Source organism: Caulobacter sp. GW821-FHT10E02, from assembly GCF_059415225.1.
This window is the reverse complement of record NZ_JBWKMV010000002.1, coordinates 667,976-777,857: the sequence shown is the minus strand read 5'-3', so window position 1 is coordinate 777,857 and position 109,882 is coordinate 667,976. Positions and strand designations below refer to the sequence as shown.

Annotated in this window: 103 protein-coding genes, 1 tRNA gene and 1 riboswitch (2 of these 105 cut by a window edge); of the genes, 40 read left to right on the top strand and 64 right to left on the bottom strand. The window is 68.7% G+C overall.

Translation table 11 applies throughout. The features are described 5' to 3' along the window. From AC07NI_RS13430 to tsaD, 8 genes are all read right to left on the bottom strand, one after another. Positions 1-1,767 carry the 5' portion of a methyl-accepting chemotaxis protein gene (locus AC07NI_RS13430; protein ID WP_494619768.1) on the bottom strand. Its footprint begins 33 nt before the window's first position, so 1,767 of the gene's 1,800 nt are visible here — the first part of the coding sequence; its start codon is at positions 1,765-1,767; its stop codon lies beyond the left edge, outside the window. A gap of 119 nt (positions 1,768-1,886) precedes the next feature. Beyond that, the gene (locus AC07NI_RS13425) at positions 1,887-2,663 is read right to left on the bottom strand and encodes a class I SAM-dependent methyltransferase (RefSeq protein ID WP_494619767.1); all 777 of its coding nucleotides are present in this window, start codon (positions 2,661-2,663) and stop codon (positions 1,887-1,889) included. Between the two features lie 57 nt (positions 2,664-2,720). Next, a complete protein-coding gene (locus AC07NI_RS13420) occupies positions 2,721-3,254 on the bottom strand; it encodes a type VI secretion system tube protein Hcp (RefSeq protein WP_494619764.1) in 534 nt (177 codons plus the stop codon). Between the two features lie 51 nt (positions 3,255-3,305). After that, complete coding sequence (locus AC07NI_RS13415; RefSeq protein ID WP_494619762.1) at positions 3,306-3,671, bottom strand: Rieske (2Fe-2S) protein; 366 nt, start codon at positions 3,669-3,671, stop codon at positions 3,306-3,308. Next, positions 3,668-3,958: a YciI family protein gene (locus tag AC07NI_RS13410; protein WP_494619760.1), complete on the bottom strand. Its 291-nt coding sequence runs from the start codon at positions 3,956-3,958 to the stop codon at positions 3,668-3,670. The genes AC07NI_RS13415 and AC07NI_RS13410 overlap by 4 nt, the downstream gene beginning before the upstream one ends. 4 nt (positions 3,959-3,962) lie before the next feature. Continuing rightward, positions 3,963-4,247 (bottom strand): YciI family protein, encoded by a 285-nt coding sequence (locus AC07NI_RS13405; protein ID WP_494619758.1) that lies wholly within the window; start codon positions 4,245-4,247, stop codon positions 3,963-3,965. Between the two features lie 16 nt (positions 4,248-4,263). Beyond that, positions 4,264-5,259: an NAD(P)H-dependent glycerol-3-phosphate dehydrogenase gene (locus AC07NI_RS13400; RefSeq protein ID WP_494619756.1), complete on the bottom strand. Its 996-nt coding sequence runs from the start codon at positions 5,257-5,259 to the stop codon at positions 4,264-4,266. Then, positions 5,256-6,374, bottom strand: coding sequence for a tRNA (adenosine(37)-N6)-threonylcarbamoyltransferase complex transferase subunit TsaD (gene tsaD, locus AC07NI_RS13395; protein ID WP_494619754.1), 1,119 nt, complete (start codon positions 6,372-6,374; stop codon positions 5,256-5,258). Before tsaD ends, AC07NI_RS13400 begins: the two co-directional genes overlap by 4 nt. Before the next feature lie 71 nt (positions 6,375-6,445). Here tsaD and hemC point away from each other — a divergent pair, with 71 nt between their 5' ends. From hemC to AC07NI_RS13360, 7 genes are all read left to right on the top strand, one after another. Beyond that, positions 6,446-7,414, top strand: coding sequence for a hydroxymethylbilane synthase (hemC, locus tag AC07NI_RS13390; protein ID WP_494619752.1), 969 nt, complete (start codon positions 6,446-6,448; stop codon positions 7,412-7,414). A 4-nt stretch (positions 7,415-7,418) separates the two neighbouring features. Continuing rightward, complete coding sequence (locus AC07NI_RS13385) at positions 7,419-8,105, top strand: uroporphyrinogen-III synthase (protein WP_494619750.1); 687 nt, start codon at positions 7,419-7,421, stop codon at positions 8,103-8,105. A 36-nt stretch (positions 8,106-8,141) separates the two neighbouring features. Then, positions 8,142-9,035, top strand: a complete 894-nt coding sequence (locus AC07NI_RS13380; protein WP_494619748.1) for a COG4223 family protein — start codon at positions 8,142-8,144, stop codon at positions 9,033-9,035. After that, on the top strand, positions 9,032-10,576 hold the full coding sequence (locus tag AC07NI_RS13375; protein ID WP_494619746.1) for a heme biosynthesis HemY N-terminal domain-containing protein: 1,545 nt from the start codon (positions 9,032-9,034) through the stop codon (positions 10,574-10,576). The genes AC07NI_RS13380 and AC07NI_RS13375 overlap by 4 nt, the downstream gene beginning before the upstream one ends. A gap of 39 nt (positions 10,577-10,615) precedes the next feature. Continuing rightward, a tRNA-Thr gene (locus tag AC07NI_RS13370) sits at positions 10,616-10,691 on the top strand. A gap of 221 nt (positions 10,692-10,912) precedes the next feature. After that, on the top strand, positions 10,913-12,208 hold the full coding sequence (locus AC07NI_RS13365) for a hypothetical protein (RefSeq protein ID WP_494619744.1): 1,296 nt from the start codon (positions 10,913-10,915) through the stop codon (positions 12,206-12,208). A 90-nt stretch (positions 12,209-12,298) separates the two neighbouring features. Then, positions 12,299-12,586: a hypothetical protein gene (locus AC07NI_RS13360; RefSeq protein ID WP_494619742.1), complete on the top strand. Its 288-nt coding sequence runs from the start codon at positions 12,299-12,301 to the stop codon at positions 12,584-12,586. On the opposite strand, the gene AC07NI_RS13355 is transcribed toward AC07NI_RS13360, so the two are convergent. The 7 genes from AC07NI_RS13355 to AC07NI_RS13325 all read right to left on the bottom strand — a co-directional run bounded on the left by AC07NI_RS13355 (position 12,583) and on the right by AC07NI_RS13325 (position 20,744). Then, a complete protein-coding gene (locus tag AC07NI_RS13355) occupies positions 12,583-13,218 on the bottom strand; it encodes a hypothetical protein (protein WP_494619740.1) in 636 nt (211 codons plus the stop codon). The genes AC07NI_RS13360 and AC07NI_RS13355 overlap by 4 nt on opposite strands. 128 nt (positions 13,219-13,346) lie before the next feature. After that, positions 13,347-15,545: a 3-hydroxyacyl-CoA dehydrogenase NAD-binding domain-containing protein gene (locus tag AC07NI_RS13350; RefSeq protein ID WP_494619737.1), complete on the bottom strand. Its 2,199-nt coding sequence runs from the start codon at positions 15,543-15,545 to the stop codon at positions 13,347-13,349. Between the two features lie 20 nt (positions 15,546-15,565). Next, a complete protein-coding gene (locus tag AC07NI_RS13345) occupies positions 15,566-16,771 on the bottom strand; it encodes an acetyl-CoA C-acetyltransferase (protein WP_494619735.1) in 1,206 nt (401 codons plus the stop codon). Positions 16,772-16,834: 63 nt separating this feature from the next. Continuing rightward, on the bottom strand, positions 16,835-17,215 hold the full coding sequence (locus AC07NI_RS13340) for a hypothetical protein (protein WP_494619733.1): 381 nt from the start codon (positions 17,213-17,215) through the stop codon (positions 16,835-16,837). Then, positions 17,212-18,375, bottom strand: a complete 1,164-nt coding sequence (locus tag AC07NI_RS13335) for an acyl-CoA dehydrogenase family protein (RefSeq protein WP_494619731.1) — start codon at positions 18,373-18,375, stop codon at positions 17,212-17,214. Before AC07NI_RS13335 ends, AC07NI_RS13340 begins: the two co-directional genes overlap by 4 nt. Positions 18,376-18,377: 2 nt before the next feature. Next, on the bottom strand, positions 18,378-20,171 hold the full coding sequence (locus tag AC07NI_RS13330; RefSeq protein ID WP_494619729.1) for an acyl-CoA dehydrogenase C-terminal domain-containing protein: 1,794 nt from the start codon (positions 20,169-20,171) through the stop codon (positions 18,378-18,380). Between the two features lie 93 nt (positions 20,172-20,264). Beyond that, positions 20,265-20,744, bottom strand: a complete 480-nt coding sequence (locus AC07NI_RS13325; protein ID WP_494619727.1) for a MerR family transcriptional regulator — start codon at positions 20,742-20,744, stop codon at positions 20,265-20,267. A 195-nt stretch (positions 20,745-20,939) separates the two neighbouring features. Here AC07NI_RS13325 and AC07NI_RS13320 point away from each other — a divergent pair, with 195 nt between their 5' ends. Then, positions 20,940-21,584, top strand: coding sequence for a S24 family peptidase (locus AC07NI_RS13320; RefSeq protein ID WP_494619725.1), 645 nt, complete (start codon positions 20,940-20,942; stop codon positions 21,582-21,584). Positions 21,585-21,602: 18 nt separating this feature from the next. Here the strand turns inward: AC07NI_RS13320 and AC07NI_RS13315 are convergent, their stop codons facing one another. The 4 genes from AC07NI_RS13315 to AC07NI_RS13300 form a co-directional block, all read right to left on the bottom strand. Beyond that, the gene (locus AC07NI_RS13315) at positions 21,603-21,812 is read right to left on the bottom strand and encodes a hypothetical protein (RefSeq protein ID WP_494619723.1); all 210 of its coding nucleotides are present in this window, start codon (positions 21,810-21,812) and stop codon (positions 21,603-21,605) included. A 183-nt stretch (positions 21,813-21,995) separates the two neighbouring features. Further along, positions 21,996-23,654, bottom strand: coding sequence for a lysine--tRNA ligase (locus AC07NI_RS13310; RefSeq protein WP_494619721.1), 1,659 nt, complete (start codon positions 23,652-23,654; stop codon positions 21,996-21,998). Between the two features lie 45 nt (positions 23,655-23,699). After that, positions 23,700-25,337 carry a phosphoglucomutase (alpha-D-glucose-1,6-bisphosphate-dependent) gene (gene pgm, locus AC07NI_RS13305; RefSeq protein WP_494619719.1) on the bottom strand — a complete coding sequence of 546 codons (1,638 nt, stop codon included), beginning with the start codon at positions 25,335-25,337 and terminating at the stop codon, positions 23,700-23,702. 80 nt (positions 25,338-25,417) lie between these two features. Continuing rightward, a complete protein-coding gene (locus AC07NI_RS13300; RefSeq protein ID WP_494619717.1) occupies positions 25,418-26,296 on the bottom strand; it encodes an isoaspartyl peptidase/L-asparaginase family protein in 879 nt (292 codons plus the stop codon). Positions 26,297-26,366: 70 nt separating this feature from the next. Here AC07NI_RS13300 and AC07NI_RS13295 point away from each other — a divergent pair, with 70 nt between their 5' ends. From AC07NI_RS13295 to AC07NI_RS13275, 5 genes are all read left to right on the top strand, one after another. Further along, positions 26,367-27,365, top strand: a complete 999-nt coding sequence (locus AC07NI_RS13295) for an NADPH:quinone oxidoreductase family protein (RefSeq protein WP_494619714.1) — start codon at positions 26,367-26,369, stop codon at positions 27,363-27,365. A 129-nt stretch (positions 27,366-27,494) separates the two neighbouring features. Continuing rightward, positions 27,495-28,415, top strand: a complete 921-nt coding sequence (locus AC07NI_RS13290; RefSeq protein ID WP_494619713.1) for a WecB/TagA/CpsF family glycosyltransferase — start codon at positions 27,495-27,497, stop codon at positions 28,413-28,415. Between the two features lie 60 nt (positions 28,416-28,475). Then, positions 28,476-28,667, top strand: a complete 192-nt coding sequence (locus tag AC07NI_RS13285) for a hypothetical protein (protein WP_494619711.1) — start codon at positions 28,476-28,478, stop codon at positions 28,665-28,667. 87 nt (positions 28,668-28,754) lie between these two features. Further along, complete coding sequence (locus tag AC07NI_RS13280) at positions 28,755-29,645, top strand: SDR family NAD(P)-dependent oxidoreductase (protein WP_494619709.1); 891 nt, start codon at positions 28,755-28,757, stop codon at positions 29,643-29,645. Beyond that, complete coding sequence (locus AC07NI_RS13275; RefSeq protein WP_494619707.1) at positions 29,642-30,550, top strand: DMT family transporter; 909 nt, start codon at positions 29,642-29,644, stop codon at positions 30,548-30,550. Before AC07NI_RS13280 ends, AC07NI_RS13275 begins: the two co-directional genes overlap by 4 nt. Here the strand turns inward: AC07NI_RS13275 and AC07NI_RS13270 are convergent. Next, positions 30,538-31,509 (bottom strand): NAD-dependent epimerase/dehydratase family protein, encoded by a 972-nt coding sequence (locus tag AC07NI_RS13270; RefSeq protein WP_494619705.1) that lies wholly within the window; start codon positions 31,507-31,509, stop codon positions 30,538-30,540. The genes AC07NI_RS13275 and AC07NI_RS13270 overlap by 13 nt on opposite strands. A gap of 4 nt (positions 31,510-31,513) precedes the next feature. Then, entirely contained in the window at positions 31,514-32,821 is a 1,308-nt protein-coding gene (locus AC07NI_RS13265) for a UDP-glucose dehydrogenase family protein (RefSeq protein ID WP_494619703.1), read from the bottom strand. A 167-nt stretch (positions 32,822-32,988) separates the two neighbouring features. Between AC07NI_RS13265 and galE the strand changes: the two genes are divergently transcribed. From galE to AC07NI_RS13250, 3 genes are all read left to right on the top strand, one after another. Beyond that, entirely contained in the window at positions 32,989-33,966 is a 978-nt protein-coding gene (gene galE / locus AC07NI_RS13260) for a UDP-glucose 4-epimerase GalE (RefSeq protein ID WP_494619701.1), read from the top strand. 137 nt (positions 33,967-34,103) lie between these two features. Beyond that, positions 34,104-36,527: a bifunctional diguanylate cyclase/phosphodiesterase gene (locus AC07NI_RS13255; protein ID WP_494619697.1), complete on the top strand. Its 2,424-nt coding sequence runs from the start codon at positions 34,104-34,106 to the stop codon at positions 36,525-36,527. 91 nt (positions 36,528-36,618) lie between these two features. Beyond that, positions 36,619-39,003: an ATP-binding protein gene (locus AC07NI_RS13250; RefSeq protein WP_494619694.1), complete on the top strand. Its 2,385-nt coding sequence runs from the start codon at positions 36,619-36,621 to the stop codon at positions 39,001-39,003. Here the strand turns inward: AC07NI_RS13250 and AC07NI_RS13245 are convergent. After that, positions 38,981-40,525, bottom strand: coding sequence for a helicase HerA-like C-terminal domain-containing protein (locus AC07NI_RS13245; protein ID WP_494619691.1), 1,545 nt, complete (start codon positions 40,523-40,525; stop codon positions 38,981-38,983). The two genes, AC07NI_RS13250 and AC07NI_RS13245, sit on opposite strands and share 23 nt — an antisense overlap. Before the next feature lie 102 nt (positions 40,526-40,627). On the opposite strand from AC07NI_RS13245, the gene AC07NI_RS13240 reads away from it, so the two are divergent. The 4 genes from AC07NI_RS13240 to AC07NI_RS13225 all read left to right on the top strand — a co-directional run bounded on the left by AC07NI_RS13240 (position 40,628) and on the right by AC07NI_RS13225 (position 49,485). Beyond that, positions 40,628-41,800: an AI-2E family transporter gene (locus AC07NI_RS13240; RefSeq protein WP_494619689.1), complete on the top strand. Its 1,173-nt coding sequence runs from the start codon at positions 40,628-40,630 to the stop codon at positions 41,798-41,800. 282 nt (positions 41,801-42,082) lie between these two features. Continuing rightward, complete coding sequence (locus AC07NI_RS13235) at positions 42,083-46,909, top strand: NAD-glutamate dehydrogenase (protein ID WP_494619687.1); 4,827 nt, start codon at positions 42,083-42,085, stop codon at positions 46,907-46,909. A gap of 60 nt (positions 46,910-46,969) precedes the next feature. Beyond that, complete coding sequence (locus AC07NI_RS13230; protein ID WP_494619683.1) at positions 46,970-48,277, top strand: MFS transporter; 1,308 nt, start codon at positions 46,970-46,972, stop codon at positions 48,275-48,277. Continuing rightward, positions 48,274-49,485, top strand: a complete 1,212-nt coding sequence (locus AC07NI_RS13225) for a DUF418 domain-containing protein (RefSeq protein ID WP_494619678.1) — start codon at positions 48,274-48,276, stop codon at positions 49,483-49,485. The genes AC07NI_RS13230 and AC07NI_RS13225 overlap by 4 nt, the downstream gene beginning before the upstream one ends. On the opposite strand, the gene AC07NI_RS13220 is transcribed toward AC07NI_RS13225, so the two are convergent. The 7 genes from AC07NI_RS13220 to AC07NI_RS13190 all read right to left on the bottom strand — a co-directional run bounded on the left by AC07NI_RS13220 (position 49,452) and on the right by AC07NI_RS13190 (position 58,141). After that, positions 49,452-50,204, bottom strand: a complete 753-nt coding sequence (locus tag AC07NI_RS13220) for a dienelactone hydrolase family protein (protein WP_494619674.1) — start codon at positions 50,202-50,204, stop codon at positions 49,452-49,454. The two genes, AC07NI_RS13225 and AC07NI_RS13220, sit on opposite strands and share 34 nt — an antisense overlap. Before the next feature lie 19 nt (positions 50,205-50,223). After that, on the bottom strand, positions 50,224-51,813 hold the full coding sequence (gene purH / locus AC07NI_RS13215) for a bifunctional phosphoribosylaminoimidazolecarboxamide formyltransferase/IMP cyclohydrolase (protein WP_494619669.1): 1,590 nt from the start codon (positions 51,811-51,813) through the stop codon (positions 50,224-50,226). A 26-nt stretch (positions 51,814-51,839) separates the two neighbouring features. After that, positions 51,840-51,920, bottom strand: a riboswitch (ZMP/ZTP riboswitch). Between the two features lie 1,107 nt (positions 51,921-53,027). Next, positions 53,028-53,390 carry a hypothetical protein gene (locus AC07NI_RS13210; protein WP_494619667.1) on the bottom strand — a complete coding sequence of 121 codons (363 nt, stop codon included), beginning with the start codon at positions 53,388-53,390 and terminating at the stop codon, positions 53,028-53,030. Positions 53,391-54,133: 743 nt separating this feature from the next. After that, on the bottom strand, positions 54,134-54,421 hold the full coding sequence (locus AC07NI_RS13205) for a hypothetical protein (protein ID WP_494619665.1): 288 nt from the start codon (positions 54,419-54,421) through the stop codon (positions 54,134-54,136). A 5-nt stretch (positions 54,422-54,426) separates the two neighbouring features. Further along, positions 54,427-56,154: a heparinase II/III family protein gene (locus AC07NI_RS13200; protein WP_494619663.1), complete on the bottom strand. Its 1,728-nt coding sequence runs from the start codon at positions 56,152-56,154 to the stop codon at positions 54,427-54,429. A 9-nt stretch (positions 56,155-56,163) separates the two neighbouring features. Further along, positions 56,164-56,823 carry a ribulose-phosphate 3-epimerase gene (gene rpe, locus AC07NI_RS13195; RefSeq protein WP_494619660.1) on the bottom strand — a complete coding sequence of 220 codons (660 nt, stop codon included), beginning with the start codon at positions 56,821-56,823 and terminating at the stop codon, positions 56,164-56,166. A 37-nt stretch (positions 56,824-56,860) separates the two neighbouring features. Then, positions 56,861-58,141, bottom strand: a complete 1,281-nt coding sequence (locus tag AC07NI_RS13190) for an RsmB/NOP family class I SAM-dependent RNA methyltransferase (protein WP_494619658.1) — start codon at positions 58,139-58,141, stop codon at positions 56,861-56,863. A gap of 91 nt (positions 58,142-58,232) precedes the next feature. Between AC07NI_RS13190 and AC07NI_RS13185 the strand changes: the two genes are divergently transcribed. Next, a complete protein-coding gene (locus tag AC07NI_RS13185) occupies positions 58,233-58,454 on the top strand; it encodes a DUF1674 domain-containing protein (protein ID WP_494619656.1) in 222 nt (73 codons plus the stop codon). A gap of 40 nt (positions 58,455-58,494) precedes the next feature. Beyond that, positions 58,495-58,926, top strand: coding sequence for an ester cyclase (locus tag AC07NI_RS13180; protein ID WP_494619653.1), 432 nt, complete (start codon positions 58,495-58,497; stop codon positions 58,924-58,926). Here the strand turns inward: AC07NI_RS13180 and AC07NI_RS13175 are convergent. From AC07NI_RS13175 to AC07NI_RS13135, 9 genes are all read right to left on the bottom strand, one after another. Further along, positions 58,923-59,738, bottom strand: a complete 816-nt coding sequence (locus AC07NI_RS13175; protein ID WP_494619651.1) for a hypothetical protein — start codon at positions 59,736-59,738, stop codon at positions 58,923-58,925. The two genes, AC07NI_RS13180 and AC07NI_RS13175, sit on opposite strands and share 4 nt — an antisense overlap. 97 nt (positions 59,739-59,835) lie before the next feature. After that, complete coding sequence (locus AC07NI_RS13170; protein ID WP_494619648.1) at positions 59,836-61,302, bottom strand: S41 family peptidase; 1,467 nt, start codon at positions 61,300-61,302, stop codon at positions 59,836-59,838. Between the two features lie 41 nt (positions 61,303-61,343). After that, positions 61,344-62,546: a helix-turn-helix domain-containing protein gene (locus AC07NI_RS13165; protein ID WP_494619643.1), complete on the bottom strand. Its 1,203-nt coding sequence runs from the start codon at positions 62,544-62,546 to the stop codon at positions 61,344-61,346. Positions 62,547-62,576: 30 nt separating this feature from the next. Further along, positions 62,577-64,475: a hypothetical protein gene (locus tag AC07NI_RS13160; protein ID WP_494619641.1), complete on the bottom strand. Its 1,899-nt coding sequence runs from the start codon at positions 64,473-64,475 to the stop codon at positions 62,577-62,579. A 20-nt stretch (positions 64,476-64,495) separates the two neighbouring features. Next, positions 64,496-65,413 (bottom strand): hypothetical protein, encoded by a 918-nt coding sequence (locus AC07NI_RS13155; protein WP_494619636.1) that lies wholly within the window; start codon positions 65,411-65,413, stop codon positions 64,496-64,498. Positions 65,414-65,518: 105 nt separating this feature from the next. Next, positions 65,519-65,935, bottom strand: coding sequence for a DUF1801 domain-containing protein (locus tag AC07NI_RS13150; RefSeq protein ID WP_494619634.1), 417 nt, complete (start codon positions 65,933-65,935; stop codon positions 65,519-65,521). Between the two features lie 15 nt (positions 65,936-65,950). Further along, positions 65,951-66,358, bottom strand: a complete 408-nt coding sequence (locus AC07NI_RS13145; RefSeq protein ID WP_494619631.1) for a DUF1801 domain-containing protein — start codon at positions 66,356-66,358, stop codon at positions 65,951-65,953. Next, a complete protein-coding gene (locus tag AC07NI_RS13140; protein ID WP_494619629.1) occupies positions 66,355-66,780 on the bottom strand; it encodes an SRPBCC family protein in 426 nt (141 codons plus the stop codon). The genes AC07NI_RS13145 and AC07NI_RS13140 overlap by 4 nt, the downstream gene beginning before the upstream one ends. Then, positions 66,777-67,106 carry an ArsR/SmtB family transcription factor gene (locus AC07NI_RS13135; RefSeq protein WP_494619627.1) on the bottom strand — a complete coding sequence of 110 codons (330 nt, stop codon included), beginning with the start codon at positions 67,104-67,106 and terminating at the stop codon, positions 66,777-66,779. Before AC07NI_RS13135 ends, AC07NI_RS13140 begins: the two co-directional genes overlap by 4 nt. Positions 67,107-67,222: 116 nt before the next feature. Between AC07NI_RS13135 and ggt the strand changes: the two genes are divergently transcribed. Continuing rightward, the gene (gene ggt / locus AC07NI_RS13130; RefSeq protein ID WP_494619625.1) at positions 67,223-68,893 is read left to right on the top strand and encodes a gamma-glutamyltransferase; all 1,671 of its coding nucleotides are present in this window, start codon (positions 67,223-67,225) and stop codon (positions 68,891-68,893) included. Positions 68,894-69,031: 138 nt separating this feature from the next. On the opposite strand, the gene pyrF is transcribed toward ggt, so the two are convergent. Continuing rightward, complete coding sequence (gene pyrF / locus AC07NI_RS13125) at positions 69,032-69,721, bottom strand: orotidine-5'-phosphate decarboxylase (protein WP_494619623.1); 690 nt, start codon at positions 69,719-69,721, stop codon at positions 69,032-69,034. A gap of 85 nt (positions 69,722-69,806) precedes the next feature. Here pyrF and AC07NI_RS13120 point away from each other — a divergent pair, with 85 nt between their 5' ends. After that, entirely contained in the window at positions 69,807-70,502 is a 696-nt protein-coding gene (locus AC07NI_RS13120; protein ID WP_494619621.1) for a MarC family protein, read from the top strand. 46 nt (positions 70,503-70,548) lie between these two features. Further along, positions 70,549-71,799 carry a UbiH/UbiF/VisC/COQ6 family ubiquinone biosynthesis hydroxylase gene (locus AC07NI_RS13115; protein WP_494619619.1) on the top strand — a complete coding sequence of 417 codons (1,251 nt, stop codon included), beginning with the start codon at positions 70,549-70,551 and terminating at the stop codon, positions 71,797-71,799. Positions 71,800-71,803: 4 nt separating this feature from the next. Here the strand turns inward: AC07NI_RS13115 and AC07NI_RS13110 are convergent, their stop codons facing one another. The 4 genes from AC07NI_RS13110 to AC07NI_RS13095 all read right to left on the bottom strand — a co-directional run bounded on the left by AC07NI_RS13110 (position 71,804) and on the right by AC07NI_RS13095 (position 74,209). Next, entirely contained in the window at positions 71,804-72,004 is a 201-nt protein-coding gene (locus AC07NI_RS13110) for a Trm112 family protein (RefSeq protein ID WP_494619617.1), read from the bottom strand. 10 nt (positions 72,005-72,014) lie between these two features. After that, entirely contained in the window at positions 72,015-72,689 is a 675-nt protein-coding gene (locus AC07NI_RS13105; protein WP_494619615.1) for an LON peptidase substrate-binding domain-containing protein, read from the bottom strand. A gap of 28 nt (positions 72,690-72,717) precedes the next feature. Further along, a complete protein-coding gene (locus tag AC07NI_RS13100) occupies positions 72,718-73,617 on the bottom strand; it encodes a tetratricopeptide repeat protein (RefSeq protein WP_494619613.1) in 900 nt (299 codons plus the stop codon). Between the two features lie 85 nt (positions 73,618-73,702). Beyond that, entirely contained in the window at positions 73,703-74,209 is a 507-nt protein-coding gene (locus tag AC07NI_RS13095; protein ID WP_494619611.1) for a prolyl-tRNA synthetase associated domain-containing protein, read from the bottom strand. 75 nt (positions 74,210-74,284) lie between these two features. Between AC07NI_RS13095 and AC07NI_RS13090 the strand changes: the two genes are divergently transcribed. Beyond that, the gene (locus AC07NI_RS13090; protein ID WP_494619609.1) at positions 74,285-75,031 is read left to right on the top strand and encodes a DUF6065 family protein; all 747 of its coding nucleotides are present in this window, start codon (positions 74,285-74,287) and stop codon (positions 75,029-75,031) included. Here AC07NI_RS13090 and glmM read toward each other — a convergent pair. Then, on the bottom strand, positions 75,028-76,374 hold the full coding sequence (glmM, locus tag AC07NI_RS13085) for a phosphoglucosamine mutase (protein WP_494619607.1): 1,347 nt from the start codon (positions 76,372-76,374) through the stop codon (positions 75,028-75,030). The two genes, AC07NI_RS13090 and glmM, sit on opposite strands and share 4 nt — an antisense overlap. Before the next feature lie 160 nt (positions 76,375-76,534). On the opposite strand from glmM, the gene glmS reads away from it, so the two are divergent. Together glmS and AC07NI_RS13075 are read left to right on the top strand one after the other, a co-directional pair. After that, positions 76,535-78,355 (top strand): glutamine--fructose-6-phosphate transaminase (isomerizing), encoded by a 1,821-nt coding sequence (glmS, locus tag AC07NI_RS13080; protein ID WP_494619605.1) that lies wholly within the window; start codon positions 76,535-76,537, stop codon positions 78,353-78,355. Between the two features lie 120 nt (positions 78,356-78,475). Continuing rightward, positions 78,476-78,769 (top strand): GIY-YIG nuclease family protein, encoded by a 294-nt coding sequence (locus tag AC07NI_RS13075; protein WP_494619603.1) that lies wholly within the window; start codon positions 78,476-78,478, stop codon positions 78,767-78,769. 57 nt (positions 78,770-78,826) lie between these two features. Here AC07NI_RS13075 and AC07NI_RS13070 read toward each other — a convergent pair whose 3' ends face one another. Next, positions 78,827-80,218, bottom strand: coding sequence for an amino acid permease (locus AC07NI_RS13070; protein ID WP_494619601.1), 1,392 nt, complete (start codon positions 80,216-80,218; stop codon positions 78,827-78,829). Positions 80,219-80,271: 53 nt separating this feature from the next. Beyond that, positions 80,272-81,447: a class I SAM-dependent methyltransferase gene (locus AC07NI_RS13065; RefSeq protein ID WP_494619599.1), complete on the bottom strand. Its 1,176-nt coding sequence runs from the start codon at positions 81,445-81,447 to the stop codon at positions 80,272-80,274. A 59-nt stretch (positions 81,448-81,506) separates the two neighbouring features. On the opposite strand from AC07NI_RS13065, the gene AC07NI_RS13060 reads away from it, so the two are divergent. The 3 genes from AC07NI_RS13060 to AC07NI_RS13050 all read left to right on the top strand — a co-directional run bounded on the left by AC07NI_RS13060 (position 81,507) and on the right by AC07NI_RS13050 (position 83,861). Then, positions 81,507-81,968, top strand: coding sequence for an SAM-dependent methyltransferase (locus tag AC07NI_RS13060; protein WP_494619597.1), 462 nt, complete (start codon positions 81,507-81,509; stop codon positions 81,966-81,968). Continuing rightward, positions 81,965-82,483 carry a GNAT family N-acetyltransferase gene (locus AC07NI_RS13055; RefSeq protein ID WP_494619595.1) on the top strand — a complete coding sequence of 173 codons (519 nt, stop codon included), beginning with the start codon at positions 81,965-81,967 and terminating at the stop codon, positions 82,481-82,483. The genes AC07NI_RS13060 and AC07NI_RS13055 overlap by 4 nt, the downstream gene beginning before the upstream one ends. Positions 82,484-82,559: 76 nt before the next feature. Continuing rightward, entirely contained in the window at positions 82,560-83,861 is a 1,302-nt protein-coding gene (locus AC07NI_RS13050; RefSeq protein WP_494619592.1) for a hypothetical protein, read from the top strand. On the opposite strand, the gene AC07NI_RS13045 is transcribed toward AC07NI_RS13050, so the two are convergent. Together AC07NI_RS13045 and AC07NI_RS13040 are read right to left on the bottom strand one after the other, a co-directional pair. Beyond that, positions 83,858-84,325 carry a nuclear transport factor 2 family protein gene (locus tag AC07NI_RS13045; protein WP_494619590.1) on the bottom strand — a complete coding sequence of 156 codons (468 nt, stop codon included), beginning with the start codon at positions 84,323-84,325 and terminating at the stop codon, positions 83,858-83,860. The two genes, AC07NI_RS13050 and AC07NI_RS13045, sit on opposite strands and share 4 nt — an antisense overlap. Before the next feature lie 8 nt (positions 84,326-84,333). Beyond that, the gene (locus AC07NI_RS13040; protein ID WP_494619588.1) at positions 84,334-84,744 is read right to left on the bottom strand and encodes a YkvA family protein; all 411 of its coding nucleotides are present in this window, start codon (positions 84,742-84,744) and stop codon (positions 84,334-84,336) included. A gap of 55 nt (positions 84,745-84,799) precedes the next feature. On the opposite strand from AC07NI_RS13040, the gene AC07NI_RS13035 reads away from it, so the two are divergent. Then, positions 84,800-85,582: an SDR family NAD(P)-dependent oxidoreductase gene (locus tag AC07NI_RS13035; protein ID WP_494619586.1), complete on the top strand. Its 783-nt coding sequence runs from the start codon at positions 84,800-84,802 to the stop codon at positions 85,580-85,582. Between the two features lie 59 nt (positions 85,583-85,641). On the opposite strand, the gene AC07NI_RS13030 is transcribed toward AC07NI_RS13035, so the two are convergent. The 3 genes from AC07NI_RS13030 to AC07NI_RS13020 form a co-directional block, all read right to left on the bottom strand. Next, the gene (locus AC07NI_RS13030; RefSeq protein WP_494619584.1) at positions 85,642-86,235 is read right to left on the bottom strand and encodes a CC0125/CC1285 family lipoprotein; all 594 of its coding nucleotides are present in this window, start codon (positions 86,233-86,235) and stop codon (positions 85,642-85,644) included. A 97-nt stretch (positions 86,236-86,332) separates the two neighbouring features. Beyond that, a complete protein-coding gene (locus tag AC07NI_RS13025; protein ID WP_494619582.1) occupies positions 86,333-86,965 on the bottom strand; it encodes a LysE family translocator in 633 nt (210 codons plus the stop codon). 42 nt (positions 86,966-87,007) lie between these two features. Then, the gene (locus AC07NI_RS13020; protein ID WP_494619580.1) at positions 87,008-87,415 is read right to left on the bottom strand and encodes an MAPEG family protein; all 408 of its coding nucleotides are present in this window, start codon (positions 87,413-87,415) and stop codon (positions 87,008-87,010) included. Positions 87,416-87,596: 181 nt separating this feature from the next. On the opposite strand from AC07NI_RS13020, the gene AC07NI_RS13015 reads away from it, so the two are divergent. Next, positions 87,597-87,797 (top strand): KTSC domain-containing protein, encoded by a 201-nt coding sequence (locus AC07NI_RS13015; protein ID WP_494619577.1) that lies wholly within the window; start codon positions 87,597-87,599, stop codon positions 87,795-87,797. Here AC07NI_RS13015 and AC07NI_RS13010 read toward each other — a convergent pair. The 4 genes from AC07NI_RS13010 to AC07NI_RS12995 form a co-directional block, all read right to left on the bottom strand. Continuing rightward, a complete protein-coding gene (locus tag AC07NI_RS13010) occupies positions 87,794-88,528 on the bottom strand; it encodes a hypothetical protein (RefSeq protein WP_494619573.1) in 735 nt (244 codons plus the stop codon). The two genes, AC07NI_RS13015 and AC07NI_RS13010, sit on opposite strands and share 4 nt — an antisense overlap. 5 nt (positions 88,529-88,533) lie before the next feature. Beyond that, a complete protein-coding gene (locus AC07NI_RS13005; protein WP_494619571.1) occupies positions 88,534-89,760 on the bottom strand; it encodes an argininosuccinate synthase in 1,227 nt (408 codons plus the stop codon). Between the two features lie 73 nt (positions 89,761-89,833). Then, on the bottom strand, positions 89,834-90,196 hold the full coding sequence (locus AC07NI_RS13000; protein ID WP_494619566.1) for a hypothetical protein: 363 nt from the start codon (positions 90,194-90,196) through the stop codon (positions 89,834-89,836). 18 nt (positions 90,197-90,214) lie between these two features. After that, positions 90,215-92,206 carry a potassium transporter Kup gene (locus tag AC07NI_RS12995; RefSeq protein WP_494619564.1) on the bottom strand — a complete coding sequence of 664 codons (1,992 nt, stop codon included), beginning with the start codon at positions 92,204-92,206 and terminating at the stop codon, positions 90,215-90,217. Between the two features lie 199 nt (positions 92,207-92,405). Between AC07NI_RS12995 and AC07NI_RS12990 the strand changes: the two genes are divergently transcribed. After that, on the top strand, positions 92,406-92,846 hold the full coding sequence (locus AC07NI_RS12990; RefSeq protein ID WP_494619560.1) for an Rrf2 family transcriptional regulator: 441 nt from the start codon (positions 92,406-92,408) through the stop codon (positions 92,844-92,846). A 2-nt stretch (positions 92,847-92,848) separates the two neighbouring features. Here AC07NI_RS12990 and AC07NI_RS12985 read toward each other — a convergent pair whose 3' ends face one another. Beyond that, positions 92,849-94,039, bottom strand: a complete 1,191-nt coding sequence (locus AC07NI_RS12985; RefSeq protein ID WP_494619557.1) for an MFS transporter — start codon at positions 94,037-94,039, stop codon at positions 92,849-92,851. A 296-nt stretch (positions 94,040-94,335) separates the two neighbouring features. On the opposite strand from AC07NI_RS12985, the gene AC07NI_RS12980 reads away from it, so the two are divergent. The 3 genes from AC07NI_RS12980 (at position 94,336) to rlmN (ending at position 97,214) form a co-directional block, all read left to right on the top strand. Continuing rightward, positions 94,336-94,944 (top strand): flavodoxin family protein, encoded by a 609-nt coding sequence (locus AC07NI_RS12980; protein WP_494619554.1) that lies wholly within the window; start codon positions 94,336-94,338, stop codon positions 94,942-94,944. A gap of 170 nt (positions 94,945-95,114) precedes the next feature. Beyond that, positions 95,115-95,915 (top strand): SDR family NAD(P)-dependent oxidoreductase, encoded by an 801-nt coding sequence (locus tag AC07NI_RS12975; protein WP_494619550.1) that lies wholly within the window; start codon positions 95,115-95,117, stop codon positions 95,913-95,915. 84 nt (positions 95,916-95,999) lie between these two features. Continuing rightward, complete coding sequence (rlmN, locus tag AC07NI_RS12970) at positions 96,000-97,214, top strand: dual-specificity RNA methyltransferase RlmN (protein ID WP_494620530.1); 1,215 nt, start codon at positions 96,000-96,002, stop codon at positions 97,212-97,214. Positions 97,215-97,291: 77 nt separating this feature from the next. Here the strand turns inward: rlmN and AC07NI_RS12965 are convergent, their stop codons facing one another. Then, positions 97,292-97,669, bottom strand: a complete 378-nt coding sequence (locus AC07NI_RS12965) for an ArsR/SmtB family transcription factor (RefSeq protein ID WP_494619547.1) — start codon at positions 97,667-97,669, stop codon at positions 97,292-97,294. A 50-nt stretch (positions 97,670-97,719) separates the two neighbouring features. Between AC07NI_RS12965 and AC07NI_RS12960 the strand changes: the two genes are divergently transcribed. From AC07NI_RS12960 to AC07NI_RS12950, 3 genes are all read left to right on the top strand, one after another. Further along, entirely contained in the window at positions 97,720-98,169 is a 450-nt protein-coding gene (locus AC07NI_RS12960; RefSeq protein WP_494619544.1) for an SRPBCC domain-containing protein, read from the top strand. 93 nt (positions 98,170-98,262) lie between these two features. Then, on the top strand, positions 98,263-98,691 hold the full coding sequence (locus AC07NI_RS12955) for a DUF350 domain-containing protein (protein WP_494619541.1): 429 nt from the start codon (positions 98,263-98,265) through the stop codon (positions 98,689-98,691). Positions 98,692-98,716: 25 nt separating this feature from the next. Further along, positions 98,717-99,550 carry a S1 family peptidase gene (locus tag AC07NI_RS12950; RefSeq protein WP_494619539.1) on the top strand — a complete coding sequence of 278 codons (834 nt, stop codon included), beginning with the start codon at positions 98,717-98,719 and terminating at the stop codon, positions 99,548-99,550. A 9-nt stretch (positions 99,551-99,559) separates the two neighbouring features. On the opposite strand, the gene AC07NI_RS12945 is transcribed toward AC07NI_RS12950, so the two are convergent. From AC07NI_RS12945 to AC07NI_RS12915, 7 genes are all read right to left on the bottom strand, one after another. Next, positions 99,560-101,254 (bottom strand): AmpG family muropeptide MFS transporter, encoded by a 1,695-nt coding sequence (locus tag AC07NI_RS12945; protein WP_494619535.1) that lies wholly within the window; start codon positions 101,252-101,254, stop codon positions 99,560-99,562. Positions 101,255-101,287: 33 nt separating this feature from the next. After that, complete coding sequence (locus tag AC07NI_RS12940; RefSeq protein ID WP_494619530.1) at positions 101,288-102,817, bottom strand: response regulator; 1,530 nt, start codon at positions 102,815-102,817, stop codon at positions 101,288-101,290. 36 nt (positions 102,818-102,853) lie between these two features. Then, on the bottom strand, positions 102,854-104,386 hold the full coding sequence (locus tag AC07NI_RS12935) for a YifB family Mg chelatase-like AAA ATPase (protein ID WP_494619528.1): 1,533 nt from the start codon (positions 104,384-104,386) through the stop codon (positions 102,854-102,856). A 108-nt stretch (positions 104,387-104,494) separates the two neighbouring features. Beyond that, on the bottom strand, positions 104,495-105,448 hold the full coding sequence (gshB, locus tag AC07NI_RS12930) for a glutathione synthase (RefSeq protein ID WP_494619526.1): 954 nt from the start codon (positions 105,446-105,448) through the stop codon (positions 104,495-104,497). 174 nt (positions 105,449-105,622) lie between these two features. Further along, complete coding sequence (locus AC07NI_RS12925; RefSeq protein ID WP_494619524.1) at positions 105,623-107,092, bottom strand: OprO/OprP family phosphate-selective porin; 1,470 nt, start codon at positions 107,090-107,092, stop codon at positions 105,623-105,625. 108 nt (positions 107,093-107,200) lie between these two features. Continuing rightward, positions 107,201-108,199, bottom strand: coding sequence for an alpha/beta hydrolase (locus AC07NI_RS12920; protein WP_494619522.1), 999 nt, complete (start codon positions 108,197-108,199; stop codon positions 107,201-107,203). Between the two features lie 41 nt (positions 108,200-108,240). Continuing rightward, on the bottom strand, positions 108,241-109,882 hold the 3' portion of the coding sequence (locus AC07NI_RS12915; RefSeq protein ID WP_494619520.1) for a methyl-accepting chemotaxis protein. It continues 176 nt past the right edge of the window; the window shows 1,642 of its 1,818 coding nt (coding positions 177-1,818); its start codon lies beyond the right edge, outside the window — the gene reads right to left on this strand; its stop codon occupies positions 108,241-108,243.

The window sequence follows — 109,882 nt, the reverse complement described above, 5'->3', positions numbered from 1 at the left end:
GATCCGCAGTTCACCCATCCGCTGGGCCAGGCGCGTGGCTTCCTGCGCCAGCGCGTGGCTGGCCGCCGTGGTCTCCTCAACCATCGCCGCGTTGCGCTGGGTGACCTGGTCCATCTGGTTCATGGTCGTGTTGACCTCGGCCAGGCCGCGGGCCTGTTCCTGGGTCGAGGCGGCCATTTCGCCGACCAGGCCGTCGATCTGGTCGACTTCGTCGGCGATGGCGCGCAGGGCCTCGCCGGCCTTGCCGACATACTGCACGCCCTGGCCGACCTCGGCCGTGCTGGCGCTAATGAGCGTCTTGATCTCGCGGGCCGCGTCGGCCGAGCGCTGGGCGAGGGCTCGCACCTCTTGAGCGACCACCGCGAAACCACGACCCGCTTCACCAGCGCGCGCCGCTTCCACGCCGGCGTTCAGGGCCAGCAGGTTGGTCTGGAAGGCGATTTCGTCGATCACCCCGATGATCTGGCCGATCTGGGCCGAGGACTTCTCGATGGCGCCCATGGCCTCGACGGCCTGGGTGACGATCGAGCCGGAGGCGTCGGCGGCGGTACGGGCGCGCTCGACCACCTTGCGGGCGCGGCTGGCGCCCTCGGCGGTCAGGCGCACGGTGCTGGTGATCTCGTCGAGGGCCGCGACCGCTTCTTCCAGGCTGGCGGCCTGGCGCTCGGTGCGGCCCGACAGGTCGTCGGCGGCGGCGGTGATCTCGGCGGTGCCGCCGTGGATCGCCTTCACGGCGCCCAGCGAGGCGGCGATGACGCCCGACAGCTTCTCGACGGCGACGTTGAAGTCGATGCGCAGCTTCTCATAGCCGGCCGGGAACGGACGCTCGAGACGCTGGGACAGGTCGCCCTCGGACATGGCCTTCAGGGCGGCGGCCAGGCTTTCGACCACGGCCTTCTGGGTGGCTTCGGCCTCGTCACGGCGCTGTTCGGCCTGGGCGCGCTCGATCTCCAGGGCGTCGCGGACGTCGGCGGCCTCCAGCTCCTTGCGGCGGGCCTCGACGGTGTCGTGGAAGGTCTGCAGGGCGTCGGTCATCTGGCCGATCTCGTCCTGGCTGCGGGTCTTGGGCAGCACGACCGACAGGTCGCCGGCCGACAGGCGGCGCAGGGCGCTGGTGATCTGCACCAGCGGCGTGACCAGGCCCTTCTGGGCGGCGATCATCAGCACGGCGGCGAAGGCGGCGGCGACCAGCAGCAGGGCGCCCATGACGACCTGGCCCAGCAGGCTCATGGCCTTGGCGGCCTTGGCGTCGCGGGTGGCGGCGGCCTCGATCTTGGTCGAGGCGTCTTCCATCTTGGTCTCGAGCGCGGAGAACTGCGTGGCGAAGCCGGGCAGCTTGGCACGCGCGCCGGCGGAATCCGTGTCAGCCGAGCCGACGATCTCGCCGGCCGAAGCGATATAGGTCGCCAGCGGAGCCTCGACGTCGGCCAGGGCGGCCTTCACGGCCGGGTCCTCAGCCAACTGGTTGCTGGTGGCGATGTCGGTCTTGAAGGCCTGGGTGTGCTCGGCCAGATCGGCCCGCACGGCCTTGAGGTCGACGCCCAGAGCCGGGTCGGACGACATGATCCCGCCCATGACGTCGGCGCGCAGGGCGTCGTGCATCATGTCGGCGTGCATGTGCAGGCGCAGGATCTTGGCGGAGGTCTCCGAGCGGGTGAGGGCGGAGTCGAGGCTCATCGCCACCCACAGGCCCGTGCCGGCGGTGGCCGCGCATAGAAGCGCCGCGCCGGCGGCGGCTCCCATGACCTTCTGACCCAAGGACGCCATGTCGATATCTCCCCGCGCGCATCGCGAATTCGCGAGGCAGAATGCGGGGATAGATGTCTAACGGCCCTTAACCTTGGCCATGTCGGGCGGGCGACATAATGTCGCGTATCGCCGGTACCTTAGCGCGGGATCTCGGTGGTCTTGACCAGGGCGACCTGGCGATAGACGGCGGCGACCTCGAAATAGCGGCCGAAGGCGGCGTGGAACTGGTCTACGGCCTGCTTCACGCCCGGCCCGCCGATCTCGCTGATGTCGTGCCAGTAGTCGTCCAGCACCATCATGCCGCCCACGCTCAGTAGGCTGGCGCAGAAGCAGAGGTCGATCAGCACCGCCAGGGCCGTGTGGCTGCCGTCGACATAGATCAGGTCGAACTGCTCGTTCCGCTCCAGCATCTGGGGCAGGACGTAGGTCGAGAAGCCCTTGTGGGTTTCGAGGCTGCGGAACCCGCACTTGGCCATGTTGCGGGCGAAGCGCGGTTCGACGGCGTGGTACTTCTCTTCCGGGTTCAGGGCCTCGTCGAACCAGGGGTCGATGACCGTGACCGCCAGGCGGCTGGGCAGCAGCCAGTCCATGAAGGCCAGGTTGCGGCCCTCATAGGCCCCGATCTCCATGTAGCGGATCGTCTCGTCGGCCGGGCGCTTGGCCGCGAAGTCGCGCAGCAGCGGGGCCACGAACGGGATGTTGTTGCTGGCCCAGGTCGAGGTGAACTCGAAACCGGCGGCTTCCGCGTGGGCGTTGAAGGCGTCGACCACGGCCGGGTCGCGCTGGCCGCCCAGCATGGTCTTGGCCAGGTTGGCGGCCAGGCGCGGATTGACCTTGGCCAGCGAGCGCAGCTTGGCGAGGCCGGCGCGGTGGGTCACCGTCTCGGCGTCGAAATGCATGTCGGCGGCGGCCATGGTGATCTCCCGCAATCGTTCGCGGAAGACCATAGGCCGTAGGTCTTAAGGAAGGCCTCAGTCGGAGAACGACGCGATCGGACGGTTCAGCAGCAGGCTCCAGCCGTTGTGGGTCTGGCCCATCGGCGTCCCGTCGGCCCGCTGCGCCGTGTAGGTCCAGAGGATTTCGGAGAAGCCGAGGGTGAAGGTCTCGACCGGCGGATCCGACGGCTGGGCCTGGAACTGGATGGCGGCGATCCGCGCGTCGCGCAGGGCCAGGGTCAGCAGGATCGCGGGACCGGGGCCGGTTTGGCGCAGGACATACAGGGTCGTCGGCTGCTGGGCGCCGACGCCCAGCGGGAGGCCGCGCAGGCAGTGGTCATAGAGCTTGACCGACATGGCGTCGGGAGCACGCGTACAGCCGATGCCGTCTAGCGTCGGCGGGCCGGAGGGCGTCGCGCCGCTGATCGGCGGCTGCTTCAGGTCCTGGGCCAGCGACAGCAAGGGCAGGCAGAGGGTCTGGAGGGCGGCGCCGGCGGGTGGGGCGACGCCGGTCTCGGTCAGCCCCTCGAAGAAGTACTGGTCGCCCGGCTGCAGCAGCAGAAGGTCCATGGTCCGCCCCGTTCGGTTGTGACCGCGGGAGCTTAACCTTATCGGCGAACCCTAGGCGACCACGATCTGGCCGTCGCGGACCTCGACCGGCCAGGGGAACAGCTTGTCGCCCGGGCAGGGGCCGGCCACGCAGGCCCCGTCCTCGATCTTGAACAGGGCCGCATGGCCCGAGCACAGGATCAGGTCGTTCTCGCGGGTCAGGTAGCGGCCGGCGAAGCCCGCCAGCGGCCAGCCGGCGTGCGGGCAGCTGTCGATATAGCCGACCACCAGCTCGCCCTTGCGGACCACGAAGCCGGCGAACATCGCGTCGTCCTGGCGGTAGCGGAAGCCCTTCGAGCCGGGGTCGGAGACCTCGTCCAGCGCGCACAGCACCGTACCGGCGGTGGGCCGGGCGGGGTTGTCGGGCTCGATGTTCATGGGGCCGGAACCGCGTCGACGCCGACCGGCCACTCGTGGATCTCGACCCGCTCGAACAGACCCGCCTGGACGTAAGGATCGGCCGCCGAGAAGGCCCGCGCGGCGGTGAAGTCGGCGACCTCGACCGCCATCAGCGAGCCGCGCATGACACCGGCGTCGTCCTTGAGATAGGCCCCGAACCGGTAGTCGGCCCGCGAGCGCACGAAGGCCAGGTGCGCCGGGCGCGTGGCCTGGCGCAGGTCCTCTGTCCCGGGCCTGTCCAGGCAGTGCAGGGCGAACAGCGGCAAGGTGTTAGCCGATCGAGCCGACGCCCACGCGCCAGCCGTCGATCGCGACGCTCTCGAACAGCCCGGCCAGGGTGTAGGGGTCGTTGTCGACGAAGGTCTGGGCGGCGGCGCGATCCTCGGCCTCGATGATCAGCATCGAGCCGATCGGCGAGCCGGCGTCATCCAGCAGCGGACCGGCGGCCTTCACCAGGCCCGCGCCGTTCAGATAGTCCAGGTGGGTCGGGCGGGTGGCCGTGCGCAGCTCGAGGGCGCCGGGCTTGTCCTTGCAGTAGACGACGAAGAGGGCCATGCGGCGGTCCTTAGATTTAAGCTTCTGATTTCAGGGGGCGTGAGAGCAGCCCGGCGATGGCGGCGTCGACCTCGACTTCGCCGGCCAGGATGGCGGCGACGGCCTCACAGATCGGCACCTCGACCCCGACCTTGCGGGCCAGGGCGCGGACGGCCGGGGCCGAGGCGACGCCTTCGGCGATCGAGACCTTGCCGGCCAGGGCCTGTTCCAGGGTCAGGCCTTGGCCCAGGGCCAGGCCGACGCTCATGTTGCGCGACTGCGGGCTGGAGCAGGTGAGGACCAAGTCGCCCAGGCCGCAGAGGCCGGCGACCGTCTCGGGCTTGGCCCCCAGGGTCACGGCCAGGCGGGTCAGCTCGGCGAAGCCGCGGGTGATCACCGTGGCGTGGGCGTTGCGGCCCAGACCCTTGCCCTCGACGATGCCGCAGGCGATGGCCAGGACGTTCTTCACGGCCCCGCCGGCCTCGGCCCCGATCAGGTCGTTGGCCGTGTAGGGGCGGAAGGTCGGGATGGCGATGGCCTCGGCGATGGCGCGGCCCAGGGCCTCGTCCTCGCAGGCCAAGGTAACGGCGGCGGGCAGGTTGCGGGCAACCTCGCCGGCGAAGCTGGGGCCCGACAGCACCGCGATCGGCGCGCCCGGCAGGGTTTCGGCCGCCACGTCGGTCATCAGCTTCAGTGAGCCCTGCTCGACGCCCTTGGAGCACAGCACGATCGGCGCGCCGGCCTTGTGGTGCGGGGCGAAGGCGGTCAGGGCCGCGCGCAGGTGCTGGGCCGGGGCGACGGCCAGGATCAGGTCGCAGGTGGCGAGGCCGGAGAGGTCCGTCACCGCCTTGATGCCGGGCTCCAGCGCGATGCCGGGCAGGAACACCGCGTTCTCGTGCTTCTCGTTGACGGCCGCGACCACTTCGGGCTCGCGGGCCTGCAGGGTGACCTGGAGACCGGCGCGAGCGCAGACCTGGGCCAGGGCCGTGCCCCAGGCGCCGGCGCCGATGACGCCTACGTGTTGGAAGGTCATGCCTTGGCTCCCTTGCGTCCGTAGGCGTTGGCGGGATTGGCCAGCGCCGCGGCCTCGTCCAGCGGCCAGCGCGGACGGGCGACGGCGTCGAGGTCGTCGGAGATGCCCAGGGCCAGCCGTTCGGCGCCGGCCAAGGCGATCATGGCGGCGTTGTCGGTGCAATAGGCCAGCGGCGGGGCCGCGAAGCTGAAGCCGTTCTTCTCGCAGTCGGCCAGCAGGGCCGCGCGCACCGCGCCATTGGCGGCCACGCCGCCGGCGACGACGAAGCGCAACTCGTCCGCGCCGTGGCTTTCCTTGTAGAGCTTCATCGCCCGATCGACCCGCTCGGACAGCTGGCGGGCGATGGCGCCCTGGACGGCGGCGGCGAGGTCGCGGCGCTCGTCGTCGGTCGTCAGGGTCTCGGCGATCCGCGCCGCGGCGGTCTTCAGGCCCGAGAACGAGAAGTCGCAGTCCTTGCGGCCCAGCAGGGCGCGGGGCAGGGCGTAGCGGGTCGCATCGCCGCCGACCGCCAGCTTCTCCAGGGCCGGACCGCCCGGATAGGGGAGGCCCAGGCTCTTGGCGATCTTGTCGAAGGCCTCGCCGGCCGCGTCGTCGATCGTGGTGCCCAGGCGCTTGCAGGCCCCGACGCCGGAGACTTCCAGGAGCTGACAGTGGCCGCCGGAGACCAGCAGCAGCAGGAACGGATAGGCGATGTCGGCGCCCAGGCGGGCCGAGACCGCGTGGCCTTCCAGGTGGTTGACGGCGACCAGCGGCACGCCGCGCGCCAGCGACACGGCCTTGCCGAACGCCAGGCCGACCATCACGCCGCCGACGAGGCCCGGACCCGCCGTGGCGGCGACGCCGTCCAGGTCGTCGAACGACAGGCCCGACGCGCGCATGGCCTCGGCGGCGATCGTGTCGATGGCCTCGACATGGGCGCGGGCGGCGATCTCGGGCACGACGCCGCCGAACGGGGCATGCTTCTCGAACTGGGTGCCGATGATCGAGGACAGCACCGTGACCGTCCCGTCCGACTCGCGGCGCAGGACCGAGGCCGCGGTCTCGTCGCAGCTGGTCTCAAGGCCGAGGATGGTCAGGGCGGAGGGCTTAGGGCCAAAATCCGTAGGGGTTTTCATTCGTTGCGGGCTTCCCGCCGCTCCTGTAGCAGCGAAGATGAAATCTCGTCTCCGCAGGTAACGTTCCGACCGTGTCCCGGCAACCTCCCATCCGCATCGGCGCGCGTGGCTCCAAGCTCTCCCTGGCCCAGTCGGGCCTGATGCAGGCGCGGATCGCGCATGCGCTGGGCGTCCCTGTCGGCGCTTCCCAGGCAGAGATCGAGGCCGCCGCCCCGCTGATCCCGATCGTTACCAGCGGCGACCGCATCCAGGACCGCCGCCTGATGGAGATCGGCGGCAAGGGCCTCTTCACCAAGGAGATCGAGGAAGCCTTGCTCGACGGCCGCATCGACTGCGCTGTCCACTCGCTGAAGGACATGCCGGCCGAACTGCCGCCGGGCTTGATCCTGGCCGCGACGCCGGAACGCGAGGATCCGCGCGACGCCTTCATCAGCAATATCTGCGAGCGGCTGGAAGACCTGCCCAAGGGCGCGCGCCTCGGCACCGCCTCGCTGCGTCGCCAGGCCCAGGCCCTGCACGTGCGGCCCGACCTCGAGATCGTCATGCTGCGCGGCAATGTCGACACCCGCCTGGCCAAGCTGGAGCGCGGCGAGGCCGACGCCATCCTGCTGGCTCAGTCCGGCCTGAACCGCCTGGGCCTGGGCCACATCACCAAGAGCTGGCTCGATCCCGACGCCGCCCCGCCGGCCCCGGGCCAGGGCGCGCTGGTCATCGAGACCCGCCTGGAAGACGCCCACGCCCCGTGGCTGCAGGCCGTCAGCTGCCGCGAGACGACCATCGCCGTCGCCGCCGAGCGCGGCGCGCTCTACGCCCTGGAAGGCTCGTGCCGCACCGCCATCGGTGCTCGCGCCGTACTGGACGGGACGCGCCTGACCATGATCGTCGAGGCCCTGACCCCGGATGGCGCTCAGCGCTTCCGCCGCCACGGCGAGACGACCCTGTCGGGCGCAAACGATATCGACGAGGCCCGCGCCCTGGGCCTGAAGCTCGGCGCCGAGGTCCGCATCGAAGGCGGCGACGCCATCCTGTTGCCGGAGTAACGGCATGACTGCGGGCGGACCGGTCTGGATCACCCGCGCCCGCCCCGGCGCCCTGGCCACCGCCGAGCGCGTGCGGGACCTGGGCTTCGAAGCCGTCGTCGACCCGCTGCTCGTGGTCGAGACCTTGGACGCCCAGCTCGACCTTTCCCACGTCACCGCCCTGGCCTTCACCAGCGCCAACGGCGTCGAGGCCTTCGCGCGATTGAGCGACGCGCGCGGCCTGCCGGTGTTCGCCGTCGGCCGGGCCACGGCCAAGGCCGCCCAGGGCGAAGGTTTCGCCTCGGTCTCCAGCGCGGATGGCGATGTCGAGGACCTCTGCGACCTGATCGCCGCCGGCGCGTCGGGTCCCGTGCTGTGGGCCGGCGCCAAGGAGCCGGCCGGTGACCTCGTCGGCATGCTTCGCGGCTGCGGGGTCATGGCCAAGGGCGTGGCGGTCTACGAGACGCTCGACCGCGCGCCGTCCGACGAGACCCTGGCGCTGCTGGAGGCCTCGACGACGGTGTTGCTCCATTCGCCGCGCGCGGCCCGTGTTCTCGCAGCGATTCTGCGCGAGCGGCCTGCGCCGGCCTTGCGGTTCCTGTGCCTTTCCGAAGCCGTCGCCGCCCCTCTGCGCGGCGTCGTCGAACCCGGGTCTGTGACCTTCGCGCCGCGTCCGGACGAATCCGCTCTGCTGGAACTGCTCAACAGCTAAGCACGGCGTTGCGAAGCATCGCGGCGTGGGGCACGAATGGACCTCATGAACGCCGCTCCCGATCCCGCTGAAATCGTCGCCCCCAGCGATCCGGCGCTGTACGCCCGCCGCCGCGTCATGGGGCCCGGCGTCTGGATCTGGTTGATCCTCTGCGTGCTGTGCATCGCGCTCGGCGCCGGCGTCGCCCACTACGGCCCGACCCTGTTCAAACCCAAGGTCCCGACCGCCCCAGGGACGCTCTCGGCCGCGCCCAGCCCGCACTCGGTCGCCGACCGAGTCGCCACGGGTTCGGCCCTGCCGCTCGAGGGCGGGACCAGCGCCGTGGCTCCGCCCGCCGCCGACCTGGAGCGCCTGGATGGCCGAATCGCCGCCCTGGAATCGAGCCAGCGCGGCGTTACCGACGCCGCCACCGCCGCCCTGGCCGTCTCGGCCCTGACCGAGGCGACCGAGACCTCGCGGCCGTTCGGCCAGGAACTGGCCGGCCTGCAACGCGTGCTGCCGCCCTCGCCCGACCTGCGGGCGCTGAGCGAACTGGCCGACAAGGGCGCGCCGACCCGGGCCGGTTTGTCCGTCCAGTTCGGCGCCCTGGCCGGCCGCGCCGCCACCGCCTCGCGCGATCCCGGCGCGGACGCCGACCTGTTCTCGCGGATCCGCTACGCCCTCTCCAGCATCGTCTCGATCCGTCACGTCGGCTCGACCACCGGTTCGACGCCGGACGCCATGCTGGCCCGCGCCCAGGCCCTGCTGGACGACGGCGATGTCGAAGGCGCGATCCAGGCGCTGGACCCGCTGCCCGACGCCGCGCGCGCCGTGCTGGCCCCGTGGATCAACGTCGCCAACCGCCGCGTCGAGATCGACCGCCACGTCGCCGCCATCCGCGCCGACGCCCTGACCGGCCTGTCGCGCGTCACGCGGCAGCAGCAGCCATGACCAAGGTCGCCTTCGCCCTCTTCCTGGTCGCCGCCGTCGCGGTCACCGCCCTGGCCCTGACCGGCGAGCCCGGTCGCGCCTCGCTGGAATGGATGGGCTGGCGCGTCGAGATGACGGCCGCCGCCGCCGCCCTGCTGACCCTGTTCTCGGCCCTGCTGTTCACCCTGCTGTGGCGCGGCGTGATCTGGATCGTCGAGGCCCCGCGCCGCCGCGCCCGCGCCCGCGCCGAGGCCAAGCGCAAGTCGGCGATCGAGGCCCTGTCGCGCGGCTTTCTCGCGGTGGCCGCCGGCGACGGCTCAGAAGCCCGCCGCCTGGCCCAGAAGTCGTCCGAATTGGCGGAGGACGCGCCGGGCTTGGTCCGTGTGCTGGCCGCCCAGGCCGCCGAGGCCGCCGGCGACATGGCCGCGGCCAAGAGCGCCTACAACGCCATGCTCGGCTTCCCCGAGATGCGTCTGGCGGGTCTGCGTGGCCTGATGCAGGCCGCCTTGGCCGAAGGCGACCGCGCCGCCGCGATTCGTCACGCCGAGACCGCCTATGGCCTGGCCCGCACCGCCCGCTGGGCCTGGCGCGCGCTGTTGGAGGCCCGGCTGGAGGTCGGCGACTGGGCCGCGGCGCTGGAGCTGGTCCAGGGCGCCCTGGAGCGCAAGATCGTCTCGCCGGCCGTGGCCGACCGCAGCCGCGCCGCCCTGCTCGCCGCCTCGGCCGCCAGCCTGGAAGACAGCGCGGACCCGAAGGTTCGCAGCCGAGCGCTCGACTTCGCGACTCAATCTGTGAAGCTGAAGTCCGACTTCGCCCCCGGCGTGGTCATGGCCGCGCGTCTGCTGGCCGATGACGGCAAGGCGACCAAGGCCGGCCAGCTGATCGAGGCCGCCTGGAAGGCCGAGCCGCACCCGGCCCTGTGGCTGGCCTATCGCGACCTGAAGACCAACGAGACCCCCAAGGCCCGCGCTCAGCGCCTGGCCGCCTTGGCCGCCATGAAGCCCGAGGCCCGCGAGAGCCGCATCCTGCGCGTCGAGAGCGCTCTGATCGGCGGCGACCCCATCGCCGCCCGCGCCGCCGCCCGCCTGCTGGACGCTGAGGCCCCGACCGCCCGCTTCGCCGGCCTGATGGCCCGCGTCGCCGCCGCCAATAGCGACGCCGACGAGGCCCGCGCCTGGATCGCCCGCGGCGTCGAGGCCCCGCAGGAGCCGGACTGGTCCGATCTCGACCCGGAAGGCCGCGCCTTCGCCTACCAGCGCGAGGACTGGGCGCGCCTGGCCGCCAGCTACGCCGAGACCGGCCAGCTGATCCATCCGCGCCACGAACGCCGTGAGCGGACGATGAACGACCTGCCCGAGCTGCCGTCGGCCTATGCCGACTACGCCGAATCGACGCCCTTCATGCGCGCGGCCGAGACCGGCGGGGCCTTGTTGCCCATCCCGGACGACCCCGGCGTGTTCGACGCGCCCCCGATTTCCGAGCCTCCGGAAGGGGGTCCAGCGCCTCGACGCAATTCTGGTGCAAGACGACGCTTGGCAAGTGGCTCGCGTCCCGCTAAGTAGGCGCTCCTCGCGGTCGGACCCTGGTTCGAAGCGACGTGGGCCGCTTTAGCTCAGCTGGTAGAGCACATCATTCGTAATGATGGGGTCAGGTGTTCGAGTCACCTAAGCGGCACCACTTTCTCTCTTTCTTTCGGAAACGACAGCCAGCGGGGCAGTCTCCGCCGGGCGCTATCGGACCCATTTCGTTCATGCTTTGTTCTTGACACGCGAAACGCTATCCGCTAAAAAGATTTCACTGCCGATATTCCAAGCACGCCGACCTCGAAGCGCCCTGCGCTCCGGGGTTTTTTTGTGCCCGGACGTCGGCGGCCTCCCCGAAAAAATGGAGATATTTCAATGGTCGCCACCGTTGACAGCTATTATCACGGCGAGACGTATTACGATAACGCGTTCCGCGAAGCGCTCCTGAACAACAACATGGTCCAGCTGCTGGATCACGTGTACCCCCTCAACGACACCATCGTAGTCGGCACGAACAAGCAGCTGCTGGGCAGCGGCCGCGGCGCGACCGTGGTTCGGATGGACAACCCCTCGAAGCCGGCGTTCCAGATCGCCGCCAACGCCAAGAACGTCGCCTTCCAGGACTTCACGATCACGCGCAAGTGGGACAATCCCGGCGCGGCCACGGGAACCAAGGGCGACGGCATCCAATGCGCGGGCAGCAGCGAGAACGTGACGATCGCGCGGATGCAGCTCAGCCACCATTACCGCTCGTTCTACGGCCGCAACACCGCCGGCGGCCTGTTGAAGGACGTCGCCTCCCAACACGTCAAGGCCAGCGGCTTCGAGTTCGAGTACGATACCGCCGACACTGCGCCAATGCAGTGGTCGATGGACAACGCCAGTTCGATCTTCGCGTCGGGCTACGGTTTCTATGTCCACTCGAACGCCTATACCGGCACGAACCTGGGCCGAGGCGTCTCGCTGGGGACCTGGTACAACCTGACGACCTTCGCCAACACCCTGGGCGGTCTGAAGGCCACGGTGCCGTCCAACATGTCGCTCTATAGCGTGCGTATGGTCGGCGGCTTCTTCGGCGAGGACGGCGGTCCCGGCGTCGACATCTATGGTGGTTTCGACGGCAACAACCACCTGGTCGCCCCGACGTTCATCGAGCTTTCGGGCCAAGGCTATAGCGGAGACTACGACGACCTCGACGGTAGTCCAAGGCGGACGGTGACGCGCAAGGCCGGCTTCAATGCCGGCGACGATGTCACGCTCACCGGCACGCCGGCCAACGGCGCCGGCATCCGGATCGAGAAGGGTCGCAACGTGCTGGTCCGTCCGGGCTTCATCAACGGCTGCCTCGGCAACGGCCTCTGGGCGACGAACGTCAACCGCATCGACATCGACGGCGGCCAGATCTCGAACAACGGCCTGGGCAACCCGATCGCCGGCACGGCGAAGACGGACCACAAGAACGCCATCTATCTCGACAACTGCTTCGCCCAGAAGGTCACCAACGTCCGTGGCCTCCGAGAAGACGGCGCCCAGACTTATGGCCTAGCCTGGACCAGGGACGACATCCTGATCTCCGGCAACGACATGCGGAGCAATCCGACGCCGTTCTCGGGGCCGACAACGGCGCTGCCCGCCAGCATCTCGGCCGGCAACCTGCCCTCGAACCCCTAAGCCTACGGCCCGCGCTTCGGCGCGGGCCGTTCCCTTCGGAACCGTCGTCGCGACCTCCCGTTCCCCAGCCAGGAACAGGAGGTCGCGGCCATGGTCGACAACGAAACGGCGCTGGAAGAGGTCATGACCTTTCTCGACGATCCGCCCGAGGCTGGTTCGGCCGAGGACGAGCGGTTTGGCGAGCGGTTGCGGCAGGTGATCGCGGCTTCGATCCCGCTGGACGACGGCGAGGACCCGGAGGACGGGCCGACCTTGCAGTTGGACGACGCGTTCCGGAGCAAGCTGGAGAAGGTGGCTCAGCAACGCGGTGGTTCCTATTTCGGTGACCATCCGGACGGGATCGGCCCGACCTTGGGCATGGACGTTTCCAAATCCTAGTCGTCCCAGCCCTTGCGCTTCTTCTTCTTGCCTAGCGCGAAGATGCCCGGATAGGGGCCCTTGCCGACGCGGTAGAGGCACCAGTCGTCGTCCTTGGCGCAGTCGCCGTCGAAGGCGGCTTTCTTGTCCGGATCGATGGCGGCGTACATCGGGGCGGTGCGCGAGCGCTGGCCGTCGGCTTCGGCGCAGGCGGCTTTCTGGTCGCGATTGAGGGCGACGACCTTCTCGTGGCGACAGCCCAGGGAGCCGCGCAGGCTCTCGCGGGTCTGGTCGCTTTGTTCGACGAGCTTACGGGCGGTGAAACCGGGCGGCGCGACGATGGCGGGCGGACCAGAGGGCTTGGCGGTCACGGGCGGCGCCGGGACGCTGACGGGAGCAGGCGATCGAGCCACCTTGGGAGCAGGCGTGGACGATGTCGCCGCCGGGGCCGGCGCCTTCGTTTCCGCGTGCGGGGCGATCTCGTTCAGCAGTTCGGCCTCGATGACCGGTGGTTCGACCAGTTGCGGCATCCAGCGCGCGCCGGAGACCAGGGCGAGGATGACAAGGGCGTGCGCGGCCACGGCCAGCGCCAGGGCGGCCAGGTCACGGCCTCTGGGGCGTCGCCACGTCTCGTTGGCGATCGCCATGCCCATGTCGCTACTCCGTCACTTCACAGAAGTCGGTACGCGCGGGGTGCGGTGCAAGCACGGCCGTTTCGGACAAGAAAAAGGCCCGGCGTTTCCACCGGGCCTTCTCTTTAGCTAGCGATCGAAGGGGAGGCTTACGCCGCCGCCTTCGCCTTGACGCCGAAGCGGCCGTAGAAGGTCTCGCCCTTTTCGGCCATTTCGCGCAGCAGGGCCGGCGGCGCGAAGCGCTTGCCGTACTGTTGGGCCAGGCGGTCGCAGGTCTCGACGAAGGCCTTGGCCCCGACGCCGTCGATCAGGCTGATCGGGCCGCCGGTCCAGGGCGCGAAGCCCCAGCCCAGGATGGCGCCGACATCGGCTTCGCGCGGGTCGGTGATGACGCCTTCCTCGAAGCAGCGGGCGGCTTCGACGGCCTGGCGGTACAGCAGACGGGTGCGGATCTCCTGGATCAGCGTCTCGTCGGCGTCCTTGGTCGTCACCGGCATCAGGTCGGCCAGGCCCTTCCAGATCGTCTTCTGGCCGTTCTCCGGATAGTCGTAGAAGCCCTTGCCGTTCTTGCGGCCCAGGCGTCCCAGCTCGACGACCATCTTCTCCAGCACCGGCGCGAACGGACGCTCCTCGTACTTGTCGCCGAGGTCCTTCTTGGTCTGCTCGCCGATCTTGTAGGAGAGGTCCAGAGCGACGTCGTCGTTCATCTCCAGCGGGCCGCGCGGCATGCCCGTGGCGCGGCCGACATTGTCGATGATGGCGGGCGCGATGCCTTCGGCCATCATCTCCAGGCCTTCCTGCACGAAGGTGCCGAAGCAGCGGCTGGTGTAGAAGCCACGGCTGTCGTTGACGACGATCGGGGTCTTCTTGATCTTCAGGACGTAGTCGATCGACTTGGCCAGCGCCTCGGGCGAGGTCTCTTCGCCCATGATCAGCTCGACCAGGCCCATCTTGTCGACCGGCGAGAAGAAGTGGATGCCGATGAAGTTCTTCGGACGCACCGACGCCTTGGCCAGGCCGGTGATCGGCAGGGTCGAGGTGTTGGAGCCGAAGATGGCGTCCTCGGCCAGTTGAGCCTCGGCCAGCTTGGTCACGCCGGCCTTCACTTCGCGGTTCTCGAACACGGCCTCGATGACGAGGTCGCTGCCCTTGACCTGCTCGTAGTCGGCGGTCGGGTGGATCAGGGCCAGGATGGCCTCGCCCTTCTCGGCCGTCAGCTTGCCGCGCGAGACGGCCTTCTTGACCAGGTTCTCGGCGTAGCCCTTGCCCTTGTCGGCGGCCTCTTGCGACTGGTCGATCAGGACGGTCTCGATGCCGGCCATGGCTTGGACATAGGCGATGCCCGCGCCCATCATGCCGGCGCCCAGGACGGCGACCTTCTTGGCTTCCGACGGCGGCACATTGGCCGGACGGCCTGAACCCTTGCCCAGCTCCTGCAGGGAGAGGAACAGGGTGCGGATCATGCCCTTGGCCTGGGGCGACATCATCGTCTTCAGGAAGTAGCGGGTCTCGATGCGGATGGCCGCGTCGAACGGCACTTGGGTACCTTCATAGACCGCCTTCAGGATGTTCAGCTGGGCCGGATAGTTGCCATAGGTCTGCTTGCGCAGCATGGCGTTGCCCATGACGAAGACCTGGCTGCCGGTCGGGGTGTAGGGACCGCCGCCCGGAAGCTTGAAGTCCTTCTTGTCCCACGGGGCGACGGGATCGCCCTTGGTCTTCACCCAGGTCTTGGCGGCCTCGACCTCGGTCCCAGGGGCGACCACCTCGTGGACGACCTTCAGGGCGAGAGCCTCCTGCGGCTTCATCGACTTGCCTTCCAGCAGGTACGGCGCGGCGGCCATCACGCCCATCAGGCGCGGCAGGCGTTGGGTGCCGCCGGCTCCCGGCAGCAGACCGACCTTGGCTTCCGGCAGGGCCAGCTGGATCTTCGGATTGTCGGCCACGACGCGATAGTGGCAGGCGAGCGTGATCTCGAGACCGCCGCCCATGGCCAGGCCGTTGATGGCCGCGGCCACCGGCTTGCCGCAGGTTTCCAGGGCGCGGAACGCCTTGTTCAGCGCGAAGCCGGCTTCGAAGGCGGCCTTCAGGCCCTCTTCGCCCGGCTTGCCGCCGCCCAGGCCACCCGAACCACCGAGTTCACCCAGGTCAGCGCCGGCGCAGAAGCCGCTGGCCTTGCCCGAGGTGATGACGGCGCCCTTGATGGCGGCGTCGCTCTTGATGCGGTCGACGACGTCGCCGATTTCCTTGATGACCGAAGCGGTCAGGGTGTTCATCGAGCGGCCGGGCACGTCGAAGGTGACCAGGGCCACGCCGTCGGAATCGACCTCGATCTTGAAGTTTTCCATAGGAGTCAGGTCCTTGAGTCTTAGACGCGTTCGATGACGGTGGCGGTGCCCATGCCGGCGCCGACGCACAGGGTGATCAGGGCGGTTTCCTTGTCCGAGCGTTCCAGCTCGTCGACCATGGTGCCCAGGATCATCGCGCCGGTGGCGCCCAGCGGGTGGCCCATGGCGATGGCGCCGCCGTTCACGTTCATCTTGTCGTGCGGGATGTCCAGCGCCTGCATCATGCGCAGGACGACGGCGGCGAAGGCTTCGTTCAGCTCGTAGAGGTCGATGTCGGAGACCTCCATCTTCAGCTTCTTCAGCAGCTTTTCGGTGACCAGCGACGGACCCGTCAGCATGATCGAGGGCTCGCTGCCGATCGAGGCCGCGCCCTTGATGCGAGCGCGGGCCTTGAGACCCAGGGCCTCGCCCATTTCCTTGGTGCCGATCAGGACGCCGGCGGCGCCGTCGACGATGCCCGAGCTGTTGCCGGCGTGGTGGACGTGGTTGACCTTCTCCACCTGCGGATAGCGCTGGGTGACGACGGCGTCGAAGGCCATCTCGCCCATGCCCGTGAACGACGGGTTCAGCGAGGCCAGGGTCTGCATGGTGGTCGAGCCGCGCACGGTCTCGTCGTGGTCGAGGATGGTCAGGCCCAGCTGGTCCTTCACGCCCACGACCGACTTCTTGAAGCGGCCATCGGCCCAGGCGGCGGCGGCGCGCTTCTGGCTCTCGACGGCGTAGGCGTCGACGTCATCTCGGCTGAAGCCGTACAGCGAGGCGATCAGGTCGGCCGAGACGCCCTGCGGGGCGAAGTAGGTCTTGAAGGCCGAGGACGGGTCGGTCGGCCAGGCGCCGCCGTCGCTGCCCATGGGCACGCGGCTCATGCTCTCGACGCCGCCGCCGATGGCCAGGTTGGCTTCGCCCGAGGCGACCTTGGCGGCGGCCATGTTCACGGCTTCCAGGCCCGAGGCGCAGAAGCGGTTGATCTGCACGCCGGCGACGCTCTCGGCGTAGTCGGCGGTCAGGACGGCGGTGCGGGCGATGTCCGAACCCTGCTCGCCGACGGGGGCGACGCAGCCCAGCACGACGTCGTCGACGTGGCGGGTGTCGAGGTTGTTGCGGTCGCGGATGGCTTCCAGCACCTGGGTGGCCAGCGACAGGGCGGTGATCTCGTGCAGAGACCCGTCCTTCTTGCCCTTGCCGCGCGGCGTGCGCACGGCGTCGAAGATGTAAGCGTCAGCCATGGAATGGCTCCTTCCTGCGAAGCGATGTTCGTGTCGTTGAAAGCGCGGTCTTGGGGACCGGACTTATTGTTTCCAGTTGCCGATCGGGTACTTGCCGATCGGCTCGCACTTCAGGCCGCTGGCGCCGGCCTTGGCGCGGTAATAGAGGCGCGAGCCGAACTCCGGCGGCGGCAGCGAGCAGGCCGTGAAGCCCGAGGTCGTGACCTCCAGCTTCCACTCGGCGATCTTGGAGCGCAGCAGCGTGTTGCAGACGTCCTTGCCGGGCGGGGTCAGCGGCAGCTTGAAGGCGCCGGGTTGCGGGCGCTTGCCGACCAGTTCGCCGGAGAAGGTCAGAGGGCGGGGACCAGGGGCGGCGCGCACGCAGACCACGGCCGAGCGGGCGTCGGAAGCGGGCGCCGGGGCGGCGGTCGGGGCGGCCAGCAGCAGGATGAGGGATAGGATCACAGCGTCCTCGCGATCAGGAGTTTCATGATCTCGTTGGTGCCGCCGTAGATGCGCTGGATGCGGCTGTCCTTGTACATGCGCGCGATCGGGTACTCGTTCATGAAGCCATAGCCGCCGAACAGCTGCAGGCAGCGGTCGACGATCTTGTTCTCCAGGTCCGAGACCCAGTACTTGGCCATCGAGGCGGTGGCGGCGTCGAGCTTGCCGGCCAGGTGCTGCTCGATGCAGTGGTTGGTGAAGACGCGGGCCACGGTCGCCTCGGTCTTGCACTCGGCCAGGACGAACTGGGTGTTCTGGAAGTCGATGATCGCCTTGCCGAAGGCCTTGCGGTCCTTGACGTAGGCGATGGTGAGTTCGAGGGCCCGCTCGATCGTGGCCATTCCCTGCACGGCGATGTTCAGCCGCTCCTGCGGCAACTGGCCCATCAGCTGGAAGAAGCCCTGGCCCTCGTCGGAGCCCAGCAGGTTCTCGGTCGGGACCTTCACGTCGTTGAAGAACAGCTCGGAGGTGTCCTGGGCCTCGTGACCCAGCTTGTCGAGGTTGCGGCCGCGCTCGAAGCCTTCCGCGCCATCGGTCTCGACGATCATCAGGCTGGTGCCGCGCGCGCCGGCGTTCACGTCGGTCTTGGCGACGACGATGATCAGGTTGGCCGTCTGGCCGTTGGTGATGAAGGTCTTGGAGCCGTTGATGACGTACTGGTTGCCGACCTGCTTGGCGGTGGTCTTGATACCTTGCAGGTCCGACCCGGCGCCAGGCTCGGTCATGGCGATGGCGCCGACCAGCTCGCCGGTGGCCAGGCGCGGGAGCCAGCGCTGCTTCTGCTCTTCGGTGCCGTAGTGGAAGATGTACGGCATGACGATGGCGTTGTGCAGGCTGATGCCGAAGCCGTCGACGCCCTTGCGCCCCAGCATGTCCATCAGCACGACCTCGTGGCGATAGTCGCCGCCGGCCCCGCCATATTGTTCGGGCGTGGAGAGGCCGAGCAGGCCGGCCTCTCCGGATTTGGTCCACATGTCGCGATCGACGCAGTGGTTCTTGCGCCATTTCGCGACCGTCGATTCAGGCGCGTGCTCATCGAAGAACTTGCCCACCGCGTCCTCGAAGATCGCGATGTCTTCCTCGGCCATGAAGGCGGGTTTTTCGACGTTGAGCACGCTCATGATCAGAAGGCCTCCGCGGGCAGCGCCATCAGGGTCGCCGAACCGGTCTTCAGCTTGGCCAGGTGTGCCCCGGCGTCAGGCAAGACGCGTTCGATGAAATAGCGGCCGGTGACCAGCTTGGTCGTGAAGAACGGGTCGGACGAGCCGGCCGCGATCTTGGCGTTGGCCGCCTTGGCCATCAGCGCCCACATGTACGCCAGGCCGGTCAGGCCGAAGAGGTGCATGTAGTCGGTCGAGGCCGCGCCGGCGTTGTCGGGGTTCTGCAGGCCGTTCTGCATCAGCCACATGGTGCCGTCCTGCAACTGGGCCTTCACGCCCGCCAGGGCCTCGATGAACGGCTTCAGGCTCTCGTCGGCGTCGTTCTCGCCGATGAACTGGTCGACTTCCTGGAAGAAGGTCATGACCGCGCGACCGCCTTTGGCGGCCAGCTTGCGGCCGACCAGGTCCAGGGCCTGCACGCCATTGGTGCCTTCGTAGATCAGGGCGATACGGCAATCGCGCATGAACTGGCTGACGGGGAAGTGCTCGGTGAAGCCGCTGCCGCCGTGCACCTGCACCGCGTTCGAGCAGACCTCGAAGCCCTTGTCGGTCAGGTAGCCTTTCAGCACCGGCGTCATCAGGCCCATGTAGTCGGACGACTTTTCACGCACCGCCGCGTCCGGGTGGACGTGCGACAGGTCGCCGTGCAGGGCGGTCCAGAACAGGAAAGCGCGGCCGCCTTCGATCAGGGCCTTGCTCTCCAGCAGCATGCGGCGGACGTCCGGGTGGACGATGATCGGGTCGGCCGGGCCGTCGGCGTTCTTCGGGCCCGTCAGCGAACGGCCTTGCAGGCGGTCCTTGGCGAAGGCGACGGCGGCTTGATAGGCCGCTTCGCCCTGGGCCACGCCCTGCATGCCGACGCCCAGGCGGGCCTCGTTCATCATGACGAACATGATCTTGAGGCCCGAATTCTCCTCGCCAATCAGATAGCCCTCGGCGTCGTCGTACTGCATGACGCAGGTGGCGTTGCCGTGGATGCCCATCTTCTCTTCCAGGCCGATGCACTTGACGCCCTGGTTACGCTCGCCGACCGAACCGTCTTCCTTGGGGAAGAACTTCGGCACGATGAACAGGCTGATGCCCTTCACGCCGGCTGGAGCGCCCTCGATGCGGGCCAGCACCAGGTGGACGATGTTGTCCGACATGTCGTGCTCGCCGGCGCTGATCCAGATCTTCTGGCCGGTGATCTTGTAGCTGCCATTGGCCTGCGGGACCGCCTTGGTGCGCAGGAGGCCGAGATCCGTGCCGCAGTGCGGCTCGGTCAGGTTCATGGTGCCGGTCCATTCGCCGGTGACCATCTTGGGCAGATAGGTCTGCTTCTGCTCGTCGCTGCCGCCGGTATGGATGGCGGAATAGGCGCCGTGGGCCAGGCCCGGATACATCGAGAACGCCATGTTGGCCGAGCTCGACATCTCGCTGAAGGCCAGGTTGACGACGTGCGGCAGGCCCTGTCCGCCATAGGCCGGGTCCGAACCGAGGCCGGTCCAGCCGCCTTCGCACAGCTGCTTGTAGGCGTCCTTGAAGCCCGGCGGGGTGGTGACGACGTTGGTGACCGGGTCCAGCTTGCAGCCGTTCTTGTCGCCGACCGTGTTCAGCGGGGCCAGGACCTCGCCGGTGAACTGGGCGGCGGCGTCCAGGATCTGCTCGACCACGTCGAACGGTGCGTCCGAGAAGCCCGGCAGGTCGCCGTGCTGGTCGATGTTGAGCACGTCGCGCAGGATGAAGGCGTGATCGCGAACGGGCGGCTGATAGGTCATGAAGCGGTCCTGGCTAGGATCGGGGGAGGAAACGGGTGTGCGGCGACCATCGCCCGCGCGTCTTGCACGGAGATGGCGCCGCAGAAGGGTGTCTTACTTGCCCAACATCGCTTCGCCGTGACCGTCGAGGCGGGCGCGCAGCACCTGCTCGTAATCGGCCGCGCGGGGCAGCAGGTCGGGGCGGATCTCGGTCAGGCGGCGTTCGAGGCGGTTGCAGGCCTCGCGCAGCTCGATCAGGGCGTTGTCGATGTCCTCGCGCTGCTGTTCCAGCGCGTTGGCGCGTTCGCGGAACTTCTTCAGCGAGCGGGCCATCTGCGCCGCGCCCTCGTCGTTCTCGTCGTAGAGATCGAGCAGTTCGCGAATTTCGGTCAGCGACAGGCCCACGCGCTTGCCGCGCAGGATCAGCTGCAGGCGGACGCGGTCCTTGTGGGAATAGACGCGGTTCAGACCCTCGCGGGCCGGATTCAGCAGGCCCTTGTCCTCGTAGAAGCGCAGGGCGCGCGGGGTAGCCTTAAATTCGTTGCAGAGCTGGCGGATCGTGAAGGTCCGCTCGGGGCGTCGCAGGTCGGCCATGGATGGAAACCTCCCAATGAAGAGGGCCTGGCTACTGCGGCCGGGCCGCTTAGTTATCGTTGATCACCCTAAACCCGATCTCGGGCGCACGTCAACGCTTACGTAAGCGTCAACTTGAAGGCTTGTGATAGGTTTACTTTCCTAGGCTGCGCGGCGTAATTTCCTCAGCGAAGGCTGGACGCTCAGGAGGCGCCTTTGGCGACCCTCTCTCACGGCGAAATCTGGCGGGCGATCGACGCCCTGGCCGAGCGCTTCGACATGACGCCGTCGGCCATGGCCCGGATGGCGGGCCTGGACCCCACCAGCTTCAACCGCTCCAAACGCGGCTCGGCCGACACCGACGGCCGCGCGCGCTGGCCCTCGACCGAGAGCCTGGCCAAGTTGTTGGAAGCGACGGGGGTCAATTTCTCGGAGTTCGCGGCCCTGACCGAACGCACGCCGGTGCGGACGCCCGGCGCACGCGGCGCGCCGCTGATCGGCCTGGCCCAGGCCGGGCAGGATGGGTTCTTCGACGAAGCTGGGATGCCGGTCGGGGTCGGCTGGGACGAGGTCGCCGCGCCGGACTTAGGCGAGGGTTTGTTCGCGCTGGAAGTGACGGGCAGCGACTTGGCGCCGATCTATCGCGACGGCGACCGCCTGCTGGTCTCGCCCAGCCAGGAGCCGCGCAAAGGCGACCGCGTGGTGGCGCGGACGATCGCCGGCGAGGTGCTGGTGCGGGAACTGGGGCGCGTGACGGCCCGGACGCTTGAATTGGTCCAGCTAGGCCGCTCGGGCGAACCTCGCCTGCTGTCGCGAGACGAGGTCGCCTGGGTCGCGCGGATCGTCTGGGTCAGCCAGTAAAGCCGACCCGAGAAGTCTTCAGGTGCGCGGGCAGTCGGCGTGGCTGTCGAGCAGCCAGGCGATCAGCGGGCCGGCCGAGGGATCCTCGCACGACACGTCCAGGCGATACGACGCCCAGGTGTCATTGTGCGCGGCCTCGACATGGGCGTCGGGGAACTGCTGGACGATGCCGCCAAGCAGGGAATCGAATTCCTGACGGTCGGCGGGGCGGAGGGTGAACGAAGCCATGGTCCTAAACCTTGATGACTGATCTTGGTTCTGATGGTCCGAGCCTAGACTCCGAAAGGTGGGCGGACCCTTAACCGCGTTTTCAGACTTCGTTCATTTTCAAGGACATGGTGTCGCAGGTCGCGCGGATTCCCCCGGCGCGCGCAAGCGTCGCCGTGGAGTCCGCGCGATGCGGGAACTTGGTTAGCCCAGCTTCTCTTCGATCAGCGCGATCGTCCGGTCGATCCCGAAGATCGCCGCGAACGAGCCGAAGCGCGGGCCCTGGCTCTGGCCCAGCAGCACTTCGTATAGGGCCTGGAACCAGGCGCGCAGCGGGTCGAAGCCGTGGGTCTTGCCGACCTCGAACACCTCGTTCTGGATAAGCTCTGCGTCCGGGGCGTCGGCCGGCATGGCCTTCAGCTTGGCCAGCAGGTCCAGCATCGCGGCCCGCTCCTGGTCGGTCGGGGCGCGGAAGGTCTTCGTCGGTTTGACGAAGTCCTCGTAGTAGTTGATCGCGTAGCCGGCCAGGCGGTCCAGCAGCGGCTGGGTCTCCGGCGAGGCGCCCGGGATGTAGCGCGACAGGAAGCCCCAGAGGATTTCCTTGGTCGAGGCGTCCGCGGCCGACACCAGGTTCAGCATCAGGCTGAACGACACAGGCGAGCCGTTCTGCGGCGGGCGGCCCGAATGGATGTGCCAGACGGGGTTGTCCAGCTGCTTGGCCGGCTCCTGGCGCTGATAGGCGTCCAGCTGCTGCAGATATTCGTCCGTCGCCTTGGGGATGACGTCGAAATACAGCTTCTTGGCCGACTTGGGGCTCTGGAACATGTAGTACGACAGGCTCTCCGGCGCGCCGTAGCGCAGCCAGTCCTCCATCGACAGGCCGTTGCCCTTGGACTTGGAGATCTTCTGGTTGTTCTCGTCCAGGAAGAGCTCGTAGTTGAAGCCTTCCGGCGGCACGCCGCCCAGCGCCTTGCAGATCGCGCCCGAGGCCTTGACCGAGTCGATCAGGTCCTTGCCCGACATCTCGTAGTCGACGCCGAGCGCCGTCCAGCGCATCGCCCAGTCGGGCTTCCACTGCATCTTCACGTGGCCGCCGGTGACCGGGACCTCGACCTTGGAGCCGTCCTCGTCCTCGAAGACGATCGTGCCCTTCTCGACATTGCGCTCCAGGGTCGGGACCTGCAGCACCTTGCCGGTGGTCGGGCTGACCGGGAGGAACGGCGAGTAGGTCGCGCGGCGCTCTTCGCCCAGGGTCGGCAGCATGACCTTCTGGATGGCGTCGAAGCGCTCAAGCGCCGTCAGCAGGGTCGCGTCGAACAGGCCGCCCTTGTAGCAGTCGGTCGAGCTGACGAACTCGTACTCGAAGCCGAAGCCGTCCAGGAACGCGCGCAGGCGAGCGTTGTTGTGGGCGCCGAAGCTGTCATGGGTGCCAAACGGGTCGCGGACGACGGTCAGAGGCTTGCCCAGGTCCTCGATCAGCGGCTGCTTGTTCTCGATGTTGTCGGGAACCTTACGCAGGCCGTCCATGTCGTCGCTGAAGGCGATCAGGCGGGTCGGGATGTGGTCGTCGACCAGCGCGCGGAAGGCCTGGCGCACCATGGTCGTGCGCGCGACTTCGCCGAAGGTGCCCAGGTGCGGCAGGCCCGACGGACCATAGCCGGTCTCGAAGATCACGGCCTTGGAGAGCGCCGGATAGGCTTTCACCGCCTCGTCCGCCTTGCCGGCGTCGATCAGGGCCTTGGCGGCCTCCTGGTCGGCGCGGTCGGGGAGGCGCACGCGCAGGACGCGGGCGATGGTGGCGCGCGCCTGCTCGAACGGCCAGGAGCGGGCTTCGCGGGCGAGGGGGGAGAGGCCTTCAAACATGCGGGGCGTATAAACGCTGGAACGTCAGAGGGCTAGGTCTCCCGACTAGCCCTTCAGCGCCCCGGCCACCACCTCGCGCGCCTCGGCCTGAACCTGCTTCAGGTGATCCGGGCCCAGGAACGACTCCGCATAGACCTTGTAGACGTCCTCGGTGCCCGAGGGGCGGGCGGCGAACCAGGCGTTTTGGGTGCAGACCTTGAGGCCGCCGATCGCTTCGCCATTGCCGGGGGCGTTGGTCAGGATGGCGGTGATGTCCTCGCCGGCCAGGGTCTTGGCGGAGACGTCGCTGGGGCTGAGCTTGGACAGGCGCGCCTTTTCCTCGCGGCTCGCCGGGGCGTCGACGCGGGCGTAGGACGGGGCGTCGTACTTAGCGGTCAGGTCGGCATAGAGCTGGCTGGCGCTCTTACCTGTCTTGGCCTGGATCTCGGCGGCCAGCAGGGCCAGTTGCAGGCCGTCCTTGTCGGTGGTCCACACGCTGCCGTCGTGGCGCAGGAAGGCCGCGCCGGCCGACTCCTCGCCGCCGAAGCCGACCGAACCGTCCAGCAGGCCGGGCACGAAATACTTGAAGCCGACCGGCACCTCGATCAGGCGGCGGCCGAGCCCGGCCACCACGCGGTCGATCATCGACGACGAGACCAGGGTCTTGCCGACCGCGACGTCGGCGCCCCAGCCCGGACGGTGGGTGAACAGGTACGAGATCGCCGCGGCCAGGTAGTGGTTGGGGTTCATCAGCCCGCCGTCGGGCGTGACGATGCCGTGGCGGTCGGCGTCGGCGTCGTTGCCGGTGGCGACGTCGTAGGCCGCGCCGCCCTTCATGATCCCGATCAGGTTGGCCATCGCGCTGGCCGACGAGCAGTCCATGCGGATCTTACCGTCGGTGTCGAGCGGCATGAACGCCCAGCGCGGGTCGACGGCGTCGTTGACCACGGTCAGGTTCAGCTTGTGACGCTCGGCGATCGCGCCCCAGTAGGCGACGGCCGCGCCGCCCAGCGGGTCGGCGCCGATGCGCACGCCCGCCGCGCGGATGGCGTCCATGTCGATGACGCTGGGCAGGTCGTCGACATAGCGGGCCATGAAGTCGTAGCGGCCGGCGGCCTTGTGGGCTTCGTCGAAGCTGACGCGCTTCACGCCGTTCAGGCCTTGCGCCAGCAATTCGTTGGCGCGGGCGGCGATGGCCGAGGTGGCGCTGCTGTCGGCGGGGCCGCCGCTGGGCGGATTGTACTTGATGCCGCCGTCGCGGGGCGGATTGTGCGAGGGGGTCAGCAGCAGGCCGTCGGCCTGCGCGCCGCCTTGGCGGTTATGCGCCAGGATGGCGTGCGACACCGCCGGGGTCGGCGCATAGCCGTCGCGGCTGTCGATCAGTGCGGTGACGCCGTTGCCGGCCAGCACTTCCAGCACCGAGCGGAAGGCCGGCTCGGACAGGCCGTGGGTGTCGCGGCCGACGAAGATCGGACCGGTCACGCCCTGGGCGGCGCGCTGCTCGACCACGGCCTGGGTGATGGCCAGGATGTGCTTCTCGTTGAAGGCGCCGTCCAGGCTGGAGCCGCGATGGCCCGACGTGCCGAACACCACCTTCTGGGCGGGGTTCGTCACGTCCGGCGAGGTCTCGTAATAGGCGCCGAGCAGCGCATCCAGGTCGATGAGATCTTCGGGAAGAGCGCGAAGGCCGGCGCGGCTGTGCATGAAGATCTCATTTCATCGTTGGATGGCGACGGCCTTTCCCTAGAGACGGTTCACGACGATTTCACCAACTATCTGCGGGGCTAGAACGCTTCGCTGACGATCGTCCCATCCAGCAGCAGCGCCGCCCGCTTCAGGCCGCTCGACGCGAACGGCATGGCCACGTGGCCGTCCCGGTCCACGGAAACCAGCCCGCCATGGCCGCCCAGGTCCGCCACGCCCTGGATCGCCGCTCGCGCCGCGCTCTCCAGGCTCTCGCCGCCGAACCGCACCCGGTGGGCGATCTGGGCGGCGACGGCGGTACGGATGAAGTATTCGCCCTGGCCCGTGCACGAGACCGCCGCGTAGCCGTCGGCCCAGGCGCCGGCCCCGATGATCGGGCTGTCGCCGACCCGGCCAGGCCGCTTGCCGAACACGCCGGCCGTCGAGGTCGCGGCCGCCAGCCGCCCCTCGGCGTCGCGCACGACGCAGCCGACCGTGCCCGTCGGTAGGGCGTCGGGCGGATGGTTGTCCTCGAACGCCCCGGCGCGGGTGAACCAGGCTTCCGGGTCCTCGACCGTTTCCAGCCCCTGGTCGCGGGCGAAGTCGATCGCGCCCTGGCCGGCCAGCATGACGTTGGGGGTCTGTTCCATCACCGCGCGGGCGGCCAGGATCGGGCTCTTGAAGCCCTGCAGCGCCGCCACCGAGCCCGCCCGCAGCGTCGGACCGCACATCAGGCTGGCGTCCAGCTCATACTCGCCGTCGGCATTGGGCGAGGCGCCCTTGCCGGCGATGTAGAGGCCGCTGGCCTCCAGGGCGACGACGGTCTCGACCGCGACGTCCAGGGCGTCGGCCCCGTCGGCCAGGCGGTCGCGCGCCGCCTCGACCAGGCCGCGCATGTGGGCGATCTCGACGGTGTAGTCGTGGCCGCGCTTGGCGCCGGCCCCGCCGTGCAGGGCGAGACTAAAACGTTTGTTTGACATTCTGCTTTCCCGGTCCGACGCCCTGCGCTAGCGTCCGGGCTCTTAACGAAGAAACGCGGGAGAGGCGATCATGAAGGCGGTGCTCAGCAAGGAAGTCGGCGGTCCCGAGACCCTCGTCCTGGAGGAGCTGCCCGATCCCGTCGCCGGTCCGAGCCAGGTGCTGATCGACGTCAAGGCGTGCGGGGTCAACTATCCCGACGTCCTGATCATCGAGGACAAGTACCAGTTCAAGCCGCCGCGCCCGTTCGCGCCGGGCGGCGAGGTGTCGGGGGTGATCGCGGCCGTGGGCGAGGGCGTCACCCGCTTCAAGGTCGGCGACCGTGTGCTAGCCTCGACCGGCTGGGGCGGTTTCGCCGAGAAGCTGGCCCTGGAAGAGCAGCGCTGCACGCACATCCCTGACAACATGCCGTTCGACCAGGCCGCAGCCTTCGTCCTGACCTACGGCACCTCGTACTACGCCCTGAAGGACCGCGGCGTGCTGAAGGCCGGCGAGACCCTGCTGGTGCTGGGCGCGGCCGGGGGCGTAGGCCTGGCGGCCGTCGAGCTGGGCAAGGCCATGGGCGCGAAGGTCATCGCCGCCGCCTCCAGCCAGGAAAAGATCGACCTGACGCTCAAGCACGGCGCCGACAGCGGCGTCGTCTATCCGCGCGGTCCGTTCGACAAGGACGGCCAGAAGGCCCTGGCCAACCTGATCAAGGAAGCCTGCGGCCCGAACGGCTGGGACGTGGCCTATGACGCGGTCGGCGGCGACTACTCCGAAGCCACCATCCGCGCCGCCGGCTGGAACGGCCGCTTCCTGGTCATCGGCTTCCCGTCGGGGATTCCGAAGATCCCGCTGAACCTCACCTTGCTTAAGTCCTGCGACATAGTGGGCGTATTCTGGGGGGCCGCGGTGGCCCGAGACCCTAAGGGTCACGCCCAGAATCTTAAGGAACTGATGGACCTCTACGCGGCCGGCAAGATCAAGCCGTACGTGTCCGAAACCTTCCCGCTGGCCCGCGCCGGCGAGGCCATCGCCCACCTTTCCAGCCGCAAGGCGATGGGCAAGGTGGTGATCACGGTCGACTAGGGTTTACCAGGATGGTTCACCGGAATGGTGAACGACGATCGTGGTTAAATCCCGCTAAGTATCCTTATTATCAAAGGAAACACGACATTTCCGCAGAGTGCCTCCTCAAGACTAGGAGACTCTGCGGCGATGTTCGTCCCACAGGAACAGAGCGGAATGAACGATGCGGCGCCCGCAGCGCCGCGCCGTGCCTATCGCCTGACGCGACGTCCGGAGGAGCGCGTGCGCGTGCTCGGCGGCGTCATGGACCTGGTGCGACCCCAGGAAGTGTTCCACTTCGTCACGGGCAAGCTGGAAGCGCGCCAGAGCGCCATCGTCGCCAACCACAATCTCCACAGCCTGTACCTGATCGGCAAGGACCACCAGATCGGTGAATTCTACAAGCAGGCCGACCTGATCGAGGTCGACAGCGTGCCGCTGATCTTCTGGGCGCGCCTGGTGGGCCGGGCCAGCCGGCGCTTCCATCGCTGCACCTATCTGGACTGGCGCGACGAGTTCTGGGCCCTGGCCACGGAAAAGAACTGGAAGGTCTTCTTCGTCGGCGGCGCCCCGGGCGTGGCCGAGAAGGCGATCGAGCGCATCCACCAGGACTACCCGACCGCCAACATCGCCAGCCACCACGGCTATTTCAACGTGAAACCCGGCTCGGCCGCCAACGAGGCGGTGGTCCAGGCGATCCGCGACTATGCGCCGGACATCGTGCTGGTCGGCATGGGCATGCCGCGCCAGGAGGTCTGGACGCTGGAGAACCACAAGGCCTACGGCCCGGCGGTGACCTTCACCGTGGGCGGGGCCTTCGACTACGAGGCCGGCGTCCAGAAGGCCGCGCCGCGCTGGATGGGCCCGATGGGCATGGAGTGGCTGTTCCGGCTGATGGTCGATCCGCAACGCCTGTTCTCGCGCTACTGCGTCGAGCCGTGGTCGCTGGTCGGTCCGGCCTGCCGCGACGTGGTCCGGGCGCTGGGCAAGCGCGCGGCGACAGTTGATCCACGCGCGGCGGAAAACGCCCGCTGGGAGCAAATGCGCGCCCGTAACGAAGGGGTGCGTTAGTATGTTTTCGAGGTCTGTGGGGGCCGAGACGGTGATCTCGAACGGGGGACTTGGGGCATAATGGGCCTGGATATTCGCGTCATGACGCTGGAGGCCAAGGAGCGCTCCAGCTTCTCTCACCGCGCCGTCGCGGCCGTGGGCCTGGTCGGGCTTGGCCTGGCCTGGGCCGTGCTGCTGCTGCCGTGCATGATCTGGCTGGCCGCCAGCCATCTGGGCCGCCGCCTGGAACCCTTGGTGCGCCGCCCGGCCTGATTCCATCTAGCCAACGACTGTTTGCTCCGCGAATATGATCATTGATCACTGACCCACGAAGAGGTCGGGGACGCGGAGGGATTTCTCATGGTCGGACGTCTGGACGGCAAGGTCGCCGTCGTCACCGGGGGCTGCTCGGGTATCGGGCTCGGCGCGGTCGAGCTGTTCGTGGCCGAGGGGGCGAGCGTCATCGCCGCCGACCTGCAGGCCGAGAAGGGCGAGATGCTGGAAAAGCGTTTCCCCGACCGCGTCCGCTTCTCGCGCTGCGACGTCACCTCGGAAGACGACCTGGCCAAGACCATGGCCCTGGCTGAAAGCAGCTTCGGCGGCCTCGACATCCTGTTCAACAACGCCGGCCACGGCGGCACGCCCGCCTCGGTGCCCGAGCTCACCGTCGACGGCTGGGATAAGACCTTCGCCCTGCTGGTGCGCGGTCCGGCCATCGGCATGAAGCACGCCCTGCCGCTGATGCTGAAGCGCGGCGGCGGCTCGATCATCAACACCGCCTCGATCGCCGGCCTGCAGGCCGGCTTCGGGCCGCTGGCCTACTCGGCGGCCAAGGCGGCGGTGATCCACATGAGCCGTTGCGCGGCGGCCGAGCTGTCGCCGTTGAAGATCCGGGTCAACGCCATCTGCCCGGGCCTGATCGCCACCTCGATCTTCGGGGCGTCGATGGGCCTGCCGCGCGAGGTCGCCGACCAGATGGCAGCCCAGATCGCCTCGATCGGTCCCAAGATCCAGCCGATCCCCAAGTCGGGCCTGCCCGAGGACATCGCCGCCGCCGCCCTCTACCTGGCCAGCGACGACTCGCAGTTCGTCACGGGCACCCACATCGTCGTCGACGGCGGTATCACGGTCGGCCCGCGTTCGGCCTGGGACAAGAACACCCCCTCGCCGATCCTGGCGGCCATGGGCATCACGCCCGAACAGGCCGAGGCGATGCGGGCTCAGCTGGTCGCCGCCGGCGCGGCCGGGTGACCCTCACCCCGAACCTGCGCGGCGCGCTGTGGATGCTGGCCTCGGCGGTCGGCTTCACGGCCATGACCACCCTGATCAAGTTTCTGGGGCCCGGCTATCCGGCCGCGCTCCAGACCTTCTACCGGCAGCTGGCGGGGGTGATCGTGCTCCTGCCGCTGATGGCCCGCGACTGGAAGGCGGCGTTCCGCACGACCCGGCCGGGCATCCTGATCTTCCGGTCGAGCGCCGGGGTGCTGGCCCTGATCATGGGCTTCTACGCCTATCAGAAGCTGCCCCTGGCCGACGCCAACGCCCTGTCGTTCACCCGGACGCTGTGGCTGGTGCCGCTCGCCGCCTTCGTGCTGCGCGAGCCGATCGGACCGTTGCGGCTCGGCGCGGCCCTGGTCGGCTTCGTGGGCGTCCTGATCATGTTGCGGCCGGGCTCCGGCGGCCCTCATGAAGGAGGAATGGCGGCCTGGATCGGCTGGCCACAGGCCTGCGCCCTGATCTCGGCCTTCCTGTTCGCCCTGACCATCACCGGCATGAAGGTCATGACCCGCGACCATAGCCCGTTCGTGCTGCTGGTCTACGCCGCCGTGCTGGGCCTCGTTTTCGCTATCCCGCCGGCCCTGTTCGTCTGGAAATGGCCGACCTTGCCGGACCTGGGCCTGCTGGCCGCCATGGGCGTGATCGGCACCTTCACCCAAGGGGCCTATATCAAGGGCATGGAGGCGGGTGAGGCGGCGGTCATGGCCCCGATCGACTACACCCGGCTGGTGTTCGCGGTCGGCGCGGGCTTCCTGCTGTTCCACGAGGTTCCCAAGCCGGCGGTCCTGCTCGGCGCGGCGATCGTGGTGATCTCGACCCTGTTCATCTCCTGGCGCGAGCACCAGGCGGCCAAACAGGCGATGGCTCAGCCGGCGTAGGTCTTCCGCCAGGCGACGAAGCGCTCAAGCCCCTCGGCCAACTTGACCTTGGGCTTGTAGCCGCACAGCGCCTGCAGCTTGTCGATATTGGCGAAGGTCGCCGGCACGTCGCCCGGCTGCATCGGCAGGAAGATCTTCTGGGCCTCGATCCCCAGCGCGGCTTCCAGCGTCGAGATCATCTCCATCAGCCCGACGGGGTCGTTGTCGCCGATATTGTAGACCTCGTGCCCGCCTTCCGCCGGCGGATGCTCCAGCACGCCCAGGATGCCGTCGACGATGTCGTCGATATAGGTGAAATCGCGCGCCATCTGGCCTTCGCCATAGACGTCGATCGGCTCGCCTTTCAGCATCTTCTCGGTGAAGCCGTAATAGGCCATGTCCGGCCGGCCCCAGGGGCCATAGACGGTGAAGAACCGCAGGCCCGATTGCGGAAAACCGTAGAGCTTGGCGTAGCTCTGGCTCAGCAGTTCGCACGAGCGCTTGGTGGCCGCGTACAGCGACACCGGGCTCTCGGCCGGGTCGGTCTCGCGGAAGCCGTCGCCGTTCAGCGGCCGGTCGCCATAGACGCTGGACGAGCTGGCATAGACCAGGTGCTCGACCTCGGCGTGGCGGCAGGCCTCCAGCACCGACAGGTGGCCGGCCAGGTTGCTGCGCTCATAGGCGAACGGGTTCTCGATCGAGTAGCGGACCCCGGCCTGGGCGGCCAGGTGGATCACTCGCTTGGCGCCGGCGCTCTTGACCAGCTCGGCGAAGGCCTCGTGCTCGGCGATGTCCATGCGGACCATCGTGAAGCCGTCGCGGCCGTCCAGCCGCGCGGCCCGGGCGTCCTTCAGGGCCGGGTCGTAGTAGGCGTTGAACACGTCGACGCCGATCACCGTCTCGCCGCGCGCCAGCAGGCGCTCGGCCACGTGCAGGCCGATGAAGCCCGCGGCGCCCGTGACGATGACCGGCGACGCCATCGCGTCAGCCCCGCCCGATGGAGGCGTAGGTGAAGCCGTGGCGGACCATCTCGGCGGGTTTGTAGACGTTGCGCAGGTCGACCACGACCGGGGCCTTCATCAGGAGCTTCAGGCGGTCCAGGTCGAGCGCCCGGAACTGGTCCCACTCGGTGATCAGCACCAGGGCGTCGACGCCCTCGGCGGTCTCGTAGGCGCCGGTCTTGAAGTCGACGCCCGGCAGCATGTGCGCGGCTTCCTTGGCGCCTTCCGGATCGAAGGCCTGGACCTTGGCGCCCAGGGCCTGCAGGGCCGGGACGATGTCCAGGCTGGGGGCGTCGCGCATGTCGTCGGTGTTGGGCTTGAAGGTCAGGCCCAGCACGCCGATCGTCTTGCCGGTCAGGTCGTCGGCGCCGATGGCCTTGGCCACCTTGCCGGCCATGGCCTTCTTGCGGGCGTCATTGACCTCGACCGTGGTCTCGATCAGCCGCGCCGGCGCGCCGTAGTCCTGGGCGGTCTTGACCAGGGCGATGGTGTCCTTCGGGAAGCACGAGCCGCCATAGCCCGGGCCGGCGTTGAGGAACTTGCCGCCGATCCGCTTGTCCAGGCCGATGCCCTTGGCCACCTGCTGGACGTCGGCCCCGACCTTCTCGCAGAGGTCGGCCATCTCGTTGATGAAGGTGATCTTCATCGCCAGGAACGCGTTGGCCGCGTACTTGATCAGCTCGCTGGTGCGGCGACCGGTGAAGACGATCGGGGTCTCGTTCAGGCTCAGCGGGCGATAGAGCTCGCGCATCACCGCCTGGGCGCGCTCGTCGTCGGTGCCCACGACCACGCGGTCGGGGCGCTTGAAGTCCTCGATCGCCGCGCCTTCGCGCAGGAACTCGGGGTTGGAGACCACGGCGAACTGGGCGTCGGGGCGCACCTTGCGGATGATCGCCTCGACCTCGTCGCCGGTGCCGACCGGCACGGTCGACTTGGTGACCACGACGGTGAAGCCGTCGATCAGGCCGGCGATCTCCTCAGCGGCGGCGTAGACGTAGCTAAGGTCGGCATGGCCGTCGCCGCGACGGGTCGGCGTGCCCACGGCGATGAACACCGCGTCGGCGCTCTTGATCGCCTCGGCCCCTTCCAGGGTGAACGACAGCCGGCCTTCACGGACGTTGCGAGCGACCAGGTCGTCCAGCCCCGGCTCGAAGATCGGGATCTCGCCCTGCTTCAGCCGCTCGATCTTGCGCGGGTCCTTGTCGATGCACGTCACCACGTGGCCGAAGTCGGCGAAACACGCCCCAGACACCAGGCCCACATAACCCGTGCCAATCATCGCTACGCGCATCGAAGCATCCTGGTCCGAAAAGAGCGCCGCTGCGCGCGACGCTTCCGCCTAATCCGTCAATCACGGCGCCGAGGCAAGCCGCCTGAACACCAAGGGGCAAAACGCTCAGAGTAGTGACATCTTGATGACCCACCGCTAGCAGGGACAGTCTTGGCGCGGGATCACGGATGCAAATCGTTCTAGTGACCGGCGGAGCCGGCTATGTCGGCTCGCATGCCTGCCTGGCCCTGGCCCAGGCGGGCTTCCGGCCCGTGGTGTTCGACGACCTCTCGAACGGCCACCGCGAGCACGTCCAGTGGGGGCCGCTGGAAGTCGGCGACATCAGGGACGCGGCGCGGCTGGACGCGGTCTTCGCGGCCCACAAGCCGGTGGCCGTCCTGCACTTCGCCGCCCGCATCGAGGTCGGGGAGTCGGTCAAGGACCCCGGTGTCTTCTTCGACAACAATGTCGGCGGGGCGATCACCCTGGTCGAGGCCGCGCGGCGGGCCGGGGTCGAGGCCCTGGTGTTCTCCTCGACCTGCGCCACCTTCGGCGATCCGGTGACCCTGCCGATGGCCGAGGATCACCCGCAGGCGCCGCTCAATCCCTATGGTCGCAGCAAGCTGATGGTCGAGCAGGCCCTGGCCGACTACGACCGCTATGTCGGCTTCCGCAGCGTGGTGATGCGCTATTTCAACGCCGCCGGGGCCGATCCCGAGGGCCGCATCGGCGAGTGGCACGAGCCCGAGACCCACGCCATCCCGCTGGCGATCCAGGTGGCGATGGGCCAGCGGCCGCACTTCACGATCTTCGGCGACGACTACGACACCCGCGACGGCACGGCGGTGCGCGACTATGTCCACGTGCTGGACCTGGCCGACGCCCACGTTTCCGCGCTCAAGCGCCTGCTGGCCGGCGGCGCGTCGGAATCCTACAACCTGGGGGGCGGCGTCGGCACGACGGTGCGCGAACTGGTCGATGGCGTCGGGAGGGCGGCGGGCAAGCCCCTGCCGGTCCAGATGGCCCCGCGCCGGGCGGGCGACGCGCCGGTCCTGGTCGCCGACAACGCCAAGGCCCGCGCCCAGCTGGGCTGGACCCCGTCGCGGGGTCTCGACGTCATCCTGGCCGACGCCTGGCGGTGGCATCGGGCGCATTCGAAGGGCTGACCAAAGTTGTGCGGTTGGGCGAATACTACCCGCGACGCCACGCCACGCCGGCCATATGTCGCGGTAAAGTCGTGTGAAACGCTTTATTTGCAACTCTCGCAGTAGCTCTAGGGGGATATGATCCCTGGGGGACGTGCGTGCTCAAGTTTCTGACCTGCCTGACGACACAGCATGACCTGCGCCTGGTGCTTGTCGCCGGCCTCGTCTGCATCGCCGGCTGCTTCACGACGTTCCGCCTTTACTCGCGGATGCGCGGCGCCCGGGGCGTCGTGCGCGCCGCCTGGCTGCTGCTGACCGGCCTGGTCGCCGGCTCCAGCGTCTGGGCCACCCACTTCATCGCCATGGTCGCCTTCACGCCGGGCCTGAAGACCGGCTACAGCCCGACCGGCACCCTGTTGTCGCTGATGATCGCGGTCCTGTTCATGGCCAGCGGCTTCGCCGTGGCCTCGGCCCAGCGTTCGACCACCAACGACTTCGCCGGCGGCGTCCTGATCGGCCTGGGCGTTGCGGCCATGCACTATACGGGCATGTCGGCCTTCGTGACTCAAGGTCACCTGATCTGGGAGCACGCCACCGTCGGCATGTCGGCGATCCTGGGCGTCTGCGGCGCGACCGCCGCCCTGGTGCTGGCCGGCCAGGCCCGCACCGTCAAGAACCAACTGATCGGCGGCGGCCTGCTGTGCCTGGGCATCGTGGCCCTGCACTTCACCGGCATGTCGGCCATCACCATCGTCCCCGACGCCTCGGTCGTCGTGCCGGACCAGCTGCTGTCGGGCGGCATCCTGACCCTGGCCGTCGGTTCGATCACGGCCATGATCATCCTGGGCGGCCTCGGCGCCGTCGCCATCGAATCCCAGACCTCGCGCTCGGCCCTCGAGCGCATCCGCCGTCTGGCCAACGCCGCCTATGAAGGCCTGGTCGTGGTCCAGTCGGGCAAGATCAACGACGCCAACGCCGCCTTCTGCGAGCTGGTCGGCGCCGAACTCCCCGAACTGGTCGGCCGCTCGCTGGTCGGTTCGATCCTGACCTTCGACGAAGCCGGTCCGACCCGCGAGGGCGTGCGCCGCGAAGGCAAGATCCAGCCGATCGCCGGTGGCCGCGAGATTCCGGTCGAGGTGTTCTCGCGCCTGATGGACGACGGCGCTCGCATCGAGACCTCGGGCCTGACCGTGCTGGCCGTCCGCGACCTGCGCGAACGTCGCGCGGCCGAGGAGAAGATCCGCTACCTCGCCGAACATGACGGCCTGACCGGCCTGCCGAACCGCAATTCGCTGCAAGCCCGCCTGGGCGCGGCCCTGGATCGCGTCGAGGCCTCGGGCGAGAGCCTGTCGGTCATCTGCATCGACCTCGATCACTTCAAGGAAGCCAACGACCAGCACGGCCACCTGGCCGGCGACGCCATCCTGGTCGAGACCGCCCGCCGCCTGCAGTCGGCGGTCCAGGCCCCGTCCTTCGCCGCGCGTCTGGGCGGCGACGAGTTCATCATCGTCCAGGTGGCCGGCGGCGATCAGCCGACCGCGGCCGCCGAGCTGTCGGGCCGCCTGATCGAGCTGCTGTCCGCGCCGGTGATCTATGACGGCCAGGAACTGGCGCTCGGGTCGAGCCTGGGCGTCAGCCTGTTCCCCGATGACGGCCGCACGACCGAGTCGCTGATGGCCAATGCCGACATGGCGCTGTACCGCGCCAAGGAAAGCGGCCGGGGCGTCTATCGCTTCTTCAAACGCGAGATGGACGACAGCATCCGCGAGCGCCGCAACCTGGCCCGCGACCTGCGCCAGGGCATCATCGACGAGGAACTGGTGGTCCACTACCAGCCTCTGGCCCGCGCCACCGACGGCGAGGTCTGCGGCTTCGAGGCCCTGGTCCGCTGGCAGCACCCGACGCGCGGCATGATCCCGCCGCTGGAATTCATCCCGGTTGCCGAGGAAAACGGCCTGATCGGTCCGCTGGGAGACTGGGTCCTGCGCCGCGCCTGCCAGGACGCCGCCTCGTGGGAGAAGCCGCTGCGCATCGCGGTCAACCTTTCGCCGATCCAGCTGCACAACCCGGCCCTGCCGAGCCTGGTGCACGAGGTGCTGATCACCACCGGCCTGTCGCCTTCGCGCCTGGAGCTGGAGATCACCGAGAGCGCCCTCTTCAAGGACTATCAGCGCGCGCTGGACAACCTGCGCCGCCTGAAAGCCCTGGGCGTGCGGATCGCCATGGACGACTTCGGCACCGGCTTCTCGTCGCTGTCGACCCTGCAGTCATTCCCGTTCGACAAGATCAAGATCGACAAGAGCTTCGTCGAGAACATCCACCGTCACGACCGCGCCACCGTCATCGTGCGCGCCGTTCTGGGCCTGGGCCGCAGCCTGGAGATCCCCGTGGTGGCCGAGGGCGTCGAGACCGAGGAGCAGATCATCTTCCTGCGCGGCGAGAACTGCACCGAGCTGCAAGGCTACGCCATCGGCCGCCCGGCTCCGATCGACACCCTGACGGCCTGGACCATCGCCGGCGCCCTGCCCTCGCCCCTGACCGTCGAGGTTGCTCCGGCCGACAAGAGCAAGCGATCGGCCTAAGTCGATCAACCGGGCGTCGAATGCATTGCACGGCGTCCGGAACCTCGTATTCCTTGTCCGGCGGATATCGCGGCTGAGGACTTGATCGCGCGTGCTGGGACGGACGGCCATCAAGTTCGTGACCGCGGCTGACCGGCGCGAGCTGCGCTACGGCTTCGCGCTGCTGGCGGTGGGCGTCGCCGTCGCCGCCCGCTTCGCCGCCGTTCTCGTGTTCGGCATCCCGATCTATTTCCCGACCTTCTTCGTCGCGGTGATGGTCGCCGCCATGGTCGGCGGCCTTTGGCCAGGTCTTCTTGCCCTGGCGATCTGCGCCCTGACCGCCTGGCGGTTCTGGATGGCGCCGGACGGGACCTGGCTCCTGCATTCGCGCGAGGCCGCGCAGCTGATCATGTTCCTGCTGTGTGGCGGGGCGATCGTCGTGCTGGTCGAAGCCTTGCGCCGCGCCGTGCGCTCGGGTCTGGCCGCCGAGGCGCGCTTCCGCTCGGCGCAGGAAGTTTCGTTGGACGCCTTCGTGATCCTAGAGCCGGTGCGCGAGCACGGCCGGGTGGTCGACTTCCGCTGGACCTACGCCAACCCCATGGCCGAGACCATGGGCCCCAAGGGCGTCTCGACCTTGCTGGGGCGACGGGTGCTGGACGTCTTTCGCGACGAGACCGGCCGCGAGATGGTCGAGCGCATGCTGCGGCTGCTGGAGAGCGGCGGGCCCGACGATCTCGACGTACGACGGGTCATCGACGGCGAGGAGCGCTGGATTCGCTCCAGTGGCGTGCGGCTGGTCGACGATCTGGCCGTGACCTTCCGGGACGTGACCCAGGAGCGCCGGGCGGCGGCGGCCCTGCGCAGCAGCGAGGAGCTGTTCCGGGGTGTCGCCAACACCGCGCCGGTGCTGATCTGGGCGACTTCCGTCCAGGGTGAGGCCGACTGGTTCAACCAGGCCTGGCTGGACTTTCGCGGGCGCACCCTGGAAGCGGAACTGGGCGCGGGCTGGCTGGAGGGCCTGCATCCCGAGGACCGTCAGGCCGGGTTCGAGATCGCCAACGCGGCGGCCAACCGGCGCGAGCCGTTCAATGTCGCTTTCCGCCTGCGCCGCGCCGACGGGGCCTGGCGCTGGATCAACAGCGTCGGCGCGCCGCGCTTCGACGAGTCCGGCGCCTATCACGGCTATATCGGCAGCTGCTTCGACTTCACCGAGACGGTCGAGGCGCGCAAGGACCTGGAAGACCGGGTCGCCGAGCGCACTTCGGCCCTGGAAGCCAGCATGGCCGAGACCGCCCGCGCCCAGGCGGCGCTGGCCCAGGCCCAGCGGCTGGAGACGGTCGGCCGGCTGACCGGTGGCGTGGCCCACGACTTCAACAACCTGCTGACGGTGATCGTCGGCGGCCTGGACATGATCCTGCGCCGGCCCGAGGACACCCCGCGTGTCACCCGCCTGGCCGAGGCGGCCCTGGCGGCCGGCCAGCGCGGCGAGCGTCTGACCCGGCAGCTGCTGGCCTTCTCGCGGAACCAGGAGCTGAAGCTGGAGGTGGTCGAGGTTGGCGCCCTGCTGGCCCAGACCGAGCCGCTGCTGCGACGGGCCGTCGGCGAGGGCGTGACCCTGACGCTACGCCGCGATGAGGTTACCTGCAGTTCGCGGGTCGACGCGGCCCAGTTCGAGGCGGCGCTGCTGAACCTGGTGGTCAACGCCGCCGACGCCACGGCCTTCGGCGGCGAGATCAGCATCGCCGTCGCGCCGGCGACCCTGGCCGAGGGCGAGGTCGCCGACACCGCGCCAGGCGAGTATGTCCGGGTGGCGGTCAGCGACACCGGGACGGGCATGCCGTCGGAGGTGCTGGCCCGGGTGTTCGAGCCGTTCTTCACGACCAAGGAGGTCGGCAAGGGCACGGGGCTGGGTCTGGCCCAGGTCTACGGCTTCCTGCGCCAGTGCGGCGGTGGGGTGGCGATCGACAGCGCCCCGGGCCGCGGCACGACCGTGACTCTCTACCTGCCCGCCACCACCGACGCCGTGACGCCCGATGCGGCGCCGGTCCAGCCACCGGCGCGCGATCGGCTGAAGGGCGTGCGGGTGCTGCTGGTCGAGGACGACGCGGCCGTGCGCGAGATGGCCGACGGCCTGCTGCGCGACCTGGGCTGCGAGGTGACCACCGCCGAGAACGGAGCCTCGGCCCTTGAGGCGCTGGAGGAGGGCGTGGCCTTCGACCTCTTGATGTCCGACGTGATCATGCCGGGCGGCGTCAGCGGCGTGGACCTGGCGCGCTCGGTCTCGGCGAACCGCCCGGACATGGCCGTGCTGCTGACCACGGGCTATGCCGGCGACCACATGGACACCGCGCCGGCCGACCTGCCCTGGCCGGTGCTGCGCAAGCCATTCCAGATCGACCAGCTGGCCGAGATCGCCTCGACCCTGCTGGCCGGCCGCGAGGTCCCTCCGAAGAAGAAACCTCGCAAGCGCAAGACTAGCGCCGCCGGCGAGTCGTAGACCCGCCGAGCAGCCCGCCCAGCAGGCCGCGCATCAGCTCGCGACCGGCCGTCGAGGCGACGGTGCGCACCAGGGTGGTGGCGAAGGCCTCGGTCATGGTCTGGCGACTGGAGGCGCGGGGACGGCTTTCGCGGGCGCGCTGGGCTTCCTCGCGTTCGCGGACCTTGGCCTCGGCGGCCTCGCGCTTGTCGTCCTCGGCCTGTTCGCGGGCCTCGTCGGCGTCGGCCTGGGCCTTCTTGGCGCGGCCCTGCAGGATCTCGTAGGCGGAGTCGCGGTCGACCGTGGTGTCATAGACCCCCGCCACGGGGCTTTGGCCTTGCAGCGAGGTGCGTTCGGCCGGCGTCAGCGGGCCCAGACGCGAGGCCGGCGGACGGATCAGGGTCTTCTGGACGACCTTGGGCGCGCCCTTCTCGTCGAGGGTCGAGACCAGGGCTTCGCCGACGCCCAGGGCCTGGATGGTCTCGGCGGTGTCGAAGCTGGGATTGACGCGGAACGACTGGGCGGCGGCCTTCAGCCCCTTCTGGTCGGCGGGGGTGTAGGCGCGCAGGGCGTGCTGCACGCGGGCGCCCAGCTGGCCCAGCACCGCGTCAGGGATGTCGGCCGGGTTCTGGGTGACGAAATAGATGCCCACGCCCTTGGAGCGGATCAGGCGCACGACCTGCTCGATCTTTTCCAGCAGGGGCTTGGGCGCATCGTTGAACAGCAGGTGGGCTTCGTCGAAGAAGAAGACGAGCTTGGGCTGCTCCGGATCGCCGACCTCGGGCAGCACCTCGAACAGCTCCGACAGCAGCCACAGCAGGAAGGTCGAATAGAGCTTGGGCGACTGGATCAGGCGATCAGCGGCCAGCAGGCTGACATAGCCGCGCCCTGCCGCGTCGGTGCGCATGATGTCGGTGAGGTCCAGGGCCGGCTCGCCGAAGAAGTGGTCGGCGCCCTGGGTCTGTAGCGTCAGCAGCTTGCGCTGGATCGCGCCCACCGTGGCGGCCGAGACGTTGCCGTACTGCGTGCCGATCTCGTCGGCGTGGTCGGCGACGTACTTGAGGGCAGCCTGCAGGTCCTTGAGGTCCAGCAGCAGCAGGCCGTCCTGGTCGGCGACGTGGAAGGCGATGTTCAGCACGCCTTCCTGGGTGTCGTTCAGCTCGAGCAGGCGCGACAGCAGCAGCGGGCCCATCTCGGAGATGGTCGTGCGGATTGGGTGGCCCTTCTGGCCGAACAGGTCCCAGAACATCACCGGCGGCGCGGCCGGGGTCAGCATCAGGCCCATGGAGTCGGCGCGGGCCTGCATCTTCTCGTTCGGGGTCCCGGGCATGGCCACGCCCGAGAGGTCGCCCTTCACGTCGGCGGCGAACACCGGCACGCCGGCGTCGGAGAAGGCCTGGGCCAGGACCTGCAGGGTCACGGTCTTGCCGGTGCCCGTCGCGCCGGCCACGACCCCGTGCCTGTTGGAGCGATCGAGCCTCTGCGTCACCGGCCCTTCGCCCAGGCCAACCAGGATCTCGTTTTCGCCGATCGACAGGGACATGGGCCCGACTCCTCATAACATTGGCCAGAACCCTAGCCGGGGCCTTGCGCGCCGCCAATCGGGACGGGCAATGTCGGGCTCGCCTCTGGAGATATTTTACAAATGACGGCCACCGACCCGCCCCGCGCTCCGCCGCCGGTCACGACGCGCAATGCGGTGGTCTTCCTGGCCGTCATCGCCGGCGGGGCGACGCTGAAATGGATGCAGGACATCCTGACGCCGCTGGCCCTGGCCCTGTTCCTGGCGGTGATGATCGACAGCTTCGCCCGGGTGCTGACCCTGCGCGCGCCCAGCTATCCGAAGAAGCTGGCCCTGCCGACGGCGGTGGTGCTGTCGTTGCTGCTGTTCGGGGTGTCGATTTGGATCGTGGTCGACAACGGCAAGGCGTTCTTCGACCACTCGTCGGAATATGTCGCCAGCCTCAACGCCATCATCGCCAAGTTCGCGCCGGTGGTGTCGCACTGGGCCCCAGGCCTAGAGCTGAAGGTCGCCCCGACCATCGGCGACGTGGTCAAGCAGCTGAACCCGCAGCGCTACTTCGGCGACGTGGCCCAGTCGTTCAACAGCTTCGCCACCAGCGCGGTGCTGGTGCTGATCTATCTCGGCTTCATCCTGGCCTCGCGGAAGGGTTTCGGCCGAAAGATCGTCGCACTCTTCCCGCACCATGCGGAGCGCGACCAGAACATGAGCATGTTCCAGCGCATCCGCGACGGGGTGGAGCAGTACCTGTGGATCCAGACGGTCACCGGCCTGATGATCGCGGTCGCCGCCTGGGTGGTGATGATGCTAGTGCGGTTGGACAACGCCTTCTTCTGGGCGTTCCTGATCTTCCTGGCCGCCTATCTGCCGATTATCGGCGGCGCGGTCGGCTGCTTCCTGCCGCCGCTGTTCGCCCTGGTGCAGTTCCCCGACAGCCTGTGGCCGGCGATCATCCTGTTCGCGGCCCTGCAGGGCATCTTCTTCGTGGTCGGCAACGTCATCTATCCGCGCATGCAGGGCGACAGCCTGAACATGGACCCGACGGTGATCCTGCTGTCGCTGGCGGTCTGGGGCGCGTTGTGGGGCGTGCCGGGCATGTTCCTGTCCACGCCGCTGACCGTGGCGGCCATGGTGATCCTGGCCCAGTTCGAGGGCTCGCGCTGGATCGCCATCCTGCTGTCCGAGGACGGCGACCCGCAGGGTTTGGGCAAGGGCGGCCATGGCCCGGCGCCGGATTCCTCGCCGGCGCGGCAGACGGCGCGCAAGCCGACGCGTCAGGCCGCGCGAAAGAAATGAGCGCGCCCCTTAACATGGGTGGAGGGGTTCCTATCTATGCCTTGTCCGGCGCCCCCCACCCGGACACCCCGCAGGTCCCGGCTGGCATGGCCGCCCGGACTGAAGCGGATAACGCCCGCAACACCCCGTGCGGGCCCGCGCCGCCGGCTCCCCCCAGCCGGCGGCGTTTCCGTTTCCGGCTGAGCGCGGCGGCGAACACGAATTCTTTCCAATTTGCCCTCTAGCGGTTGAAGTAACGCCCAAAAGGGCTAGGTTCCGACCAAAAATTCGCGAGGAAATCCTATGATCGGTGAAAAAAACGACCTCAAGTCCGCTGAGGCCCCGATCGGTCCGCTGGTGACCGCCTTCGCCCAGGCCCTGGGCGTGTCGGCCGAGGCCCTGTCGCCCGCCGCGCGCGGCTTCGCCACACAGGCCCAGGACGACTGGTCGGCCGAGGAGCTGCCCGGTCTGGACGTCGCCGACGTGGCCGGCGCCCTGGCCGACTTCTGGCGCTTCGGCGAAAGCGCCAAGGACGTTTCCGAACCGGCCATCCGCCTGCGCCGCACCGAGGCCGGCGAAACCCCCTCCGACCTGCTCGAGATCGTCCAGGCCGACCGGCCGTTCCTGGTCGACAGCATCATGGGCGAAGTGACCGAGGCCGGCTTCTCCGTCCGCGCCATGTTCCACCCGGTGGCCGACTGTGGCGGCGTCCGCCGCTCGATGATCCAGATCTGGCTGGCCCCCGTCGGCGAGGACCGCGAGGCGGCCCTGCTGGAAGGCGTCCGCGAAGCGCTGTCCGACGTCCAGGTGGCCGTGCAGGACTTCGAGGCCATGCGCGCCCTGATGCGCCGCACGATCGCCGAACTGAAGGGGGCGACCACCCCAGTCTCGGTCGAGGAGAAGTCCGAGGATCTCGACTTCCTCGACTGGCTGGAGAGCGACCACTTCGTGTTCCTGGGCGCCCGCGTCTACGAATATCCCCGCACCGCCGATGGCGGCTATGCGGCCGAGGAGCCGCTGTACCAGCCGGAAGGCAGCCTGGGCGTGCTGCGCGACCAGGACCGCACCGTGCTGCGCCGGGGCAGCGAGCCGGCCATCCTGTCGGCCCAGGTCCGCAGCCATATCGACATCGGCGACCCGATCGTGGTGGCCAAGTCGAACCTGCGTTCGCGCGTCCACCGTCGCGGCTACATGGACTATATCGGCGTGCGGCGTTACGGCGCCGACGGCAAGGCCTCGGGCGAGGTCCGCTTCGTGGGCCTGTTCACCGCCGAGGCCTACGAGACCCCGGCGCACGAGGTTCCGCTGGTCCGTCGCAAGGTCGCCCACGTGCTGACCAGCGCCGGCAAGGATCCGGACAGCCACAACGGCAAGCGCCTGCGCAACATCCTCGAGACCTGGCCGCGCGACGAGCTGTTCCAGACCGACGAGGCCCAGCTCTTGGCCACGGCCATGGGCGTGCTGCACCTCTATGACCGTCCGCGCGTCAAGCTGTTCGCCCGTCGCGACCCGTTCGACCGCTTCATCTCGGTGCTGATGTTCGTGCCGCGCGACCGCTACGACTCCGGCGTCCGCGCCCGGGCCGGCCAGATCCTGGCCGACGCGTTCCGAGGCCGGGTGTCGGCCTATTATCCGAGCTTCTCGGACGCCCCGCTGGCCCGCGTCCACTACATCCTGGGCGTGACGCCGGGCGATCACGCCGAGCCCGACATGGCTGCCGTCGAGGCCGCCATCGCCGAGACCGCCCGCACCTGGGACGACCGCTTCGAGGCGATCGTCCGCGAAGGCTCGACCGGCCGTGTCGCTCAGCTGCTGGCCCGCTATGCCGGCGCCTTCCCGCCCGGCTATCGCGACCAGTACGACGCGGACGAGGCCCTGGCCGACATCCAGGTCATCGACGACCTGGCCGAGGATGAAGCGGTCCGGGTGCGCGCCTTCCGCCGCGCCGGCGACAGCGCGGTGACCTTCCGCTTCAAGCTCTATCGCCCGGGCGCCGCCGCCCCGCTGGCCGACGTGCTGCCGATCCTGGAGCATATGGGCCTCAAAGCCCTGATCGAGGACGGCTTCAAGGTCTCGCCGGACGGCAAGCCGGTGTGGGTCCACGAGTTCGTCCTGCGCGACGAGGCCGGCGAGCACCTGGTGTTCGGCGACATCAAGCAGGCCTTCGAGGCCGCCTTCGTCGCCATCTGGACGGGCCGCGCCGAGAGCGACGGCTTCAACCGCCTGGTGCTGGAACTGGGCATCGGCTGGCGCGAGGCCGCCCTGATCCGCGCTCTGGCCCGCTATCGTCAGCAGTCGGGCCTGGACCCCAGCCAGGGCGTGCAGGAGCAGGCCCTGTCGGATCATCCTGGCGTCGCCCGCCTGATCCTGGATCTCTTCCAGACCAAGTTCGACCCGGCCGTCCGCGCCGACCTCGCCATCCGCAAGGAGCAGGCCAAGGCCGTCGAGGGCAAGATCACCGAGGCCCTGCAGGCCGTCGAAAGCCTGGACGCCGACCGCGTGCTGCGCCGCCTGGCCGCCCTGGTCGGCGCGATCCAGCGCACCAACTTCTACCAGCCGGCCGCCGATGGGGCGCCCAAGCCCTACATCAGCTTCAAGATCGCTTCGCGCGAACTGGAAGACCTGCCGGCCCCCAAGCCCTATCGCGAGATCTATGTCTCGGCCCCGCACGTCGAGGGCGTGCACCTGCGCTTCGGCCCGGTCGCCCGGGGCGGCCTGCGCTGGTCGGATCGCCGCGACGACTTCCGCACCGAGGTGCTGGGCCTAGTGAAGGCCCAGCAGGTCAAGAACGCGGTCATCGTGCCGGTCGGCTCGAAGGGCGGCTTCTATCCGAAGTGCCTGCCGCGCGGCGGCGATCGCGACGCGATCCAGGCCGAGGCGATCCGCGCCTACAAGACCTTCCTGTCGGGCCTGCTGGACCTGACCGACAATATCGACGCCGACAACCAGGTGGTGCCGCCGGCCTCGGTCGTGGCGCATGACGGCCAGGACCCGTACCTGGTCGTCGCCGCCGACAAGGGCACGGCGACCTTCTCCGACATCGCCAACGGCGTGGCCGAGAGCTACGGCTTCTGGCTGGGCGACGCCTTCGCCTCGGGTGGCAGCGTCGGCTACGATCACAAGGTCATGGGCATTACCGCCCGCGGCGCCTGGGAAGCGGTCAAGCGCCACTTCCGCGAGCTGGGCAAGGACATCCAGACCCAGCCCTTCACCGTGGTCGGCGTGGGCGACATGTCGGGCGACGTGTTCGGCAACGGCATGCTGCTGTCCAAGCAGACCAAGCTGCTGGCCGCCTTCGATCACCGCCACATCTTCCTCGACCCGAACCCGGATCCGGCGTCGTCGTGGGAAGAGCGCGACCGCATGTTCAAGCTGCCGCGCTCGTCGTGGGAGGACTACGATAAGTCGAAGATCTCGGCCGGCGGCGGCGTCTTCGCTCGCAGCCTGAAGAGCATCCCGCTGTCGAAGGAAGTCCGCGAGCTGTTCGAGATCAAGGCCGAGGCCGTCTCGCCGGCCGAGCTGATGACCGCGATCCTGAAGTCCAAGGCCGAGCTGCTCTATCTCGGCGGCATCGGCACCTATGTGAAGGCCAAGGGCGAGAGCAACGCCGACGCCGGCGACAAGGCCAATGACGCCATCCGCATCAATGGCTCGGACCTGCGGGTCAAGGTCGTGGGCGAGGGGGCCAACCTGGGTCTGACGCAAGCGGGCCGCATCGAGTTCGCCCAGGCCGGCGGCCACATGAACACCGACGCCATCGACAACTCGGCCGGCGTCGACAGCTCCGACCACGAGGTCAATATCAAGATCCTGACCGGGATCCTGGAGCGTGGCGGCGAGCTGACCCGCGAGAGCCGCAACACGCTGCTGGCCTCGATGACCGACGATGTCGGCCATCACGTGCTGGAGCACAATTACGACCAGACCCTGGCCCTGACGCTTCTGGAAAGCGACGCGGTCTCGGAAGTCGACGCCCAGATCCGCTACATGGTCGATCTGGAACAGCGCGGCCGCCTGGACCGCAAGGTCGAGGGCCTGCCGACCAATACGACGCTGCTGGAACGCAAGGCCGCCAACAAGGGCCTGACCCGGCCGGAGCTGGCCGTACTGCTGGCCTATGGCAAGCTGGACCTCTTCGACGACATCGTCGCCAGCCAGGCGCCCGATGACCCGTGGTTCGAGGCCACCCTGCGCGGCTACTTCCCCAAGGCGCTCGGCAAGTACGCCGACGCCATGCAGAAGCACCGCCTGAAGCGCGAGATCATCGCCACGGTGGTCGGCAACCAGATGGTCAACATGTGCGGCCCGACCTTCGTCAGCCGCCTGAAGGCCGCCGCCGTCGCCGACGTCGGCGCGGTGGTCGTGGGTTTCACGGCCGCCCGTGAGATCCTCGGCATCGACGGCCTGTGGGACCAGGTCAACGCCCTGGACAACAAGGCCTCGGCCGACGGCCAGACGGCTCTGTACAAGGCCCTGGCCTATGCCCTGCGTAGCCTCAGCTTCTGGCTGGCCCGCCGCGCGGTGCGCGACAAGGCCACCGTCCAGCAACTGGTCGAGGCTTATGGCCCGGCGGTGAAGACCCTGACCGGCATGGCCCCGGCCATCCTGTCGCCGTACGAGCAGAAGACCGTCGCCAAGCGGGTGAAGGCCTATGTCGCCGACGGCGCGCCCGAAGCCCTGGCCCAGGCCGTCGCGGCCCTGCAGCCGCTGACCACGGCCGCCGACCTCGTCGACCTGGCCAATGCGTCCAGCTGGAGCGTCGAGAACGTCGCCCGCCTGTACCATCAGGTCGGCGCCGCCTTCGGCTTCGACCGCCTGCGCGGCGCGGCCGGCTCGTTCGTCGGCGGCGACGCCTTCGAGCGCCTGGCGGTCCGCCGCCTGATCGAGGACATGCTGACCGAGCAGACCTCGATCACCCAGTCGGTGCTGAAGTTCGCCGCCAACGCCCAGGCCGGCGAGGACGAGGCCGCCGCCAAGTCGGCGATCGCTTCCTGGGCCGCCCTGCGTGGCGATCGCCCCAAGGCGGTCAAGCGCACGATCGAGGACATCGAACAGGCCGGCGGCGGCTGGACCTTCGCCAAGCTGACCATCGCCAACGCGGCGCTGCGGGAACTGTCGACCGCCGCTTAAGCACTAGCCCCTCGCCCATCCCTCCCTTACGAGGGAAGGGTGGGCGAGGGAGCGTAGAGCATGGATCAGGGCGATCGCCGGCGAGTTGCCTGGACGCTCTACGAGTGGGCCCAGCAGCCCTATTGGGCGCTGATCGCGACCTTCATCTTCACGCCCTATTTCGCCGCCGGCTTTGTCGGCGACCCGGTGCGGGGGCAGAGCCTGCTGGGCTATGCCGGGGTCTTCTCGGGCCTGGCCATCGCCGTGCTGAGTCCGTTGCTGGGCGCGACGCTGGACGCCCGGCGCAATCCGCGCACTTGGCTGGTCCTCTTGGCCGTGCCGTTCGTGATCGCAAGCGCCGGCCTGTGGTGGGCGGCTCCGGGCGAGACGTCGCGTATCCCGCTGATCCTCGGCTGCCTGGTCGTAGCCAGCATCGTGGCCGAACTGGGCGTGACGGTGATGAACGCCCTGCTGCCGGTGGTGGCCAAGCCGGGCCAGATCGGACGGCTGTCCGGCAGCGCCTGGGCGTTGGCCTATGTCGGGGCGCTGATCACCCTGTTCATCGTCCTCTTCTGTTTCTCGCTGCCCAAGGTCCCGATGCTGGGCCTGTCGAAGGCGCTGCACGAGCCGGACCGCATCGTCGGCCCACTGGTGGCCGTGTGGTTCCTGGCCTTCGCCTGGCCGCTGATGCTGGTCGCGCCCAAGCCCTCCGAGGGCGCTGGCGAGAAGCCGCTGGCCGAGCTGTGGGCGACGATCCGCAGCCTGCCCGGCCGGCCGCACATGCTGAGGTTCCTGATCGGCCGGATGCTGCTGGGCGACGGCATTTCCAGTTTCATCGCCTTTGGCGGCGTGCTGGCGGCGGGCCTGTTCGGCTGGACGACGACGCAGTTGGGGCTCTATGCGATCCTGCTGTCGGTGGCCGCCGGGATCGGCACGTTCATCGGGGGGCGGGTCGACCAGAAGCTCGGCTCGAAGGCCACCGTGCTGATCGCCACCGGCGTGGTGCTGTTCGGCGCCGCCGGGGTGGGCATGGTCGGCAAGGATACGATCTTCTTCCTGATCCAGGTCGCCCCCGCCAAGGCCGGGGCGCTGTTCGCCAGCGTGCCGGAGCGGACCTTCCTCTTCTTCTCGACCTTTGTCGGCCTGACCTTCGGCACGGCCCAGTCGTCCTTGAGAGCGTGGATGGCCGAGCTGGCGCCGGCCGGCGAGACCGGGCGGTGGTTCGGGCTCTATGCGCTGTCGGGCAAGGCCACGGCCTTCCTGGCCCCGCTGGTCATCGCCGTCGGCACGCGGCTGGCCGGCGACCAGCGGATCGCCGTCGTGGTCTCGGCCGCCTTCATGGCGCTGGGCGCTCTGGTGCTGGCTTCCGCCCCGAGACGCGCCCCGTGAGCAAGGAGCGGATCGTCCTGCTGGACTCGCTGCGGGGCCTGGGCGTCCTGGGCATCCTGCTGTGCAATCTGCCTGACTTCGCCGTGGCCCCGCCGCTGTCGGAGTCGGCGGCGCACTGGCCGCATGGGACGGGCGCGGCGACCCTGAGCGTCTGGGTCGTCACCCAGTGGCTGTTCCAGCGCAAGTTCGTGACCCTGTTCGCCATGCTGTTCGGCGTCTCGATCTTCCTGGTCGGCGGCGAGCGGACCGACGTCGAGCGCACCGCGACGCTGAAGAAGCGCCTGGCCTGGATGCTCGTCTTCGGCCTGCTGCACGGCTTCGCCATCTGGTTTGGCGACGTGCTGCTGAGCTACGCCCTGGCCGGCTTCGCGGTGATGCGGGTCCGCTCCTGGCCGCCGGCCCGGCTGATCCGGGTCGGGGTGTTCATCTGGACGACGTTCTCGGTGCTGATGATCGCCGGCGTCGTCGGCGCCATCGTCTTCCAGAACGATCCGGCCCAGCTGGCCCTGGAGGCCGCCAAGGACGCGGCCCAGGCCAGGATGGCCGAGGTCCAGTACGGCGGGACCTTCGCGCAGTCGCTGGTCCAGAACGCCCGGGATCGCCTCGAATTCCTGCCGGGCGAGCCGTTCATCTTCGTCATGACCTCGGCCCTGATGATGATCGGCCTGGGCTGTTTCAAGGTCGGGATCCTGACCGGCCAGGCTTCCGATCGCGTCTACAAGGCCCTGATCGCCGTCGGCCTGACCGCCTCTGTCGTCATCGGCGGTCTGTTCGTCGCCCAGGTGCTGCTGGGCCTGCCCCGGCCGTTGGCGCTGATCGCCATGGCCGTCCAGTGGGGGACCGCGCCGCTGATCACCCTGGCCTATGTCGGCCTGATGGTCTTCGCGAGTCGGTCCAAGGCCTGGTCGGCGATCCCAAAGGCCCTGGCCCCGGTCGGGCAGATGGCGTTCAGCAACTATCTGGCCCAGTCGCTGATCATGACCGCGATCTTCTACGGCGGACGCGGCCCCGGCCTGCATGGGAAGGTCGACCGTCCCATCTTCGCCGTCCTCGCGATCGCCGTCTGGATCGTCCAGATCCTGTGGTCGCGCTGGTGGATGGAGCGGTTCGCGATCGGCCCGCTGGAGTGGGTCTGGCGCCGCCTCTATCGCGGCCCGACCCAACTCCGCCGCGCTCAGCCGCAGGCCGTCAGCGCCGTGGTGAAGTAGCTGCGCACCTCCGCGAAAAGATCGGGCCGGTAGCGGGCCCGGGGGTCGTTGGCCTTGTCGTCGTCGAAGGCGTGGGTGGCGTCGTCGAACATGACGCGATCCACGGCCAGGCCGTCGCCCGCCAGCCGGTCCAACGCCTTGCCGGGCAGCTTCCAGCCGACCACGGCGTCCTTGCCGGCCAGCACCGACCAGACCGGCGGCGCGCCCTCGCCCCAGCCGCGTCGCGAGGTCAGGGAGGGATAGCCCGCATACGGATAAACGAGCAGCGCGCCCTTCACCGACCGCCGCAGCCGGGCCGGATCGGCGTCGGCCAGCTTGGTGGCCCGCGCGGCGTTCTCACCGATCGCGTAGCTGTCCATGATCGTCCAGCCGCCATGGCTCCAGCCGGCCAGGAAGACGTGGTTGGCATCGGCCCAGGCTTGCGTCTCCAGCCAGGCCAGCATGGCGAAGACGTCGGCCGCCCGGGTCAGGCCGCGTAGCGCCACGCCGGTGCAGACGAACAGCTTGGCGTCCAGGCTGGACATGCCGCGGGGTTTAAGGCTGTCGACCACCACGGCCGCCCATCCTTGCTGCACAGCCGTTCGGGCGTATTCCTCGAGGAACGGCGTCTTGCCGCCGCAGCCGTGCAGGATCAGCGCCACCGGGAACGGTCCCGGACCCGCGGGCTTGAACACCCGGGAGTGCTTGGCGACCTTCTCGCCCCAGGCGGCGCTGTCCATCGACGACCTCTTAGCGTGCTTAGTGCCGGAACACTCGCACACCGGTGAAGGCCATTGTGAGGCCAAGCTTGTCGGCCGCCTCGATCACTTCCGGATCGCGCATCGAGCCGCCCGGCTGGATGATCGCCGTCGCGCCCGCTTCCGCCGCCTGGATCAGGCCGTCGGCGAACGGGAAGAAGGCTTCCGAGGCGCAGGCGCAGCCCTTCAGGTCGAGCCCGAAATCGGCCGCCCGCAGCGCCGCGATGCGAGCCGAGTCCTTGCGGTTCATCTGGCCGGCCCCGACGCCCAGGGTCTGGCCGGCGCGGGCATAGACGATGGCGTTGGACTTGACGTGCTTGCCGACGGTGAAGGCGAACAGCATGTCGCGGATCTCGTCTTCGGTCGGCTGGCGCTGGGTGACGATCTTCAGGTCGCTGGCCTTGATCCGGGCGTCGTCGCGCGACTGGACCAGGAAGCCGCCGGCCACGCTCTTGAAGGTGTCGCCGGTCGACAGCGGGTCGGGCAGGCCGCCGGTCACCAGCAGGCGCAGGTTCTTCTTGGCCGCGAACACGGCGATGGCGTCGTCGTCGGCCTCGGGGGCGATGACCACCTCGGTGAAGATCTCGACCATCTGCAAGGCAGCGTCCTTGGTCAGGCGCGAGTTCACCGCCACGATGCCGCCGAAGGCCGAGGTCGGGTCGCAGGCCAGCGCCCGCTCATAGGCCTCGCGCTGGCTGCCGCCGATCGCCACGCCGCAAGGGTTGGCGTGCTTGATGATCGCCACGGCCGGGCCCTGGGCGGGATCGAACTCGGCGATCAGCTCGAAGGCCGCGTCGGTGTCGTTGATGTTGTTGTAGCTGAGTTCCTTGCCCTGCAGCTGGGTCGCCGTGGCCACCCCGGTGCGCGGGTTCGGGAAGGTGTAGAAGGCCGCCTTCTGGTGCGGGTTCTCGCCGTAGCGCATGGTCTGGCGCAGCTCGCCGGCGATCGACTTGCGGGCCGGGAAGTCCTGGCCCAGAGCCTGGGCGAACCAGGCCGAGATCGCCGCGTCATAGGCCGCCGTGCGGGCATAGGCGCGGGCCGCCAGGGTCTGGCGCAGGGCCAGCGTCGTCCCGCCGGCCTTCAGGGCCTCCAGCACTTCGGCGACGTCCGCCGGGTCGGTGCAGACGGCGACATAGCCGTGGTTCTTGGCCGCCGAGCGGATCATGGCCGGGCCGCCGATGTCGATGTTCTCGACGCACTCGGCATAGCTGCCGCCCTTCGCGACGGTCGCCTCGAACGGATAGAGGTTCACGTACAGGATATCGATGCCGCCGATGCCGTGGTCGGCCATGGCCTGTGCATGCTCGGGGGCGTCGCGGACGCCCAGCAGGCCGCCGTGCACCACCGGGTGCAGGGTCTTCACCCGGCCGTCCATCATCTCGGGGAAGCCCGTCAGGTCCGAGACGTCCTTCACGGGGATCCCGGCCGCGGCGATCGCGGCCTTGGTGCCGCCGGTCGAGACCAGCTCGACGCCGGCGGCGTGCAGCACCTGGGCGGCTTCGACCAGGCCGGTCTTGTCGGAGACCGACAGCAGGGCGCGCTTGGGGGCGACGAGATCGGGGGCGGACGGATAATCGGGCGCTGCGGGCACGGCGGACTCCAGGTCTGTGGTTGTCAGAAGGGAGCCCAGGCGCGCGGCATATGAGGTTCGAGCTCCCCGGTGGTTTCCCACCTTCAACGCCAGTCACGCGAACGCGGCGGAAAATACGGGGGCGGGCGGGGGAGTCAATGGATCCTCCCCCTGTGGGGGAGGTGTCGGCGCAGCCGACGGAGGGGGAAGTGACCGGATCGCCCGCTCTTCCCCCTCCGGCCTTCGGCCGCCTCCCCCACGGGGGGAGGATCTTTGGACATGCGGTCGCCGCTTCACGCGGCATCGACCGCTGAAGGTGTTGGGGAGGCGACGGAGCGGCCGGGCGAACCCGGAGACCGTGATGGTTTGTGTGTTTCGGCTCGGACGACCGCTCCGCCAGGTTGTTCTTGCCCGTGAGGATGGGAGGCGTGAGCGTATTTCAGCTCGGGTCCCCACTAGCCCCCGGACGGGCGCGGACCAAGTCGATCGGCTACATCCGTCTCGACCCCGACGATCCACGATAGGCGGCTTATACGATCACCGCCCTGTCGCTCCGCGCTTGATTTGAACCCCGGGCCACCCGATCGCCCGCCAATCCCGGAGGATGCGGCGACCTTCGGACATCCGGGAACCGAACACGGCCCCGCTCAACCTACCCCCGCCGCCGTTTTGGGCCGGATCCAAACGCCCTCCCCCGCGACGGGGATGGCAATGATTGTGCGGCGGGATTCAACGCGGATCATTCAGGGCTGCGTAAAATCGACAAGCGATTGATTTCGCTGTGTTCGACGTTGCGAACGCCGAGGATACAGCACTCCCAATCCCCTCTCTCTTAGAGAGAGGGAGGGGCCCAAGCGGAGCTTGGGAGGGTGAGTGGTTACACCCTCAGCCGGCGTGCCGGCAGTGACTCCCCAACAGCGCCAAGATCGTCCACGGGCTTCGCCTACCCACTCACCCTCCCACGCCTACGGCGCGGGCCCCTCCCTCTCTCCATGAGAGAGGGGTTTGGAGTGCGCGACCCCGCTCAGTGAGAACCGCCTCTCGCCCCGCACCAGCGCCCCCCCTCACATCCCCGGCTCCACGATCGCCGGCCTGGAGGGCTTCCTCAAGGACGACGCTCCGCATCGCCGCTGCGCGGCCGCCCGGAGGGCGGTCCTTGACCAACCCCTCCAGCCCAGCACGCCGCAGCCTCCAAGAGATGTAAGGCAGGCTCCAGCCATGGGCGGTGCCTTAGTTCAACTAAAGAACGGATCATTTAGTTGATGCAGGCGACTTGTTTCGAACTCAGTCGTCCCGGTCCAGCGGCTCTCAGGTATTTTCCGTTTATTACTTGCAACGAGCTCATTGCTGGTCGCTGCCGTGAAGCGCTTTTCAAGCACGATGGCCGCTCCGATTGAAGCCGCTGCCTTTGAAAGAGCGCGATCGAAAGCACCGTCGGCAACGCTTGCGGATGAGAATACTCCCCAGAGCGTCGTGTTGGGCAATCGGTTTACGTAAGTTGCCCCCTTCCAGACATACAGGAGGCCTTCCTTTTCAGCGGCTGTCAGAAAGGCTTTGTGTCCGGTCGAAATGTCATAAGTGACGATGTAGTTCGGCATGGAATTTCATTCCTGCATGATAACTTTGGGAGTTGGTGAAAACTGGCGCGGCGAAGGCCGCGCCAGTCCTCTGCCTATCGCGGACGCGTAGTCGGGATCGACGGACGCACCGGCGTTGACGGCCTAAAGGGAGGCGTTACCGGCCGGCGTTCGGGGATCATGGGGCGTTGCGGGACGTAGACCATAACTGCCTCCCTTAGCGCTTGCTGTCGGGAGTGCGGTGGGTCGGCTTCCACGTCGAGCCTGGCGAACTCGTCGGAGGCAGCCGGGTGTTGTCCGGCACCGTCGTGAAGTTCGGTCGGGCACCGCCGCGCGGGCCTTGTTCTTGGAAAATGCCGCCGTTGCGGCCGCTATTTGAACCCGGTTTGAGGGTCATTTGAGTTGTCCACAGATGTTGAACAGGAAGATTCCTGACGCTGTGGACACCCGACCTTGCTCCCACGCAGGGATGCGCGGTACGGAGATCGCACAACGTCGCTCGCGGTGTTGAGGAGAGGGGTGATGTCGGTCCCGGCCTAGACAACTTGGCCCGCGCATTCCTCTCCTATCAGTCCATTGGACTGAGATCCGTGCCCGTTTCGTTCCTTGGTCTCCTTGTGTGTGATTAACGCGATAACGACGATACTAGTGAGTCGCAGACACCAGGGATAGCGTTCGAAATCCCGCCGAGCACAAGCTGCTGTTAGCAACCTGTGAGTATTCGGTTGATGACCGGTGGCGAAACGGTGGATCGATTCTACCCGCTATGCGAGTCCAACCCGCTCCCGCACCGCCTTAAACACCATCGCCATCTCGATATGCGTGTGCACGTACCCGTGCTCGAACAGGTACGTCAGCATCCGGTCGTAGGCGTCGTCATAGTCCGCCGACACGACGCTCCCCGGCGTCCCCGCCTCGCGTTCCAGCACCGCCAGGACCTCCGGCGCGTCCGCCGTCAGCGCGGCCACCACCTCCGACACCTCGTCGTCCGTATACTCCGGGGCATGATGCGTGCGGCCGGGGTCCTGCGGCAGTCTGCGGGAGAAGCCCATCGGCCCTAGCCCTCCGCCCGGGTCAGTTTCCAGCGGATCTTGGCGCCGACCTCCGGGCGCACCTGGCTCTTCAGCACGATCTGGCCGGCCTTGCGGGCCAGGCCGTGGTCGAAGTGGGCGGTGGGGGCGATCTCGACGTCGACGGCGTCGTTGCGCAGCCACCAGCCGATATTGCTGGGGCCTCTGATGAGGACGCTCTTGCCGTCGCGGGCGATCGAGGCGCGGGCCTCGGGGTGGAGGTGGAAGCGCACCGCGAAGGGCAGGTAGCGGCGCGGGCCGTTGGGATCGGCGGCGGCGCTGAAGGGGGTGAGGCTGTCCTCGCCGCGCAGCTCGTCATTGACGGCGTCGAGGAACAGGCGGCGGGCGTGTTGCAGGCCGGCGTGGCGCCAGCCGTCGTGGACGATGTCCAGCCAGACGCCGCCGACGTCGTCGTGGCGCTTGGCGTCGACCGCCTGCGCGCCGTCGACCAACCAGGGGCCGAGCGCGCGGGCCTTGAAGCCCGAGAGCGGCCGGCCGGCCGAGCCGTCGCCGACCGAGACGGTGGAGGCCGCGTCCGAGAGGCGGAAGGCGTTGGCCCCGGTGGCCTCGGGGCTCCAGCCGCAGCTGGTGATCAGGCGATCCTTGGCGCAGACGATCTCGACGGCGGCCGGCTGGGCGCAGGCTGCGACCGAGAGGGAGCCGGCGGCAGGAGGACCACAATCGGCGATGACCTCGATGCTGCCACCGATCATCTTGTGATAGCCGCTGTGCGGCGCGGCGTTCAGCGGGCGCGGGCCGCTGTCGTCGTGGGCCAGGGCGGCGGCGATGCGCTGCGGGGCGATGGCCTCGCCGCCGTGGAAGGCCGCCAGATGGCCGTCGCCCAGGGTGAAGAACCGGGTGGCCGTGGAGAGGCGGTCGATGGCGCGGGAGAGGGCCTCGGGGCTGGGTCGGCCGCGCTGGCCCAGGGCGTCGTCCAGGGTCAGCAGGTCGAACAGCAGCTCGACGCCGGCCTCGGGGCTGCGGGTGGCGTGGCCGCCGTCCGGGAGGACCATCTTGTCCAGGTGGCGGAGCAGGGCTTTCAGGCCCTTGTCGATCAGCCGCTCGCCGGGCTTGCCGGCCAGGACGCAGCCGGCCAGGGCGGCGACGGCGGCGCGCTCCAGGGCCCGCTCGGGGCTCTTGCCGATCTCGATCAGGTGGCGGGCCTGGCGGGCCAGGTCCAGGCACAGGTCGGCGATCTCGGCGTCGCTGCCCTCGGCGGCCAGGGTCTTGGCGGCGCAGGCCAGGTGGAAGACCCGCCGCTCCAGGCACTCAGGGCCCCAGGAGAAGGCGTTCCACTTGCCGAACACCCGGCGCCAGTCGTCGAGCAGGCGCAAGGACCGGCGGGCGCCGTCCGAGCCGGCGGCGGCCAGGTCCGGCAGCCAGTCGAAGCGATGCAGGCTGATGGCGTAGCGGCGCGAGGGGCTGGCGGTGTCGAACGGGTCGCCGTCCGCGCTCATCCGCAGGGTCCCGCCGTCCAGGGTCAGGACGCCGGTGAGGATCTTCTTGCCGTGCTCAGGGTTGGCCGGGCGCGGGTCGTGCGGGCGGGCGGAGAGGCCCTCGGGGCGCGGGAAGGCCAGGGTCAGGCGGTGCGGGCCCGAGCCGTACCACTCGCGGGCGACATGGCCGGCAAGCTCGGCGCCGACGGCTTTCCATAGGAGGCCGCCGCCTGATGAGGCGGTGGATCGGGAGCCGCTGGCGGAACGCTTGACGGCCATCGTGTGGGGTCAGCCGCCCTTCAGCGCGCGGATGTTGTCGGCGTAGGCGCTAGGGCCGCCCTTGAACACGGCCGAGCCGGCGACGAGGGCCGTGGCCCCGGCCGCGACGCATTGCGGGGCGGTCGTCGGGGTCACGCCGCCATCGACCTCGATGATGATGTCGAGGCCGGCCTTGTCGACCATCTTGCGCAGGGCCTCGACCTTGCGCAGCTGGCCGGGGATGAAGCTCTGGCCGCCGAAGCCGGGATTGACCGACATCACCAGCAGCAGGTCGACGTCCTCGAGGATCCACTCGACGTGGTCGAGGCCGGTCGACGGGTTGAACACCACGCCGGCCTTGGCCCCCAGCTCGCGGATGCGCTTCAGCGAGCGGTGCAGGTGCGGGCCGGCTTCGGGGTGGATGCTGATCAGGTCGGCCCCGGCGGCGCGGAAGGCCTCCAGGTACGGGTCGGCCGGGCTGATCATCAGGTGCACGTCGAACGGGATCTTGGCGTGCGGCCGGATGGCTTTGACGATGTCCGGGCCCAGGGTGATGTTGGGCACGAAGTGGCCGTCCATCACGTCGACATGCACCCAGTCGGCGCCGGCCGCCTCGATGGCGGCGACTTCCTCGCCCAGCTTGGCGAAGTCGGAGGCGAGGATGGAGGGGGCGATGATCGGCGCGGTCATGGTCCTGGGATAACCGCGTCGGGCCGTCCTGTCAGCCCTAGAGCTTCCTGAACCTTGCGGCGAAGAAGCCGTCCTGGCCGCCGTCGCGGTGATGCGGCAGCAGGCGGAGCGTTCCGCGCGCCGTCAGGCTGGCCTCGGGCGAGCCGCCTTCGCCGGCGGTGATCGGCTCCAGGACCATGTCCTTGCGGCGCGCCAGGAAGGCCTCGACCTGGGCCTCGCCCTCTTCCGGCTCCAGCGAGCAGACGGTGTAGACGAGGCGGCCGCCGGGCTTCAGGCGATCGGCGGCGCTGTCGAGGATCTTGGACTGCACGCCGGCCAGGCTGGCGACGTCGCTGGGACGGGCGGCCCACAAGACATCCGGATGGCGGCGAAAGGTGCCGGTGGCGCTGCACGGCGCGTCCAGCAGGATGGCGTCGAAGGTGCGGGCGTCCTCCCAGACGGCCGCGTCGGCGGCGACGATCTCGGCGGCCAGGTGCATGCGCTCCAGGTTCTCGCCCACGCGCTTCAAGCGAGCCGCCGAACGGTCCAGGGCGACGACCTCGGCGCCGGCGGCGGCCAGCTGCAGGGTCTTGCCGCCGGGCGCGGCGCAGAGGTCGAGCACCTTGTCGCCGGCCTTCACGCCCAGCAGTCGGGCGGGGACGGCGGCGGCGGCGTCCTGCACCCACCAGGTCCCGTCCTCGAAGGCCGGCCAAGCGGCGACGTCGCCCTTGCGGCGCACGCGCAGGGTGCCGCCGTCGAGGATCTCGGCTTCCAGCTCTGCGGCCAGGGCGGCGGCGTCGGCCGAGGGCTTCAGCGAGAGGTCGGTGGCGGGTTCGATGGCGATCTGGGCGGCGATCTCGCGGGCCGTGGCCTCGCCGAACGCGGCGACCCAGCGCGAATAGAGCCAGGGCGGGGCCAGAAGGGTCGGATCGTCGCTCGGCGGCGCATCGCGCAGCAGGCCGCGCAGCACGGCGTTGACCAGGCCCTTGAACGGACGGCTGGTCTTGTTGGCGCCGGCCAGCTCGACCGAGGTGGCCACGGCGGCGAAGGCCGGGACCTCCAGATGGAAGGCCTGGGCCGCGCCGAGACGCAGCAGGTTCATCACCCGGTCCGGCGGGGCCTTCTGCAGGCGGGCGGCCAGGGCGCGGTCGATGGGGCCCAGATGGCGCAGCACGGCCATGGCCAGCGCCCGCGCGAAAGCGCGCTCACGCGGCTCCAGGAAGCGGAAACCGTTGGCCGACGTGGCTTCGTCGATGCCGCCGCGACGCGAAAGCGCCGCCTCGATAAGGTTCAGAGCGGCCTCCCGGGCGGGGAGACCGTCGTTGAGTTCTTGAGTCACCGCCTCGCCGTGCCTCAAAGGCGAGGGCTAGCGCAAGCGTCTTGCGGAAAAATCGCGCGGCGAGGCGGACGAAAAATGCTAGAATCCGTCCATGTCCGAGCCTTCCGACGCGTCCCCGCAGCCTGAAACCGTCCCCGGCGCCGCGCCCGGCAAGGAGCTGAGCCCCGCCGCTCGCCGCGCCTTGGAAGAGGCCGCCGCTCGTCGCGCCGCCGAGGCCGCGCTGCACCTGCCGCCGGAAAAGGGCGGCCGCGAAGGCCCCGAGCCGACCCGCTTCGGCGACTGGGAGAAGAAGGGCGTGGCGGTAGACTTCTGAGGCTGGCAGGCTCCCTCAAAACACAAAGGGAGGAGCAGCCTTGGAAGATCTCGCCGAAAAGCGCCTGCGGGTCGTGCGCGACCACATGGCGCTGGAGTGCGTCCACGACTGGGACGCGGTGATCGCCACCTTCGAGCATCCTCGTTACGAGATGCACGGCCCTGGCACCGTGTTCGACGGCGAGGCCGCCGTGCGCGGCTATTTCGCCGCCTCGCGCACGCCGTTCCCGGACCAGGGCAACGAGATCATCGCCATCGCCCATGCCGGCGACACGGTGCTGGTCGAGTTCTGGCTGACCGGCACCCACCTGGGGCCGCTGCGGCTGCCGACCGGCGTCGCCGAGCCCACCGGCAAGGCCTTCCGCATCCGCATGGCCGCCAGCTTCGAGTTCGCGCCCGGAAGCGACAAGATCATCTGTGAGCGGCCGTACTACGACCAGTTCGCGGTGCTGCGGGCGCTGGAACTGGGCTAGGCCGCCGCCGGCGCGGGCTTGCGGCGGATCGCCAGGGCGTTCCAGCCGATGGCCACCGTCGCGGCGCCCACCGCGAAGCCGAGCGCCAGCAGCACGGTCAGCGGCGTCCTGCCCAGGCCTTCGAAGGTCGTGCGCCACGCGCCGTTGGCGGGGGTGACCTGGAAGGCGACGATCTGCACGACGACGACGCCCAGGGCGACGAGCCACGGCTGGCCATGGCGCGGATCGCGCCGCCAGAGCCACAGGGCGATCAGCCCGGCGACCAGATTGGCCAGCTGCACGCCCGAGCCGAAGACCGGAAAGTCCTGCGGCCCGCGGATGGTCATGCCGGGCACGACCTGGTTGAAGACCCGCCCCAGCACCGGGCTCAGCAGCGGCAGGGCCGACGACAGCATGTAGCCGGCGTGCAGCCGCACGGCGCGGCGATGGCGCAACGCCATGGCGATCGCATACAGCACCGCGCCGAAGGCCAGGATGTCGAGGACGGCCAGCTTGGCGCCCCACAGCGCATAGAACGGATTGCCGCCGCCCGTGCCCGCCGCCATCGAATGCAGCACCCCCATGGCCCCGGCGCCGAACAGCGGCGCGGCGAGGAAGGTCGCCCGGCCCGTCAGGCGATGGACCGCCAGCTGACCGTGATGCGGCGTCCAGCTCTGGGCCAGCAGCAACAGCATCCATAGCGTCGCTGTGATCCCATGGATGTGGAAGCCGAGCGGGGACGTGGACAGGATGCTGAAATAGCTGCGCCAAAAGGCGAAGACGGTCGCCGCGAGCATCGCGACGATGAACAGCCAGGCGTGGCGATAAGGCATGCGTCGTCCCCCCGGACCATGGACGCACGACTATGATCCTTCTGGGAAAACTGTCTATCGCCGAACGCCGTTTTGTCATTGCGCTAGAAGCGCACGCTCATCCTCCGAGCAGGAGCGCCGTCGCCGCCAGCATCTGCGGGTCCCGGCCCGTGGCGATATCCTTCGCCGTCGTGGCCACCGCGAGGTCGGGTTCGATCGCGGCGTCCGGCTGGGGCGTCGTGGGGAAGCTGGCGATCAGGGGCAGGTCGACCTCCAGCCGTGACGCCGGCAGCTGCAGGAAGAAGAAGGCGCCGCCATTGATGCCGCGCCGATTGCCGCCGGTGGTCTGGCCGACCAGCGTCGCCAGGCCGTTGTCCTTGCAGGTCTGGTCGAAACCGAAGGTCGCCGAGCTGTTGGAGGCGTCGCACAGCACCGCCACCCGGCCCTTGAACCGGCGACCCTCGGGTTGGATGAGGCCGCTCTTGCCGTTCTCGTCATAGCGGGTCAGTCGATAGAAGCCGGGGCGCTCCTGCGAGGCCACGGCCGCCTCCCCCCAGTCCAGGAAGCTGCGGTCCCAGGTCTTGAGGTGCGGGCGCAGGGCCTCGGGCGCGGTGCGGTATCGCGTCCAGCGTTGGTCGCGCGACAGGGCCAGGTCGCGATCGATGAGCCGGCTGATGATGACATTGCCGCAGTCCATGCCGCCTTCATTGCCGCGCAGATCGACGATCAGGCCGCGCGCGCCGTCGCCCGTCAGGTCGTCCATCACCCCGCCCAGCCAGGCCCGCCAGTCGAAGCTGGAATCGTAGAGCGCCCAGCCGGGCATGGTCAGGCGATGCACGCCGTCCTCGCCCTTGGCCAGCGTCCAGGGATTGGCGTCCTTGGCGACCTCGACACTGGCCGAGAAGCCGGCCCGGCGGTCGGCCAGGGTCAGCAGCGGCGCACGGATCACGCGGCCGTCGGCCAGGGTGAAGGCGGCGACGTCCTTCAGCGGCAAGACGAGCGGCAAATGGATGTCGAAGGTCTCGTAGCGGTCCTCGCCGCGCGCCTCCATCAGGCTGATCCGCTTGGCCAGGTTGGAGCCATCGGCCCGGGCCAGGGGCGTGAGCCGCGCCAGCAGCGTCCTGGTCGAGACGCCATCGATCGCGGTGATCACCGTACCGCGTGGGAACAGGCCCGCGCCGCTGTCGTCGCGGATCACCACCATCGCGCCGTCGATCCAGCGGAACAGGAACGGCACCAGGGAGCGGTCCGGATAGATCCGCGCCACGGTCGCGTCGCTGCTGTTGTAGGGGCTGGGATAGGTGTGGCCGCATTGGATCGAGGCCGTGACCCGTGTCAGCGCCAGGAAGCGGTCGCGGAACGACCCCGGCGCGGCCCAGGCGCGCGCCAGGCCGTCCAGCCGCGCCGAGACCTGTCGCGGCGTGCTGTAGCGATAGACGCCGGGATGCATCGTCTCCCAGGCCTGGCGCAGGATCGCGACGTCGCCGCTCCAGTCGTCGGTGACGGTCTCCGCCCAGCCAGGCGTGGCGGCACCCACGGCCAGGCCCACGGAAAGCTGCAACAGGCGACGGCGGTTCAACGGCATGGACGGGATCCTTACGAACGGGAGCCAGCCCATGCGCCGGCTCACGGCGCGGCTCGCCTCATTTCCGCGTCCGGATGCAAAAAAGCAGGATCTGAGACCTGCTGGCGGAACCTGGAGGGCGAGAGGCCGAACCGGGCCTTGAAGGCGCGATTGAAGCTGGCCTTGGACGCGAAGCCCATGTCGAGCGCCAGGCTCAGCAGGTCGCGGTCGGAGCCGGCTTCCAGCGCCCGCGCCACGCCCTCGGCCCGCAGCCCGTTCACGAAGGTGGAGAAGTTCACGCCGAGGCCCAGATTGATGGCCCGGGACAGGCGACCGCTGTTGGTCCCCAGAAGCCGGGACAGTCGCGCCAGCGACAGGTCCGGTTCGCGCCACCAGCCCGCGTCGCGCGTGCGGTCGGCGATCTCCAGGGCGATGGCCGGCCAGTCCGGCGCCCGCGCGGTCTCGGGGTCCGTGAGGACCGGCTCCTCGGACGACGCCGCCAAGGGCGCGGGAAGCGCCGCGTGCCGCCATCCCGCCACGCCCAGATAGACGCCGACCACGGCCAGGGCCAGGTACAGCCCGGTCTCCTGGAGGAAGTCGATGCCGCCGACGAGAGCGGACCAGAGCCAGAAACTCGCTTCGACGCCGAGGCCGACCAGGATCGCCGCCAGGACATGGCCCAGCCATCGCGCGGAGAACCGGTCGTCGTCGCTGCGGTGATCGGCCAGCCTCACGCGCTGGCGTTTCAGGACCTGCCGGATCGCATTGGCGTAGGTGGCCAAGCTCACCAGTCCCAGCACGTCGAACGCGGGCGCGATCCAGGCGCGATGGCCGCCCGTATACCACTGCCACTTGACCTCGCCGGGGATCAGGAAACAGACGGCGAAGTACAGGAACTGGGCGACGGCGGGGGCCAGATGCAGGCCGATGCGGCGCGGCGGCGTTCCGTCCGCCAGGGCGTGGGCGTAGCCGTAGAGCAGCGGGCCGAACGCCAGCGGGATGGCGAAGGGGGCGAAGGTCAGCCAGCGGAAGCGGTCATAGGCGCCGGCGAAACCGATCGCATAGGGCGTCAGCAGTCCGGCGACTGCCACTAGGGCGGCCGCGAGAAAGCGGCTGGCCGCCGGGTTCTCGGCGTTGCGCGCCAAGGCTCCGGCCAGCAGCAAGCATTGCAGGACCGCGGCGCAAAGCAGCGCCGTCCGCCATCCGAAATGCAGGCCCCAGTCCGACATGGCGCCGACGCTACGGGCCGCGCCGGCTTCGGGCAACCGGCGTCGGTCGCCCGAGCCTGGTTCGTCCTAGGCCACCGCGTCCTCCTTCAGCAGGTCGTCCCGCAGTTGCTTGCGGTACGCCGCCAGGTCGGCCAGCCGGGCCTTGGCGGCGGCGTCGCGGGCGTCGGCGATCTCGCGCAGGCGCACGGCCGCCTCGACCAGGTAGGCGCCCAGTTCGTCGCCGGTCAGGTAGGTCCCACGCAGCTTGTTCAGCTTGGTGTGGCCGTCCTTGAAGCTGCTGTTGAAGTGCTCCGAGACGATGGCGGCCGCGTGCCATTCGGCGACCTGGCGCAGGAAGAACCCGTCGGTCGTCTCGATGGTCGAGGCCAGCCGGCTCTTCTTCAGGCCCTCCGACGCCGCGGCGCTTTCCGACAGGCCGATCTGGATCTTCGCCTCCTCGGCCACCTGGTGCATGAAGTCGGCGAACGACTTGAAGAAGAAGGCGATCTCCTCGACGATCTCCTTGGTCCGTTTCAGGGCGCTGATGCTGATGTTCAGCGACTTGATCGCCAGCTTGATCGTCTCTTCCTTCGAGAGCTTGCCCTTCAGCAGGGCGTTGATCTTGACCAGGTTGGCGGCCTGTTCGCGGCGCTCCTTCTCGTAGGCCTCGGCCTTATCGAGCATCTTCATCTGCAGCTCGCGCAGGCCGGCGGCCTCGTCCTTCTGCTCCTTGGAGAGCTCGCCCAGCCCGTCGGCCAGGGCCTTCAGCCCGGCCTGCAGGCCGGTCAGGGCGTCGGCCAGCTTGCTGGTCTCGGCCTCGTCCTCGTCCAGCTTCTTCTTGGCGTCCTTCAGGCGGCCCTTGACGCCGTTGATCTCGGCGCCGTCGGCGGGGTTTTCCTCGGTCTCCTTGGGCGTGCCGACCTCGACGGGCTTGGCGGCGGCGTCCTGGGCCTTCTTGAGGTCCTTGCGCAGGCCCTCGACCTTGTCCTTGCTGGCCAGGGCCTTCTTCTCGGCGACCTCGTATTCCTTCTTCTTCTTGGAGATCTCGGTCTTGGTCGCGATGACCTTGGTGGTGGTGTCGGCGTCCGGGTCGGGCTTCTTGGCGTCGCCGGTGGCTTGCTTGAGCGTGCTCATCGCGCCCGCCGCGATCACCGAGGCGCCGCCCGTGGCCCCGGCCCCCAGGGCCATGGCGATGGCCGGCATGGCCGAGGACAGCACCTGGGCGCCGATCTTGACGATCTGCATGATGAAGGCCCGCTGCTCGGCGGTCTCGGCGCGGGTCTCATAGGCCTTGGCCTTGGCCTCGAAGCTCTTGAAGCTCTCCTTCAGGTCGGCGACCAGGCTCTCCAGCCGCGCGCTCTCGGCCTCGGCCTCCTCGACCTCGGCGCGGATCGCCGCCTGGTCGGCCAGGCGGCTGGCCAGGGCCTTCTCGCTGGCGTCCGAGGCGGTGGTCGTGTCCTTGATGATCTGGTCGTAGGTCTTGGCGATCTGGCTGAGCTTGGCCTCGACCTCGCTGGCCCGGCGCTGGATGCCGGTCGCCAGCTTCAGCAGGTCCTTGCCGACGAAGGCCTTGATCTCCTTGGCCGCGTCGTCGTCGTCCTTGGCGTCCTGCCAGTCGGGCAGGGCGTTGGTCAGCTCGGTGATGATGTTCTTGGCCGTGGTCATGGCCGCGGCCAGGGCCCGGGTGCTGTCGCTCTGGGCGTCGATCAGCTTGTCCATGATCGCCGAGATCTTGACCCGGATCTCGCCCTCTTCCTGGGGCGTGGTGTTGTAGGCGATGTAGAGCAGGTCGATGGCGTTGTCGGTGTCGATCTTGGCGCGCTCGACATTGTACGTGCCCTCGATCTTGCGGACGTAGCCCTTGACGATCGGGCTGTCGTACTTGGGCAGGACCAGGGGCTTGGCGGCCCGCAGCTTGATGACCTCGTCGTCGATGCCCTTGTCGATCTGGGCGGCGCGGCTCTCGAAGGCGGCGGTGTCGGTCATGATCGTCTCCCGTCGGATGGTCAGAAACAGGACCGCAGCTGCTGCTCGGTCAGGGTGGTCTTGGCCTGGCCCAGCAGGACCCCGGAGCGCCGGGTGGCCTCGTCGACGCGCACGGCCAGGCCGCGCACGGTGCGGGCGGTGCGCGCCCGGCCGTCGGCGGTGTCGACCCGCCGGGCCTCGTCCAGGGCGTCGTCGAACTCGTCCAGCAGCAACTTGCTGTCGTGGGCGTTGGTCTCCAGCGTCGTGAGGGCGGCCTGCCAGCGCTTGATCGCGGTCTCGGCGGCGCCGATCTCCTCGCGGGTGGCGCCCATGTCGGTCACGGTGGCGTCGTAGGCGCGCTTGCTGTCGCGATAGCGGCCTTCGGAGTCCCTGGCGGCCTGGCCGGCGATCTCGAGCCGGCGCCGGGTGTCGGCGATCTGCGGTTCGTAGTCGACGAAGCGGCCGGTCAGCTGGGCCAGCTTGTAGGCCAGCTCGCACAACGCGTTGATCTTCCAGGGATCGGCCTTGCAGTCGGCCAGGGCGCGGTCCTGCGAGGCCTTGCGCTGCTGCATGTGGTCCAGCTCCTGGTTCAGCCGGTTCAGCTCCGCCTGCTCGGCGTTGCGGGTCTTCTCGAAGCCCCTGTACTCGGCCTCCTGGACGACCAGCGCGGGCTCCAGCTCCAGCTTGTGCCGCATCAGCGCGCCCAGCTTCAGCTGGTCCTTGTCGCGCTGCTGGATCAGGCTGGTCTTCTGCTGGCCGAAGCAGGTCACCCGCGCGGCGATGTCGTCGTGGGTCGCGCGGGCGGCGGTGAGCTGCTGCTCGAACGCGGCGATCGCCGCCGGCGTCAGGGGTTCGCGGTCCTGGGCGTGGACGCCCGTGAACAGCACGAACGACCAGACCAGGCCGGCCAGCGCGCGGCGGACGCTGGCGCTGACACCTCCGGATGCTGGTCGCGGCATAGGTCCCCCCGGACTGGGAACGCGCCGGGATTGTTACGGCGTCAAATTCCCTCAAAGGGCGATTTAGCGATCATCGTTTGCCGAGAGTCAATCGGACGTCGTCGCTCAGGTTGCAGCCTTCTTCTTCGGTTTGGCCTTGGCGGCGTTGAAGGCCACGGCGGCGCGGAACAGGGCCTTGAAGGCCTCGGCGTCGATCGTGGCGCCCTCGGGGAAGTCGATGGCGCGGCGGACATTGCCCTCCAGGCTGGAATTGAACAGCGGGGTCGGGTCGTCCAGGGCCGCGCCGTGGGCGAAGGTCGTCTTGACCACCTTCTTGTAGACCTCGCCGGTGCAGATCAGGCCGTCGTGCGACCACACCGGCTTGCCCCACTTCCACTCCTCGACGACGTCGGGATCGGCTTCCAGGATCAGCTGGCGCATGCAGGCCAGGGTCTGGCCGCGCCAGTCGGTGAGCTCGCTGATGGCGCGATCGATCAGCTGGCTGGCGGGGACGCCGACGTCCTCGGGGCGGGTGCTCTTCATAAGGTGTCCTTGAGGCTAGAGACGTTCGCCGGGCAGCAGGGCGGCCTGCCGGACCCAGTCGCTGAACTGGGCCTCGTCGAGCGGTTCGTCCTCCGAGACGTGCAGGTAGCGCACGGTGTCCTTCTTCGAGGCGACGGGCGGCGGCGGGTCCAGCGCCGCGCCCCGGAAGAAGGCGATCTTCACGTAGCGGGCATAGACGTGGATCGCCAGGAACCAGGCCTTGTCACCGGTTCCGTAGAACGGCGAGTTCCACTTCACGGCCTTGACCACGTCGGGGATGGCGGCGGTGATCAGCGCGTCGAGGCGAGCCCCGACGGCGCTCTTCCAGCCCGGCATGGCGGCGATATAGGCCTGCACCGGTCCATCGCCGTCGCCCTTGGGGATTTGCGGATTGCCGCCCGACAGGAGGACCGGCTCGGTCATAAGCCGTCCTTGTCCAGCAGCGTCGCCAGCTTGTCGAAGAAGCTCTTCCAGCCGGCGCGGGCGCCGCCGAAGGCCTGCTTCTGGTCGGGACGGAAGCCGGCCTGTTCCATGCGCAGGTGCGTGCCGGCATCGGTCGGCGTGAGGGTGAAGGTCACGACGCTCTTCAGCGCATAGGCCGGGTCCTCGTGATCGAAGTCCCAGCTATAGGCCAGCTTGTGGTCCGGCTCGATCGCCAGGACTTCGCAGTCCAGCACGCCGCCCCACTCGCCGGTGAGCTTGAACTGGTGGCCGACGGTCGGGACGAAGTCGTTGGCCATCAGCCATTCGGCGATCAGGTGCGGCTGGGTCAGGGCCCGCCACAGCTTGGCGGGCGGGTGGGCGATGTCGCGCTCGACGACGACGGTCTTGGTTTCGAGAGTCATTGGTCCATCCTGTTGAGCAGGTCTTCCAGCTTGTCGAACCGGCCTTCCCAGAACCCCGCCATCTGCTGGGTCCAGTCGATCAGCGGCCCCAGGGCGCCGAGCTGGGCGGTGTAGTGGGTCTGGCGGCCCGCCTGCCGGTCGCGCACCAGCCCGGCCAGTTTCAGGGCGGCCAGGTGCTTGGAGACGGCGGGTTGGGACACGCCGGCCTGGGCGGTGAGCGCCCCGACCGTCTGCTCGCCCTCCCGGCACAGGCGCTCGAACAGCGCCCGGCGGGTGGGATCGGCCAGGGTCCGGAACAGCAGGTCGTGGGGCGTTTGCGGGTTCAACTGATAACTTTCAGGTTATGGGTTATCTCATAACTCTGGAGTTATGGGTGCGTCAAGGACCATTGTTCCGCGACCGGTATCGGCTAGCGTGGCCATCCCACGTCCGGAGACCGCCCTTGCGCCTGCTCGCCAAGATCGCCGCGATCGCCCTGCTGCTGCTGGCCCCGCCCGCTTTGGCCAAGCCGCCCGCGCCCGTGCTCACCGCCGGAGCCGTGGCCTCGCCGGACCGCTACGGAGCGCTGGCGGCGCAGGAGATCCTGAAGGCCGGCGGCAACGCGGTCGACGCGGCGGTGGCGACGGGGTTCGCCCTGGCGGTCACCTATCCCGAGGCCGGCAACCTGGGCGGCGGCGGGTTCATGACGCTGTATGTCGGCGGCAAGCCCTATTTCCTCGACTACCGCGAGACGGCCCCGGCGGCGGCCTCGGCCGACATGTATCTGGGCAAGGATGGCGAGCCGGTCGCGGACCTGTCCCTGTACGGCAATCTCGCTTCCGGTACGCCCGGCACGGTGCGGGGCCTGGCCATGGCCCACAAGCGTTTCGGCAAGCTGCCCTGGGCGCGGGTCCTGGCCCCGGCCATCCGCTACGCCCGCGACGGTTTCGAGGTGAACGCGCAGTTCGCCGGCATGCTGACCAGCGAGGTCCCGCCGCCGTTCAAGGCCACGAACTTCAAGACCTATTTCGGCCCGCGGAAGGCCGGGACGCTGTTCAAGCAGCCCGAGCTGGCGGCCACGCTGGACCGCATCGCCAAGGGCGGCGACCGCGAGTTCTACGAGGGCAAGACCGCCGACCTGCTGGTCGCCCAGATGCAGCGTGGGCCCAAGGGGTTGATCACCAAGGCCGATCTGGCCGCCTACAAGGCTGTTTGGCGCGCGCCGATCACCGCCAAGTGGCGCGGCTACGACGTCATCACCGCTCCGCCGCCCAGCTCCGGCGGCATCGCCCTGATGCAGATGCTACTGATGAAGCAGGACCTGGCGCCCAAGTTCAAAGGCGTGGGCCTCAACGAGCCGCAGTACGTCCACCTGCTGGCCGAGATCGAAAAGCGCGTCTACGCCGACCGCGCGGAATATCTGGGCGACCCGGACTTCGTGAAGGTCCCGATCGCCAACCTCATCAACCCCGCTTATGTCGCCAGGCGCGCTGCCGAGGTCGATCCGGACAAGCCGTCGCCGACCAAGGCGGTGGTCCCGGGGCTGGAGAAGCCGCAGACCACGCACTTCTCGATCGTCGACAAGTGGGGCAACGCGGTCTCCAACACCTATACGCTGAACGGCTGGTTCGGCTCGGGCGTGGTGGTCGAGGGGGCGGGCTTCCTGCTCAACGACGAGATGGACGACTTCTCGGCCAAGCCCGGCGCGCCCAATGTCTACGGCGTGGTCGGCGGCTCGGCCAACGCCATCGCGCCCCATAAGCGGCCCTTGTCCTCGATGACCCCCACCATCCTGGTCAAGGACGGCAAGCCGGCCATGGTCATCGGCACGCCGGGCGGCTCGCGGATCTTCACCTGGGTGTTCCAGGTGCTGGCCAATGTGTACGACTTCGACCTCAGCCTGAAGGCGGCCCAGAAGGCCCCGCGCTACCACCACCAACTGCTGCCGGAGAACGTGATCTTCTACGAGCCGTCGGGACCGCCGTCGACCGGCTTGAAGACGGCGCTGGAAGGGCGCGGCTACAAGTGGGTCGAGGACTTCAGCGGCGACATGGAGGCGATCCAGGTGGTCGGCCGGACGCCCGTGCCGGAGGCTGATCCTCGGGCGCGCGGGGTGGCGCTGGTCGTCAAATGACCCCTTCTCCCCTTGCGGGAGAAGGTGGCTGGCGAAGCCAGACGGATGAGGGGTTGAAAGGCCTGTCCGGACAGGGTGGCGCAACCCCTCACCCGGCCCTTCGGGCCACCCTCTCCCGCAAGGGGAGAGGGAGACGCGTCAGAGCCCCGCGATCTCCGCCACCACCTTCAGCGCCGCTTCACGCGGGTCATTCGCCGCCGTGATCGGGCGGCCGCAGACCAGGTGGCTGGCGCCGGCGCGGATGGCGTCGGCGGGGGTGGCGGCGCGGGCCTGGTCGTTCTTGGCCGACCAGTCGGGGCGCACGCCGGGGGTGACGATCAGGAAGTCCGGACCGGCGATTTCGCGGGCCATGGCCGCTTCGTGCGGGCTGGAGACGATGCCGTCGACGCCGGCCTCAATCGCTTGGCGCACGCGGCGCTCGACGAGGTCACGGGCGTTGAAGCTGTAGCCCATCTCGATCAGGTCGGCGTCGGTCAGGCTGGTCAGCACCGTCACCGCCAGGATCTTCAGGCTGGAGTCGCCGCGCGCCTTCACCGCCGCCTTCATCACCTGCGGCTCGGCGTGGACGGTCAGCAGGTCGCAGCCGCTCTGGGCCAGCACCCGCGCCGAGCGCTCCACGGTCGCGCCGATGTCGTGCAGCTTCCAATCCAGGAAGATCGACTTGCCCGAGGCCTTCAGCTCGTGGGCCAGGGTCATGCCGTCGCTGGCCAGCAGCTCCAGGCCGATCTTGTAGAAGCTGACCGCGTCGCCCAGCTGGTCCACCATCTGGCGGGCGTCGTCGACGGTGGGCAGGTCCAGCGGAACGATCAGGCGCGGATCGGCGGTCATCTTTGGTCCCCGGGGTTGGCGCGCGACATTGTCCGCCCTAGGAAGGGCGAAGCTCTGGGCGCGATCTAAAAGGTAAGGACGTCGAATGACCGAGGCCAAACTCGCCGTCAACTTCTTCGTCGCGCTGTTCGCTCTGATCGACCCGATCGGCAACGTGCCGTTGTTCGCCGCCGCCACCCTGGGCGCGGCCGCCGCGGGCCGCCGGATGGTGGCCGTCTATATCGGCCTGTTCGTCGCCGCGTTCCTGATCTTCTTCTTCTTCACCGGCGTTGGGCTGTTGGCCTTCTTCGGCATCTCGATGCCGGCCTTCCGCATCGCCGGCGGCGTCATCCTGTTCATTCTCGGCCTGGACATGCTGCGCGACGACTTCACCACCATGTTCGCCGACGCGGCCGAGGGCATCGAGGGGCAGTCGGCGCGGGTCTACGCCCAGAAGCGCTTCGAGCGCCTGATCGTGCCGTTCGCCATGCCGCTGCTGATCGGGCCGGGCGCGATCTCGACCGTGATCATCTACGCCGCCGAGGCCAAGCCGTTCGGCTGGGCGGGCCTGGGCCTGGGCGTGGCGGTGATCTCGGCGGTGTCGCTGGTGATGGTGGCGGTGTTCTGGGCCGCGCCGCTGATCAGCAAGGTGCTGGGCCGGATCGGCATGAGCATCGTGGTCCGCGTGCTGGGCCTGATCCTCTGCGCCCTGGCGGTGCAGTTCGTGCTGATCGGCGTCGGCGACGCCACGCGCGGCCTGGTCCGCCAGGACGCCAAGGCGCCCTACGCGGCCGCTAAGTAGCCGCGCGGTCTGGACAGTCTTGGCCGCAGGAGCCCATATCCCCGCCATGCGCGCACACGATGCCGATGTGATCATCGCCGGCGCCGGCATGGCCGGCTCGACCCTCGCCCTGGCTCTAGCCTCGGGCGGCCTGAAGCCGCTGCTGGTCGACCCCCAGCCGTTCGAGGCCCAGCTGGCCCCGACCTTCGACGGGCGGTCCTCGGCGATCGCCTATTCCAGCTTCCGCCAGTGGCGCACGATCGGCGCGGGCGAGGCCTTGGCCCCCCACGCCCAGCGCATCGAGCAGATCCTGGTCACCGACGGCCGTACGCCCGGCGCGGCGGCCCGCAAGGCCTCGCCGGCCTTCCTGCGCTTCGACTCCAGCGAGATCTCCGGCCGCATCGACGGCGAGCCGCTGGGCTATCTGATCGAGAACCGCCAGATCCGCGCGGCGCTCTCTCAGGCGGTGGTCGACAAGGGCATCCCGGTCATCGCCCCGATGGCCGCCAAGGCTCTGACGGTCGAGGCCAGCGCGGCGAAGCTGACCCTGTCCGACGGCCGGGTGCTGTCGGCCCCGCTGGCGGTCAGCGCCGAGGGGCGGGGCTCGGTCCTGCGCCGGGCGGCCGGCATCGGCGAGATCGGCTGGGGCTATGGCCAGTCGGGCGTCGTCTGCACCGTGCGCATGCAGCGCCCGCACGAGGGCGTGGCCCACGAATATTTCCTGCCCAGCGGCCCGTTCGCCATCCTGCCGCTGACCGACAACCGCGCCAGCCTGGTGTGGACCGAGAGCACCGCGCGCGGCGAGGCGCTGCGCAATGCGTCGAAGGAAGCCTTCCACGCCCACCTGATGCGGCGGTTCGGGGACTTCCTGGGTGAGGTCACGATCGAGGGGCCGACCTTCGTCTATCCGCTGTCGCTGTCGCTGGCCGAGCGCATGGTCGCGCCGCGTCTGGCGCTGATCGGCGACGCCGCGCATGGCGTGCATCCGATCGCGGGGCAGGGGCTGAACCTGGGTTTGAAGGATGCGGCGGCCTTGGCCGAGGTGCTGGTCGAGGCCGTGCGCAACGGTGAGGATATCGGCGGCGACGTGGTGCTGGAGCGCTATGTCCGCTGGCGGCGGTTCGACACGGTCAGCAATGCGCTGGCGTTCGACGCCTTCGTGCGCGTGTTCTCGAACGACAATCCGCTGATGCGGGTCGTGCGCGGGGCGGGCCTGGCGGTGGTCAACCAGATCGCGCCGGCGCGACGGTTCTTCATGCACGAGGCCGGCGGCGGGGTGGGCGACCTGCCGAAGCTGTTGCGGGGCGTGAGCCTCTAGAGGGCTACGCGTCGAGCTCCCGCGCCTCTTCCGGCAGCATGATCGGCACGCCGTCGCGGATCGGATAGGCCAGCTTGGCCGAGCGGCTGACGAGCTCGCCCTTGGCGCGGTCGTATTCCAGCGGGCCGCGGGTCACGGGGCACACCAGCACTTCCAGCAGGCGGGGATCGACGTCGATGATCGGGGCGGGAGCGTCTTGGGTCATGAGGCTGTGTCTACTGGATCGAATGCGGTTCGTCATCGTCCCCGGCGGCCGCGTCGATCTCCAGCAGCGCGGTCAGGGTCGCCTTGCGTTCGAAGATGGTCTCGGCCTCCAGCAGGGCCTGCTTTTCCATCGGATCGAACGGCAGGGCCATGGCCAGGCTGTTGATCAGGGCGTCCGACGGCGCGCTCTCCGCGTCGGTCCAGTCGATCGCCAGGCCGCGGTGGTCGAGATAGCGGCGCAGGGCGCTGAGCAGCCGGTCGATGTCGGCGGCCGTGCGCGTGCCGCCCGGGCCGTCCTCGCGCAGGTCGGGCTCGTAGGGCGCGAAGTCGGCGCGGACCTGGCGATAGGGCGTGCGCACCGGCAGCTCGTCGCCGGCCCGGAAGCGGCAGACCCCGGTCAGGGTGATCAGGTAGCGGCCGTCGCTGGTCTCGGCGAAGCTGGTCACCCGGCCCGCGCAGCCGACGGGGGCCAGGGACGGACGCTGGTTGTCGGCGGCCTGGTGCGGGCGGGTCTGGATCATGCCGATGATCCGCTCGCCCGACATGGCGTCGTCCAGCATGTTCAGGTAGCGCGGCTCGAAGATGTTCAACGGCAACTGGCCGCCGGGCAGCAACAGCACGCCGTCCAGCGGGAACACCGGGATCACCAGCGGAAGGTCGCTCAGCTTTCGGTAGGCCACCGCCATTCAGCGCTCCCTTTGCTTCGTTGCTCGCTTAGCTGAACAGGATCGACGACAGCTTGCGCCGGCCCTGCTTGGCCACTTCCGAGGTCGGACCGGCCGCCTCGAACACCGTCAGCAGCTGCTTGCGCGCCGCGTCGTCGTTCCACGTACGGTCGCGGGCGATGATGGTCAGAAGATGGTCGGCGGCCGCGTCCAGGCGTCCGGTCCCGGCCAGGGCCTTGGCCAGCTCCAGGCGGGCCTCGTGATCGTCGGGATCGGCGGCCAGGCGCTTTTCGAACTCGGCGGTCTCGGACGGGGCGTCTTCGGCGAGCGCGAGCGCGGCGCGGGCGGCGTCCAGGTCGGGGTCCTTGGCGTCGGCCGGGGCCATGGCGACGACTTCCGCCGCGCCCTCCAGGTCGCCGCCCAGCAGATAGGCGCGCGCCATGCCGCCCAGGGCCTTGATGTTCTCAGGATCGGTCTGCAGCGCCTGGGCGAAGGCCTGGGCCGCGCCGCCGATGTCGCCGATCTCCAGAGATTCCTTGCCGAGCGCGATCAGGTCGTCGATGGCGCTGGGGCCGGCGGGGCCGCTCAGCTTCTCGACGAAGGCCTTGACCTGGCTTTCGGGCAGGGCGCCCTGGAACGCGTCCACCGGGCGGCCGTCGACGAAGGCGTAGACCGTCGGGATCGACTGCACGCGCAGCTGGCCGGCGAAGCCCGGATTGGCGTCGACGTCGATCTTGACCAGCTTGACCGCGCCATTGGCGGCGCCGACGACCTTTTCCAGGGCCGGGGTCAGCTGACGGCACGGGCCGCACCAGGTGGCCCAGAAGTCGACGATGACGGGCTGGGTCTTGGAGGCCTCGATGACGTCGGCCATGAAGCTGGCGTCGGTGCCGTCCTTGATGTGCTCACTTTTCGCCGGTGCAGCGGGCTTTTCGCCGATCAGGGACATCGGGTCTCTCGTGTACTCAAGGTGGGAACGCTCGAAGGCGCAAGATGGTCCTTCGAGGGGCGGCGCGCAATGTCCCGTTCGCCTGTCAGGCGACGACTTGCATGGCTTCGAAGTCGACGATCATCGGCTCGATGCCCAGCGCTGTCAGGAACTTGCGGAAATCGGCCTGGGACACCGCCGTGGTGGCGTCGTTGCCGAGGGGGTGGAAGTTGACGGGGTCGCTGTCCACCAGCGCCTTGTCGAGGACGAAGCGCAGGCGCTTTTCGGTGTCGTTGATCAGGCCGAAGGCCGTCACCGAGCCCGGCGTCACGCCCAGGGTCTCGACCATCATCTCCACGGGGCCGAACGACAGCCGGCCCGAGCCGATCACGTGGTGCAGCTTCTTCAGGTCGATCGTCGTCTCGCCCAGGGCCGAGATTAGCCACAGCTGGCCCTTGGCGTCCTTGAGGAACAGGTTCTTGGTGTGGCCGCCGGGCAGGGCCTTCTTGATCTCCAGCCCCTCCTCGACGCGGAACACCGGCGGGTGGTCGAGGGTCGAGTGCTTCACGCCGTGGGCGTCGAAGAAGGCGAAGAGGTCGGCTCTGGTCTTCATACGGCCTCTCTAGACGGCCGGAAGCCCTCAGCCTAGACCTGACCATCGGGTAGGAAAACAAGGACGAAGGCCGGCATGGAACTGGAGTGCTATCCCACCGAGAACCGTCCGCCGGATATCGTGCCGGGCCGCCCGCAGCGCGCCTGGATGGATCATTTCGCCGACCGCCACCCCTATCGCTGCCTGCCGCTGACCATGGCCAACACCACCGGCTGGGACATCCTGTGTCCGGTCGGCTTCTCGATGACCTGGGACGGCGGGGCGCACCAGGACTGCATCAAGTTCCAGCCCGATCACCCCTATCCGGGCTTCACCGACTTCGTGAAGTCGCACTTCACGCGCGGCGTGGTGACCTTCCACACCGGCTATCTGTTCCGCACCCCGCCCAGCTGGTCGCTGATGACCATGGGGCCGCCCAACCACATCAAGGACGGCATCCAGCCGCTGGCCGGCGTGATCGAGACCGACTGGCTGCCGTTCCCCTTCACGATGAACTGGATGTTCACCCGCCCGGGCACGGTGCGGTTCGAGAAGGGCGAGACCTTCTGCTTCATCATGCCGATCCAGGACAAGCCGATGGAGGCCTTCCAGCCGGTGATCCGCTCGATGAACTCCAACGCCGACCTGCGCCGCCAGTACGACGTCTGGGCCGAGAAGCGCAGCGAGTTCAACAAGCTGATCTTCAAGCGCGATCCGGAGGCCACCAAGGAGGCCTGGCAGCGCTTCTACTTCAAGGGCGAATACCCCGAGGAGATCACCGCCGAAGCCCCCAGCCACCACGTCAACAAGCGGCGGATGAAGGCCCCGAAGGTGGGGGCCTAGGCCGCCTTCACGGCCGAGACGATCGACTTCACCACCTTCTTCACCAGGGCCGGGTCGTCGCCCTCGGCCATGATACGGATCAGCGGTTCGGTGCCGGAGGCGCGCACGACGATGCGGCCGGCGCCGTTCAGCTGGGCCTCGCCGTCGGCGATGGCTTCCTTGACGCTCTTGGCCTCCAGCGGCTTGCCGCCGGCGAAGCGGACGTTTTCCAGCAGCTGCGGCACGGGCTCGAACTGACGGCCGAGCGCGCTCATCGGCTTGCCGGTCTGGATCATCACCGCCAGCACCTGCAAGGCGGCGATCAGGCCGTCGCCGGTGGTCGAGAAGTCCGACAGGATCAGGTGGCCCGACTGCTCGCCGCCGACATTGAAGCCGCCTTCGCGCATGCGCTGCATGACGTAACGGTCGCCGACGGCGGTGCGCTCCAGGGTCAGGCCCAGGCCGTTCAGCTGGCGCTCGAGGCCCAGGTTCGACATGACCGTGGCCACGACGCCGCCGCCCTTCAGGGTCCCGGCGCTGGCCAGGGCCGAGGCGATGATGGCCATGATCTGGTCGCCGTCGACGACCACGCCCTTCTCGTCGCAGATCACCAGGCGGTCGGCGTCGCCGTCCAGGGCGATGCCGATGTCGGCGCGGTATTCGCGGACCATCTTGGCCATGGTCTCGGGATGGGTCGAGCCGCACTCGGCGTTGATGTTGGTGCCGTTCGGGGCCACGCCGACCTGGAACACCTCGGCGCCCAGCTCGTAGAGCGCCTCGGGGGCGACCTTGTAGGCCGCGCCGTGGGCGCAATCGATGACGATGCGCAGGCCCGACAGGTTCAGGTGGCGCGGGAAGGTCGCCTTGACGATCTCGATGTAGCGGGCCTGGGCGTCGTCGATCCGCTTGACGCGGCCCAGCTCGCGGGGCTCGGCTAGGCCCTCCTGCAGGCCCTCGTCCATCAGGGCCTCGATCTTCAGCTCCTGGGCGTCGGAGAGCTTGTAGCCGTCAGGACCGAACAGCTTGATGCCGTTGTCGGCGAAATTGTTGTGGCTGGCCGAGATCATGATCCCGAGGTCTGCGCGCATCGAGCGCGTCATCATCGCCACGGCCGGGGTGGGCAGTGGGCCAAAAAGTCGCACGTCCATGCCGACGCTGGTCAGGCCAGCGACGAGCGCGGGCTCGATCATGTAGCCTGACAGGCGGGTGTCCTTGCCGATCACCACCAGGTGGCGGCGCTCGTCCTGCGAACGGAACAGCTTGCCGGCGGAGAGGCCGACGCGCAGGGCGACCTCGGCGGTCATGGGGTGCTTGTTGGCCTGGCCCCGGATGCCGTCGGTGCCGAAATAGGCGCGCTTGCTCATGGTCTTGGTCTGGTCTCTTTAGGGCCGTGCTTCGGACCCGAAACGATCCGAAATGCAGATTTACGGGAGGGGTCGTTTAGCCGGTGCTAAAGGCCGCTCTCGAAATCCTCGCGTGGATAGGGATAGTCCTGTCGACGCGTTCTACAAGGGATCATGGCCCATGTGCGGCATTATCGGCATCGTCGGAAAACAACCCGTCGCCGAGCGTCTGATCGAGAGCCTCAAGCGGCTCGAATATCGGGGCTATGACTCGGCGGGGATCGCCGGGGTCGTGGGCGGCAAGGTCGAGCGCCGCCGGGCCAAGGGCAAGATCAAGGCCCTGGAAGCCGTGGTCGGCGAAGACCCGTTGATCGCCGAGACCGGCATCGGCCACACCCGCTGGGCCACCCACGGCGCGCCGAACGTCCAGAACGCCCACCCGCACACCGCCGGCCGCGTCACCCTGGTCCACAACGGCATCATCGAGAACTTCGCCGAGCTGAAGGCCGAGCTGGCCGCCGCCGGCCGCACGTTCAGCAGCGACACCGACACCGAGGTCATCGCCCACCTGATCGACGCCGAGCTGGCCACGGGCCTTGCGCCGCTGGACGCCTTCAAGGCCACCCTGGACCGCCTGACCGGCGCCTACGCCCTGGCCGTGCTGATCGAGGGCGAAAACGACCTGATCCTGGGCGCCCGTCGCGGCAGCCCGCTGGTGGTCGGCGAGGGCCAGGGCGAGATGTTCCTGGGCTCGGACGCCCTGGCCGTCGGTCCGTTCACCAATCGCGTCGTCTATCTGGACGAGGGCGACTACGTGGCCCTGGACCACGACAGCTACCGCATCTTCGACGCCACGGGCGCGGCGGTGACCCGTCCGGTGCGGGTGGTGCCGACCTCGGCGGTGATGCTGGAGAAGGGCAACTACCGGCACTTCATGGAGAAGGAGATCCATGACCAGCCGGAGGGCTGCCAGCGCACGATCGCGGCCTATGTCGACACCCTGACCTCGAAGGCCTCGGTGCCGGGCGACATCGACTTCGCCAAGCTGGAACGCATCCAGATCGTGGCGTGCGGCACGTCCTACATCGCCGGCGTCGTCGGCAAGTACCTGATCGAGCAGCTGGCCGACCTGCCGGTCGATGTCGAGATCGCCTCGGAGTTCCGTTACCGCCAGCCGGCCCTGCGGCCGGGCTCGCTGGTCATCGCCATGTCGCAGTCGGGCGAGACCGCCGACACCCTGGCGGCCCTGCGCTACTGCAAGGCCAAGGGCATGAAGAGCGCGGTGGTGGTCAACGCCCAGGAATCGACCATGGCCCGCGAGGTCGACGTCGTCTGGCCGATCCACTGCGGCCCCGAGATCGGCGTGGCCTCGACCAAGGCCTTCACCGCCCAGGTCAGCGTGATGATCTCGCTGGCGATCGCCGCCGCCGCCGCGCGCGGGACGATCGACGCCGCCGAAGAGCAGCGCCTGGTGAAGGTGCTGCTGGAGGCTCCGCGCCTGATCGCCGAGGCCATCGGCCTGGAAGACGCCATCAAGGAGATCGCCGCCGACGTCGCTAAGGCCCGGGACGTGCTCTATCTGGGCCGCGGCCCGATGTCGGCCCTGGCCCTGGAAGGCGCGCTGAAGCTGAAGGAGATCAGCTACATCCATGCCGAGGGCTACGCCGCCGGCGAGCTGAAGCACGGCCCGATCGCCCTCGTGGACGACCAGACCCCGATCGTCATCCTGGCCCCGCACGACAGCTATTTCGAGAAGTCGGCCTCGAACATGAGCGAGGTCATGGCGCGTGGCGGGCAGGTGATCTTCATCACCGACACCGAAGGCGTGAAGCACGCGCCGGCGGGCGCCAAGGTGGTGGTGACGGCCCCGGCTTCGGACCCCCTGGTCTCGACCCTGGTGATGTCGGCCCCGATCCAGCTCCTGGCCTACCACGTGGCGGTGGTGAAGGGCGCGGACGTGGACCAGCCGCGGAACCTGGCGAAGTCGGTGACGGTGGAATAACGCCACCATCTGCGCCAACAATAATCCGCTCATCCCCGCGAAAGCGGGGACCCAAGCTGACTCTCCGCTTGCGCATGAGTGGTTCGGGTTCATGATATGTTCCGTGATGCGAGAGCGATCATGGACAAGATGTTCTGCGTCTACCTGCTGGCCAGCAGGCCCTACGGCACGCTGTACTGCGGCCACACCGATGATCTCACTCGCCGCATCTGGGAGCACCAGCAGAAGCTCCGTAGAGGCTTCGCGTCGAAGTACGGCGTGGATCGGCTTGTCTGGTACGAGCTTGGCGAGACGCGGGAAGCCGCGTTCACACGCGAGCGCCAGATCAAGAAATGGAACCGCGCCTGGAAGATCCAGCTGATCGAGGCGCTGAACCCGACGTGGTCCGATCTGTCCGCGACGCTGAACTGCTGAGCACCATTCCGCCGGTTCGGCTTGGGTCCCCGCTTTCGCGGGGATGAGCGGATTTTATTATCGGGCCCGAAGGTTGGAGTGCTTGGCCGAATACCCGAAGTAGATCCCACAAGCCGCCGCGACCCACACCGCGAACAGCGCCCAGGTATCCAGCGGCAACCCCACGATCAGGTACCCGCAAAACGCCACGCTCAGCACCGGCACCACCGGATACAGCGGCACGCGATAGCCGCGCGGCAGATCCGGCTGCGTCCGCCGCAGGATGATCACCCCCAGCGAGACGATGGCGAAGGCGATCAGGGTGCCCATGCTGGTCAGGTTGACCAGCACATCCAACGGCACGAACGCCGCCAGCACGGCGATGAAGGCGGCGACGATGTAGGTGTTGAGATCCGGGCTGCGGGTCTTCGGATGCAGGCGCTGGAACACCTTCGGCAGCAGGCCATCACGGCTCATGGCGTAGAGAATCCGCGTCTGGCCGTACATGACCACGAGGGTGATCGAGAAGATCGACACGATCGCCCCGACGCACAGGATCAGCGAGGTCCAGGCCTGGCCCGTCAGGTTGCGCAGGATCACCGCCAGCCCGGCTTCCTGGCCCTTGAACGCCGTCCAGGGCTGGGCCCCGACGGCGGCCAGGGCGACCAGGATGTAGACGGCGGTGACGATCAGCAGGGACAGCACGATGCCCAGCGGCAGGGTCTTGCGCGGGTCCTTGACCTCTTCCCCGGCCGTCGAGACCGCGTCGATGCCGATGTAGGAGAAGAAGATCGACGAGGCCGCCGCGCCCACGCCCGCCACGCCCATCGGCATGAACGGCGTCAGGTTGCCGGCGTGGAAGCCGCTGAAGGCGATGACCACGAAGAACAGCAGGACGAGCAGCTTCAACACCACCAGGATGGCGTTGATCGTCGTCGACTCCTTCACCCCCCGCAGCAGCAGCACCATGCAGGCCCCGACCAGCACCACGGCCGGCAGGTTGAACACCCCGCCCGCGCCGGGGGCCTTGGCGATGGCGTCGGGCATCTTCACGCCGATCAGGTCGACCAGCATCTCGTTCAGGTACTGGCCCCAGCCGACGGCGATGGCCGAGGCCGAGACGGCGTATTCCAGCAGCAGGCACGCGCCGACGATGAAGGCGACGAACTCGCCCAGGGTCGCGTAGGCGTACGAGTAGGAAGACCCCGACACTGGGATGGTCGAGGCCAGCTCAGCGTAGCACAGGGCCGTCAGGGCGGCCGTGATCCCGGCCAGCACGAACGACAGGATCACCGCCGGACCGGCGGCGGGCACGGCCGTGGTCAGAGCCACGAAGATGCCGGTGCCGATGGTGGCGCCGACGCCCAGCATGGTCAGCTGGAACAGGCCGATGGTGCGCGGCAGGCTTTCGGGCGGATGCTCGCCCTGCACCTGGGCGACGGGCTTGCGGCGCAGGAGATCGGCCAGCATGGCGCTTCCTTCAGGAGATCAGGCGGCGCCTATGGACGCCGCCGCCGTCTCCGTCAACCGCGCAGCAGGTAGTCCCGCGTCAGCGGCGTGGCGTCGCGCTTCTTGGCCAGCTGGATCTGGAAGACCATGTGGCCGCCGTGGCGGAAGCCTAGCTCGGCGCCGGCCAGGTAGAACTCCCACATCCGCCGGAAGCGGGCGTCGAACATGGTCGGGATGTCCGGATCGGCCATGAACCGCTCGCGCCAGATGCGGCAGGTCTCGGCATAGTGCAGGCGCAGGATCTCGACATCGGTGATCCACAGGCCGGCCTGCTCGATGGCCGTGACGATCTCCGACAGGCCGGGGATGTAGCCGCCCGGGAAGATGTATTTCTGGGTGAAGGCGTTGGTTGCGCCCGGCCCATGCATCTTGCCGATCGAGTGGACCAGGGCGACGCCATCCTCGTCCAGCAGCTTGGCGATGGTCTCGAAATAGGTCCGGAAGTTCGGCGCGCCGACATGTTCCAGCATGCCGACCGAGACGATGCGGTCGAATTTCTCGTCGAGGTCGCGATAGTCGGTCAGGCGGAAGTCGGTCTTGTCGGCCAGGCCCGCCTTCTCGGCGCGCTCCTTGGCCAGGGCCAGCTGCTCGGTCGACAGGGTCACGCCCGTCATCTGGGCCCCGAAGTCCTTGGCCAGGGTCATGGACAGGCCGCCCCAGCCCGAACCGATGTCCAGAGTCTTCATGCCCGGCTTGATCAGCAGCTTGCGGCCGATCAGGGCCTTCTTGGCTTCCTGGGCCTCTTCCAGCGTCATGTCCGGACGCTCGAAATAGGCGCAAGAGTACTGCATGTCGGTGTCGAGGAACCGGCGGTAGAGGTCGTTCGACAGGTCGTAGTGGTGCGAGACGTTCTTGCGCGAGGCCACGCGGTCGTTGACCTGCTGGATGCGCCGCTTCAGCGCCTTGCGGAACCGGGTCAGGGCCGAGCCGCGCTTGGGTTTGCGCCCGCCGCTCTCGCCGACGATGGTCAGCAGCTGGTCGATCGTGCCCTGTTCGAAGACGATGTCGCCTTCCATGTAGCCTTCACCCAGGCCCAGGCTGGGATTGGCCAGACGGCGCAGGCCGCGGCCGTTGATGCGGATCGCCACGGGCGGCCCGGTGCCGTCCCCGGCCTTGATGATCCGACCTCCCGGCAGGTGCGCCGTGAAATCGCCGGTCTTGATCATTTTGGAGAGCAGGGCTTCGATCATGGGGACCAACTTAAGCACAAGTTCGGCCGCGACAACCTGTCGCACACGGAGGAAGCCACATGTCGATCGAGATGACGCCGATCGGGCGGGTCGAAGGCGGCCGGGCGGAGCCGGAAGACGACGACTGGGGCCAGAGCCTGGCGTGCATCGTGCTGGACCCGGCCCGCTTCGACGACGAGGCCCTGATGGGGCTGGAGACCTTCAGCCACGCCGAGGTAATCTATGTCTTCGACAAGGTCACCGACGACCAGATCGTCACCGGCGCGCGGCATCCGCGCGGCAACAAGGATTGGCCCAGGATCGGCATCTTCGCCCAGCGCGGCAAGAACCGGCCCAACCGCATCGGCGTCACGGTCTGCGAGATCATCGCGGTCGACGGCCGGGTGCTGGAGGTCAAGGGCCTGGACGCCATCGATGGCACGCCGGTGCTGGACATCAAGCCGGTGATGAGCGGCTTCTCCCCGCGCGGCCGCCACCGCGAGCCGGCCTGGGCGCGCGAGATCATGGAGAAGTACTGGTGAAGAACGGCCTCGTCGTCTCCCGCGCCGGCGCCGACGAGGCGCCGATCGTCGCCAACATGATGCAGTTCTACATCCACGACTTCTCGGAGCTGTGGTTCGACCGCGAGGTCGAGGGCGAGCTGGAGCCCGACGGGCGCTTCTCCGGCTATCCGGGCCTGGAAGGCTACTGGACCGACCCGACGCGCGAGGCGTGGCTGTTCCGGATCAACGGCCTGCCGGTCGGCTTCGCCCTGGTCAATGACGTGGCCCATTCGCGTGAGCCCGTCGACCGGGCGGTGGCGGAGTTCTTCGTGGTCCGCAAGCACCGTCGGCGCGGGGTGGGCCTGGCCGCCGCCCACGCCCTGTTCGGCACGGCCTGGGGCGTCTGGGAGGCGGCGAGCGTCCGCCGCAACACCGGCGCGCGGGCCTTCTGGCGGCGTGCCGCCGAGAGCTATCCGGGTGTGCGGGACATCGTCGAGGAAGATCACGACGACGCGCTGTGGAACGGGGCGATCCTGCGGTTCCGGGTGGGGTAGCTACCTGATTGTGTAGCGTCGCCATACGTGAGAGGTCTCTCGCGAAGGTTGCGGCATGAACGTGTGAAGGACGGCTATGGCCAAGTTGACCCCAGGGGCCGGGGCTGCAGTCGATATGACCCTCCCCATGGCCTACAGCGTCATGCGTGTGACGGGGCAGACGTCGACCGGCTTTACCTTTGAGAAGACGTTCGGCTTCGTAGAAGAATATTCTGGAGTTGGCGTCACGTATGACGCCGATGGGGCGCCGAACGGGGGGCTCATAACCAGCATAAAGACGACGCGAGAAGGATCGCCCTACTACACGCTTACCGACCTTTCCTTCTCCATCGAAGGTTTGCCGGACTTCCTGCATGCGGGGTACGGCGGCATAGCCCTGGAGTGGAGTCTGGCGGGCGCCGATCATCTGGTTGGTGGTGATCTCGACGACAGCTTGGTCGGTGGGGCCGGCGATGATCTCCTGGAAGGACGCGGGGGCGACGACCGACTTTATGGCGACCACGGTAGCGATATCCTCGACGGGGGGGACGGCTTCGATACGGCCGTTGTCGCAGTCACGGCCGTCTTCGACCCCGAGCGGAATATCTCGATTGGCCCAGACATCAGGCGAGACGGCCAGTCGTGGGTTGTGTCCCAACCGTTTGGCAGGGGGACCACGACCCTCATCTCCATCGAGCAGGTCGACTTCAGCGGTTGGATGACCCTGGATCTCAAGCTGGTCGATGGCGCGATCGAGGCGGCGACGCGCAATATCCTGCGCACCGGCTCGGAGAACTTTGCGCTCATGGTGGGCAATGGCCTGAGGACCGCGGCGGCCGGGCTGGCGAGCCTCGTCAAGGAGGCCGATGCGACCACCACCGTGGCGACGCTGAGCTATCAGTTCTTCACCGGGAAGGTCCCCACCCAGGCCGGCTACGATTTCCTGGTCTCGCCGACAGGCCCCAACGCGGCCAATCTCAACAGCGCTTACTACGACCAGTTCGACACGGTGAACCGCTACATCAACTTCGCGGTCAATCTGGGCAAGAGCGGCGAGGGCAAGGACGCCTTCCTCGCCGCCTACGGGTCGCTGTCGCTGTTCGACGCCACCAAGAAGGCCTATGCGACGATCTTCGGCGGCGCGCCGACCGACGCCAAGGTCCACGCTCTCATCGACACCCGGGTGGACTATCTCGCCTATTACGGCGGCGACGGCCCAACCGGCATCGGCACGAAAGCGGCGATGGTCGGGTTCCTGCTGGCGGCGGCGGCCACCGAGAATGTCGGTATGTTCGCCAAGGCCAGCGACGCCTTCCTGACCGATCTGGCCGACGGCGCGACCTTCGGGGTCAACCTGGTCGGCGTCTACGGCAAGCCGGAGTACAACTACGCCGGCTAGAGCTTGCGCAGCTCTGGACAGGCGTTCGGCTCGGCGGTCCAGCTGATGCTGGCGATCTTCCAGGCGCCCTCGGCCTTGACCAGCGTGAAGACGTCGATGCCGCAATGGATGGTCTTGCCGTCCTTGCTGACCTCGTAGGGGGCGGTGACCGTGGCCATCGGGCCGCGGCGGATGATGACCGGCGACCACATCCATTCCTTGACGCCGGGATCCAGATGCTTGCCGAAGCTGTCCTCGAAGGCGACGCGGTTGATCTTGACCATGCCGTCGGAGCCGACGCGCACGCCCATGAACTGAGCGTTGGGCAGGGTCACCGCGCGTAGGGCGTCGGTGCTGGCATGCTCCATGCCGTCGAAGAAGGCCTGGGCCACGGCCAGCACGGCCTTGTCCTCGGGATCGGCGGACGGCGGCGGGGCGGCGCTCTGGGCCAGGGCGGCGGCGAGCATCAGGGCGGCGAAGGGCATGGCGGGTCCTAGTCGTCGTTGGACAGGCGCGTCAGGAACGCTTGCGCCGCTTCCTTGTGGCGGGGTTTCAGGGTCTTGCCGAGGATGGCGACCAGGGCCGCGAACACCGCCGCGTCGTCGGTGAAGCCGATGGCCGGCAGGATGTCGGGGATGGCGTCGGTCGGCAGGACGAAATAGGCCAGGGCCGCGAAGATCATGCCCTTGGCCGCCGTCGGGGTCTCGGGATCGCGGGCGGCCCACCAGACCGACAGGGCGTCGGCCGCGAAGGGCACCTTGGCGGCGACCTTGCGGATCTTGGGCAGGAAGCCCTTTTGGACCCGCTCCTCGTTGACGCGCACCGTGACGGGCGCGAGCGCCTTCTTCGGATCCAGCACCTCGTTGACGTTTACGTCGGGGGACGGTTTGGCGTCGCGGCTCATCGGTTTAAACCCTCACTCAAAGCCGATCCTAAACGCAAAGCTCAGGGAAACGTCCATGAAACTCGACAACACCGTCGCCGCCGTCGTCACCGGGGGCGCCTCGGGCCTCGGCGAAGCCACCGCCCGCGCCCTCGCCGCCCAAGGCGTCAAGGTCGCCATCTTCGACATGAACGAGACCCGTGGCGAGGAAGTCGCCAAGGAGATCGGCGGCGTGTTCTGCAAGGTCAACGTGACCAGCGACGCCGATGTCGACGCCGGCTTCGAGAAGGCCCGCGCCGCGCACGGCCAGGAGCGCGTGCTCGTGAACTGCGCCGGCACCGGCAACGCGGCCAAGACCGCCAGCCGCGACAAGACCACCGGCGAGACCAAGCACTTCCCGCTCGACGCCTTCGACCGCATCATCCAGATCAACCTGGTCGGCACGTTCCGCTGCATCGCCAAGTCGGCCAAGGGCATGCTGGACCTGGCCCCGCAGGAAGACGGCGAACGTGGCGCGATCGTCAACACCGCCTCGGTGGCCGCTGAAGACGGCCAGATGGGCCAGGCGGCCTATTCGGCGTCCAAGGGCGGCGTCGTCGGCATGACCCTGCCGATCGCCCGCGACCTGATGGGCGAGGGCGTCCGCGTCAACACCATCCTGCCCGGCATCTTCAACACGCCGCTGATGAACAATGCGCCGGAAGCGGTGAAGGCGGGCCTGGCCGCCTCGGTGCCGTTCCCCAAGCGCCTGGGCAATCCGGAAGAGTACGCTCAGCTGGCCCTGACCATGATCACCAACGGCTACTTCAACGGCGAGGACGTGCGTCTGGACGGCGGCATCCGCATGGCGCCGCGCTAGGCGTCAGCCGAGCCTGAAAAGGAAAAGGGGACCCGGTGGGGTCCCCTTTTTGTCTCGGCTTACTTGCCCGGAACCGGCCGCTGGATCGAGCTGGCCAGGTTGCTCATGATCTCGCGGGCGTCGTAGGCGCGCGGGTCGCCTTCCGGCTTCTTGCCCTTGTGCATCACGATCTCGGCCCCGGCCTCGAAGCGCTCGACGGTGCGGATCTGGGCGCGGTCGGCGAAGAAGGGGTCACCCCAGAAGGGGTCCCAGCTGCGCCAGCCATAGCCGCCGCCGTAATAGCGCCAGGACGGGCGCCAGTAGCCGTACGGATAACCGAAGCCGAAGCCCGGCCGCATGAACGGATCGGGCTCGACATACGAGCGCGAGGTGCGGTCGGTGCGGTGGTCGGCGGTCTCGAACCAGTCGTAGCCCTGCTGCACGGTCACTTCGGCCGACCGATAGAGCAGATAGCGCTCGACCGTATCGCGCGAGGTCAGGCTGTTGCCGGCGAACGACACGCGGTAGCGGTCGCCTTCCAGCTTCTGTTCCGAGAACCCGCCGGCCGACGAGCTGGCGCTCATCTTGGGCTGGTAAGGCGTCGGCGTGGCGCAGGCCGACAGACCGGCCGCGATGACCAGCGCCGCGGCGATGGCGACCTTCTTCATGGACATGATCTGCTCCTTCAAGCGGAGTCCTTGGTACTTACGTCAACTCTGGCGAGGCTTTGTGGTTTCGCCAAGGCGAAGTTTGCTTCGCCCTCGAAATCTTTCAGCCTCTCGACAAGATAAGTACGGCCGCCGTGATCAAAAGGACGCCGACCAGGACTGCGAATCCGCGTCGGAAGCCAGGCTCGTTCATTCGCGTCGACAGGGCCGCTCCGCCCAGGCCGTAGGACGACATGCTGATCAGGTCCATGCCGATGGTGGCGCAGGCGAACATGATCAGCTGCGGGACCAGCGGCCGCTGGATGTCCAGGAACGGTGGCAGCACGCCCGAGAAGAACAGCAGGATCTTCGGATTGGCGATCTGCACCATGAAGCCGTCGAAGAAGGCCGAGCGTCCTTGGCGCACCGTCGCGCTGGCGTGGCTCTCGAGGTTCTTGATCCCGGCCCACAGAGACTTCAGCCCCAGCCAGACCAGATAGGCCCCGCCGGCCCAGGTCAGGACATGGAAGGCCTTGGGGAAGGCCAGGATCAGCGCGCCCAGCCCCAGGGCCGAGCCGCTGAACCACACCAGGGTGGCGGTGTTCATGCCGATCACGCTGATCAGCGCCGCGCCCTTGCCGCGCTCCATGCCCGTGGCGATGGCGAACAGATTGGCCGGCCCCGGCGTGATGGCCATGACGAACATGGCGACAAGGAAGGCGCCATAGCGGGTGGGATCGACGGGCAGATGGTCCATGGCGCGGGTATAGCGCCCCGCGCCACGACCTTGAAGGTGAAGCTAGTTGCCGATGACGATCAGGATGTAGACCGCCCGGCCCAGGGCGCCGAACAGCAGGATCGCCGTGGCCAGGGCCTGGATGATAAAGCCGACCTCGCGCTTCTTCGGATCGGCGGCGTAGCCCAGAGCGTAGATGATCCGGCCGATCATCCAGACCACGCCCAGGGCGGCGGCGATCAGGTCGTTCCAGTAGATCGCGAACAGCCACAGCGACGGCAGGTAGATGACCAGCCACTCGACGGTGTTGGCCTGGACGCGCAGGTGGCGCTCCAGCTCGGGATGGCCGCTCATGGCCGGGGCGTCGATGCCGGACCGCTTCCGCGCGCCGCCGATGCGGAAGATCATCCAGGCATAGACCAGCAGCGAGACCAGGGTGACGATGGCCACGAGCGCGTGGGACTGGTGCATTTGTTGTGTTCCTCCCGCGGACTGACGCCGCTTCGGGGAAACCCTAGCCGTATTCGCCCTGAGTTTGCACGCCTCCCGCGGGGCCTTACAGCAAGGGCGTCGGCGAGCGGCGCCTTAGGAACCCCACGGGCTCCCATTCGCTCCTAAGGCTGACGATCCTACTTCGCGGAGGCTTGAAGCCATGCGTGTGGACTCCACGGCGATCGCCGAGATCGACTACACCCCCGAACACGGCAAGCTGTTCGTCACGTTCCATGACGGCGACGAGTACGTCTATGTCGGGGTCCCCGAGCGGGTCAGTGCGGCCTTCCTGAGAGCGCCGTCCAAGGGCCGGTTCTTCCAGCGGATCATCCGGGATCGGTACCCGTACAACCGGGTCTAGCGCGGCAGGCCGGGTCCGAGGATGGCGGCGGTGGCCGCGAACAGGACCAGCGCCCCGCCCGTCCAGACCGGCGAGGTCGGGGGCGTCCAGTCGCCCGCGCCGCGCGCCCGGCGGACGGCGAACCACAGGCCCAGCGAGGCCAGGCCGATCTCGATCGCCGACGACTGGATCACGTGACCCCTCGCCGGGGCGTAGAGCGCGCCCGCCAGCACGATGGCGACAGCCGCCGCGACATAGGCCGTGCGCAGGGCTCCGACGGCCGCCGGCGGCGTCCAGGCGGCGATGCGGCGCATGGTCAGGAGGTAGAGGGCGGCGCCGACGATGATGGCGATCGGTCGCCACGGCGCGTCGCGGTCCAGGAACGCTTCGGCCGGATAGACCCAGTCGCCGACGTTCAGCACGCCGCTATAGACAAGGTAGCCGGCGATCCAGAAGGCGTTGAAGGCGAAGAGCGAGAGGCCCAGAAGCCGCGCGCCTGACGGGACGTTGCGCTGGCTCAGGACCGCGCCGATCGCCACGAGCACCAGGTTGCCGACCGTGCCGGCCAGGTCGATCCCCGGCCGGGCCAGACTGCAATGGAAGTCGACGATGTTCAGCAGGGTGACATGGCCGCCCGCCGCCAGGCAGGCGCCGCCATGGCCGATCGCCTCGTGTCCGGCGATCGACAGGCAGACCGCGATTGTTCCAATCGCGGCCGCCGGTATCGAGACGGCGAAGCGGGTCGCCGTCATGGTCGCTAGCCGCGCTTGTCGCGCTTGGCCAGCACCCGCAGGCGCAGGGCGTTCAGCTTGATGAAGCCGCCGGCGTCGCGGTGGTCGTAGGCGACCTTGCCTTCCTCGAAGGTGACCAGGTCCTGGTCGTACAGCGAGTACGGGCTGCTGCGGCCGATGACCGTGACATTGCCCTTGTAGAGCTTCACACGGACCTGGCCGGCAACCTTCTGCTGGCTGTAGTCGATGGCCGCCTGCAGCATCTCGCGCTCCGGCGTGAACCAGAAGCCGTTGTACACCAGAGTGGCGTACTTCGGCATCAGCTCGTCCTTCAGGTGCATCGCGCCGCGGTCCAGCGTGATGCTCTCGATGCCGCGGTGGGCGGCCAGCAGGATGGTGCCGCCCGGGGTCTCGTAGACGCCGCGCGACTTCATGCCGACGAAACGGTTCTCGACCAGGTCCAGGCGACCGATGCCGTTGTCGCGGCCCAGTTCGTTCAGCTTGGTCAGCAGGGCGGCGGGCGAGAGGGCGACGCCGTCGATGGCGACCGGGTCGCCCTTCTCGAAGTCGATGGTGATGATCGTCGGGCTGTCCGGGGCGTCTTCCGGCGCGATGGTGCGCATGTGGACGAACTCGGGGGCCTCGACCGCCGGGTCTTCCAGGACCTTACCTTCCGACGAGGAGTGCAGCAGGTTGGCGTCGACGCTGAACGGGGCTTCGCCGCGCTTGTCCTTGGTGATCTGGATCTGGTGCTTCTCGGCGAAGTCCAGCAGGGCCTCGCGGGACTTGAAGTCCCACTCGCGCCACGGGGCGATCACGGTGATGTCGGGCTCTAGGCCGTAGTAGCCGAGCTCGAAACGGACCTGGTCGTTGCCCTTGCCGGTCGCGCCGTGGCTGACGGCGTCGGCGCCCATCTTGCGGGCGATCTCGATCTGCTTCTTGGCGATCAGCGGACGCGCGATCGAGGTGCCCAGCAGGTACTGGCCTTCATAGACCGTGTTGGCGCGGAACATCGGGAACACGAAGTCGCGCACGAATTCTTCGCGGACGTCCTCGATGAAGATGTTCTCGGGCTTGACGCCGGCGGCCAGCGCCTTGGCGCGCGCCGGTTCGATCTCTTCGCCCTGGCCCAGGTCGGCCGTGAAGGTGATGACTTCAGCGCCGTACTCGGTCTGCAGCCACTTCAGGATGATCGAGGTGTCGAGACCGCCCGAATAGGCGAGCACGACCTTCTTCACGGACTTGTCGGCCATGGGCGGGGTCCTTTCGGAGAGAAACACAAAGTCGCGCGCCTTCAACGGGATCAGGGCGCGCCGGTCAAGAAGTTTAAAGCTGACCGTCTTCCTGCAACGTCCTGATGACGAAGCGCAGGTGGAAAAGCTGCGACAGGGCCAGGCTGGCGGCGAGCGTCGCGCGGACCAGGAAGATGATCATGGCCTGCATCGGGTCGTCGGTGAACGTCGCCTGGGTGGCGGTGAACGACAGCAGGACAAGGATCGACAGGATCGGGATGCCGAGCAGGCCAACGCCCTTGGGCGCGGTGACGGTGGGCTTGCCATCGCGGCCCCACAGCATGGGGACGAGAGCGCCCTTCGGGATCCGCTTCCACGCGCCTTGGGCGGTGGCGGCGATGATGGCCAGGGCGGCGATCGACAGGCCGTCGCCCAGCACGCGCAGGGTGGTTTCCATGGACAGGGACTGTAGCTCTTAAACGGTGACTTGGGCGCCCAGCTCGACGACGCGGCCGGGCGGGATCTTGAAGAAGTCCGTCGGATTGGCCGCGTTTTTCATCAGGTAGATGAACAGGCGGTCCTGCCATAGCGGCATGCCCGAATTGGCCGATGGCACGATCGAGCGCCGTCCCAGGAAGAAGCTGGTGGCCATGATGTCGAACTTCAGCCCCTGCTTGCGGCAGACCGCCAGCGCCTTGGGGATGTTGGGGCTTTCCATGAAGCCATAGTTGACGATGACCTTCTTGAAGTCGTCGTTGACCTTCTCGATCGTCACCCGGTCCTCTTCGCGCACGCGCGGCGTCTCGGTCGTGCGGACGGTCAGGATGACGTTGCGTTCGTGCAGCACCTTGTTGTGCTTGAGGTTATGCATAAGCGCGACCGGGGTCATGTCCGGGTCGGAGGTCAGAAAGATCGCCGTGCCGGGCGCGCGATGCGGGGCCCGGGCGCGCAGGATCTCCATAAGGTCGACGAGGGGTACGCTGTCGCGGCGGGTCTTGGCCGTGAGGATGTTGGCCCCCCGCGTCCAGGTGGCCATGATCAACACCAGCACCGCGCCGAACACCAGCGGCAGCCAGGCGCCGTCGGGGATCTTCAGCATGTTCGAGGCGATGAACACCGAGTCCAGCGCCACCAGCGGGATCAGCAGCAGGCCGGTCTGCCACAGCGGCCACTTCCACACGCGGCGGATGACGACATAGGCCAGCAGGGTGTCGACGAACATCGCGCCGGTGACGGCGATGCCGTAGGCCGAGGCCAGCTTGTGCGAGCTACGGAAGGCGAACAGCAACACCAGCACGCCGATCAGCAGGAACTGGTTGACCGCCGGCACGAAGATCTGGCCGGCCTGGGTCTCGGACGTGCGCTTGATCTCGATGCGGGGCAGCAGGCCCAGCTGCACGGCCTGCTGGGTCATGGAGAAGGCGCCGGTGATCACCGCCTGGCTGGCGATGACGGTGGCGACCGTGGCCATCAGCAGCACGGGCCAGTAGGCGAAGTTGGGCACCATCTCCCAGAACGGGTTGTGGCGGGCGGCCGGGTGGTCGAGCACCAGCGAGCCTTGGCCCAGATAGTTCAGGGCCAGGCACGGGAACACCAGGCACAGCCAGGCGGCCTGGATCGGCTTCTTCCCGAAGTGGCCCATGTCGGCATAGAGCGCCTCGGCCCCGGTCACGACCAGGAACACGCTGCCCAGGATGACGAAGCCCAGGAAGCCGTTCTCCAGCAGGAAGCGCAGGCCGTACCAGGGATTGAAGGCGCGCAGGATCGAGAGGTCGTCGGCCAGGTGATAGGCGCCCAGCGCCCCCAGGATCAGGAACCAGACGGCCGTGAACGGCCCGAACAGCGACGCCATCCGGTGGGTGCCCTTGGCCTGGACGGCGAACAGCAGAATGAGGATCCCGGCCGAGATCGGCAGGATGTAGGGCGTCAGGGCATGGCCGACGCCGGGCGCGTCCTTCAGGCCCTCGACCGCCGACAGCACCGAGATGGCGGGCGTGATGATGCCGTCGCCATAGAACAGCGCCGCCCCGACCACGCCGAGGAAGAAGATCGCCATCGAGCGCTTGCGGCCGGTCTTGCCCAGCGCCTTCTGGGCCAGGGCCATGAGCGCGAGCGTGCCGCCCTCGCCCTTGTTGTCGGCGCGCATGAAGAAGATGACGTACTTGATCGTCACGAACAGGGTCATGGTCCACAGGACCAGCGACACCACGCCCAGCACCGCGTGCTCGGTCGCCGTCGTGCTGCGCGAATGGGCCAGGGCCTCGCGCAGGGCGTACAGCGGGCTGGTGCCGATATCGCCGAAGACGACGCCGATCGAGCCCAGCGCCATGGCGTAGAAGCCATGACCCTTCACGTCATGACCGGAGCCATGACCGTTGCCGTTCGGCGGACCGCCGTCCTGATGAGGGATGTCGGTAGACGTGGGCGCGCAATCGGAGTTTGAAGCGCCGGGGGCTTCGGAAGCCATTCAATCCCTCCGGGCGCCCTCGCAAAACGCTTGGAGCCGACCCATATCGCGATCAAGCGCGGCGCGATACACCCAAACCGCGGCCGACACAATCGTCACCCAACGTCGCCTTAGGACACTCCCTAAGGAGTTTTTGCTTCGGGCCTGAAACAGTTTTCAGTTGAACGCGCGGGCGGCCACCTTACGTTCCCGGTTAGAGATGTCTGACAGCCAGAAATTTCCCGTCGCGGCTCACGCCCTCGCCTACTTGGCGCACAAGGAGGCGTTTTCGGCTGACCGCGCCGTGGCCAGCGCTGAACTGGCCGCTTCGGTCCCGACCAATCCGGTCGTGGTCCGCCGGGTCACGGCCATGTTGGGCAAGGCCGGGCTGATCGGCGCACGGGCCGGCGCCAATGGCGGGGCCTGGCTGCTGAAGCCCGCCGACACCATCACGCTCGACACCGTCCTGAAGGCCGTCAACGGCTGCGCCCACCTCGGCGTGGCTCCCAAGGGCGTCAAGGGCTGCCCGGTCGGCGAGAAGATCCCCGACGCCGTCCGCGCCGCCATCACCGCCGCCGACCGCGCGGCGCATGACCGCCTGGGCCAGATCACGGTCGCGGACCTGTTGCACGGCGCCCACGCGGCCGTGGAACCCTGCTGAGTCTATTCAGCCAGGGCTAGCCGCCGCTGCTGACCGGCGTCCACCGCCGCCACGATCCAGATCACGAAGCCGCCCAGGGCCAGGGCGACGCCGACCCAGCCGGTCGAGGCCCAACCCCAACCCGCCGCGATCGCCATGCCGCCCAGCCACGGGCCCAGCGCATTGGCGGTATTGAAGGCCGAGTGGTTCAGCGCCGCCGCCAGGGTCTGGGCCTCGCCGGCCACGTCCATCAGCCGGGTCTGCAGCACCGCGCCCAGCCCGCCGCCGCAGCCGATCAGGAACACGACCGGGATCAGGGTCCACAGGCTACCGATCGCCAACGGATAGAGGGCCAGGGCGCCGGCGCTCCACAGCAGGATGGCGCCGATGGCCGGCATCAGGGCGCGGTCGGCGGCCCACGCACACGCCAGCGTGCCGACCGTCATCCCGGCCCCGAACACCATCAGCACCACCGGCAGGGCGGCCGGCGAGGCGTGGGTCACGGCCAGCATGGTGTCGGCCAGATAGGTGTAGACGCAGAACATGCCGCCAAAGCCGATGGCCCCAATCGCCAGGGTCAGCCACACCCGGCCGCGCCCCAGGGCCCCCAGCTCGCGCAGCGGACTGGCGTCGGCGTCGGCCGGCACGCGCGGGGCGTAGAGCCAGACGCTGGTCGCCGTCAGGGCCGCCAGCACCGCCACGATCACGAAACCCCAGCGCCAGCCCAGCACCTGGCCGACGACATTGGCCAGCGGCACGCCGACGATGGTGGCCACGGTCAGGCCGATCATCACCATCGCGACCGACTGGGCCCGCTTCTCCGGTGGAGAGACGCTGGCGGCGACCAGGGCCGCGACGCCGAAATAGGCCCCGTGCGGCAGGCCGCAGAAAAAGCGGAAGGCGATCATCCAGCCGAAGCTGGGCGCCAGGGCCGAGAGCAGGTGACCGACCGCGAACACCGCCATCAGCACCGTCAGGATCACCCGGCGCGGCAGTCGCGCGGCCCCCACGGCGATGATCGGCGCCCCGACCACCACGCCCAGGGCATAGGCGCTGATCGCATGGCCAGCCGTCGGCGCATCGACGCCCAGGTCCTTGGCGAAATAGGGCAGCAGGCTCATCGAGGCGAATTCGGTCGTGCCGATCGCGAAGCCGCCCAAGGCGAGCGCGGCCAGGACCAGGCCCGGATGGACCTTCGGGGTGTCGGTAGTCATGTCGGCGCCTCACACACACGTGGCGCAACACGGACGCGACGCGCCCGAACAGGCCGTCCCGAGATCATGCTGCATTGCAGAAGTTCTTTGTCAGATAATAAAATGACAACGTTGTCGCAAGTGTGACTGGGATGCGCCTTGGAAATTTCACGGTTCAGCGAACGGGCCATCAGCGGGGCTGAATCCGACCCGCAGAAAAATTGCACCCGACCTTGTTGCTGATGGCCTGGAAGCCCCCGTTGCGGTCCCCACCTAATCGCTACCGTTTCAATCGCCGAAACGAGGGAGACTTCGAAATGACCACCGTCGCCATCGTCTATCACTCGGGTTACGGCCACACCGCCGTCCTGGCCGACAAGGTCGCTCAGGGTGTCCGCGACGCAGGCCAGACCCCGGTGCTGCTGAAGATCGAGAACGCCGCCCAGGATTTCGCCCCGCTGATCGAGGAAGCCACCAAGGCCGACGCGATCATCTTCGGCGCCCCGACCTACATGGGCGACGTCTCGGGCGTGTTCAAAGTGTTCGCCGACGCCACCGCCGGCGTCTTCTTCACCGGCGCCTGGAAGGACAAGCTGGCCGCCGGCTTCACCAACTCGCACAGCTTCGCCGGCGACAAGGGCCACGCCCTGGAGAGCCTGACCATCCTGGCCGCCCAGCATGGCATGAACTGGATCAACCTCGGCATTCCCCCGCCGAATGTCACCGCCGCCGAACGGGGTCCCGACACCCTGAACCGCGTCGGCTCGTTCATCGGCGTCGCCGCCCAGTCGGACAACGCCTCGCCCGAGGTGACCCCGCCGGCCGGCGATCGCGAGACCGCCCGCCTGCTGGGCGAGCGCGTGGCCAAGGCCGCCGTCCGCTGGACGGTCGGCGCCCAGGCGCCCGAGCTCAGCCAGGCCGCCTAACCAGCCCCCAAGGCCGCGGTGGTCTCCCTCCCTGACCGCGGCCTGGAAGAGGCGCGCCCCAGCCGTGCGGCGCGCCTCTTCCACCTCTGCCTTTTGAGGGCTGCTTGAACCAAATCACGGGCCGTGCTCGTCTCCGGCGAAGTTTTCGTCTTCCACCGGATCACCTCAGCATGGCCCGCCGTCTCGCCCTGATCACCGGCGCCTCCGCCGGCATCGGGGCCGCCTCCGCCCGCATCTACGCCAGCCACGGCTATGACGTGGCCCTGACCGCGCGCCGGGCCGACCGCCTCGAGGGCCTGGCCGCCGAGATCAAGCTGCGTTCCGGCGTCGAGGCCTACGCCATCCCCGCCGACCTGGCCGAGCCCGCCGGCGTCGACACCGTCCTGGCCGCGCTGGCCGAGCAGGGCCGGGTGGTCGACGCGCTCGTGAACAACGCTGGCTACGGCCTGCCGGGGACCTACGATTCCACGAGCTGGGCCGACCAGGCCAAGTTCCTGCAGCTGATGCTGACCAGCGTCTGCGAGATGACCCACAAGGTGCTGCCGGGCATGGTCGAGCGGAAGTTCGGCCGCATCGTCAATGTCGCCTCGCTGGCGGGCCTGGTCCCCGGCGCGGCCGGCCACACCCTGTACGCGGCGACTAAGGGTTTCCTCGTAAAGTTCTCCCAGAGCCTGCACCTGGAGAACCTGTCGACCGGCGTCCACGTCTCGGCGCTGTGCCCGGGTTTCACCTATTCGGAGTTCCACGACGTCAACGGCACCCGCGCCCAGGTCAGCCAGGGCGTGCCCGAATGGATGTGGCTGGGCGCCGACGAGGTCGCCGCCGCCGGCTACGAGGCCGCCGAGGCCAACCGCTCGATCTGCGTCCCCGGCGCCCCGAACAAGGCCATCGCCGCCATCGCCAAGATCGTCCCCGACGACTGGGCCCTGGCCCTGATCGCCAGCCAGGGCGGCAAGTTCCGGAAGGTGTGACGACGGGTCTCGATGGGGTTTTTTGGAAAACCGCCTCGGACCTGCTATATGTCCGCCTCGGCCCCCGAGCATCCGGACACCCCCTTGAGCGTCACCCTCGACCTGTCGCGCGTCTCCACCGACGCCGCGCCCGCCATCCCCGTCGCAAAACCCATGGTCAACCTCTCGGGCCTCACGCGCCCGCAGCTGGTCGCGGCCCTGGTCGAGAGCGGCGTGGTCGAGCACGGCAAGGCCAAGATGCGCGCCACCCAGATCTTCCGCTGGATGCACCATCGCGGCGTCACCGACTTCGCCAATATGAGCGACGTCGCCAAGGAGACCCGCGCCCGCCTGGCCGAGGCCTTCACCATCGCTCGTCCCGAGATCGTCGAGCGCCAGGTGTCCAAGGACGGCACCCGCAAGTGGCTGATCCGCATGGCCCCGGGCATCGAGGTCGAGAGCGTCTACATCCCCGGCGTCGGCCGCGCCGGCGCCCTGTGCGTGTCCAGCCAGGTTGGCTGCACGCTGAACTGCAGCTTCTGCCACACCGGCACCCAGCCGCTGGTCCGCAACCTGACCGCCGCCGAGATCGTCGCCCAGGTCCAGGTGGCCAAGGACGACCTGGCCGAATGGCCGTCGGACAAGGAAGACCGCGTGCTCTCGAACATCGTGTTCATGGGCATGGGCGAGCCGCTGTACAATCTGGGCCAGGTGGCCGACGCCATCGAGATCATCAGCGACAACGAGGGCATCGGCATCTCGCGTCGCCGCATCACGGTCTCGACCTCGGGCGTGGTGCCGATGCTGGAGAAGCTGGGCAATACGACCCAGGCCATGCTGGCGATCAGCCTGCACGCCACCAACGACGCCCTGCGCGACGAGCTGGTGCCGCTGAACAAGAAGTACCCGATCGCCGAGCTGATGGCCGGCATCCGCGCCTATCCGGGCCTGTCCAACGCCCGCCGCGTGACCTTCGAGTACGTGATGCTGAAGGGCGTCAACGACAGCCCCGACGAGGCGCGCGCGCTCGTGAAGCTGATCAAGGGCATCCCGGCCAAGATCAACCTGATCCCGTTCAATCCGTGGCCGGGCAGCGACTACCTGTGCTCGGACTGGTCGACGATCGAGGCCTTCGCCGCGATCCTCAACAAGGCCGGCTACTCCTCGCCGATCCGCACCCCGCGCGGGCGCGACATCCTGGCCGCCTGCGGCCAGCTGAAGAGCGAGAGCGAGAAGGTCCGGGCCTCGGCGCTGCGCAAGCTGTCGCTGGCGGCGATGGCCGGCGTGCTGTCGGACGATGATGAGGACGAGGCGGCCTAGGGCCTGCAACTCAAATCCGCTCATCCCCGCGAAAGCGGGGACCCAAGCGGACTCTCAGGATATGGCGCGGCCGCGGATCAATCCGCTGACTCGGCTTGGGTCCCCGCTTTCGCGAGGATGAGCGGAGTCGTGGGGTCCTCCACCACCTTCTTCAACCGGCTCAGCATCCCTGCCGCATAGGCCGCGTACGGCCCGATCCACCGCTCGTGGATGGCGTGCACCGGCAGGGCGTCCAGGTGGTTCCAGCGCTCGCGGCCGCGCCGTTCGGCGACCAGCAGCCCGGCCTCTTCCAGCACGCCCAGATGCTGCATCACCGTGCAGCGATCCAGTTCCGCGAACCGCGCGCAGAGCATGCCGGTGGTCAGCGGCTCTTCCTTCAGCAGGTCCAGGATCCGTCGCCGGACCCGGTGGCCCAGCGCCTTGAAGATCAGGTCCGCTTCGTCCTCACTTGACATGTTATAAGATTATAACACATGGTCGCGCCTATCAAGGATGGAGATGTCCCATGGCGCACGAATTCACCGTCGGCGGCCGGATCGCCAAGCCCGTGTCCGAGGTCTTCGAGGCCGTTGTCGATCCTGCGAAACTCTCCGGCTACTTCACCACCGGCGGCGCCCAAGGCCGTCTCGAGACCGGCGCGACGGTCACCTGGGACTTCCACGATTTCCCCGGCGCCTTCCCGGTCGAGGTGGTCGAGGTCGTGGCCAATGAGAAGATCGTCCTGCGCTGGGGCTCGGCCGAGCCGGGCGCGACCCACAAGACCGAGGTGACCATGACCTTCGCCGACACCGGCGACGGCCGCACCCTGGTGAAGATCCACGAGGCCGGCTGGAGCGACACGCCGGCGGGCGAGAAGGCCGCGTTCGGCAATTGCGAGGGCTGGACCGGCATGCTGTGCGCCATGAAGGTCTTCGTCGAGCACGGCCTGAACCTGCGCGAAGGCTTCTACAAGTAGCGTCAACTCCCCCGACGCGGGCGCCCCCTACGCAAATCTTGTCGACCCGTGTTAGTCAGTGGGCCGCAAGTTTTCCCGGGGTAGTTCGCGTCCATGCCGTCCCAGCTCCAGTCGCCCGAAGTCCAGGCCTTCGCCACCGGCTTCCCGGTCACCCTGCTGCACGCCAGCGTGACCCTGGTCATGCTGATCCTGGGCACGGCGCTCTATGCGCTGCTGACCCCGCACAAGGAAATCACCCTGATCCGCGAGGGCAATTCGGCCGCCGCCCTGTCGCTGGGCGGGGTGATGGTCGGCCTGGCCATCCCGCTGGCCATCTCGCTGACGGCCTCGACCTCGGTGATCGAGATCATGATCTGGGGCGCGGCGACCATCGCCGTGCAGCTGCTGGTGTTCCGCGTCACCGACATGGTGCTGAAGGGGCTGCCCGAGCGCATCCAGGAGGGCGAGATCTCGGCCGCCGCCCTGCTGGTCGGCGCCAAGCTGGCCACCGCCCTGATCCTCGCCGCCGCCGTGGCCGGCTAAGCCGGCACGGTCGGGGGACCTCCCAGTGCATTTCCCCAAGCTTCCCGATTGGCTGGTCTACGCCGCCGCCGTCAGCGCCCTGGTGATCGTCGCCGTCGGCCGGCAGGAGCGCTCGGACGCGCCGCCGCCGCCGCCGCCGGTGCCGGGCGAGGAGGGCATGCCGCTGGGACCGTCGTCGCCGTTCGACCCATCGATCGTGGTCCAGGTGCCCGACAAGCCCGAGCCGGGCTCGGGCACGGCCTTCTCGGTCGGTGACGACGGCACCTGGCTGACCGCTCGCCACGTGGTCGACGGCTGCAAGCAGGCCGCCATCGTCGTGGCCGACGGGCGCGGCGTGGCGGCCAAGATCCATGTCGATCCCAGCGCCGACGCCGCCATCCTGACCACCGAGGGCGGCGCGCCGTCGGTGCCGCTGGGCCTGGACGTGCCGCTGCGCCGGGGCGCGCGCGCCTATCATCCGGGCTTCCCGCAAGGCCATCCGGGCGAGGCGGCCTCGCGCCTGCTGGGCCGCGAGAACCTGGTCGTCCACGGCCGTGGGGCCCGCACCGAGCCGGTGCTGGTCTGGGCCGAGGTCGGCCGCACCGACACGCTGAAGGGCACCCTGGCCGGCCTCTCGGGCTCGCCGGCCCTGGACAGCGCCGGGCGTGTGATCGGGGTGACCGTCGCCGAGGCCCCGCGTCGCGGCCGCATCTACACGACCGCGCCCGAGACCCTGAAGACCCTGCTGGGCCCGCGCCGTCGGCCCTCGCCGTCGGAATTCGCGCCGAGCGAGCCGATCACCACCGAGAACTACGGCCGCGTCGCCGACGGCCTGCGCCGCGACCTGCGGGTGGCCCAGGTGGTGTGCCTGAAGGTTTAGGGAGCAGGTCTAGGCCGCCGCCGGTTCGGCCTCGGTTTCCGCCGGCTTCTGCCGCGCCGCCACCAGGAACGACAGCACGATCGCCACCACGCCGATCAGCGCGGTGTAGATGAAGAAGGCCGTGTAGCCGGCCGCCATGGCCTGGGCGCTGACGCCCAGCTTGGCGCCGGCGGCGGTGAAGCTCTCGGGCGGCAGGCGGGTGAACAGGCCCTTCAGCGCGCCGACCGGGCCGCCGTGTTCGGCCGCCACCGCCGAGCCTTCGACGATACGTCCGGACTGGGAGGCGAGCAGCTTGCCGGGCAGGGAATAGAGCGAGGCGAACAGGGCGTACTGGGTGGCCGTGAAGCCCGCCGTGGTCAGGCTGGACATGTAGGTGATCAGGGCCGTGCCGGCGATGCCGCCCGCCAGGTTGTCGATGCAGATCGAGGCGAACAGCATGCCGGTATTGTGGCCGCTCATGGCCAGCACCGCGAACATCAGGTTGCTGATCGGCTGGGCGAAGGCGCCGATGATCAGGGCCTTCATCAGGCCAAAGCGCGCCACGATCACCCCGCCCAGGAACACGCCCAGCATCGAGGCGACGATGCCGAACACCTTCCGGATCTCGGCGATCTCGGTCAGCGTAAAGCCCATGTCGCGGTAGAACGGGTTCATGATGTTGAGCACGAAGTCCGAGACGCGATAGACGCAGATCGTCGCCAGGATCAGGCCGGCCACGCCCGCGAACCGGGTCAGGAACTCCTTCAGCGGCGCGCCCAGGGCGGTCGACAGATAGACGCCCGGCTTGGTCGGGACCTTGGGGATCGGCCAGGCGGCGATCGTCACCACGACCAGGCCCGCCAGCACCCCGACCAGCTGCAGCCAGACGCCGTTGGGCTTGGCCTTCCAGGCCGCCTCCAGCGCCTCGCCGCCGGCGAACTTGCTCAGCAGGCTGGCGTCGCCCGACAGGCCCGAGCCGACCAGCAGGGCGCCGATCAGCAGGATGGCCAAGCGCACCAGCCATTCGCCGATCTCCAGGGCCTTGGGCTGGACGACGCCGTCGGTGTGGATTTCGCGGATGGTGTGAGCCTGCTCGCGCGGGGCCAGCAGGGTGGAGATCACCCCGATGCTCATGGCCACGGCCATGGCCAGGTACGAGATGTTCCAGCCGAAGCGCTCGGCCAGCAGCAGCGGCACGGCGCCAGCCATGATCATCGCGCCGCGATAGCCCCACTGCACGGCCACGGCCATCTGGCCCTGGCGCTCGGTGTCCACGACCTCGATGCGCCAGGCGTCGATGACGATGTCCTGAGTGGCGGTGGTGAAGCCGACGATCACGGCGACCAGCGCCATCAGCGGCAGGTTGGTCGCCGGATTGATCCCGGAAATGGCCAGCAGGCCCAGGATGATTACGGCCTGGCAGGCCAGCATCCACGCGCGGCGATGGCCCAAGAGGCCGTGCAGCACCGGGATCTTGGTGCGGTCGATCAGCGGGGCCCACAGGAACTTGAACGAGAACGACAGGGTGGCCAGGCTGAAGAAGCCGATCACCGCCAGCGACAGGCCCGCATCGCGCAGCCACAGCGACAGGGTGTCGAAGATCAGCATGTAGGGCAGGCCCGACGCGAAGCCGAGGCCCAGCATCACCAGGCTGCGCCGCTCGCCGAAGAAGGCGAGGGTCTGGAGAAGGGTCTTCTTCTCCTGCGGCTTTGCGGTGTCAGTCATGGTGATCCCCCTGCGGGGATTTCGCCCCGCCCTTTAGCCGGCGACCTTGGCTCGCGTCGCGGTTTTCGTCCAGCCGCTGGAGACGCCGCCAGTCGTCCAGCGCTTGAGGGCGTCGCGTAGGGCCTCTTGCGTCAGGGGCTTCACGAGGAAGTCGTCCATGCCGGCGGCCAGGCAGGCGCGCTTGTCCTCGTCGAAGGCGTCGGCGGTCAGGGCGGCGATCGGCGAGGCCACGCCCTTGGCCCGCAAGGCCTTGGCGGCCGCGACGCCGGACAGCCCGGGCATCCGCAGGTCCATCAGGATCAGGTCGTAGGCGCCGGCCGAAGCGGCGGCCACCGCCTGCTCGCCGTCGGCGACGCGATCGACCTTGCAGCCTTCGCGCTCCAGCAGGGTGCGGGCCAGCAGGGCGTTGATCGGGTTGTCCTCGGCCAGCAGCACGCGCACGCCCTGGGCCACGGCCCCGGCGATGCGGTCATCGTGGGCGGGTTCGTCGGCCGGGGCGGTCTCAGTGGTCCCGGCCTGCAGCACCTGGGCGACCAGCGAGGCGGCGCGCAGCGGCTTGATCAGATAACCCGAGAAGCCGGCGGCCTTCAGGCGATCGATGCGATCGCGCTGTTCGGGGGTCAGCAGCACCACGGCCTTGCGGCCGGCGGGCGGCTTCAGCGCCCCGCGCGGGCCGGCCAGGACGGCGTCGATCAGCAGCACGGCGTCGGCCGGCGCGCCCGACAGGGCCGAGGCGATGTCGACGGCGGCGAAGGCGCGGCCGCCGGCGGCCTCGATCTGGCGCACGGTGGCGGCGCGGACGATGGCGTTGGGCGAGGCGATGGCGACGCTGCGGCCTTCCAGCGGAGTCGCGCGGGTGGCCGGAGCGGCGATGGCGAACGGCGCCTCGAACCAGAATTCGGCGCCTTGGCCCAGCTCGCCGCCGACCCCGACCTCGCCGTTCATGGCCTTGGTCAGGGTGGAGACGATGGCTAGCCCCAGGCCCGCGCCGCCCAGCTGGGTGGCGTGGGTGATGTCGGTCTGGACGAAGGCCTCGAAGATCCGCTGGCGGGCCTCGGGCGCGACGCCGGGGCCGGTGTCGGCGACGGAGAAGCGGATGCGGCCGTCGGTGGTAGCGGTCGCGGTCAGCAAGACGCCGCCGGCCTCGGTGAACTTCACGGCGTTGCCGGCGAAGTTCAGCAGGATCTGGCGCAGGCGGCCTTCGTCGGCCTGGATGGTCGGCAGGGGATGCGGCACGGCCCAGGCGATCTCGACGCCCTTCTCGTGGGCCCGGGGGCTCATCAGTTCGGCGACCTGGCGCAGCAGGCCCTCGATATCGACCGGCGCGAGGCTGAGCTCGATCGAGGCCGCGCCCAGGCGGGCGAAGTGCAGCACGTCATTGACCAGCGACAGCAGGTGGTCGCCGCTCTCGCGCAGGGCGGTGACATAGGACCGCTGCTCGGCCGTCAGCTTGGTGTTTTCCAGCAGACGCGCCATGCCCAGCACGCCGTTCAGCGGGGTGCGGAACTCGTGGCTCAAGGTGGCCAGCTGCTCGGGCGTGACGCCGGGTTTCTGATCGCTCATGGAGATCAAGGTTACCCGGCGCGGCTTAACGGGCGGTCAAACGCGCGCGACTTCCTCGCCCGGCGTGTTGGTCCGTCGGTAGGCCAGGGCCTCGGCCACGTGGACGCGGCGGACGGCGTCGGCGCCTTCCAGGTCGGCGATGGTGCGGGCCAGGCGCAGGGTTCGGGTCCAGCCTCGTGCGCTGATCCGGCCGGCTTCCGCGGCCTGGGCCAGCAGGGCGCGGCCGGAGGCGTCGAGGCCGGTGATCTTCTCTAGAAAGGCCCCTTCGGCGCGGCCATTCAGACCGTCGGCGGCGTCCAGCGCCTCGGCGCGGTCCTGTTGCAGCGCCCGCGCCCTCGCCACCCGCGCGGCGGCCTCGGCCGAGCCTTCGGCCGGCGGCGGCAGGGAGAGGTCGGCGGCGGTGACGGCGGGCATGTCGACGGCAAGATCGATGCGGTCGAGCATCGGGCCCGACACCCGGCCCTGGTAATCCAGCTGGCAGCGCGGAGCCTTGCCGCAAGCGCCGCGCCCGGCCCCGCCGTGGCCGCAGCGACAGGGGTTCATGGCCGCCACCAGCTGCACCCGGGCTGGATAGCGGATGTGGAAGTTGGCGCGGGCCACCATCACCTCGCCGGTCTCCAGCGGCGCGCGCAGGCTGTCCAGCGCCTGGCGGCCGAACTCGGGAAGTTCGTCGAGGAACAGCACGCCATTGTGGGCCAGCGACACCTCGCCCGGCTTGGCCCTCAGCCCGCCGCCGGTCAGGGCGGCCATCGAGGCGCTATGATGAGGGGCGCGGAACGGCCTGTCTCTCGTGAGCGCGCCGCGCGCGATCAGCCCGGCCACCGAATGGACCATAGAGGTCTCCAGCAGCTCCGACGAGGTCAGCGGCGGCAGCAGGCCCGGTAGGCGCTGGGCCAGCATCGACTTGCCCGAGCCCGGCGGACCGACGAACAGCAGGTTGTGGCCGCCGGCCGCGGCGATCTCCAGAGCCCGCTTGGCGTGCTCCTGGCCTTTCACGTCGCGCAGGTCCTTGGGCCGCTCGCCCTCGACGATCGGGCCGGGCGAAGGGGCCGACAGGATCTGGCTGCCCCGGAAGTGGTTGATCAGCGACACCAGCGAGCGCGGGGCCAGGATCCGGGTCTCGCCGGCCCAGGCCGCCTCGGGGCCGGAGGCCTCCGGGCAGATCAGGCCGAGACCCATGGCCCCGGCCGCCATCGCCGCCGGCAGGGCTCCGGCGGCCGGCACGATGCGGCCGTCGAGCGAGAGCTCACCCATGGCCGCCCAGCCGTCCAGCGCGTCCATCGGGATCACGCCGATGGCGGACATTACCGCCAGGGCGATCGGCAGGTCGAAGTGCGTGCCTTCCTTGGGCAGGTCGGCCGGCGCCAGGTTGGCGACGATGCGCTTGCCGGGCAGCGACAGGCCGAGGCCGGCGAAGGCCCCGCGCACCCGCTCGCGGCTCTCGGCCACCGCCTTGTCCGCCAGGCCGACGATGACGAAGACTTGCTGACCGGTGGTCAGCTGCACCTCGACATCGACGCGCCGGGCCTCGACACCCTCAAACGCGACGGTGACCACTCTGGCGGCCATCCAAGTCCCTCATGGATAAGGATTTTATCCACAAGTCACAGCATAGCTTGCGAAATGGAGCAAGAACGAAAAACGAACGTTTCAAGAAAACGCTACGTTTCCGCAGAGTTACCCACCGTTGCGACGAATGTCCTCGATGCGGTCCCAAAGTAGAGCCGCCGCGTTGATACCGGTAAAGCGCTTCAGCTGTTGGGCGCCGGTGGGCGACGTGACGTTGATTTCCGTCAGGTACTCGCCAATGACGTCAATGCCGACAAAGATCAGTCCACGGCGTTTCAGCTCGGGGCCGATGATCCGGCAGAGCTCCAGGTCGCGCGGGGTCAGTTCGACCGCTTCGGCGCGGCCGCCGACCCGCAGGTTCGAGCGCACCTGGCCCGTCGCCGGCACCCGGTTGATGGCCCCAATGGGCTCGCCGTCGACCAGCAGGACGCGCTTGTCGCCCTTGCTGACGGCCGGCACGAACTTCTGGGCGATGACCTGCTCGCGGCCGATCATGGCGTGCAGTTCCAGCAGGGCGTCGAGATTGGGATCGTCCGCCAGCAGACGGGCCACGCCCGAACCGCCGCCGCCGTACAGCGGCTTCAGCACGATGTCGCCGTGGCGGGCGCGGAAGTCGTAGATCGCCTCGTGGTCCGAGGTGATCAGGGTCGGCGGCTGCACGCCCGGAAAGTCGGTGACGAACAGCTTTTCCGGCGCGTTGCGCACCTCGGTCGGGTTGTTCACCACCAGGGTGTGCGGGTGGATCTTGTCCAGGAAGTGGGTGGCCGTGATGTAGGCCATGTCGAACGGCGGGTCCTGGCGCATCAGGACGACGTCGATGTCGTCCTTCATGTCGAGGATCACCGTCTCGCCCAGCTTGGCGTGCGCGCCCTTCTCGGCGAAGACCTCCAGCGGCTGGGCGCGGGCGAACACCCGGCCGTCCTCCTGCGAGAGCTTGTCGGGCGTGTAGAACCACAGCTTATGGCCGCGCTCCTTGGCCTCCATCATCATCAGGAAGGTCGTGTCGGTGTCGATGTTGATCCCCAGGACGGGATCCATCTGGACGGCGACTCTGAGCGACATGGGGGCGATCCTTCGGGATGTCTGTGCGTCGTCTAGTTAAGGCGATTTCCAGGGATTGCGAGGGCGGATAAGGCGGCGCCCGCCCCGGGGAGGTCGGGACGGGCGCCTGGACGCGACGAAATGTGGGGCGGCCACTGGGAGGAGACCGCCCCTGGGGGAGAAGCGCGTGTCCGATTAGAACGCGATTTCGCCGCGAACGCTGAGGCTGTCGCCCGTGTCCAGGCCCTTGAACGAGCCGACCTTGTTGCTCGTCTTCCAGTGCACGTAGTTGGTCATGATCCGCGCCCAGTCGTTCAGGTACCAGTTCAGGCCGACCGTGTAGGCGTCGCCCTCGCCGCCGTTGGCGACGTTGGTGAAGTCGATCTTGTCGTAGCGGGTGGCGAGTTCGAACGCGCCCGGGCCGCCGCTGGTGACGGGGTGCAGGACCTTCACGCCGCTCCAGATGCCCGAGCGGGTCGAGAAGCCGGGACGCTCGCCGGTCAGCAGGTAGCCGGCATAGATCGACTTGGCCTTCTGCTTCACGTTCGGGCCGACCTGCAGGCTGATGTCGCGCGTGCCCTGCTCGGCGAAGACCCAGAACGAGCGGTAGGTGCCGCCGACCTCGAAGCCGTAGCCGTTGTCATGCTCGGGATTGGCCAGCGAGCTGGCCGAGACCTTCAGATTGTCGTTGAAGCCCGGGCCGATATAGCTGGTCTTGTTGATGGTCGTCGTGGCCGGGGCCAGGTCTTCCGAGAAGCCCCAGACGCCCAGGTGGACGAAGCCGTCCTTGGTCTTGACCGGGTTCCAGTGGGCGCGGCCGGCCAGGGTCAGCGGGCTGCGGTCGGTGCCGGCCTGGCTGATCGGGCCGCCGGTCAGCGAGACGCTGGCGTGCCAGTTGCCGCCATAGATCTTGGCCATGGCGCCCAGGCCGAAGAAGCCCTTCTGCGGGGCGGCGACGTTGGCCACCACGTTGCGCTCCATGAACGGCAGCGACACGCCCGAGGTCGAGCCGTCGATCGTGCGGTCGTTCAGCTTGTTGCCTAGGTAGTACTCGACCACGTGGCCGGCGATGCTGGAGTCGTAGGAGAGGTAGACCTCCTTCATCGACACCACTTCGTCGGCGAAGTCGGCTTCGATCTTGTAGCCCAGCTTGCCCATCTGGCCTTCGGCGCCCAGGCGGATCGAGGCGGCTTCCGTGCCGGTGATGTTGCGGGCCTCGAAGGCCGAGCCGCGGGTCGTGGAGGTGTCGATCTGGACGCGGCCGCGCGGGTGGAAGGTGAAGAAGCCATCAGAGCTGGTGAACTCCGGACCGCCGTCGGCCCACTTGACCTTCAGGGCGCCCTGCTGGGCGTCCTGCAGCTGGAGGATCTGGGCCTGGGCGGCTTGGAGCTCAGCGGTGGTGGTCTCCAGAGCCTGGGTGTTGGCCGCAACGGCGGCTTGCGTCTCGGCCGGGACGGCCGGGGCGGCGGCCTTGGACTCGACGGCCGACAGGCGCTGTTCCAGGGCCTCGATCTTGGCCTGCTGGTCCTTGACCAGCTGGATCAGGGCCGCGTTGGCGTCGGGCTTCTTGGCCGTGGCCGCCGAGGCGACGCCGCCGGTGGCGAGGGTGAGCGCCAGGGCGCTGATGGTCACGGCCAGGCCGCGCTTGAAGGTAAGCTTACGCATGAGTTTTCCCTTCGCGTCGGGCAGCCCCCCTGGGCCCGCCGGTACGCGTTCGATTGGATTGATGGTGTGGGTTTGAGGTCGGGGGCCGTTGGCTCGGCCCGCTCGGTTTTAGTCCGTGGTCGGGGCGCGGGCCGCGATGGCCTTGCCGCCGAAGAAGCCGTGCGACTTGGCCCAGTTGGCGAACAGGGCCGGCCAGCCGGCGGTCGGGCCGCCGGGGACGCCCATGTTGAAGCTGTGGCCGCCCTGCTCGAAGACGTGCAGCTCGACCGGGGCCTTGGCCGCCCGCAGCGCGCCGAACATGATCAGGCTGTTGTCGATGGCCGAGACGCCGTCATCGACGCACTGGGCCAGGAAGGTCGGCGGGGTCTTGTTGGAGACGTGGGTCTCGACCGACATGGCCGCGCTCTGCTCGGCGGTGGGGTTCTCGCCGGCCATCATGCGACGGGTCTGGGTGTTGTCGAACGGCGGCTTGACCGTGATCACCGGGTAGATCAGGCCGGCGAAGTCCGGGCGGGCCGAGGCTTTGTCGGCCGCGTCGATCGGGGCGTAGAAGGCCTCGTCCGGACGGCTGGAGATCATGCCGACCAGGTGGCCGCCGGCCGAGGCGCCGACCGCGCCGATCTTGGCCGGATCGACCGCGAACTCGGCGGCGCGGGCGCGCACCACGCGGACGGCGCGCTGCATGTCCTGCAGCGGGGCCTGCGGGGCCCAGCCGTCGACCGGCATGCGGTAGTAGAGCACGAAGGCCGTGACCCCCATCATGTTCAGCCAGCGGGCCATGGCCTCGCTGGTGGCGCGGATGTTGATCCGGCGATAGCCGCCGCCGGCCACCACGACCACGCCGGTGCCGTTCGGCTTGGCGGCGCGGAAGACGCGCAGGCGGGGCTGGCTGACATTGGTCACCGAGCCGTCGTGCGAGCCGTCCTGCAGGACGACTTCGGCGCCGCCCTTGCCCTTGCCGGCGGCCGGCATGGCGCCGTTCCACAGGTCGATGGTCTCGGGTTCGGTCGGCGGGGTAGTCGGGGCTGGAGTTTGGGCTGCGGCGACGCCGGCGGTCGAGGCGACCAGGGCCGCGCCGCCGAGCAGGGCTCTGCGATCGAGTTGCATGGGGAGTCTCATGAGCAGTGAGGAGGAGGGGTGGTGCGCCGTCAGGCGGCGCGTTGGCTGGGTCGTGACGCGCCAGGTCTTGCGACCGTTGGCGCGTCGCCGACCTGGAACTGGTTCATCAGGCGAGAAAGGTCCTCGGCCTCGCGGGCCAGGGCGTGGCTGGCGGCCGTGCTTTCCTCGACCATGGCGGCGTTCTGCTGGGTCACCTGATCCATCTGGTTCACGGCGACATTGACCTGTTGCAGGCTGGACGCCTGCTCCTGGGCCGAGGCGGCGATCTCGCCGACCAGGCCGTTGATCTCCAGCACCTGCTTGACGATCCGTTGCAGGGCCTGGCCGGTCTGGCCGACCAGGGCCACGCCCGCGCCGACCTGCTGCGAGGACTCGCCGATCAGGGCCTTGATCTCCTTGGCGGCCTCGGCCGAGCGTTGGGCCAGGGCGCGGACTTCCTGGGCGACGACCGCGAAGCCCTTGCCGGCCTCGCCCGCGCGGGCGGCTTCGACGCCGGCGTTCAAGGCTAGCAGGTTGGTCTGGAAGGCGATCTCGTCGATCACCCCGATGATCTGGGCGATCTGGGTCGAGGAGCCTTCGATCTGGGTCATGGCCGCGACCGCCTCGGCGGCGATGGTCCCGCCCTGTTCGGCGTCGGTCTTGGCGGCCGAGACGATCTGGCGGGCGTGCAGGGCGCCCTCGGCGGTGCGCTTGACCGTGGCGGTGATCTCTTCCAGCGCCGCGGCCGTCTCTTCCAGGCTGGCGGCCTGCTGCTCGGTGCGCTTGGAGAGGTCGTCGGACGCCTGGCTGATCTCGTGGCTGCCCGACTTGATGCCGTGGGTGTTGCCCGAGATCACCGACATGGCCTGGCGCAGGCGGGCGATGGCGGCGTTGAAGTCGTCCTTCAGCTGGCGGTAGTCGTCGGCGAACGGCGCCTCGATGCGGTGGGTCAGGTCGCCGTCGGCCAGGCGGGAGAGGCCGCCGGCCAGCTGCTCGACCACCATCGCCTGTTCGCGGGCGGCCTCGGCGCGGGCTTCCTCGTTGCGGGCGCGCTCGGCCTCGACGTGGCGGCGGGTCTGCGCGGCCTCGGCCTCGATCCGGACCTTCTCGATCGCGGCCTCCTTGAAGGTCAGCACGGCGTTGGCCATCAGGCCCACCTCGTCCCGGCGCGTGGTCCCCGGGACCTCGACACTGTGGTCGCCCTGGGCCAGCCGGGTCATGGCGGCGGTCATGCCCAGGATCGGGCGGGCGATGACGCGCGACAGCATCCAGGCCATGCCGATGGCGATCAGGATCGCGGCGGCGCCGCCCAGGGCGAGAGCCCAGGTCGCGCTGGCCAGGGCCTCGTCGCGTTCGACCAGGCGGACGGCCGAGCGCTTCTCGGCGGCGTCGTTGATCTCCCGCTGCAGGGCGCGGATGCGGTCCAGGCCGCCCGTGCCGATCATGGCCAAGGCCTGGGGACGGGTGGCCGGATCCCGAGCCAGGGCGATCTGGCGGTCGGCGCGGGTCGTCCGCCACTCGTGCGCCAACGCTTCCAGATGCCTGGCGCGGGCGATCTGGTCGGCGCGGGTGCTGCGGGCGATGAAGGTCTCGACGTCGCGGTCGAAGGCCTGCGCGCTGTCGCGATAGGCGCGGACGAAGCGCTCGTCGCCGGTCACCAGGAAGCCGCGCACGGCCGACTGCTGCTCCAGG

Excerpts from the sequence above, each read along its gene's own strand:
- AC07NI_RS13425 (WP_494619767.1), bottom strand. The coding sequence starts at position 2,663 with ATGGCCGCCGCCGACATGCATTTCGACGCCGAGACGGTGACCCACCGC.
- AC07NI_RS13420 (WP_494619764.1), bottom strand. The coding sequence starts at position 3,254 with ATGGACCTTCTGCTGCTGCAGCCGGGCGACCAGTACTTCTTCGAGGGG.
- AC07NI_RS13415 (WP_494619762.1), bottom strand. The coding sequence starts at position 3,671 with ATGAACATCGAGCCCGACAACCCCGCCCGGCCCACCGCCGGTACGGTG.
- AC07NI_RS13405 (WP_494619758.1), bottom strand. The coding sequence starts at position 4,247 with ATGGCCCTCTTCGTCGTCTACTGCAAGGACAAGCCCGGCGCCCTCGAG.
- AC07NI_RS13400 (WP_494619756.1), bottom strand. The coding sequence starts at position 5,259 with ATGACCTTCCAACACGTAGGCGTCATCGGCGCCGGCGCCTGGGGCACG.
- tsaD (WP_494619754.1), bottom strand. The coding sequence starts at position 6,374 with ATGAAAACCCCTACGGATTTTGGCCCTAAGCCCTCCGCCCTGACCATC.
- AC07NI_RS13385 (WP_494619750.1), top strand. The coding sequence starts at position 7,419 with ATGACTGCGGGCGGACCGGTCTGGATCACCCGCGCCCGCCCCGGCGCC.
- AC07NI_RS13380 (WP_494619748.1), top strand. The coding sequence starts at position 8,142 with ATGGACCTCATGAACGCCGCTCCCGATCCCGCTGAAATCGTCGCCCCC.
- AC07NI_RS13375 (WP_494619746.1), top strand. The coding sequence starts at position 9,032 with ATGACCAAGGTCGCCTTCGCCCTCTTCCTGGTCGCCGCCGTCGCGGTC.
- AC07NI_RS13365 (WP_494619744.1), top strand. The coding sequence starts at position 10,913 with ATGGTCGCCACCGTTGACAGCTATTATCACGGCGAGACGTATTACGAT.
- AC07NI_RS13360 (WP_494619742.1), top strand. The coding sequence starts at position 12,299 with ATGGTCGACAACGAAACGGCGCTGGAAGAGGTCATGACCTTTCTCGAC.
- AC07NI_RS13355 (WP_494619740.1), bottom strand. The coding sequence starts at position 13,218 with ATGGGCATGGCGATCGCCAACGAGACGTGGCGACGCCCCAGAGGCCGT.
- AC07NI_RS13350 (WP_494619737.1), bottom strand. The coding sequence starts at position 15,545 with ATGGAAAACTTCAAGATCGAGGTCGATTCCGACGGCGTGGCCCTGGTC.
- AC07NI_RS13345 (WP_494619735.1), bottom strand. The coding sequence starts at position 16,771 with ATGGCTGACGCTTACATCTTCGACGCCGTGCGCACGCCGCGCGGCAAG.
- AC07NI_RS13335 (WP_494619731.1), bottom strand. The coding sequence starts at position 18,375 with ATGAGCGTGCTCAACGTCGAAAAACCCGCCTTCATGGCCGAGGAAGAC.
- AC07NI_RS13330 (WP_494619729.1), bottom strand. The coding sequence starts at position 20,171 with ATGACCTATCAGCCGCCCGTTCGCGATCACGCCTTCATCCTGCGCGAC.
- AC07NI_RS13325 (WP_494619727.1), bottom strand. The coding sequence starts at position 20,744 with ATGGCCGACCTGCGACGCCCCGAGCGGACCTTCACGATCCGCCAGCTC.
- AC07NI_RS13315 (WP_494619723.1), bottom strand. The coding sequence starts at position 21,812 with ATGGCTTCGTTCACCCTCCGCCCCGCCGACCGTCAGGAATTCGATTCC.
- AC07NI_RS13310 (WP_494619721.1), bottom strand. The coding sequence starts at position 23,654 with ATGTTTGAAGGCCTCTCCCCCCTCGCCCGCGAAGCCCGCTCCTGGCCG.
- pgm (WP_494619719.1), bottom strand. The coding sequence starts at position 25,337 with ATGCACAGCCGCGCCGGCCTTCGCGCTCTTCCCGAAGATCTCATCGAC.
- AC07NI_RS13300 (WP_494619717.1), bottom strand. The coding sequence starts at position 26,296 with ATGTCAAACAAACGTTTTAGTCTCGCCCTGCACGGCGGGGCCGGCGCC.
- AC07NI_RS13295 (WP_494619714.1), top strand. The coding sequence starts at position 26,367 with ATGAAGGCGGTGCTCAGCAAGGAAGTCGGCGGTCCCGAGACCCTCGTC.
- AC07NI_RS13290 (WP_494619713.1), top strand. The coding sequence starts at position 27,495 with ATGTTCGTCCCACAGGAACAGAGCGGAATGAACGATGCGGCGCCCGCA.
- AC07NI_RS13285 (WP_494619711.1), top strand. The coding sequence starts at position 28,476 with ATGGGCCTGGATATTCGCGTCATGACGCTGGAGGCCAAGGAGCGCTCC.
- AC07NI_RS13280 (WP_494619709.1), top strand. The coding sequence starts at position 28,755 with ATGGTCGGACGTCTGGACGGCAAGGTCGCCGTCGTCACCGGGGGCTGC.
- AC07NI_RS13270 (WP_494619705.1), bottom strand. The coding sequence starts at position 31,509 with ATGGCGTCGCCGGTCATCGTCACGGGCGCCGCGGGCTTCATCGGCCTG.
- AC07NI_RS13265 (WP_494619703.1), bottom strand. The coding sequence starts at position 32,821 with ATGCGCGTAGCGATGATTGGCACGGGTTATGTGGGCCTGGTGTCTGGG.
- galE (WP_494619701.1), top strand. The coding sequence starts at position 32,989 with ATGCAAATCGTTCTAGTGACCGGCGGAGCCGGCTATGTCGGCTCGCAT.
- AC07NI_RS13245 (WP_494619691.1), bottom strand. The coding sequence starts at position 40,525 with ATGTCCCTGTCGATCGGCGAAAACGAGATCCTGGTTGGCCTGGGCGAA.
- AC07NI_RS13240 (WP_494619689.1), top strand. The coding sequence starts at position 40,628 with ATGACGGCCACCGACCCGCCCCGCGCTCCGCCGCCGGTCACGACGCGC.
- AC07NI_RS13235 (WP_494619687.1), top strand. The coding sequence starts at position 42,083 with ATGATCGGTGAAAAAAACGACCTCAAGTCCGCTGAGGCCCCGATCGGT.
- AC07NI_RS13230 (WP_494619683.1), top strand. The coding sequence starts at position 46,970 with ATGGATCAGGGCGATCGCCGGCGAGTTGCCTGGACGCTCTACGAGTGG.
- AC07NI_RS13220 (WP_494619674.1), bottom strand. The coding sequence starts at position 50,204 with ATGGACAGCGCCGCCTGGGGCGAGAAGGTCGCCAAGCACTCCCGGGTG.
- AC07NI_RS13210 (WP_494619667.1), bottom strand. The coding sequence starts at position 53,390 with ATGCCGAACTACATCGTCACTTATGACATTTCGACCGGACACAAAGCC.
- AC07NI_RS13205 (WP_494619665.1), bottom strand. The coding sequence starts at position 54,421 with ATGGGCTTCTCCCGCAGACTGCCGCAGGACCCCGGCCGCACGCATCAT.
- AC07NI_RS13200 (WP_494619663.1), bottom strand. The coding sequence starts at position 56,154 with ATGGCCGTCAAGCGTTCCGCCAGCGGCTCCCGATCCACCGCCTCATCA.
- rpe (WP_494619660.1), bottom strand. The coding sequence starts at position 56,823 with ATGACCGCGCCGATCATCGCCCCCTCCATCCTCGCCTCCGACTTCGCC.
- AC07NI_RS13185 (WP_494619656.1), top strand. The coding sequence starts at position 58,233 with ATGTCCGAGCCTTCCGACGCGTCCCCGCAGCCTGAAACCGTCCCCGGC.
- AC07NI_RS13175 (WP_494619651.1), bottom strand. The coding sequence starts at position 59,738 with ATGCCTTATCGCCACGCCTGGCTGTTCATCGTCGCGATGCTCGCGGCG.
- AC07NI_RS13170 (WP_494619648.1), bottom strand. The coding sequence starts at position 61,302 with ATGCCGTTGAACCGCCGTCGCCTGTTGCAGCTTTCCGTGGGCCTGGCC.
- AC07NI_RS13160 (WP_494619641.1), bottom strand. The coding sequence starts at position 64,475 with ATGACCGACACCGCCGCCTTCGAGAGCCGCGCCGCCCAGATCGACAAG.
- AC07NI_RS13155 (WP_494619636.1), bottom strand. The coding sequence starts at position 65,413 with ATGCCGCGACCAGCATCCGGAGGTGTCAGCGCCAGCGTCCGCCGCGCG.
- AC07NI_RS13150 (WP_494619634.1), bottom strand. The coding sequence starts at position 65,935 with ATGAAGAGCACCCGCCCCGAGGACGTCGGCGTCCCCGCCAGCCAGCTG.
- AC07NI_RS13145 (WP_494619631.1), bottom strand. The coding sequence starts at position 66,358 with ATGACCGAGCCGGTCCTCCTGTCGGGCGGCAATCCGCAAATCCCCAAG.
- AC07NI_RS13140 (WP_494619629.1), bottom strand. The coding sequence starts at position 66,780 with ATGACTCTCGAAACCAAGACCGTCGTCGTCGAGCGCGACATCGCCCAC.
- pyrF (WP_494619623.1), bottom strand. The coding sequence starts at position 69,721 with ATGACCGCCGATCCGCGCCTGATCGTTCCGCTGGACCTGCCCACCGTC.
- AC07NI_RS13120 (WP_494619621.1), top strand. The coding sequence starts at position 69,807 with ATGACCGAGGCCAAACTCGCCGTCAACTTCTTCGTCGCGCTGTTCGCT.
- AC07NI_RS13115 (WP_494619619.1), top strand. The coding sequence starts at position 70,549 with ATGCGCGCACACGATGCCGATGTGATCATCGCCGGCGCCGGCATGGCC.
- AC07NI_RS13110 (WP_494619617.1), bottom strand. The coding sequence starts at position 72,004 with ATGACCCAAGACGCTCCCGCCCCGATCATCGACGTCGATCCCCGCCTG.
- AC07NI_RS13105 (WP_494619615.1), bottom strand. The coding sequence starts at position 72,689 with ATGGCGGTGGCCTACCGAAAGCTGAGCGACCTTCCGCTGGTGATCCCG.
- AC07NI_RS13100 (WP_494619613.1), bottom strand. The coding sequence starts at position 73,617 with ATGTCCCTGATCGGCGAAAAGCCCGCTGCACCGGCGAAAAGTGAGCAC.
- AC07NI_RS13095 (WP_494619611.1), bottom strand. The coding sequence starts at position 74,209 with ATGAAGACCAGAGCCGACCTCTTCGCCTTCTTCGACGCCCACGGCGTG.
- AC07NI_RS13090 (WP_494619609.1), top strand. The coding sequence starts at position 74,285 with ATGGAACTGGAGTGCTATCCCACCGAGAACCGTCCGCCGGATATCGTG.
- glmM (WP_494619607.1), bottom strand. The coding sequence starts at position 76,374 with ATGAGCAAGCGCGCCTATTTCGGCACCGACGGCATCCGGGGCCAGGCC.
- glmS (WP_494619605.1), top strand. The coding sequence starts at position 76,535 with ATGTGCGGCATTATCGGCATCGTCGGAAAACAACCCGTCGCCGAGCGT.
- AC07NI_RS13075 (WP_494619603.1), top strand. The coding sequence starts at position 78,476 with ATGGACAAGATGTTCTGCGTCTACCTGCTGGCCAGCAGGCCCTACGGC.
- AC07NI_RS13070 (WP_494619601.1), bottom strand. The coding sequence starts at position 80,218 with ATGCTGGCCGATCTCCTGCGCCGCAAGCCCGTCGCCCAGGTGCAGGGC.
- AC07NI_RS13065 (WP_494619599.1), bottom strand. The coding sequence starts at position 81,447 with ATGATCGAAGCCCTGCTCTCCAAAATGATCAAGACCGGCGATTTCACG.
- AC07NI_RS13060 (WP_494619597.1), top strand. The coding sequence starts at position 81,507 with ATGTCGATCGAGATGACGCCGATCGGGCGGGTCGAAGGCGGCCGGGCG.
- AC07NI_RS13050 (WP_494619592.1), top strand. The coding sequence starts at position 82,560 with ATGGCCAAGTTGACCCCAGGGGCCGGGGCTGCAGTCGATATGACCCTC.
- AC07NI_RS13045 (WP_494619590.1), bottom strand. The coding sequence starts at position 84,325 with ATGCCCTTCGCCGCCCTGATGCTCGCCGCCGCCCTGGCCCAGAGCGCC.
- AC07NI_RS13040 (WP_494619588.1), bottom strand. The coding sequence starts at position 84,744 with ATGAGCCGCGACGCCAAACCGTCCCCCGACGTAAACGTCAACGAGGTG.
- AC07NI_RS13035 (WP_494619586.1), top strand. The coding sequence starts at position 84,800 with ATGAAACTCGACAACACCGTCGCCGCCGTCGTCACCGGGGGCGCCTCG.
- AC07NI_RS13030 (WP_494619584.1), bottom strand. The coding sequence starts at position 86,235 with ATGTCCATGAAGAAGGTCGCCATCGCCGCGGCGCTGGTCATCGCGGCC.
- AC07NI_RS13025 (WP_494619582.1), bottom strand. The coding sequence starts at position 86,965 with ATGGACCATCTGCCCGTCGATCCCACCCGCTATGGCGCCTTCCTTGTC.
- AC07NI_RS13020 (WP_494619580.1), bottom strand. The coding sequence starts at position 87,415 with ATGCACCAGTCCCACGCGCTCGTGGCCATCGTCACCCTGGTCTCGCTG.
- AC07NI_RS13015 (WP_494619577.1), top strand. The coding sequence starts at position 87,597 with ATGCGTGTGGACTCCACGGCGATCGCCGAGATCGACTACACCCCCGAA.
- AC07NI_RS13010 (WP_494619573.1), bottom strand. The coding sequence starts at position 88,528 with ATGACGGCGACCCGCTTCGCCGTCTCGATACCGGCGGCCGCGATTGGA.
- AC07NI_RS13005 (WP_494619571.1), bottom strand. The coding sequence starts at position 89,760 with ATGGCCGACAAGTCCGTGAAGAAGGTCGTGCTCGCCTATTCGGGCGGT.
- AC07NI_RS13000 (WP_494619566.1), bottom strand. The coding sequence starts at position 90,196 with ATGGAAACCACCCTGCGCGTGCTGGGCGACGGCCTGTCGATCGCCGCC.
- AC07NI_RS12995 (WP_494619564.1), bottom strand. The coding sequence starts at position 92,206 with ATGGCTTCCGAAGCCCCCGGCGCTTCAAACTCCGATTGCGCGCCCACG.
- AC07NI_RS12990 (WP_494619560.1), top strand. The coding sequence starts at position 92,406 with ATGTCTGACAGCCAGAAATTTCCCGTCGCGGCTCACGCCCTCGCCTAC.
- AC07NI_RS12985 (WP_494619557.1), bottom strand. The coding sequence starts at position 94,039 with ATGACTACCGACACCCCGAAGGTCCATCCGGGCCTGGTCCTGGCCGCG.
- AC07NI_RS12980 (WP_494619554.1), top strand. The coding sequence starts at position 94,336 with ATGACCACCGTCGCCATCGTCTATCACTCGGGTTACGGCCACACCGCC.
- AC07NI_RS12975 (WP_494619550.1), top strand. The coding sequence starts at position 95,115 with ATGGCCCGCCGTCTCGCCCTGATCACCGGCGCCTCCGCCGGCATCGGG.
- AC07NI_RS12965 (WP_494619547.1), bottom strand. The coding sequence starts at position 97,669 with ATGTCAAGTGAGGACGAAGCGGACCTGATCTTCAAGGCGCTGGGCCAC.
- AC07NI_RS12960 (WP_494619544.1), top strand. The coding sequence starts at position 97,720 with ATGGCGCACGAATTCACCGTCGGCGGCCGGATCGCCAAGCCCGTGTCC.
- AC07NI_RS12955 (WP_494619541.1), top strand. The coding sequence starts at position 98,263 with ATGCCGTCCCAGCTCCAGTCGCCCGAAGTCCAGGCCTTCGCCACCGGC.
- AC07NI_RS12945 (WP_494619535.1), bottom strand. The coding sequence starts at position 101,254 with ATGACTGACACCGCAAAGCCGCAGGAGAAGAAGACCCTTCTCCAGACC.
- AC07NI_RS12940 (WP_494619530.1), bottom strand. The coding sequence starts at position 102,817 with ATGAGCGATCAGAAACCCGGCGTCACGCCCGAGCAGCTGGCCACCTTG.
- AC07NI_RS12935 (WP_494619528.1), bottom strand. The coding sequence starts at position 104,386 with ATGGCCGCCAGAGTGGTCACCGTCGCGTTTGAGGGTGTCGAGGCCCGG.
- gshB (WP_494619526.1), bottom strand. The coding sequence starts at position 105,448 with ATGTCGCTCAGAGTCGCCGTCCAGATGGATCCCGTCCTGGGGATCAAC.
- AC07NI_RS12925 (WP_494619524.1), bottom strand. The coding sequence starts at position 107,092 with ATGCGTAAGCTTACCTTCAAGCGCGGCCTGGCCGTGACCATCAGCGCC.
- AC07NI_RS12920 (WP_494619522.1), bottom strand. The coding sequence starts at position 108,199 with ATGCAACTCGATCGCAGAGCCCTGCTCGGCGGCGCGGCCCTGGTCGCC.